The 89239-nt window shown below is 44.2% G+C and carries 84 protein-coding genes, 1 rRNA gene and 1 pseudogene; 8 read left to right on the top strand and 78 right to left on the bottom strand.

Annotation, left to right across the window (positions count from 1 at the left end; genetic code table 11):
• From T408_RS0103105 to T408_RS0103090, 4 genes are all read right to left on the bottom strand, one after another.
• Window positions 1-222, bottom strand: a 16S ribosomal RNA gene (locus T408_RS0103105); the annotation flags it as partial.
• A gap of 603 nt (window positions 223-825) precedes the next feature.
• On the bottom strand, window positions 826-2169 hold the full coding sequence (locus T408_RS0103100) for a glucose-6-phosphate isomerase (protein ID WP_028118649.1): 1344 nt from the start codon (window positions 2167-2169) through the stop codon (window positions 826-828).
• A gap of 11 nt (window positions 2170-2180) precedes the next feature.
• On the bottom strand, window positions 2181-2585 hold the full coding sequence (locus T408_RS0103095) for a CvfD/Ygs/GSP13 family RNA-binding post-transcriptional regulator (RefSeq protein WP_028118648.1): 405 nt from the start codon (window positions 2583-2585) through the stop codon (window positions 2181-2183).
• A gap of 11 nt (window positions 2586-2596) precedes the next feature.
• Complete coding sequence (locus T408_RS0103090; protein ID WP_028118647.1) at window positions 2597-3184, bottom strand: peptidylprolyl isomerase; 588 nt, start codon at window positions 3182-3184, stop codon at window positions 2597-2599.
• A 149-nt stretch (window positions 3185-3333) separates the two neighbouring features.
• Between T408_RS0103090 and T408_RS0103085 the strand changes: the two genes are divergently transcribed.
• The 3 genes from T408_RS0103085 to T408_RS10705 are packed head-to-tail and all read left to right on the top strand — an operon-like array spanning window position 3334 to window position 5405.
• On the top strand, window positions 3334-3801 hold the full coding sequence (locus T408_RS0103085; RefSeq protein WP_028118646.1) for a divergent PAP2 family protein: 468 nt from the start codon (window positions 3334-3336) through the stop codon (window positions 3799-3801).
• Between the two features lie 20 nt (window positions 3802-3821).
• Window positions 3822-4811 (top strand): NAD(P)/FAD-dependent oxidoreductase, encoded by a 990-nt coding sequence (locus tag T408_RS0103080; RefSeq protein ID WP_035419944.1) that lies wholly within the window; start codon window positions 3822-3824, stop codon window positions 4809-4811.
• Window positions 4812-4823: 12 nt separating this feature from the next.
• Entirely contained in the window at window positions 4824-5405 is a 582-nt protein-coding gene (locus tag T408_RS10705; protein WP_051444763.1) for a phosphatidylglycerophosphatase A family protein, read from the top strand.
• Between the two features lie 195 nt (window positions 5406-5600).
• On the opposite strand, the gene T408_RS0103070 is transcribed toward T408_RS10705, so the two are convergent.
• From T408_RS0103070 to T408_RS0102930, 28 genes are all read right to left on the bottom strand, one after another.
• On the bottom strand, window positions 5601-6239 hold the full coding sequence (locus T408_RS0103070) for a TIGR01906 family membrane protein (protein ID WP_028118644.1): 639 nt from the start codon (window positions 6237-6239) through the stop codon (window positions 5601-5603).
• Complete coding sequence (locus T408_RS0103065) at window positions 6224-6997, bottom strand: TIGR01457 family HAD-type hydrolase (protein ID WP_028118643.1); 774 nt, start codon at window positions 6995-6997, stop codon at window positions 6224-6226. Before T408_RS0103065 ends, T408_RS0103070 begins: the two co-directional genes overlap by 16 nt.
• 4 nt (window positions 6998-7001) lie before the next feature.
• On the bottom strand, window positions 7002-7670 hold the full coding sequence (locus T408_RS11675; RefSeq protein WP_051444762.1) for a YutD family protein: 669 nt from the start codon (window positions 7668-7670) through the stop codon (window positions 7002-7004).
• A 12-nt stretch (window positions 7671-7682) separates the two neighbouring features.
• Complete coding sequence (locus T408_RS0103055; protein ID WP_035419939.1) at window positions 7683-9062, bottom strand: bifunctional metallophosphatase/5'-nucleotidase; 1380 nt, start codon at window positions 9060-9062, stop codon at window positions 7683-7685.
• 134 nt (window positions 9063-9196) lie between these two features.
• Window positions 9197-10045 (bottom strand): DegV family protein, encoded by an 849-nt coding sequence (locus tag T408_RS0103050; protein WP_028118641.1) that lies wholly within the window; start codon window positions 10043-10045, stop codon window positions 9197-9199.
• 118 nt (window positions 10046-10163) lie between these two features.
• Window positions 10164-11123 (bottom strand): class 1b ribonucleoside-diphosphate reductase subunit beta, encoded by a 960-nt coding sequence (nrdF, locus tag T408_RS0103045; RefSeq protein ID WP_028118640.1) that lies wholly within the window; start codon window positions 11121-11123, stop codon window positions 10164-10166.
• A gap of 12 nt (window positions 11124-11135) precedes the next feature.
• Entirely contained in the window at window positions 11136-13361 is a 2226-nt protein-coding gene (gene nrdE / locus T408_RS10695) for a class 1b ribonucleoside-diphosphate reductase subunit alpha (protein WP_035419937.1), read from the bottom strand.
• Complete coding sequence (gene nrdI, locus T408_RS0103030; protein ID WP_028118639.1) at window positions 13354-13719, bottom strand: class Ib ribonucleoside-diphosphate reductase assembly flavoprotein NrdI; 366 nt, start codon at window positions 13717-13719, stop codon at window positions 13354-13356. Before nrdI ends, nrdE begins: the two co-directional genes overlap by 8 nt.
• A complete protein-coding gene (locus T408_RS0103025) occupies window positions 13716-13952 on the bottom strand; it encodes a glutaredoxin domain-containing protein (RefSeq protein WP_028118638.1) in 237 nt (78 codons plus the stop codon). Before T408_RS0103025 ends, nrdI begins: the two co-directional genes overlap by 4 nt.
• 118 nt (window positions 13953-14070) lie before the next feature.
• The gene (locus T408_RS0103020) at window positions 14071-15210 is read right to left on the bottom strand and encodes an alpha/beta fold hydrolase (RefSeq protein ID WP_028118637.1); all 1140 of its coding nucleotides are present in this window, start codon (window positions 15208-15210) and stop codon (window positions 14071-14073) included.
• 191 nt (window positions 15211-15401) lie between these two features.
• On the bottom strand, window positions 15402-16559 hold the full coding sequence (locus T408_RS0103015) for an ABC transporter substrate-binding protein (protein ID WP_035419933.1): 1158 nt from the start codon (window positions 16557-16559) through the stop codon (window positions 15402-15404).
• Between the two features lie 286 nt (window positions 16560-16845).
• A complete protein-coding gene (locus tag T408_RS10690; RefSeq protein ID WP_084543885.1) occupies window positions 16846-17811 on the bottom strand; it encodes a polysaccharide deacetylase family protein in 966 nt (321 codons plus the stop codon).
• 53 nt (window positions 17812-17864) lie between these two features.
• Window positions 17865-18299 carry a MarR family winged helix-turn-helix transcriptional regulator gene (locus T408_RS0103005; RefSeq protein WP_028118635.1) on the bottom strand — a complete coding sequence of 145 codons (435 nt, stop codon included), beginning with the start codon at window positions 18297-18299 and terminating at the stop codon, window positions 17865-17867.
• Window positions 18300-18373: 74 nt separating this feature from the next.
• Window positions 18374-18841: a PTS sugar transporter subunit IIA gene (locus T408_RS10685; protein ID WP_035419931.1), complete on the bottom strand. Its 468-nt coding sequence runs from the start codon at window positions 18839-18841 to the stop codon at window positions 18374-18376.
• Window positions 18842-18953: 112 nt separating this feature from the next.
• Complete coding sequence (locus T408_RS0102995; RefSeq protein ID WP_028118634.1) at window positions 18954-21281, bottom strand: DNA internalization-related competence protein ComEC/Rec2; 2328 nt, start codon at window positions 21279-21281, stop codon at window positions 18954-18956.
• Between the two features lie 10 nt (window positions 21282-21291).
• Window positions 21292-21963: a ComEA family DNA-binding protein gene (locus T408_RS0102990; protein ID WP_028118633.1), complete on the bottom strand. Its 672-nt coding sequence runs from the start codon at window positions 21961-21963 to the stop codon at window positions 21292-21294.
• A gap of 244 nt (window positions 21964-22207) precedes the next feature.
• Window positions 22208-22696, bottom strand: a complete 489-nt coding sequence (coaD, locus tag T408_RS0102985; RefSeq protein ID WP_028118632.1) for a pantetheine-phosphate adenylyltransferase — start codon at window positions 22694-22696, stop codon at window positions 22208-22210.
• A gap of 1 nt (window position 22697) precedes the next feature.
• On the bottom strand, window positions 22698-23258 hold the full coding sequence (gene rsmD, locus T408_RS0102980) for a 16S rRNA (guanine(966)-N(2))-methyltransferase RsmD (RefSeq protein ID WP_028118631.1): 561 nt from the start codon (window positions 23256-23258) through the stop codon (window positions 22698-22700).
• The gene (locus T408_RS11670) at window positions 23239-23619 is read right to left on the bottom strand and encodes a YlbG family protein (protein WP_051444760.1); all 381 of its coding nucleotides are present in this window, start codon (window positions 23617-23619) and stop codon (window positions 23239-23241) included. Before T408_RS11670 ends, rsmD begins: the two co-directional genes overlap by 20 nt.
• A complete protein-coding gene (locus T408_RS0102970) occupies window positions 23620-24897 on the bottom strand; it encodes an FtsW/RodA/SpoVE family cell cycle protein (protein WP_028118630.1) in 1278 nt (425 codons plus the stop codon). It abuts the gene before it with no gap.
• 129 nt (window positions 24898-25026) lie between these two features.
• Window positions 25027-25629 (bottom strand): superoxide dismutase, encoded by a 603-nt coding sequence (locus T408_RS0102965; protein ID WP_028118629.1) that lies wholly within the window; start codon window positions 25627-25629, stop codon window positions 25027-25029.
• Window positions 25630-25772: 143 nt separating this feature from the next.
• Window positions 25773-26543 (bottom strand): pyruvate formate-lyase-activating protein, encoded by a 771-nt coding sequence (pflA, locus tag T408_RS0102960; protein WP_028118628.1) that lies wholly within the window; start codon window positions 26541-26543, stop codon window positions 25773-25775.
• A 19-nt stretch (window positions 26544-26562) separates the two neighbouring features.
• Entirely contained in the window at window positions 26563-28815 is a 2253-nt protein-coding gene (pflB, locus tag T408_RS0102955; RefSeq protein ID WP_028118627.1) for a formate C-acetyltransferase, read from the bottom strand.
• Between the two features lie 341 nt (window positions 28816-29156).
• The gene (gene typA, locus T408_RS0102950) at window positions 29157-30992 is read right to left on the bottom strand and encodes a translational GTPase TypA (protein ID WP_028118626.1); all 1836 of its coding nucleotides are present in this window, start codon (window positions 30990-30992) and stop codon (window positions 29157-29159) included.
• Window positions 30993-31230: 238 nt separating this feature from the next.
• A complete protein-coding gene (locus T408_RS0102945) occupies window positions 31231-31986 on the bottom strand; it encodes an LPXTG cell wall anchor domain-containing protein (protein WP_028118625.1) in 756 nt (251 codons plus the stop codon).
• 229 nt (window positions 31987-32215) lie between these two features.
• On the bottom strand, window positions 32216-34024 hold the full coding sequence (locus T408_RS0102940; protein ID WP_028118624.1) for a hypothetical protein: 1809 nt from the start codon (window positions 34022-34024) through the stop codon (window positions 32216-32218).
• A gap of 334 nt (window positions 34025-34358) precedes the next feature.
• Window positions 34359-35135, bottom strand: coding sequence for an inositol monophosphatase family protein (locus tag T408_RS0102935; protein WP_028118623.1), 777 nt, complete (start codon window positions 35133-35135; stop codon window positions 34359-34361).
• Window positions 35136-35145: 10 nt separating this feature from the next.
• On the bottom strand, window positions 35146-35409 hold the full coding sequence (locus T408_RS0102930) for a UPF0223 family protein (RefSeq protein WP_028118622.1): 264 nt from the start codon (window positions 35407-35409) through the stop codon (window positions 35146-35148).
• A 111-nt stretch (window positions 35410-35520) separates the two neighbouring features.
• Between T408_RS0102930 and T408_RS0102925 the strand changes: the two genes are divergently transcribed.
• From T408_RS0102925 to T408_RS0102915, 3 genes are all read left to right on the top strand, one after another.
• The gene (locus T408_RS0102925; RefSeq protein WP_028118621.1) at window positions 35521-35892 is read left to right on the top strand and encodes a CidA/LrgA family protein; all 372 of its coding nucleotides are present in this window, start codon (window positions 35521-35523) and stop codon (window positions 35890-35892) included.
• Window positions 35889-36596 (top strand): LrgB family protein, encoded by a 708-nt coding sequence (locus T408_RS0102920; protein ID WP_028118620.1) that lies wholly within the window; start codon window positions 35889-35891, stop codon window positions 36594-36596. The genes T408_RS0102925 and T408_RS0102920 overlap by 4 nt, the downstream gene beginning before the upstream one ends.
• Window positions 36597-36736: 140 nt before the next feature.
• Window positions 36737-37564 carry an NAD(P)H-hydrate dehydratase gene (locus tag T408_RS0102915; protein ID WP_028118619.1) on the top strand — a complete coding sequence of 276 codons (828 nt, stop codon included), beginning with the start codon at window positions 36737-36739 and terminating at the stop codon, window positions 37562-37564.
• An 820-nt stretch (window positions 37565-38384) separates the two neighbouring features.
• Here T408_RS0102915 and trpA read toward each other — a convergent pair.
• The 17 genes from trpA to atpB all read right to left on the bottom strand — a co-directional run bounded on the left by trpA (window position 38385) and on the right by atpB (window position 53984).
• Complete coding sequence (trpA, locus tag T408_RS0102910; protein WP_028118618.1) at window positions 38385-39158, bottom strand: tryptophan synthase subunit alpha; 774 nt, start codon at window positions 39156-39158, stop codon at window positions 38385-38387.
• Window positions 39151-40335: a tryptophan synthase subunit beta gene (trpB, locus tag T408_RS0102905; protein ID WP_028118617.1), complete on the bottom strand. Its 1185-nt coding sequence runs from the start codon at window positions 40333-40335 to the stop codon at window positions 39151-39153. Before trpB ends, trpA begins: the two co-directional genes overlap by 8 nt.
• Complete coding sequence (locus T408_RS0102900) at window positions 40328-40930, bottom strand: phosphoribosylanthranilate isomerase (protein WP_051444759.1); 603 nt, start codon at window positions 40928-40930, stop codon at window positions 40328-40330. The genes trpB and T408_RS0102900 overlap by 8 nt, the downstream gene beginning before the upstream one ends.
• Window positions 40920-41717, bottom strand: a complete 798-nt coding sequence (trpC, locus tag T408_RS0102895) for an indole-3-glycerol phosphate synthase TrpC (RefSeq protein WP_028118615.1) — start codon at window positions 41715-41717, stop codon at window positions 40920-40922. Before trpC ends, T408_RS0102900 begins: the two co-directional genes overlap by 11 nt.
• Window positions 41714-42733, bottom strand: coding sequence for an anthranilate phosphoribosyltransferase (trpD, locus tag T408_RS0102890; protein ID WP_028118614.1), 1020 nt, complete (start codon window positions 42731-42733; stop codon window positions 41714-41716). The genes trpC and trpD overlap by 4 nt, the downstream gene beginning before the upstream one ends.
• A gap of 663 nt (window positions 42734-43396) precedes the next feature.
• A complete protein-coding gene (locus tag T408_RS0102885; RefSeq protein WP_028118613.1) occupies window positions 43397-44569 on the bottom strand; it encodes an oxidoreductase in 1173 nt (390 codons plus the stop codon).
• 1026 nt (window positions 44570-45595) lie between these two features.
• Entirely contained in the window at window positions 45596-46486 is an 891-nt protein-coding gene (locus tag T408_RS10675) for an NAD(P)-dependent alcohol dehydrogenase (protein ID WP_084543882.1), read from the bottom strand.
• A 219-nt stretch (window positions 46487-46705) separates the two neighbouring features.
• On the bottom strand, window positions 46706-46963 hold the full coding sequence (locus T408_RS0102875) for a Txe/YoeB family addiction module toxin (protein ID WP_028118612.1): 258 nt from the start codon (window positions 46961-46963) through the stop codon (window positions 46706-46708).
• Window positions 46963-47247 carry a type II toxin-antitoxin system Phd/YefM family antitoxin gene (locus T408_RS0102870; protein ID WP_235731616.1) on the bottom strand — a complete coding sequence of 95 codons (285 nt, stop codon included), beginning with the start codon at window positions 47245-47247 and terminating at the stop codon, window positions 46963-46965. Before T408_RS0102870 ends, T408_RS0102875 begins: the two co-directional genes overlap by 1 nt.
• A 612-nt stretch (window positions 47248-47859) precedes the next feature.
• Entirely contained in the window at window positions 47860-48288 is a 429-nt protein-coding gene (atpC, locus tag T408_RS0102865) for an ATP synthase F1 subunit epsilon (protein WP_028118610.1), read from the bottom strand.
• Window positions 48289-48296: 8 nt separating this feature from the next.
• Window positions 48297-49760 carry a F0F1 ATP synthase subunit beta gene (gene atpD / locus T408_RS0102860; protein ID WP_028118609.1) on the bottom strand — a complete coding sequence of 488 codons (1464 nt, stop codon included), beginning with the start codon at window positions 49758-49760 and terminating at the stop codon, window positions 48297-48299.
• Between the two features lie 29 nt (window positions 49761-49789).
• Entirely contained in the window at window positions 49790-50704 is a 915-nt protein-coding gene (gene atpG / locus T408_RS0102855) for an ATP synthase F1 subunit gamma (RefSeq protein ID WP_051444757.1), read from the bottom strand.
• Window positions 50705-50717: 13 nt separating this feature from the next.
• Window positions 50718-52226, bottom strand: coding sequence for a F0F1 ATP synthase subunit alpha (gene atpA, locus T408_RS0102850; RefSeq protein ID WP_028118607.1), 1509 nt, complete (start codon window positions 52224-52226; stop codon window positions 50718-50720).
• 11 nt (window positions 52227-52237) lie between these two features.
• Entirely contained in the window at window positions 52238-52519 is a 282-nt protein-coding gene (locus T408_RS10670) for a F0F1 ATP synthase subunit delta (protein ID WP_051444756.1), read from the bottom strand.
• Window positions 52512-53021: a F0F1 ATP synthase subunit B gene (atpF, locus tag T408_RS0102840; RefSeq protein ID WP_028118606.1), complete on the bottom strand. Its 510-nt coding sequence runs from the start codon at window positions 53019-53021 to the stop codon at window positions 52512-52514. Before atpF ends, T408_RS10670 begins: the two co-directional genes overlap by 8 nt.
• 13 nt (window positions 53022-53034) lie before the next feature.
• Window positions 53035-53247 (bottom strand): F0F1 ATP synthase subunit C, encoded by a 213-nt coding sequence (gene atpE, locus T408_RS0102835; protein WP_028118605.1) that lies wholly within the window; start codon window positions 53245-53247, stop codon window positions 53035-53037.
• A 17-nt stretch (window positions 53248-53264) separates the two neighbouring features.
• Window positions 53265-53984, bottom strand: a complete 720-nt coding sequence (gene atpB / locus T408_RS0102830) for a F0F1 ATP synthase subunit A (protein WP_028118604.1) — start codon at window positions 53982-53984, stop codon at window positions 53265-53267.
• A gap of 353 nt (window positions 53985-54337) precedes the next feature.
• Here atpB and T408_RS11665 point away from each other — a divergent pair, with 353 nt between their 5' ends.
• Window positions 54338-56344: a GW dipeptide domain-containing protein gene (locus T408_RS11665; protein ID WP_051444755.1), complete on the top strand. Its 2007-nt coding sequence runs from the start codon at window positions 54338-54340 to the stop codon at window positions 56342-56344.
• Between the two features lie 169 nt (window positions 56345-56513).
• On the opposite strand, the gene T408_RS0102820 is transcribed toward T408_RS11665, so the two are convergent.
• From T408_RS0102820 to T408_RS10655, 29 genes and pseudogenes are all read right to left on the bottom strand, one after another.
• Entirely contained in the window at window positions 56514-57260 is a 747-nt protein-coding gene (locus T408_RS0102820) for an SDR family NAD(P)-dependent oxidoreductase (protein ID WP_028118603.1), read from the bottom strand.
• Between the two features lie 311 nt (window positions 57261-57571).
• Entirely contained in the window at window positions 57572-58981 is a 1410-nt protein-coding gene (lpdA, locus tag T408_RS0102815; protein ID WP_028118602.1) for a dihydrolipoyl dehydrogenase, read from the bottom strand.
• A 12-nt stretch (window positions 58982-58993) separates the two neighbouring features.
• Window positions 58994-60628, bottom strand: a complete 1635-nt coding sequence (locus T408_RS0102810; protein ID WP_028118601.1) for a dihydrolipoyllysine-residue acetyltransferase — start codon at window positions 60626-60628, stop codon at window positions 58994-58996.
• 73 nt (window positions 60629-60701) lie between these two features.
• A complete protein-coding gene (locus tag T408_RS0102805) occupies window positions 60702-61679 on the bottom strand; it encodes an alpha-ketoacid dehydrogenase subunit beta (protein ID WP_028118600.1) in 978 nt (325 codons plus the stop codon).
• Window positions 61680-61681: 2 nt separating this feature from the next.
• Window positions 61682-62788, bottom strand: coding sequence for a pyruvate dehydrogenase (acetyl-transferring) E1 component subunit alpha (pdhA, locus tag T408_RS0102800; protein WP_028118599.1), 1107 nt, complete (start codon window positions 62786-62788; stop codon window positions 61682-61684).
• A gap of 326 nt (window positions 62789-63114) precedes the next feature.
• Window positions 63115-64095 carry an asparaginase gene (locus T408_RS0102795; protein ID WP_028118598.1) on the bottom strand — a complete coding sequence of 327 codons (981 nt, stop codon included), beginning with the start codon at window positions 64093-64095 and terminating at the stop codon, window positions 63115-63117.
• A 13-nt stretch (window positions 64096-64108) separates the two neighbouring features.
• A complete protein-coding gene (locus T408_RS0102790) occupies window positions 64109-65515 on the bottom strand; it encodes a YfcC family protein (RefSeq protein WP_084543881.1) in 1407 nt (468 codons plus the stop codon).
• Between the two features lie 72 nt (window positions 65516-65587).
• Window positions 65588-66853 carry an amidohydrolase gene (locus T408_RS0102785; protein ID WP_028118596.1) on the bottom strand — a complete coding sequence of 422 codons (1266 nt, stop codon included), beginning with the start codon at window positions 66851-66853 and terminating at the stop codon, window positions 65588-65590.
• Window positions 66854-67273: 420 nt separating this feature from the next.
• The gene (gene accA, locus T408_RS0102780) at window positions 67274-68056 is read right to left on the bottom strand and encodes a carboxyltransferase subunit alpha (RefSeq protein WP_028118595.1); all 783 of its coding nucleotides are present in this window, start codon (window positions 68054-68056) and stop codon (window positions 67274-67276) included.
• On the bottom strand, window positions 68025-68918 hold the full coding sequence (locus T408_RS0102775) for an acetyl-CoA carboxylase carboxyltransferase subunit beta (protein WP_028118594.1): 894 nt from the start codon (window positions 68916-68918) through the stop codon (window positions 68025-68027). The genes accA and T408_RS0102775 overlap by 32 nt, the downstream gene beginning before the upstream one ends.
• Complete coding sequence (gene accC, locus T408_RS0102770) at window positions 68905-70287, bottom strand: acetyl-CoA carboxylase biotin carboxylase subunit (protein ID WP_028118593.1); 1383 nt, start codon at window positions 70285-70287, stop codon at window positions 68905-68907. Before accC ends, T408_RS0102775 begins: the two co-directional genes overlap by 14 nt.
• Complete coding sequence (fabZ, locus tag T408_RS0102765) at window positions 70287-70724, bottom strand: 3-hydroxyacyl-ACP dehydratase FabZ (RefSeq protein WP_028118592.1); 438 nt, start codon at window positions 70722-70724, stop codon at window positions 70287-70289. Before fabZ ends, accC begins: the two co-directional genes overlap by 1 nt.
• An 11-nt stretch (window positions 70725-70735) precedes the next feature.
• Window positions 70736-71233: an acetyl-CoA carboxylase biotin carboxyl carrier protein gene (gene accB, locus T408_RS0102760; RefSeq protein ID WP_028118591.1), complete on the bottom strand. Its 498-nt coding sequence runs from the start codon at window positions 71231-71233 to the stop codon at window positions 70736-70738.
• Window positions 71233-72468: a beta-ketoacyl-ACP synthase II gene (gene fabF / locus T408_RS0102755; RefSeq protein WP_028118590.1), complete on the bottom strand. Its 1236-nt coding sequence runs from the start codon at window positions 72466-72468 to the stop codon at window positions 71233-71235. Before fabF ends, accB begins: the two co-directional genes overlap by 1 nt.
• Window positions 72469-72479: 11 nt before the next feature.
• On the bottom strand, window positions 72480-73202 hold the full coding sequence (gene fabG / locus T408_RS0102750; RefSeq protein WP_028118589.1) for a 3-oxoacyl-[acyl-carrier-protein] reductase: 723 nt from the start codon (window positions 73200-73202) through the stop codon (window positions 72480-72482).
• On the bottom strand, window positions 73199-74149 hold the full coding sequence (locus tag T408_RS0102745; protein ID WP_028118588.1) for an ACP S-malonyltransferase: 951 nt from the start codon (window positions 74147-74149) through the stop codon (window positions 73199-73201). Before T408_RS0102745 ends, fabG begins: the two co-directional genes overlap by 4 nt.
• A 13-nt stretch (window positions 74150-74162) precedes the next feature.
• Window positions 74163-75122, bottom strand: coding sequence for an enoyl-[acyl-carrier-protein] reductase FabK (fabK, locus tag T408_RS0102740; RefSeq protein WP_028118587.1), 960 nt, complete (start codon window positions 75120-75122; stop codon window positions 74163-74165).
• Window positions 75123-75150: 28 nt separating this feature from the next.
• Window positions 75151-75375 carry an acyl carrier protein gene (locus tag T408_RS0102735; RefSeq protein ID WP_028118586.1) on the bottom strand — a complete coding sequence of 75 codons (225 nt, stop codon included), beginning with the start codon at window positions 75373-75375 and terminating at the stop codon, window positions 75151-75153.
• A gap of 30 nt (window positions 75376-75405) precedes the next feature.
• Window positions 75406-76344 carry a beta-ketoacyl-ACP synthase 3 gene (locus T408_RS0102730; RefSeq protein ID WP_051444753.1) on the bottom strand — a complete coding sequence of 313 codons (939 nt, stop codon included), beginning with the start codon at window positions 76342-76344 and terminating at the stop codon, window positions 75406-75408.
• Complete coding sequence (locus T408_RS0102725) at window positions 76337-76810, bottom strand: MarR family winged helix-turn-helix transcriptional regulator (RefSeq protein WP_028118584.1); 474 nt, start codon at window positions 76808-76810, stop codon at window positions 76337-76339. The genes T408_RS0102730 and T408_RS0102725 overlap by 8 nt, the downstream gene beginning before the upstream one ends.
• Window positions 76811-77087: 277 nt before the next feature.
• Window positions 77088-78425 carry an NADP-specific glutamate dehydrogenase gene (gene gdhA, locus T408_RS0102720; protein ID WP_028118583.1) on the bottom strand — a complete coding sequence of 446 codons (1338 nt, stop codon included), beginning with the start codon at window positions 78423-78425 and terminating at the stop codon, window positions 77088-77090.
• A 171-nt stretch (window positions 78426-78596) separates the two neighbouring features.
• On the bottom strand, window positions 78597-79811 hold the full coding sequence (locus T408_RS0102715) for an MFS transporter (RefSeq protein ID WP_028118582.1): 1215 nt from the start codon (window positions 79809-79811) through the stop codon (window positions 78597-78599).
• A gap of 281 nt (window positions 79812-80092) precedes the next feature.
• Entirely contained in the window at window positions 80093-80728 is a 636-nt protein-coding gene (locus T408_RS0102710) for a GNAT family N-acetyltransferase (RefSeq protein ID WP_028118581.1), read from the bottom strand.
• Window positions 80729-81119: 391 nt separating this feature from the next.
• Complete coding sequence (locus tag T408_RS0102705) at window positions 81120-81497, bottom strand: type II toxin-antitoxin system HicB family antitoxin (protein ID WP_028118580.1); 378 nt, start codon at window positions 81495-81497, stop codon at window positions 81120-81122.
• A gap of 67 nt (window positions 81498-81564) precedes the next feature.
• Window positions 81565-81737: pseudogene (locus T408_RS12195) on the bottom strand (type II toxin-antitoxin system HicA family toxin).
• Window positions 81738-82640: 903 nt separating this feature from the next.
• Window positions 82641-84206 (bottom strand): ImmA/IrrE family metallo-endopeptidase, encoded by a 1566-nt coding sequence (locus tag T408_RS0102690; protein ID WP_028118578.1) that lies wholly within the window; start codon window positions 84204-84206, stop codon window positions 82641-82643.
• Window positions 84187-84927, bottom strand: a complete 741-nt coding sequence (locus T408_RS0102685; protein ID WP_028118577.1) for a M48 family metallopeptidase — start codon at window positions 84925-84927, stop codon at window positions 84187-84189. Before T408_RS0102685 ends, T408_RS0102690 begins: the two co-directional genes overlap by 20 nt.
• Window positions 84917-88033 (bottom strand): type I restriction endonuclease subunit R, encoded by a 3117-nt coding sequence (locus T408_RS0102680; RefSeq protein WP_028118576.1) that lies wholly within the window; start codon window positions 88031-88033, stop codon window positions 84917-84919. The genes T408_RS0102685 and T408_RS0102680 overlap by 11 nt, the downstream gene beginning before the upstream one ends.
• A 10-nt stretch (window positions 88034-88043) precedes the next feature.
• On the bottom strand, window positions 88044-88952 hold the full coding sequence (locus T408_RS10655) for a restriction endonuclease subunit S (RefSeq protein ID WP_169730297.1): 909 nt from the start codon (window positions 88950-88952) through the stop codon (window positions 88044-88046).
• Between the two features lie 70 nt (window positions 88953-89022).
• Here T408_RS10655 and T408_RS0102670 point away from each other — a divergent pair.
• Window positions 89023-89239 (top strand): helix-turn-helix domain-containing protein (locus T408_RS0102670; RefSeq protein ID WP_028118575.1); only part of this gene is annotated, 217 nt, incomplete at its 3' end.

Genomic DNA, 89239 nt, shown 5'->3' with positions numbered 1-89239 from the left:
AAAGCCGTCTTTCAACTCAAACTCATGCGAGCTTAAGGTTTATGCGGTATTAGCTACCGTTTCCGATAGTTATCCCCCGCTAGAGGGTAGGTTTCCCACGTGTTACTCACCCGTCCGCCACTCACGTCAAGAGAAACAAGTTTCTCTGTCGGTTCGTTCGACTTGCATGTATTAGGCATGCCGCCAGCGTTCGTCCTGAGCCAGGATCAAACTCTCATGAAAGGTTTTAGTTACCGGAGTAACTAAAGTTCTTCTGAGCTTTTATGACTCATTTTGTTTGCTGACTATTTTTTAATACTGGTTAGGCTTCCAGTGTCTCGAATTTATATTCGGGTTGTGTCACCGTTTCGGTGACTCCCTACACATTTTGGTGTGTCTTTGTTCAGTTTTCAATGAGCTTTCGTTGCCCTAAGTGACAACCTCTATATTCTATCAACTCTTCAAAGCTTTGTCAAGAAGTTTTTCAACTTTTTTGAAAAAGTTTTTTGAGTTGTAAGCGCTAACCTCTCGGCTGAAGCACTTATTAGATAATAGCATCTTCCGTTTTTCTTGTCAACAACTTTTTGAAATTATTTTTAAATTTCTTTGAAGTTATTTCGAAGTTTCTGTGAAGATCGGTCGTGTTTTGACGACCTAATTAATATATCATCTTCTGTGATATCCGTCAAGCATTTTTTGAAACTTTTTAAAAGTTTTTGTTTGACGTTTGTGTGTCGTCTTAACGACAAGAAATAATATATCATCTTCACCTCTCCTCTGTCAAACTTTTTTTAAAAAAAAGAGACTTTTTTTTAAAAAGCCTCTTAAAGTCATTATTTATATGGATTAAAGTCTTTGATTGAGTTCCTCTGCTAAGTCTTCAAAGCCAGGTTTACCTAATAAGGCAAACATATTCCGTTTATAGTCTTCAACGCCTGGTTGATCAAATGGGTTCACTCCATTGATATAACCAGAGATGGCCACAGCTTTCTCGAAGAAATAGATTAACTGACCGAGTGTTTCTTCGTTCATTTCTTCTATAGAGACAATGAGGTTAGGAACTTGGCCATCAGTATGGGCTAGTAGTGTTCCTTGAAAAGCCTTAGTATTGACATAGTCAACGGTCTCTCCTTCTAAGTACTGCAAGCCATCTAGGTCTTCATCCATCTTCGGAATAGCTAGATCATGGCGTGGATTTTCCAATTTGATGACTGTCTCGAAGATATTCTTCTGGCCATCTTGAATGATTTGTCCAATTGAGTGTAAGTCAGTTGAGAAGTTTGCGGACGCTGGGAAGATTCCTTTTTGGTCTTTCCCTTCTGACTCACCATATAATTGCTTCCACCACTCACCAAAGTATTGTAGTCCTGGTTCATAGTTAACTAGAATTTCAGTATCTTTACCTTTGCGGTGCAGAATGTTTCTCATGGCAGCATATTGGTAGGCTTCATTTTCTTCTAGCTTAGCTGAACGATAAGCTTCCATTCCCTTGCGAGCTCCTGCCATTAAGGCATCCACGTCTCCGCCGGCAACTGCAATTGGCAGTAGACCTACCGCCGTTAGAACCGTAAAGCGTCCACCAATGCCATCTGGGATAATAAAACTTTCATAACCTTCCGCATCCGCTTCAGATTTAAGAGCTCCGCGCGCTTTATCCGTAGTCGCATAGATCCGCTTAACGGCTTCTTCTTTACCGTATTTTTCAATAAGTTTTTCCTTGAAAATTCTAAAGGCAATGGCTGGTTCCGTCGTGGTTCCTGATTTAGAGATCATATTGATTGAGAAATCACGGTCGCCAACTAAGTCCAATAGGTCATGGAGGTAGGAAGAAGAAATACTATTACCTGCAAAGATAACTTGAGGCATACCTTTTTCTCCAGCCTTAATATTGTAGAAACTATCATTTAGGAATTCAATTGCTGCTCTAGCACCGAGGTAAGATCCGCCAATCCCAATGACAATTAAGATATCAGAATCCGCTTTGATTTTGTCAGCTGCTCGCTTGATTCGATCAAACTCTTCCTTGTCATAAGTCTCTGGCCAATCCACCCAATCCGTAAAGTCACTACCGGGTCCCTTCTTCTCGTGCAATTGTTGGTGGGCTAATTCAATATAAGGGGCAATTTGAGTTAGCTCATGGTCACGGTAGAAATCCTTGGCAGTTTCATAATTAAACTTGACTTTCGACATAGCGATCACTCCTATTTTTTATTTTTTTGATAAATATGAAATTGATCATTCCTGATAATATTGATTCCTTCATCAATCCAATCAGGCATCTTATTAGCAATAGTTTTAAAGCCTATTTTCGGTCGTCTTTTTCTTGGTTTCTTATTCTTAGGAGGAAAAGGTGGAATATCGAGATGAATTAAGGCGCGACAAGACAAGGAAATCTTATGCGTAAATTCATCAATATCAATGATCTTAACTTTTAATTGTTGGCCTACTTCGACCTCTTCACTTAAGTCATCAATATATCCATGTCGGAACTCTGATATATGAATCAATCCTTGAGTGTCCTTATCTAAACTGACAAAGATGCCATACTTTTGAATTCCAGTGACTTCTCCTGTAAGAACGTCCCCAATCTCGTAATTATGGGTCAAAAAACCACCACCTAATGAATCGTTACAGATTCAATGACCACGTCTTCTAAAGGCTTATCCATAGCATTCGTTTCAACTTGTTCAATGGCTTCAACAATGTCCATTCCCTTGACAACTTGACCAAAGACAGTGTGACGTTGGTCTAACCAAGGCGTTCCGCCTAATTCACCGTAGGCATCAATAATAGCTTCTGGGAAGTCTGCACCCTTTAATTGACCTAACATTTGAGCGGGTACATACTTGGCTGTGACAATAAAGAATTGGCTACCGTTGGTATTAGGACCTGCATTAGCCATAGATAAGGCCCCTCTTAAGTTAAAGAGTTCCTGAGAGAATTCATCTTGGAAGCGGTCGCCATAGATACTCTCGCCTCCCATTCCAGTACCAGTTGGGTCACCCCCTTGAATCATGAAATCAGGAATAATACGGTGGAAAATAACACCATCGTAATAACCTTGCTCACTGAGATCCAAGAAATTCTTTACTGTTAATGGGGCTTGGTCTTCAAATAGGGCTAAATCAATATCGCCATGGTTAGTATGAAGTGTAACCTTGGCTTCCAGTTCACTCGTGTTTAATTGTGGATATGTATTTGTCATTTAATCATCCTAACTATTTTTTCATCTTAGTCATATTGTACCTATTTTGTTAAGATTTCTCAATTGATTCAATGGAGAATTATAGTTATTAGGCTAGTTTTTTGATATGATATGAATGTTATCAAAAATCAAAGGTTGGTTAATCAATTATGAATGTACCCTTAATTAGTTCCATACTGGCAATCCTTGTCACACAAGTCATTAAATACCCACTAGCCTTTATCTTTAATCGACATCGAGCCAACTTATCCATCATTACTGCAACAGGAGGAATGCCTAGTTCTCACTCTGCTGCCGTCAGTAGTTTGGTGACTGCCTTAATCCTGGAGTATGGCTTCAATTCGCCACTGGTAGCCATTGCTACTGTCTTTGGTGTGATTGTGATGTTTGATTCCATGGGTGTCCGTCGTCAATCTGGTGAACAAGGCATTATCTTAGATAAGTTAGCCCGAAAAGACCTGGACGACCTACAAAGGAGTAATGCTAATGACCCCTTCTCCAAACGCTACGAAGAAATGATCATTCGTAAGTACTTAGGCCACAAGCCTTCTGAAGTGATTGTTGGGGTTATTACAGGAGCTCTTGTAGCTATCCTGAGTCGACTCATGCTTGTTTAACCTACTAGAAAGGAACCATAATGAATTTATACGATATAACAATTATTGGTGCTGGCCCAGTCGGGCTATTTACCGCTTTTTATGCCGGTCTAAGACAGGCCAAAGTTAAGATTATTGATAGTTTAGAAGAAATTGGCGGCCAACCCGCCCATCTTTACCCAGAAAAATTAATCTATGATATCCCTGCCTACCCGCAAATCTCTGGCTGGGACTTAGGTCAACAACTACTCACTCAATTGGATCGATTCGATCCAACCATTTGCTTGGGGCAGGAAGTAACTTCCCTAGAAAAGCTCTCTGGTGAAGAAGGAGATTATTTCCATCTCAAGGCCGGCCAAAAAGATCATTATAGCCGTGCGGTGATTATTGCCGCTGGTAATGGCGCCTTCAGCCCCCGCAAACTAAAGATCAAGCATGCCGACCAATTCGAATCTGGCAATTTGCACTACTATGTCAATAATATTGAACAGTTCAAAGATAAGACCGTTGCGATTTGTGGTGGGGGAGATTCGGCTGTGGACTGGGCTCTTACCCTAGAAGACCTAGCAAGTAAGGTCTACCTGATCCACCGCCGTGATAAGTTTCGGGCTGTTGAATCAAGCGTGCAACAATTGATGGATTCAAGTGTCGAAATCTTAACGCCTTACACGCCTGAGGACCTGATTGGCCAAGATGGAAAAATTGACCGACTACTTCTCAAGAAGGCTCGCGCGGAGGAGACCTTAGAGCTTGAAGTGGATGACTTTATCGTTAATTATGGCTTCACTTCCTCAATTGGGGAAATTCGCCATTGGGGCTTGGAATTAGACCGTGGCGCTATTAAAGTCAACCAAAAGTTAGAAACTTCTATGGCCGGTGTCTATGCTGTTGGAGATATTGCTAATTACGATGGCAAAGTTAAAATCATTGCATCCGGTTTCGGGGAAGCACCACAAGCCGTCAATAACGCCCTTGTCTATATTGATCCAGATAATGTCCAACCAACCATGCACTCAACTAGTCTATTTTAGAGAGGAAAAAGAATGACACCTAGAGAAAATCTACTCAAAAAAAGCATCCTCCACGATCACGCTTGTCAACTATTAGCCGATCGTGGGGTAGCCCTGGAAGAAATCGCTGAGATTGTCTATCAATTACAAACGGATTATATCCCGGACTTGACCTTGGAAGACTGTCTGAAAAATGTCCATGCCGTCCTTGAAAAGCGTGAGGTACAAAATGCTGTCATTACGGGCATTGAAATTGACATGGCAGCTGAACGTGGAGAGTTCTCGAATATTCTCTGTGACCTCCTGATGCGCGATGAAGGCCTTTATGGCATTGACGAAATTCTTGTCTTATCTATTGTTAATGTCTATGGTTCCATTGGTTTAACTAACTTTGGTTACGTCGACAAGGTCAAGCCCGGAATCATCGGCCGCTTGAATGACTCCAAAGACGAGCATTGTAATACCTTTATTGATGATATTGTAGGAGCCTTAGCGGCAGCGGCCGCCAGTCGCCTCGCTCATGCCCAACCGGCTAGAGATGAAGTGAGTGATCACCCTTCTCCACACGAATCCATCGAAAATAAAACCTGTGACCACGAGTCCTCCGCACAGTAAGCCTAAGTTCTAACTGGATAGACTCATGTTGAAACTAAAAAAGTCGAATATTCTTGATAGTGCTAGCCAAGCAAGTGAGTTCATACTCCTAGCCAGCCTTACATCAAGAATATTCGACTTTTTTTAGATGACTGCCATACCTACAGATAAGATCAACTGACAGTGACTCAATAGCATAAATTGATTTTCCCTGTCTTATTTACGGTAAAATAACCAACGAATAAATAATAAGACCAGCTCATAAAATAAAATGACTACTATAAAGAGCACTAGAAAGAAAGACTGAGGAAGCACCGTAATAATGGGATCCAAGAGCGGATCAAATAGCCAGAGATCATTTCTAAAGAAAAGCTGGTGAAAGGCAATAAAAATTTGATCAAAAGCGAGGACCATGACAAAAATTAACAGCAAGGGTAAAACGACCGCAAACTGGAAAAAAGGTAGATAAGTTTTGCGGTAACGCCCCTTCTTGATCCGCTGGTTGAGCCAGACCGTCAACCAGATCAAGGCCAATGATAAGAGGCCATTTAATTGAAAGAGATGCTTGACTTCAACAAAATGCTGTTTACCCGCCGGCGAACTCGCAAAATCAGGAAGCTCAAAGACCTGCTGAAAAGGATCCAGTAAATAATGCACCATATAACGATAATTAGCCATTAGTTGACCCGCTGGTAAGCCTGCCACTTGATCTAGGGATAGTCCTTTAATAAATAAGTGATAAAGCCAAGGTGATACCAGGGTAGTAAGGATTACCGCCACTGATAAACTAGTCAAAATAAAAACAACCAAATGCCCGGCTTGTTTGACTTGCTTAGTGATCATGTAAGTGACCAATGACTGAGGTCTTCAACAACATAAGTGGCAGGAATAGGCAGGCTATCCAACTCTTCCTTCTGGGTGACGCCGGTTAGAACTAGCAAGGTATCGATGCCTGCTTGAATGCCCGCTTGAATATCAGTATGGTAATTATCCCCTACCATCAAGACCTCATCCTTGGCTAAACCAAGCTGCTCCAAGGCCCCTTCCATAATTGGAGCATGAGGTTTACCCATGACAATCGGCTCTTTCTTGCTTGCATACTGAATAAAAGCTGTTAAAGCACCTGAACTGGGTTGTAATCCCTGACTGGTTGGAATCAGATTATCCGTATTGGTCACTAGGAATTCGGCTCCATTTAAGATAGCTTGAGTCGCCTGAGACAAGTCCGCATAAGTTACTTGGCGGTTCAAAGCTTGGACGACAATATCTACCGCCGAATCATCGACCAGTTGAAAATCTGCTTCTTCTAATTGGCGCTTCAAGGACGCTTCTCCCACTACATATAACTTGGCTTTGGGATTCAAGTGATGAATATAATCAATCATAGCTTGTATAGAAGTATAGATCATATCTGGATCCACCGGTAATTGATAATCTTGACGCAACATTTGTGCGATTTCTTTATTGCTGCGGGTAGCATTATTGGTAACAAACTTAAACGGGATCTCCTGCTCAATCAATTGCTTGATAAAGGTCTCAGCGGTCGGAATCCGGTGACCACCAAAATAAGTTGTCCCATCTAAATCAATTAAATATCCCTTGTACTTACGCATAAACCTAACCTTTCTTCTTGATAATAAAGGAACCTTTGTGCTTTGTTTTAGTTCTGACCGTTTCCACTGACCGAGCGGTTTTCTTTTTGTTATCGGTGTTTATTTGGAAATGATCATGCTTGTTGGAGCGGCTACTCTCATTATTCTTACCTTTAACAGATGGCCGCTTGGAGTTGCGTTTGGCAGAGCGTTTGTTATTTTTCTTGCGCTTGGAACTCGGCTTATGGCTAGGCCCCTGTTCTAATTGCTTCAAGTAATGGTCGAGAGCTTCTGGATATTCAGCTACCGCCTGGTCTTTGCCTAGGATAAAGTAAGCACAGCCAAAGTTGCAATACTCTCTCAAATAATCAACGACATAATTGATCTGCCGGTCCTTGGACGCCTTGCGGTAGTTAATCTGATAAAAACCCCGCAGTCTTAATTGGTCATGGCCCCAGTCCCCAACAATATAATCATACTTGGAAAAATAATCATCATAACGGCCTTTAAAAGCTTCCAAGTCAAAACCCTCGCGGTAGTTAGCGACAAGTTGATAGTCTTGATCTTCAATACTCACATGGCTATCGTCCAAACGACTAATATGATAGTCCAAGTCAGACTGATTCTGGGTCAGCTCTTCAAGGGCTTTGGACAGCTCTTGGTCAATTTGATTTGTCTGTGTTTGCTTGGTCATAGTCTCCTCCAATCAATTAATCTGCCTCAAATAATGAGCGACAACGTGTCTTAAGAAATCTGGAAATAATAAATTCGCTTCTCCTCGTCGCGTCAAGACGGGAAAGAAGGACAAGAAGGTCAAATGGTCAACGGTCCCCAGCCGGTAAGTCTGATCTTTCTGGATCAGCTGTCCGCCAATGGACCATTGGTCAATCACCGGATGATAGTCCAAGCCCTTGAAGACGATCTCACCAAAGACCTTGCCTCGAAAGCCGAGTCCGCTAATCAAGGTATCCTTCAAGTCATCGGCTTGTTGGTCAACAGACTCAAGAAACTCTATTAATTCACTCCCCTTTAAGCGGACTGTTGCTAGGTGCATGGGATGGGGTAAGGCTTCATGTAGGTCATTTTCACTAATCCAACCTTGGGGTAAATCACTGAGAAATAAACCAGAATTCAAAAAAACGAGGTCGCAATCCAAGGTCTGATCGACTGCCTCTAGGGCCAGTTGGATAAAGGAATGATCTCCTTCTAAGTCTAGGGCATAATAGGCTTGACTTGAGTAGGCAATTCTCCGGTCTGCGAGGGCTTGTCTTCCTTGATTCAAATAGACCTGTCCCGCTGAATCGGGGATAGCAAATTCTTCCCTTAACTGAACCGTATCATAGGCTCTCGCTTTCAAGTCCCAACGACCGGTCACCCAATCATAATTCATGGTGACATGGCCAACAAAGTCGCCATACCGCCCACAAGCTGCTAGAAGAGACTCATTCACCCACTCGCCTTCAACCAGTAAATGATGGGTATGACCGCCAAGAATCACTTGAATTTGCGGGAATTCCTGGGCTATCTGGCGGTCCATTTGAATACCTAGATGACTCAACAAAACAATGCCGATCACATCTTCTCGAAGCTCGATTTGGTCCAGTGCCTGCCTTAAGGCGTAGAGGGGCTCTTGGATGACGTAGTGGTTTAGATGGTAGGAGGGATAAGGAGCGGTTAAGCCGATAAAGGCGACCACTTTCCCAGAAGCGACAGGTTGGTAATAAACTAACTGGCCCCACTTAGGGACCTGGTCTGTCTCGGCTAATAAGAGATTACTAATCACGAGTTGAAAGTCAGCCTCTTGATAGCGTGCCGCTAACTGATCAGGTGTGAAATTCAATCCCTCATTGTTTCCAATAGTTGCTAGATCATAATCCGCTTGATTAAATAAATCCACCATCACCTGGCCGACACTGGCTTCAACCAAAGGGTGCTGAGCATCCATGGCATCTCCGATATCGATGGTGATGACTTGTTCTCCAGCTTGGGTGAATTGATTCTGCTGCTCTTGGATAAAGGCTTGAATCACTGGCCAATTTTCAAGATGACCGTGTAAATCATTTGTATGCAGAAGATGAAGCTTCATAGCGGGCCCTCCGATTACTTGATATCTACTATTATCACAAAAAAACTAGCAACAAGCTAGTCTTAATCACCGATAAGTATAAAGGATCTAAAAGCAAAAACTGAGCAGGTCTAGCCCTACTCAGTTCCTCAAATTTAAGCTTTCTCATAGCCGACCAGAACGCCACCTGTTTCGGCATAATAGGTCACTAAATAACTAGACAAGTGGTAACTAATCTCGGCTTCAGGGAAGCGTTCCAAGATGGCTTTAGCAATCTTATCAGCAGTCTCCTTATTCTCAACATGAGTGATACTCACCTTACCACCCTTATAACCTGATTCAACCATAGAATCAACTAGAGCGCGAATGCCCCGTTTGAGTCCTCTGGATTTATGAGCCAACTCGATTGTTCCTTCGGGTGTACGAGCCCCAATAAGCAAGATATTTAACATGCCGATCATTTGACCCATAATCTTAGAAACTCGCCCGTTTTTGACCAAGTTCTGAACGCTTTGTAATAAGAAGCGTAAGTCGGTTTGTTGGCTATAGGCTTCAATCTCTTGAACCATTTGATCAAAGTCCACGCCTTCATTAGCCAGTTGACAGGCACGTTCAATGATTAAGTTGATTTCACCACTAGCACTATGAGAGTCAAGGATGTAGATATTGGCGTCTGGATTTTCTTCCAGGACCATATCGCGTCCCATCCGGGCACTGTTATAACTACCAGATAGGCTACCTGTAATCGTTACACAAAACACATTCTCAGCGCCACGAAATTCTTCTGCGTATGCATCTGGTGAAGGACAAGCACTCGATGTAGCGCCAGTCGCTTGTTGGAGAATGGTCTCAAATTCCTTGGTTGATAAGTCACCATTGTCGATATAAATTTCATTATCAACTGTTAACATCAAGGGCACAAAGCTATAAGCAACCTCTTCATTTAAGTCTGAGACTTGACGGATATCCGACCCAGAGTCGGCAATGATTTTCCATTTTTTCATGTATTCCCTCCAAATTGGATGATTTTTATTTTAGATTCATTTTATTATCTTCAGTATAGCTAATATAGACAAGCAATTCAATCATCCTAGAAGAAATACGCGCACCCTGGTTGCTAGCTTAGAAATCGTAATCGTCGTCATCCATCGCCTCAACTTCGCCCATCAAGTAGCCAGAACCTACTTGAGAGAAGAAGTCATGGTTAGAAGTCTCTGTGGATAAACCGTTCATCACCACTGGGTGTACATCCTCTGCTACTCCGTCAGGGAAGAAAGCAGGAAAGCCTAAGTTTTGCAAGGCTTTGTTGGCGTTGTATTTAACAAAGATTTTAACGTCTTCACTCCAACCCACTTGGTCATAGACGTCATGGGTATAGGCCAACTCATTCTCCATCAAGTCGAACAAGAGGCTGTACATCCAATCCCGAATCTCTGCTTGTTCCGCTTCGTCTAATTCATTGTAGGCGAGTTGGAACTTATAACCGAGGTAGGTTCCATGAACAGACTCGTCTCGAATAATTAGTTTGATAATCTCTGCCACGTTCGGCAATAAGTTATTTCCTAAGTACCATAAAGGCGTATAAAAGCCACTATAGAACAAGAAAGATTCCAAGAATACACTGGCTATTTTCTTTTGAAGGGCTGTACCATTCTGGTAGATGTCATTAATGACCTTAGCCTTGTATTGAAGGCGTTCATTATTATTGGTCCACTCGAAGATCTCATCAATCTCCTTGCTATCATTCAAGGAGATAAAGATCGTTGAATAACTCTTGGCGTGAACAGATTCCATAAATAAAATATTATTCAAAATGGCTTCTTCATGTTGAGTTCGCACGTCTTCACGCATAACATTAGCGCCTTCTTCCGATTGAAGAGTATCCAATAAGGTCAAGCCACCAAAGGCTTTATTAACTACATCTCGTTCTTCAGCCGATAAGCCACGCCAATCATCCAAGTCATTAGAAACCGGAATCCGGGTATCTAACCAGAATTGGGAGGTTAACTTTTCCCAAGTAAATTTATCAATCGCATCTTCGATTCGATTCCAATCGATCGCTTTATAATGTAAAAAAGTCATGATTCTTCCTTTCTATACCACACAAGATTCACAATCATTGGCTCCAATAATATCGCCGTCTTCGGTAAAGGTACGAACATAGTACAAGGACTTAATACCTTTACTATAGGCATAGTTACGAAGACGATTCAAGTCACGGGTTGTCATCTTAGTCGTCTTCCCTTGCTTCCATTCATAGATACCTTCAGGGATATCCGACCGCATAAACAGAGTCAAACTCATGCCTTGATCGATATGCGGTTGGGCAGCTGCATAGACATCAATGATCTTGCGTTGGTCCATATCATAAGCAGAGACATAGTAATCAATCGTCTCATTCGATAAGTAAGGTGCTGGGTAGAAGATTGCTCCTACGGTCTTTTCTTGGCGGTGCTCTACTCGTTGAGTAATTGGATGAAGTGAAGCACTCGTTTCGTTGATATAAGAGATGGAACCATTAGGGGCAATCGCTAAGCGGTTGCGGTGATACATACCAAAAGCTTGAACGTTACGAGCTAATTCTTGCCAATCTTGGCTGGTTGGCACGTGAATATTCTGGAACAAGTCTTTAATTTTGTCGTATTGGAAGTTAAATTCCTCATCAATATAAGGCTGGAAGTAACTACCATCCGCATACTTCGACTGATCAAAGTCATGGAAGACTTGCTCGCGTTCTCTAGCAATCTTATTGCTAGCTAGAATTGAATAGTAGTTAACCGTTCTAAAGTAAGCATCCACAAACTCCAAGGACTCAGGTGAACCGTATTCGATTTGATGCAAGGCTAATTGCGTATGCAGTCCCATGGCTCCTAGTCCGATGGTGTGATAAAGTTCGTTCCCCTTTTGGATGGTTGGAACTTCTTCAAGGTCTGTCTGGTCGGTGACCGTAGTAAGAGCTCTTACCGCTACTTCAATGGAATGACCAAAGTCAGGCGATTCCATCAGGTTAACGATATTAGAAGAACCTAGGTTACATGAAATATCCGTTCCCACTTCCTCATAAGATAAGTCCGCATTCAGCTTGGAAGGCTCTTGCGGTTGGAAGATCTCACTACATAAGTTGGACATAATAATTCGACCAGCCACCGGGTTAGCCCGGTTAACGGTATCGATATTAATAATGTAAGGGTAGCCAGACTCTTGTTGCAGACGAGAAATTTCTTGCTCCAATTCGCGGGCATTGATCTTTTTCTTATGGATTGCCTTATTGGCTACCATCTCGTCGTAATGTTCAGTGATGTCAATATAGGAGAAAGGTTGACCGTATTCACGCTCGACATCATAAGGACTAAAGAGGTACATCGGCTGGTTGGTCTTGATTAATTCGTAATACTTATCCGGTACAACTAAACCTAGCGATAAGGTCTTGACACGAATCTTCTCATCTGCGTTCTCCTTCTTGGTTGACAAGAAGGCATAGATATCTGGGTGGAAAACATTCAAGTAAGCCACACCAGCACCATTACGTTGGCCTAACTGATTACTATAAGAGAAGCTATCCTCCAACAACTTCATTACTGGGATTACACCAGACGAAGCATTTTCGATCTTCTTGATCGGATCGCCTGCGGCTCGTAAGTTAGACAAGTTACAGCCAACTCCCCCGCCTAGACGAGATAATTGAAGGGCTGAGTTGATTCCTCGCCCGATCGATAACATGGAATCATCAAAATCAATCAAGAAACAAGATACCAATTCGCCGCGGCGCTTCTTACCGGCATTGAGGAAGGTTGGTGTAGCGGGTTGGTAACGCTGGGTAATCATCTCTTCAGCTAAATCCATGGCCAAATCCTTGTCACCGGCTGCTAAATACAAGGCATTAAAGGCAATTCGGTCTTCATAGCGCTCCAAGTATTTCTTGTTATCATTGGTCTTAAGCGCATACTGGGTGTAAAATTTATAGGCGCCCATAAAGCTTTCAAAACGGAATTTATGCTTGTAAATCTTTTGGAATAGCCCTTTAACAAAGGCAAAATCATAGTTCTTTCCTTCGTTTTCCTTGGCTAATTCCTCACGGGGATTAATCTTGTATTGCAGCAAAACAGCCTCATCAATATAGTCTTCCCGAACCAGATAATCCAGCTTTTCTTCTAGGGTATAGAAGAAAACGGTATTCATATTAATGTTCTCCAAGAAATAAGCCCGAACGGCTTCCTTGTCTTTGTAGAGGGGAATCTGTCCGTCTACAGGTATATTGATTTGGTTATTTAGTTTAAAGTAAGAAACATCTTCTTTTTCGGTTAAGGTACGGTTAAGCAAGTTTTTTCAGCTCCTCTTCAACTTTAGCTACATCGTTCTCGCTTCCTTGAAACTCAAACATATGTAGAAGCGGGATGTGATAATCTTCAGCAATATCTTTGGCTGTAAAACAAAACAACTGGGCGAAATTACGATTACCAGACCCACAAACTCCCTTGCAATAGGAGGCGTTATCCCCATGATCTAAGAAGTCAAAGACTACTTCAACAACTTCTTCAACATAGGTAGGGACAATTAGTAAATAAGGCTGGGTCATCTTGGGTATCTCTTCGCCACTCTTTAATTCAATCGTCTGGTCACAGGCTAGCTTCTTAACAAAACGTCTAGTCTGACCGGTTAGCGAAAAGAATACAATCATAAGGAATTCACGATCTCTTGTAAGCGATCAGGTTGATAACCACTAAAAGGTTCTTCCCCTTCTACCACAACCACTGGCAAGCTAGTAAATCCTAATTGTTTAACATCGTCTATTTTATCGGTTTCGTGTGTTAGGTTGTGTTCGACAAAATCCACTTGATGGCTTTCAAGGAATTTCTTGGTGAACATACACTCGCCACAACCAACTTTACTGTAAATGGTAATTTTCTTCATTTTCTTCCTCCAATAAAATGAGCACAAGATATTGTGCTCAAACTGTTTCTATTATACTATATATTGTCTTCTTTTGGAATTCAACTAGATAATGAATATCTGTATTTAGTAATTTTCCTTAAAGCTTAGCCCGACGAACTTTATCATTAAAATTATTTTTTAATAAGAATAAGATCATCTCATTGAAGTAGGCGTGGACTACTCTGTCCGCTTCTAGGTCAATTTCATGGTCAGCTCCAGGAACCACCAGGCTCCTAGCCTTGGGAATCCCTTGACTGGCCGTATAGATCCCCTCCGCATTGACAATCTGGTCATTGCCTGAACGAATAATTAGGACCGGCTCCGTGATGGATCTTAGGGCATGCTTGTCTAATAGCTGGTGAATGGCTTCAAGGGAGGTGTTCAGCCACTGAATACTGACCCCGCGGGTGGGATATTCATAGATAGCTGACTTCAATTGGGTATAATATTCCGCCCGCTCCCCTGACTTCCCAATCTCCGGGCTAGGCAGAATATGATGTTGGTAGCCAGGAACATAGGTGTCAATCGCTGGCACTGGTTGCTGACCCAGACCAAGATTGGCTAGTTGACTATAAAGATAGGTCATTGATTCAGGAATATGCCAAGTATTGATACTAAACATCGGCGAGGATAGGATAGCTGCTTGAACCTTGCCCGGATGTTCCTGCAAATACTTAGCAACCACGGCACCACCCATGGAATGGCCAAATAAATAGGTCGCTAAGTCTTCTTTAGCCGCCATCAAATCTACCAACAAGTCAAGATCACTAACATAGGCTTCAAAGCTGGCCACATCAATTTGTCGCTCTTCTAAGTCGGTCCGTGATTCACCGTGCCCCCGTTGGTCATAGACAACTACCTGAAAGCCGGCTTGGAAGAAATAATAGACCGATTCCTGATAACGTTCCTTGAATTCATTAAAGCCATGAACCAAGATCACCCGCCCCTTGACTTGACGCGGGGTATAGACTTGGTAAACCAGAGGCCCGGGTTCTAGATCAAGTCGGTGACTGGTCTTATGGACTGCTAGTTGCTTAAGGACTTGATCCATTTGCTCTTGATAATCCTGCTCAGACAACCAATCTAGAGGAAGTAGGACCTGGTCTAGGTCCAATTCTTCTTCTTGATTATTACTGGTTAAGAGGGAATTCTTGTAACGATAATAAAGGTCATACAACAAGTAAGCACCAACTAGGATCAGGCTGGTTTGAAGCCTTCTTTTGTTTTTTGCCTGCACCTTCATCCTCCTTATGGAATCATCTATCCCTAACAATATCCCTAGTGTAAATTATTTAGCCCCTGCTTGCAACGAATTCGTTTACTCCCAACTCTCCTATTTCCAAACAAAAACCACCTAGAAATCCGTCATCACGAACTTTCCTAGGTGGTCAGTAGACTTAGTTAGTCTTGTTTAATTTTTTACAACGCCTATTCAGCGGAAGCATTAGCCAGATCAGCCACTTCCCCATTTTGTAGGTGGATCATCAAGGTAGGTTTGGTAGGGTTATGCTGGTCATCCATTGAGAAGGTTCCTGTAATTCCATCGAAATCTTTGGTGTCAGCGATGGCTTGACGAATGGCTTCACGGTCTGTTGACCCTGCACGCTCAATCGCATCAATCAAGAGCATAGCCGCATCATAACCTAGAGCAGAGAAGGTGTCAGGACGGTTACCGAATTTGGCTTCAAAATTCTTGATAAAGTCTTGAACTTGAGGATCTTCATCTTGAAGTGAGAAGTGAGTGGTATAGTAGATATCGTTAGCGTTCTCAGCTCCAGCCAATTCAATTAGGGTCTCAGAAGCGTAACCATCGCCACCCATGATTGGAGTATCCACTCCTAATTCACGTGCTTGCTTGATAATCAAGCCTGTCTCTGTATAGTAACCCGGAATATAGATCAAATCAATATCTTGACCCACTAAGTTGCTAAGCAAGGCTTGGAAATCAGTGTCTCCTGATTGGTAGGAAGCAGAACCGACAATCTCTCCGCCATTAGCTGTGAAGGTCTCAGTAAAAGAGTCCGCTAATGATAGAGAATAGTCTAAGGCTTGGTCAGTGATAATGTAAGCTTTTTTCTTACCGAGTTCGCTAGCAGCATATTTACCAGCTGCTAAACCTTGATAAGAATCCTCAAAACAGACTCTAAAGATCCAGTCCATGACATTGCCTGAATCATCCAAGGTTAGCCCATCACCGGTTGAAGCAGCAAACATATTGGGAACGCCCGCTTCATTAGTCACAGGGATTGCTGCCTTAGACACACCGGTCGCTGTCGGCCCTAAGATAGCCACAGCGTCACTGTCTGATAATCGAGTCGCAACTGAAGCTGATTCAGTTAGGTCTGAACGGTTATCGATAATTTCGGCCTTAAGTTCCTTGCCTCCTAGGATACCCCCATCCTTATTAACTTGTTCAATGGCTAGTTCCAAGGCTTGACCGGCTGGAGCTCCATAAGCTGCAGCTGCCCCAGTTAACTCCAAGTTACCACCAATCGTTACTGTCTCCTGCGCCTGAACGTTGGCTAAGGGAGTCATTAACAAACTAGCAGAAGCTAAAAACCCCATCATTCGTTTACTCAATCTCATTTCTATCGTCTCCTCTTTCTTGATTTAATAACAAAACTCCCTAGATTAAACAATCTAAGGAGTAGCTATCAAAAATGATAGGACGTATGACTCGCTTAGATTGGTTAGCATCTAAGCGAGAAGGAAATAGACCTCGTCATAGATACTTTACGTATACTAAGACGACGTTGACGTTATTATTCATGTTGTTAAAGAATAAGTTTGTCATGTCTATTTTCTCCTGTCCTTTTATTATTAAATATATATTAAAACACTCTCATTTTTTTGTCAATACTTAATCGTATTTTTATTCCACAAATTCTTCGACTTCTTCCTGGCCTTCGGCCATTTCCTCTTCCCAGGTCTCACCCTCACCAAGTGGCGTGGTAGCATTAGGACGAAGTTCGATCAAGTAAGGATCAACGATATGGAAGCCCATCTCGCGGTAGCCATCGATCATCCGCTCTAGGGCCTCACTGGTCCACGGGCGATCATGCATTAAGATATTGGCTCCCGGTCTTAAATACTCATTATCTAGAGATATCGCAGCTAGTTGGTCGCCATCTAAGTACTCATCCATCCAGTCATAGCCAAAGTTCCAAGTCATCAACTGCAGACCTAATTCGTTACAAATATTAATGGTATCCATATTAAATAAGCCAAAGGGTGGCCGGAACCAACGAACTGGAGCACCTGTGATCTCTTCAATTAACCGATTAGTTTCTTGAATTTCAGCGTACTGTTCTTCATAACTCAATTCTCTTAAATTAGCATGCGTCTGGGTATGGTTGCCAATCTCAAAGCCAAGATCATGAACCTTCTTGGTGACTTCTTGGCCTCTTGGGGATTGTAAGTACATACCATTGACCAGGAAGATCGCATTGACATCCTTGGCCTTCATCTTCTCAGCCATTTCGATAGCATAAGAATCTGGCTCGGCTGGTGCATCATCAAAAGTAAATAGAAGTACTCGGTCCGAAGAATCATTTAAAGGAAAGACCTCTGAAGAAATATCTGGATCCTCATACATGTAATAGGCGTAACCTGCCTCATCCACTTGCGCATAATCTTGATAGTTAGTCCAAGCCGGGCGCACCCCATCTTGGCGTCCAGTAAAGTCACTGGCCTCTGCTTGGTCAGGCCCTCCATCTCCTGAAGCTAACTGTTCTTCTACTGACGCTGCTTGTGATTCAAGAGACTCCTCCTCTGGTTGGGGCCCCTCCTGGCAAGCTACTAATAGCAATAATGACGACAATAAAGCAAACCGCCTCATACACTTCTTCCTTTCCTTATTAGATAATTTTTCTTGACTCAAGTAGCTCCCAATTACTTAAATTGACTGGAAGCGCTCACTATTTTCAAGATTCGTCTAAAATCCGCCAACTCTTCATCCGATAACTGGTCAAAAGCTTTGCGAATGGTTTCTGCATGACAAGGAAAGATTTCCTCAATCAAGGCACGTCCTGGGTCGGTTAAACTAGCGTATATTATTCGACGGTCTTCATCGTCTCGGTACCTTTCAACCAAGCCTTTTTCGCAAAGTTTATCAATAATGTAAGTGGTGGAACTAGAGGCGATCAAAATTTTATTTTTGATATGTTGAATACTCGTATCTCCCTTGTGATATAAGAGTTCCAAGACACCAAATTCATTGATGTTTAAGTTATAACGTTTGACATCTTCTTTCACTAATTGAGCGAGTTTATCGGCCGTTCGTCTAACACCTACGAAGGCCTTTAGTGATTCTTGTGTCCGATCCATACTCTACCCCCTTCCCTAATATGATTTATTAGAGATATTTTGAGTATAGCTTAATCCAGATCAGCTGTAAAGGACTATTCCCCTACCGCTCGGCCCCAGGCGACTAGGTCTCCTGCTTCCATATAGCCGGTCTGAATGACCTCAAATTCTTCCACTAAATCCATGGAAGTAATCGCGACCGCTATAGTTAAATCCTTCCCTGCTTGATCGATTAAAGCCAGGTCCATAAAGGCGATTTGCTCGCCTGCTTGCAGTTGGTCCCCTTCAGTAAACAAAAGCTCAAAGGGGGTGCTGGTCTCCATGGCAATGGTATTGATACCCATATGAACCAAGACTTCGAAATGATTGGCCCACTCAACAGCAAAGGCATGCCGGGTCGGCATAATAACCGATACTTTACCAGAAATCGGTGCATAGATACGTCCATTACGAGGATAAACACCATAGCCGGCGCCAAGTAAACCCTTAGAAAACACGGAATCCCTCAGCGATTCGAGCTTAACCACCCGACCTTCAGCAACGTTGAATAATTTAAATTCCATGCTCAACAGCTCCTCACTGGCCTTCCCAATTGCTTATTCTTCCTTCTTTTCTATTGTAACGGAAGCCTTTCGAGGAGTACAGATAAAACACTTCATATGAAGATAAAGTAATTTATCTAGCTGGTAAAACTGTCTCAATACGCAGGGGACCCCAAAGTGGGCGGATCACTTGAATGGCCCCAACCTGGTCGGTCGATAAATAAGGCAGGCCAATAGCATCTAAACGGTCTAGTACTTCCGGATGGGGATGCCCATAACGGTTATTCACTCCTGCAGATATGATAGCCAATTGCGCAGGATGAAATTCCAACCAGTCAGAAGAGGTCGCTGTTTGACTACCATGGTGTCCTAACTTAATTAGATTTCCCTTCCAATCGGGTCGCTGACGGATGGCGGCCTTTTCTCCTTCTTGAGATAGGTCGCCAGTGGTCACCAGGTCAAGTGGGTCCAGCTGAATACGGGTAAGGAGAGAACGGTCGTTGGAAGCTTCAGCCTCACTAATAGACCAGTCTTCCTTGAGATGGGCAATGGCTAAATTCTTAATAGTTAAAGCCTGGCCCGGCTCCAGTAAGCGGACCTGTCTGACTTGCTCTAGCTGATCCTTCACTAAATCAAAGTTAGGATGTTGCCAACTATAGCTACTAGTAATCAGATAGTCGATCGGGATCTTCTGATTTAACCGGATCAAATTCCCCATATGGTCGATATCTGGATGGCTTATAATCACACCAGTCAATCGGTCTACCCCTAAAGCTCTCAGAGCTGGCAGTAAGTGGTAATCCGCATGGGAGTGATTAATTGGGTCTTGGGCTTGGGGGTCCCAATTCATTTGGCCACCGGTATCAATGAGCCACGCTTCCTTTAAACCGGCAGGTTGGTAGAGTAAGGCGTCTCCTTGTCCGACATCTAAGAAGGTCAGGCGGCTCACTGGTTGGACATAGATCAAGACTAATAAGACAATCCCATAAGCTAGCAAGACCCCTCCCTGCTTCTTCAACTGTCTTTGAGTGGTTGCTAAGAGCCAAAGGACCGCCAATCCTAATAAAAGTATCACCATACCGTTTGCTAAATGGCCTAAACCCTGGTTGGCCCAAGCGATTAGAGATGCCTGTTCTTGGCCTAGATTGATCCCCTTATCAACAAGTTTAGACAGAAAGCTAATCGGATAAACAGCCCAGGAGCCCAAACTATAGACAGCAAGTGTAGTCATTAACATCATCGGCATGAAGATTCTCTCAAAGAAGAGGCTGACAATTAGGATAACCATGATTTGAAGAGGGTTAATGGCATGGTTGATATTAATCATCAGGGGCCAAACAAAAAGTTGGCAAGTCAGAGTCAGCCAAAAACTAGGATAAGGATAAGCCTTGAGAGTGGGAACTAGGAAGCGAATAACAAAGGTCATCAAATATGAAAGCTGAAAAGCCAAGGAAAAAGCCCATAAAGGATTGATAGCTAGTAAGACGATACCGGATAAGGACAAGAGATCCATAGCCGATAGGGGGCGGTCTAATTGCTGATTAAAAGCAGTCAACCAATAGGTCAAAAGAGACCGCATGGCGCCCGCCGGACCGCCAATGAGCCAGACATAAGCCGTTAGAACCAGCAAACTCACCTTATTCGCCCACTCGCGAACCAGCCCCAGCCGCCACATGATCACTAACAGCAACCGCCTCAAGTAATTCAAGTGAAAGCCCGATACAGCAAATAAATGAACAATCCCTAGATAGACAAAGCCTTCGTTAAACTGACGATATAATGGCGAGGATAGATTGAACAGCAACTTGTTATGTAGAGCCATCCAAGAATAATCTTGCCACTTCTTCAAAGTCTGCAAGCAATAGCGCCGAATTTGAGCTTGATAATAATCAAGATCCTCTACCCGTCTCAAGGATTGAAAGCTCTCAATCTCAATCTGCCAATAAATCCCTTGGCGAGCCAGGTAGTCTTGATAATTGAAGACATGGAAATTCCGATTCCTAGCGGGTCTTTCTACCTGACCCTTAACTTGCCAAAGATTATTGACCAGTAACGCTTCTAATTCACTACTAGTCACCGCCTCACGGTAGGAAAGCCGGACCTTAAAACTTGAATCTTGACCGGGCAAGACCAAATCAGCAGTGGCTGTTAAGCGTTCGCCTTGATAGTCAAGAGAATCTAAATCGACCACCAGTGAATAGGGAGCGACTTGGCTGGGAAAGTCATAACCCTTGGCTTGATTTAACCGCTGGTTCATCCAATAGGACCGTCCGACAAACAAGATCAGACAGCCGGTAAATAAGATCAGACTCTTCTTAGGTAATCTTACTAGACGAATCAAGAAGAGAAATGCGAATAAACAAACTCCCTTACTTGGATAAAAAACCAAAAAGCTAGCTAGGAAAAGTAACACGAAGAGCCAAAACCAATCATATTTGTAAGTTTTGAGAAAGGCCAGCAAGCAATCCCTCCTAATTAACACAAATATAATCCTTCAGCTTTTCAAAAGTTTTAACCCCGATACCGGATACCTCCTGAATCGCCTCAATCGTCTGGAAGCTTCCTTGTTCCTGGCGGTAGGAAATGATGGTTTGAGCCTTGGCAGGGCCGATACCAGGAATCGTCTCCAGCAAAGCCTGGTCAGCTGTATTGATATTAACCAAGTTCTCCTCGGTGGAGACTCCCAAGTCACCCATAGGCAATGGACCTGCTTGTAAGGGAACAGTGTCACTTGGCTGTTCTAGACCATTCACCTGGTCTTGCCATTCCGCTTGATCCATCACATAAACCAGCATCTGATCTTCCAAACGTTGAGCCAGATTTATGGACAAGCTCGCTGCTTCTGGTAATAGGCCACCGGCTTGGTCAACCAGATCGAAAAGACGACTTTCCGCCGGCATCTCATAAACCCCCGGTTGACGGACGGCTCCCTTAATATCGACATAGATCGACCGCGATTCCTCCAGACTGGACGCTTCCCCCTCAGGGCTTGACGCTTCTTCTTCAACAGCTATCTCTGATTCAAACTGCCAATCTTGACTAGGACTTGAATCTAAATTAAGGATAAATAGAACAGGAATCAATAAGATCAACCACCAATAGGCGGGACGCTGATTCCATAAGTCTTGCCATTTTACTTGCATAGCCTTCCTCCTTTTGATCTCTCATTATATAAATACACATTATTTAGTGATTTACATTTTTATTTTCCAAAATTCTTCATTTTGGTGAGAGACACGCTAGAAAATTCAATCAACTCTTTGTAAGGAGTAGGAATTAGGTCCCGAAGAAAAAAGAACCCTCTGCCAGAGGGCAAGAGGTTTCATAGTCTTGCCCGTCCGACAGAGGGTCTAATATATAAATGAATGGCCTTGACCAACAGGTCGCCTAGTCGCTGAACTTAGCTTGGATAGCCTGTTCGACAGCAGGCGGAACCATCTGAGAGATATCTCCATGAAAATGGGCAATTTCCTTGATCAGACTAGAACTCAAGAAACGATAATTATCGGCCGCATACAGGATAACGGTCTCCAAGTCTGCTGCTTGCTGGCGGTTACCAGAAGCAATGGTGAATTCATACTCATAATCAGTTGTATTCCTAACACCACGCACCAGGGCCGTTGCTCCTACTTTTTTGAAGTAATTAGCGACAAGACCATCCTTTAGAACGTCCACTCTGACATTATCTAGATGGGCAACCGCTTCTTGAACAAGGGCCACTCGCTCATCTTCAGCAAAGAGTGCCTTCTTATTAGTATTGACAGCCACTAAGACGATTAACTCATCAAACAAACGACTGGCTCGTGCAATGAGATCCAGGTGACCGTTGGTTAACGGGTCAAAGCTCCCCGGAAAGATCCCAATTTTAGGGGTCATCTTATTCCTCCTCTTGATAAATATTAATTTTTGTGATGCCGTACAGCTTGCTCTTATAAAGCTGGAACTTATCAATGGATGCCGGCAAGTCTATTGCCTTATCCAACTCGCAAATAATCCGACAACCACTGGCTAATAAGCCTTGTTCTTCAAGCCAGGCTATATCTTTTGCAATGGTTTCCTTGGCATAAGGAGGATCTAAGAAAACCGCATCAAAACACTGATCGGGATTAGCAACCTGCCATTTCAACAAGGACTTGTAGCTGTCTCCTTTTAATAAGGTGAAGCGTTCTAATTCACGCGTCATCTCCAGGTTAGCTTGGATAGTTGCTTGAGCTGGACGGTAGCGCTCGCACAAGACCGCATGGTCAAAGCCGCGAGATACTGCTTCAATCGCAATCGCCCCACTACCGGCATACATGTCCAAAAAGAGCTTTCCCTGCAAATTTTGACCCAATAAATTAAAGATAGCTTCCTTAATCTTATCGGTTGTTGGTCGGGTATTCTTGCCTGGGACGGCCTTCAGGGGACGGCTTCCATATTTACCACAAACGACTCTCATCCACTGACTCCTCCTGGCTACCGGTTTGCTTCAAGGACTCGGCAATCTCTTCAAAGAAATCACCCTGATCTTCATTGGAAAAATAGACCGAATCGCCCATTTGCTGAGTTAATTCAGGCAAGACCTGGGAGAAGTCCATCTCTACCTCTTCTTGGTAAGAAGGTTCCACTGCTCGGACATAGTGTAAGCCTTCAATTTCTTTGATCACTTGATCAACTTGTGGATGGTCGGTATACATAACCGCATACTTCATCTTCTGGCTCACGTAATGAACATAGCCAAAAGATCTTAAATTTTTTGTGTTCTTAGTGGAATAAAGCCAGACAATGAGCTTCTTACGATTCATTGAATCCACTACCATTTAATCACCCTCCTCACGTGAATAAACCAAACTAACCTGGTGCTTAGGTGTTGATGCTGGGCTGGCAAACTTCATCGCCAAGAATAAGGCCAAGAGGTTAACCAACATACTGGTTCCCCCATAGCTTACAAAGGGTAGGGTCACTCCAGTTAGAGGAACTAGACCCAAGACACCTCCAATATTAGCAAAGGTCTGAACAAAAAATAAACTTGCCACCCCAACAATTACGAAACGCCCAAAACGGTCATTGCTAGGACGTGCGGCTAACATTAATAAGCGAACGATCAAGGCCAAGAGTAAGCCCAGAACTACCACGCCACCGATAAAACCTAGTTCTTCGACAATATTAGCGAAAATATAGTCATTATGGATTGATGGAATAAAGCCCGCTGACCCCAGCTTAGCTTGACCTTGGCCAATACCTTGACCAAACCAGCCGCCACGACTAAAGGCTAAATAACCATTAACAATTTGAAAGCCTTCATCTTGAGCCACTTCAAAGGGATCGATAAAGGCAATAATCCGCTGGACTAGGTGCATACCTCTTAAACTTGATTGCTTCAAAAAGTCAAAAACCGGTTGGCCCAGACTATTACCAAACAAGAATAAGCCCATCAAAACAGCTAGGGTCGTTAAGGTCCAGCGCTTGGAGTTCATAAAGACTAGAAACATTAAAAGTAACATGCCCAAGATAATCGCCGTCATACCCAGATCGGGTTGAATAAAAATCAGGACGCCATTAATCACCATCAGAAATCCTAGGGCTAATATATAGTTGACCTGCCCTACTTCCTTGGAGAGAATCCGTTCTCTTAAAATATGGTCAAAGATCCAAGCCCAACTCAAGCAAAAGCCAATCTTAGCAAATTCACTAGGCTGAAAACTAAGACTAGCGATCGGTGGCAGCCAGGCCCTAGCCCCATTGACCTCTTGACCAAAGAAATGCACGACAACAAGTAGGACCATCAATACAGTCAAACCCACCATCAACAGATGAGGGTTTCGGTACCAAGAGTCCGGGATCAAGCTGGCTAAGATACCGATAATCACCCCAACTATAATCATTAAATAGTGGTTCATCATGGTTCCTAAAGGATCTGGCTGACTCCCTCCATCCGGTGCATAAAACATGGTGGCACTAAAAACCATTAGTAGGCCGATTAAGAGAAGCAGAGTCACAATCATTAAAAGCGGCCGATCCCAAGAAGAGATTAGTCGACTCAGTGAAGGACCTTGCCAGTTAGTACCTGAATCATGACCCTTGCGTTTCAACTTCATCCAAAGCCCCCTTTATCTATAATTAAGCTTTATTATAGCATACTAGATAGCCCTGCTTCCATCGATAGTCCTAAGACTTAATTATTTCCACTAAAAAAACCAAGTCCAAAGACTTGGTCAAAATTTTCATTAAGCACCTAATCGTTCTGCAACAACATCCCAGTTAATTACTTGCCAGAAAGCTTTCACATAGTCAGCACGAACGTTACGGTAGTTTAAGTAGTAAGCATGTTCCCAAACATCAATCCCTAGAATTGGGTTCTTACCAACCATTAACGGGTTGTCTTGGTTAGGAAGACCGATAACTTCTAATTCACCGTCAGATTCAACCAACCAGGCCCAACCAGAACCAAACTGGCCAGTCGCTGCTGCTTCGAATTTTTCTTTGAAGCTATCCACAGATCCAAAAGCTGCTTCTAACTTGCTAGCTACAGCTTCAGGAATTTCATTGTTTTCAACTGGTGATTTCATCTCTTCCCAGAATAAGGTGTGGTTAATGTGGCCACCCCCATTATTGCGAACGGCTGTGCGAATGTCTTCTGGAACTTGATCAATCTGGCTAACAACTTCTTCAATAGACTTATCAGCCCACTCAGTACCTTCCACTGCCTTATTCAAGTTAGTCACATAAGTGTTGTGGTGCTTGCCGTGGTGAAGCTCCATTGTTTCCTTATCAATCACTGGTTCCAACGCATCATGAGCATAAGGTAAGTTCGGTAATTCAAATGCCATAATATCTCTCCTTTATCCATTTCTTGCTTAGACTATACCATTTTAACAAGCCTTCTACCAAGCAATCTGCTTACAAAATCGGTCGATCACTTCTATTTAAGTCAAAATATAAAAAAACCTCCTCTAAAAAGAGGAGGCAATGATTAGTCTTCTAAATAACCCTTATATTGGTCGACTTTGAGTAGCCTTTGGGCATTTCTCACCCGGTCCTCTGTCGGCGGCTTAACCCCCTTGAGTCGGTAAGGAATCCCTAGAGCTTCATACTTATAAACACCTAATTCATGATAAGGCAGAATCTCCACCTTACGTACATTGTCCAAGGTCTCAATAAAGTCACTCAAACGAATCAGATACTCATCATAATCCGACCGCGTAGGCACTAAGACGTGACGAATCCAGACTGGAATCTGATGGTCAGACAAGTAACGAGCCATTTCCAAGACGGAACTATTACTAGCCCCTGTCAAGCTTAGATGCCGTTCCGGATCAATATGCTTAATATCAAATAGCAGCAAGTCCGTATACTGCATCAATTCTTCAAACTTTGAAAAGAAAGGCTCTTCATAAGTAAAAGGCGCGCCACAGGTATCAATCGTTGTATGAATCCCATGTTCCTTACATAATTTGAAGTATTCAAGCAAGAAGTCGATCTGGAGCAAGGGCTCGCCACCGCTGACGGTGACGCCCCCCTTATCGCCCCAGAAAGACCGGTAGGCAATCGCTTGATTGAAGAGTTCTTGGGCTGTATAAGGCGTTCCACCTCTCAAGTTCCAAGTGTCCGGGTTATGACAGAATTCACACCGCAAGCGGCAACCCTGCATAAAGCTGATAAAGCGAATACCTGGCCCGTCGACAGAACCAAAACTTTCTGTAGAGTGAACATTTCCAATTACAGGTGATTTTACTTCTGTCATGACTGTCTCCTATCTAATCTTACATTGAACCGTGCATTGTCCGGTTAATAACGTCTAATTGTTGCTCACGTGTTAACTTGATAAAGTTAACAGCATATCCTGAAACGCGGATTGTTAATTGAGGGTACTCTTCTGGATGTTCCATCGCATCTAGTAAGGTGTCACGGTTGAATACGTTAATATTCAAGTGGTGGCCTCCTTCACGAGCATAACCATCCAGCATATTCACTAAGTTATCTTGTTGCATACTTTCTTCTTTACCTAAGGCTTTAGGAATAATTGAGAAGGTATTAGAGATACCATCAAGAGCATACTCATAAGGCATCTTGGCAACAGATAGCAAGCTAGCTAGGGCTCCATTTGTATCACGTCCGTGCATTGGGTTAGCACCTGGCGCAAATGGTTCACCTGCCCGGCGTCCATCAGGTGTGTTACCTGTCTTCTTACCATAAACCACGTTAGAAGTGATTGTAAGGATTGAAGTCGTGTGGACAGAGTCACGGTAAGTTTCATGCTTTTTAACTTTAGTCATGAAGGCCTTCAATAAGTCTACCCCAATTTGGTCCGCACGGTCATCGTTGTTACCATATTTAGGGAATTCGCCTTCTGTTTCGTAGTCAACCACAAGTCCGTTTTCATCACGGATTGTTTTTACTTTAGCGTATTTAATTGCTGATAATGAGTCAATAGCTACTGAGAAGCCAGCAATACCTGTAGCCATAGTACGAAGTACATTCACATCATGAAGAGCCATTTCTAAACTTTCATAAGAATACTTGTCGTGGCTGTAGTGGATACAGTTCAGTGCATTAACATACAATTCAGCTAGCCATTCTAACATTTCGTCATATTTATCCATCACTTCATCATAGTCTAAATATTCAGAAGTGATTGGTTGATATCTTGGTCCTACTTGCTTCTTAGATTTCTCATCTACCCCACCGTTAATAGCATATAGTAATGCCTTAGCAAGGTTAGCACGAGCTCCGAAGAATTGCATTTGTTTACCAATACGCATAGCAGATACACAACAAGCAATTCCATAGTCATCACCGAAGTGTGGACGCATCACTTCATCGTTCTCGTATTGAATAGCTGAAGTTTCTATAGAAACTTTAGCACAGAAACGTTTGAAGTTAGCTGGTAGGTCTGGTGACCAGAGAACGGTTAAGTTTGGTTCTGGTGCTGGCCCTAAGTTAGATAGGGTATGCAAGAAGCGGAAAGAGTTCTTCGTAACCAATGGACGTCCGTCAAGCGCCATCCCACCAATAGATTCAGTTACCCAAGTTGGGTCTCCTGAGAAGAGTTCATTGTACTCTGGTGTACGAGCAAACTTAACCAGACGCAACTTCATAACGAAGTGGTCAACAATTTCTTGTGCTTCTTTTTCAGTTAAGACACCATTTCTTAAGTCACGTTCAATATAGATGTCTAAGAAAGTAGAAGTACGTCCAAGAGACATCGCTGCCCCGTTTTGTTGCTTGATAGCAGCTAGGTAACCTAAGTATAACCACTGGAAGGCTTCTTGAGCATTCTCAGCTGGGCGACGAAGGTCGAATCCGTAGATATCCCCTAGTTCGATTAATTCTTGTAAAGCACGGTATTGTTCAGATACTTCTTCACGTAGACGCATCACTTCTTCAGTCATGCGACCGTCACCAATATTTTCAAAGTCCTTCGCGCGTTCTTTCATCAAACGGTCAACCCCGTATAAAGCCACACGACGGTAGTCACCAATAATCCGGCCACGTCCGTATGCATCTGGTAGACCAGTAATTACACCAGAACTACGCGCTGCACGCATTTCAGGTGTGTAGATATCGAAGACTCCTTGGTTGTGAGTCTTACGTAAATGAGTAAAGGTATACTCAGTCTCTGGATCGAGTTCATAACCGTAGGCTTCCAGAGAAGATTTAGCCATACGAATTCCCCCGAATGGGTGCATTGAACGCTTGAATGGTTTGTCTGTTTGGAAACCAACGACTTTTTCTTTTTCTTTGTCTAAGTAGCCTGCGCCATGAGAAGTGATAGTTGAAGCAACCTTGGTGTCCATATCCAAAACGCCACCTGCTTCACGCTCTTGCTTAGTAAGGTCCATCACTTGATCCCACAATTGCATAGTCTCAACGGTTGCACCTTCTAAGAAAGAATCGTCACCCTCATAAAGCGTATAGTTTTCTAGAATAAAGTCACGAACGTCGATTTCATCACGCCAAACTTGACCATTGAAACCATCCCATGCATGAACTTGTTCTTGTTTGATTTTCTCCATATAGTATTTCCTCCATTAAGAATTTCTATTCAATCGGCCTAGACCCTTGTTACATTGATTGTGTCCTGTGTCATTTAGAAGACTTAGCGTAACCGAATGTCTATTGCGCTTGTGATTTACTACACTCATATTATAGCCGAAAGCCTATAAAATAGCAATAGAATACCCTTTCATTGTAACAGAGTTCACGATCTGTATTTAAATTCTGCAACAGAGAAAGCTTGACCGTATGCGTTTTCATCTTTTTTCTGGAGAAAATTATTTTTTAAAATTTTTCTAAATAAAACAGACAAGGCCAATAAACAAGGCTGTTTACTGACTTTGTCTGTAAGTGGATAGACTTATTTTTCTTTTTTAGCTGCTTTTTCACGAGCAGACTTGTCTAAGATTTTCTTACGGAGACGAATGCTTTGTGGCGTCACTTCACAATATTCATCATCATCCATGAATTGAATCGACTCTTCCAAGGTCATAATACGCGGTTGCTTGATCACACTCGTCTGGTCTTTGGTTGCAGACCGAACGTTGGTCAACTGCTTAGCTTTAGTGATGTTGACCGTTAAGTCATTGTCACGGTTATGTTCACCTACGATCATACCACCGTAAACTTCTGTTCCCGGTTCAACAAAGATCGTTCCCCGGTCTTCCAAGTTCATGATCGAATAAGTAGTCGCACTACCACTGTCGATGGATACTAAGGCTCCGTGGCGACGGCGACCAATCGATGCATCCACTACTGGACGGTATTCATCAAAGGAATGGTTCATGATTCCGTAACCGCGAGTCAAGGACATGAATTCGGTTGAAAAACCAATCAAGCCTCGGGCAGGAATCAAGAAGATAATTCTAACTTGACCAGTTCCGGTATTAATCATATCAGCCATCTCTGCCCGACGTTCACCCATGGCTTCGATAATGGCTCCCATGTATTCTTCTGGTGTATCAATTTGAACCCGTTCAAATGGTTCCATTTGTATACCGTCTACCTCTTTGATGATTACTTGCGGACGGGATACTTGGAATTCATAACCTTCCCGACGCATGTTCTCAATCAAGATGGATAGGTGCAATTCACCCCGTCCTGAAACGGTAAAGGCGTCCGGTGAATCTGTCGGATCAACCTTCAAGGAAACGTCTGTATGCAGTTCTTGTTCCAGACGGTCTTGTAAGTTACGAGAAGTGACATAGTCTCCTTCACGACCCGCAAAAGGCGAATTATTGGTTAAGAAAGTCATCTGTAGGGTCGGCTCATCAATATGAAGTGGCGCTAATGGTGTCAAGTCATCTGGCGAAGTGACGGTCTCAGAAACGAAGATATCATCCATCCCTGCTAAGGCGATCAAGTCCCCGGCTTCTGCTTCTTGAATTTCTACCCGGTTCAATCCTAGGAAACCAAACATTTTGGTGACGCGGAAGTTCTTGATGGACCCATCATTCTTGATCAAGGTCACGTTGTCCCCAACCTTAATGCGTCCTGAGAAGACGCGGCCAATACCGATACGTCCAACATACTCATTATAATCTAGCAGTGAAACTTGGAATTTCAATGGCTCGTCTACATTATCAAGAGGCGCCGGCACATACTCAATGACCGTATCCAAGATGGCATCCATGGAAGCTTCTTGATCGGCTGGATCATCTGATAGACTCGAAGTCCCATTGATGGCAGAAGCATAGACTACCGGGAATTCAATCTGGTCGTCATCGGCACCTAATTCGATAAAGAGCTCTAAGACTTCATCTACCACTTCTGCTGGACGAGCAGCTGGCTTGTCAATCTTATTAACCACTACCACAGGGGTTAATCCTTGCTCCAAGGCCTTCATCAAGACAAAACGAGTCTGAGGCATGGTTCCTTCAAAGGCATCCACCACAAGGACGACACCGTCAACCATCTTCAAGATTCGCTCTACTTCTCCCCCAAAGTCCGCGTGTCCTGGGGTATCCATAATATTGATATGGTGACCTTTATACTCAATAGCGGTATTCTTGGCTAGGATGGTAATTCCACGCTCCCGCTCAATATCCCCACGGTCCATCGCCCGGTCGTCTAATTGGGTATGGGCGTCTAGAGTTTCTGATTGTTTTAATAGTTCGTTAACCAAGGTCGTCTTTCCGTGGTCAACGTGGGCAATAATTGCTATATTTCTTATATCTTCGCGATAGTTTGCTGTCATCCAATTCGCTCCTTACAAAATTCAAGTAACGCTAACTTAATCAGTTTACACTTTTTTAGAGTTTGTGTATAGCTTTTAAGGTCAAAATAATTGATGAAAACGTAGCACATCCTATCTTCAACCAAGAAGTAAAAACTAACCCCAATCCCCACTGAGACAACAAGCCCCTCAAGCTAGATTGAGCTTCTAACTTAAGGGGGAATTCAGTGAATATTAATCGATTCTTTATATGATAAATTTAATGGCTCTTATGTTTGGATAAAGCAATGGCCAAGCCCGCCACTAGAAACGTTAGGGCACTGGCGAACATAATTCCATTTACATTTTCTCCTGCTTCCGGCAATTCATCAGCCTTAGACGGATCGATGGCTTTAATATCAGTAACCTTGATCGCTTGAACGGTTTGCGACACTGAGTGACCATTAGCGGTAATGGTCACAATTTGGCCAACCTTTAATGGAGCGACATTCACTGCGAAATAACCACTCGAATCAGCCTTTGTTGTGTAGGCTTCTGCTGCATAAACATGTCCAGCTGCTTGAGCGGTTGGATCTTGAACGGTGACAGTGACTGTGGCCCCCGCAGGTGCAGTACCTGATACTAGGGTATCGCCTTCATATAATTGCTTAGCAAAGGCTAAGCGAATAATTTGAGCAACGATAGTTGACGAGCCTGTAGCTCCAGCCTCTCGATTAGGCTGGCTAGTCCCATTCTCTATTTGCGAAGCTTCACTGATGCTAACGGTCGAACTCTCATCAACTGAGTTAGGCACAGTGGCAGGGGAAGAAGTGTCTACACTAGAGTCCGCTGGCGGATTGTTCTCGGGTTCAGTAGCCAGACTCGTGTCATGTTGGTTATTCTTCTCAGGTTCAGGATTAGTCATGTTGTCAGTCATATTATCTGACAATGAGTAAGCCGGTTCAGCGCTTAGGGCTACTTCATAGGAAGGGGTGGAATATGCGTTGGGACGACCATTATTTTCGGAATTCGGCACACTAGGAGCCTCTGCTGAAAATTGTGCTCACTGACTGGAACTTCAGTGGCTAATACTGGAACTGATGAGAAAATCAATGTGGCTGTTAAGGCTAGAGTTGATAGTTTTTGGATTGGATGTTTCAAGGTGCTGCTCCTTTAACTTCTTAATTTATTTATTACGGTATCTTTATCAATTATTATATCAAGGGATCCTACTAGCTGTCTAGTCGGGTCCTAGACTCGCTATCTTAACTGCTCTGGGAGGAAGTAGATGAGTCTGCTTCAAACTTTTGGAAAATAGTTCCTTCAGGGAAAATGACTTGGGGTTGATAAGTATCCGTCAACTGGGCGCCATAAGTCTCCTCAAAGTCAAAAGCTTGCGACTCCATCGGTTCTCCTTCTGGAGAAAAAGCTGTCCACTGACTGTCCTCCAGTCTATAAATATAATCATAGGATCGGCCACTGACCGGAGAGTAGAGCATGACCGCAATCTGGCTGGGTTGATCATCAACTAGACCAAATTCTACTTGATAGGCGCGCCCGTCTTGACCCGAATAGTCGCTGAGCCTTCTCAATACTTCTCCTAAATCTGGACTAGTCTCATTAATATCAAGGTAATTCTGATAAGTCTTAGCCAAAATCGCCTTGGAAATACCGGCCTGGTCAAGACCCAAGAGGAGCTTGGCTCTTAAATAATTAATCGCCTGACCCTCCAAGGATGACAGGGTCCCTCGTCTTAGCTGGTAGGTATAAGTATGGGAATACAAGTCAAAAAGCGCTTCCGGATTACCTTCTTGATCTAGGTCAGCTAGCATCTGCTTAACTACAGGGTATGGATCGAATGCCTCTCTATCTATAGCTTGGAAGCCTGCCTCCAAACTCGACTCATCTAGCTGCCCTTCTTGCAGATCGTGTAGTACTTGGTCCCACTCCTTATCCAAGGCATAAGGAATCACCGTCTCTTCAGCTAGCGATTCCTGGACCGATTGGCTCTGGGAGAAGGAGGCTTTCTGGTTACCCGAAGTCGTCATATAATCCCAAGTTGCCCAAGCACCTCCAGCCAGACCCATCAACAAGACCAGTGAGAAGACCAGTCGACCTAGACGATTGTGGCCACTTGATGATTGATCTTCATCAAGCAATTCACTAGCTGGATCTAGGCCACTAGCCTTCCTGTCACTCCCTGACTCCAGACTTTCTTCCAGGGCTTCCAAGGACTGGTACCAAGTCTGAGGAAGCAGGCGTTGCGTCGGATTGTCCAAGCCGACCCGGAAAGAAAAGTCCATCAAGCTCACTAATTGGCTTGGAAACTCCAGCAATTGCGGGTAATCTTCCACTCGAAAATCTAATTCATGGTAGCCAGGAGACGGTTGAGGATTAGCTTGGCTCACTTCCCGACGGAAATCCAGACCGGTTAAAGGATGGACCTGATCGACTAATAAGACAAAGATTAAAACCGCTAATTGGTAATAATCATTCTCCCGAGTCCAAGCGACATAAGGAAGCTGACTTAAATTAATCCCTCTCAATTCCGGGGCCAAAAGGTCATAGCGTCCGCTTGGAGTCGCCCAGGTATTCCCCTGGCGGTCCAAGAAGCTGATCCGCTCTAATCTTGCATAAGTTAGGTGTGTTTGCTGGCCTAACTGATCCACCAGAAAGCCATCCGGATTCATGTCTCCCAGTAGATAATTATTCCGGTGAAACTCACTGACCAACAAACAGAGGGCTTTGGCTACTTCAATTCTTTGATTCAGCGGTCTGCCTTCTTCTAAATAGTCACTCAGCCAAATTCCCTGCTGGTCCCGCATCAAGACCCCTTCCTGGCCTTGATCACCAGCTACCCATTCCAAGGGCCAAGTTGTTTGACGCTTGAGGGCGGGGGTGGGGTCTTCATGAATCAGCGCCTGCCATTTATTGCGGATCGCTTCACTGAGTCCATGTTCAAAGTATTTAACCAGGGCCTCACTATTGGCTACTTGTACTTGCCACCAAGTTCCCGACTCATCTTGACCTAGCCTTCTGGCACTTGGCTGCTTAGGGTTATCACTTACAGACATCGGTCCTCTCCTCTTCCTGCATGTTATCATTATCTCCATTATATCTTAATACTTATAAGAATTTAAGAGCAAAATAACTGGTCTCCCCTTTCCGATCCCAAACGGAAGATTCCTTGGTCACTAAGTCAAACTAGCGCTCACATTACAAGCAAAAAAGATGGCTTCCGACCCTTTCAGGACCTTCAAGCCATCTCCTCGTTTTATTATTGCGGTTAACAGGTTAAGTAGCCTCATAAGAGGGCAACTAACTCAGTAAAAAACAAATTCTAGCATTAATGCCCCATCACCCATCCTTGATCTTGTCAGTCAATAGAGCCTTTCATCTTATTAACGATTAATCCTGGTTGGCTAAGATTTCTAGCGCTTCTTGATGAATACGCGGACTAGCAAAGAGAACAGGGCTCTTTCGCAAGATGTCTAAGGGTTGGCCGGTATGGGTAGTAACTTTAAGGCCCATGGTTTCACAAATACAGTAGCCCGCGCCAAAGTCCCACGGATTGAGACCCGTTGATAAATAAAGAGCGGATTCTCCGCGAATCACGGAAATGATTTCCAAGGCTGCCGCCCCATAAGAACGAGCCCCCAAGGAGGTGGCTAGTAAGGCGTTAATATTTAACTTGTTGTCAGCAAAGTTACCGATATTACCAATGATTAGGCCTTGCGACAAGCTATCAATAGCTAGTGGCTCTAGTGGTTGATGGTTCAAGTAGGCTCCCTCACCGACAATCCCATAGTAGAGGTCACCCGGCATCACATTATAAATATAGCCCGCTACCGGATTGCCATCTTCAAACAAACCGATCATAATACCAAAGTTATTTTGTTGCTTAACAAAATTCAAAGTCCCATCAATTGGGTCGATCAACCAGATCATCCCTTGATGATCTTCCGGCTGGTCACTACATCCTTCTTCCCCTAAGATGCGGTGGTCCGGGTAATATTGGCGAATTTTTTCGACAAAGAATGCTTCCGTTTCGCGGTCCATATTCGTTACCAAGTCCGCCCGATCAGACTTCTCCTTGACTTGAATGGTCTGGTCCAAGGAAGCACGTAAGCGCCTGGCTGCTTCTTCCATCCATACAACAATCCGGTGATGTAATTGATAATCCATATTTGTCTCCTTATAGTTTAATGGTTTTTAGATGATCTTTATTTTCTCGCCAATACTTAACGGCTTGATAGATTGAATAATCAAATTGACGTTCCAAGCGCTTTTGCGCCGCGATGGAATCAATGACAGTCTGATAAGCTTGATAGTCTTTAGCGAACCGCTCCTGAGGGACGCCTTCGTGATAGACCCGCTCAACTGTAGCTAGAAAAGTTACAACCTTGGCTGTTTCTTCAGTGGTCCAATCGTCTTGAATGGGATATGAAAAATTAGCCATCCTATCTCCTCCTAAATTTCCCTTCGTTGAAAACGACTCCACTTCTTTCCCAACGAAAGGGATTAGTTTATAATAGTATACCATAAGCCCTATTAAGGAGGAGTGGTAGTTATGAAGATTTACAAGCAATTATTTTGGTTATTTTTCTTCTCGTTCCTAGGCGAGGTCTTATCGATTCTCATTCGTCCGATTCTGACATTACCGGGCAGTGTAATTGGTATGATCTTGCTATTTTTGTGTTTGCATTATCAAATCTTGCCGATGGAAGAAGTGGATGAATCGGGTTCTTGGTTAACTGGCAATATGGCGATCCTGTTCGTTCCAGGTGGTGTGGCCTTGATGAATCAATTCCATGTGCTTAAGGACATTTGGTGGCAATTAATTCTACTAGTCGTCTTGACTACCCTGATTACCATGGTAGTCACAGGTAAGACGGTCCAATTCTCAATTGCTAAAGAAATCAAGAAAGGAAGAAAATCATGATCCAAAGTATGATTGATACCCCTTTGTTTGGGATTGTCTTAACCTTGGGGATGTTCCTCTTAGGTGACAAGCTCTATAAACGTTGGCCTATTGCCCTGTTTAGCCCTCTCGTCTTCGCTATTATTAGTATTATTCTCATCCTAATGGTAACAGGTATTGAATATGACACCTACAACCAAGGTGCCCAAGTCTTCTCCTGGTTGGTGACACCGGCAACAGTTGCTCTAGCCATCAACTTGGAAAAAAACTTTGTCTATCTCAAGACTTACTTGCTGCCAATCTTGATTGGTTGTCTAACGGGTACTATTATTCACACGGTCTTAGTTGTGGCCTTGGCCTTGGTCTTCAACTTTAATTTTGAGATGGTAGCCACCATCTATCCTAAATCCATTACAACCGCCATCGCCATCAGTGCCACCGATTCACTTGGAGGAATTGTCTCCTTGACGATCGCCTTGGTCATTGCGACTGGAACCTTGGGAGCCGTAGTAGGGCCTAAGGTGATGGATAAATTCGGTATCAAGCATGAAGTCGCCCAAGGGGTAGCGATGGGAACTAGCGCTCACGCCATGGGGACTTCTCAAGCGATCAAGATGGGAGAAGTTCAAGGAGCCATGTCTTCCGTTGCCTTGATTGTCACCGGCCTGGCTGTTATCCTCCTCACCCCACTGGTAGGAGGCCTCTTGCAGGCCTTTTTCTTATAATCAGGACATTGGGTCCGATCAGACCCAGATGGCTATTTTTAAAGACCGCTAAGAGTCAATTTTTACTGACTGCTAGCGGTCTTTTTCTTTATATTTAGAGAATTTTGGATTATGCTAAGACTAGAATGGAGGAATGAAAGATGCAGAAAATAACGGCAGACTTAGTGCAAGAATGGTTACCTATCCGGCCCGCTGAGTCGCATAAAGGAGACTATGGACGCGTGCTCCTCATTGGCGGCCACCGAACCATGGGCGGAGCGATTATTCTAGCTGCCAAGGGAAGTCTCTATTCCGGGGCCGGTCTCTTGACGGTAGCTAGTGATCCCTCCAACAAAACAGCCCTCTATAGTCATCTTCCTGAGGCCATGTTCCTGGACCTCTATGACCAGGAAGCCTTAATCCAAGCCGTCCAAAAAAATGAAATCATTCTCCTGGGACCAGGCTTGTCCAGAGGACCTCAAGAAGCCGCAATTATGGAAACCGTTTTCCACCATATCCGGCCGGATCAAACACTGATCTTGGACGCCGATGGCCTTCATCACTTTAAGAAACTGGGGCTAGATTCACCTTGCCAAAACTTCATTATCACTCCCCACCTAGGCGAATGGCAATACTTGACGGACCTAGCTCCTGAAGAACAAAGTCTGACACTAAACCAAGCGCTTGCTAGTAATCTTGGAGTCAAGCTGGTTCTAAAGGGACACCGAACCCAGATCTATCTGAGAGATGAGATTTGGCTAAACACCTGCGGGACTCCCGCACAAGCGACCGGAGGAATGGGAGACACCCTTGCTGGTATGATTGCGGGATTCTTAGGCCAGCCCTACCAATCAGCAGATCAAGCCATCCTATCAGCCGTCTACCTCCACAGTTATATTGCTGAAACCTTGGCAGAAAAGCAGTATGTAGTCCTCCCTAGTCAGATTTCTGAGCAGATTCCCTACTATTTAAAGCAAGGTTCTCATTAATGGCGGTAGGGATTATGTCCCCATTCCCCTTGAAATAAATTTCGAGGGGAAATGAAGGCGACTATCACACTTCAAACTTGTTTCAAGGGCAATAGGATGACCCCATCACACTCCAATTTATTTTCAAAGGCGATAGAGCAACCCTATCACACTCCAATTTATTTTCAAGAGGAATAGAGCGGACCCATCACACTCCAAATTATTTTCAAGGGGAATAGAACGACCCCATCGCACTTCAATTTATTTTCAAGGGGAATAGGATGACCCCATCACACTTCAATTTATTTTCAAGGGGAATGGCGCAACCCTATCACACTCCAATTTATTTTCAAGGGGAATAGAGCGGACCCATCACACTCCAAATTATTTTCAAGGGGAATAGAACGACCCCATCGCACTTCAAATTATTTTCAAGGGTAATAGAACGACCCCATCGCACTTCAATTTATTTTCAAAGGTAATAGAATGACCCCATCACACTCCAATTTATTTTCAAGGGGAATAGAACGACCCCATCGCACTTCAAATTTGTTTCAAGGGCAATAGAATGACCCCATCACACTCCAAATTATTTTCAAGGGGAATAGAACGACCCCATCGCACTTCAAATTTGTTTCAAGGGCAATAGAATGACCCCATCACACTCCAATTTATTTTTCAAAGGCAATAGGACAACCCCATCACACTCCAAATATATTTCAAGGGCGATAGTGCGACCCCCATCGCATTTCAAATTTATTTCAAGGGAACACATTCACACTTGGCTAAAGCTACATTCGACACGATTCCACTTGTCAATCAAGTATCACCAGCATCTCAACTAACGAATCGCTTCAACAATGGCGCGTGCATAGTCCCGAATGGCTGGCTCAGCTTGGTCCTGGTATTGATCAATCAACTTCATGATTGCTGAGCCAATGATGACACCATCTGCTAGTTGAGCCATTTGCTGGGCTTGGTCTGGTCCCGAGATCCCAAAGCCGATCGCTGCCGGTAGGTCGGGATTGGCCTGACGAATGGCTTGGATCATGCTGGAAAGATCGGTTTGGATCGATTCTCGAGTTCCGGTTAAACCTAAGGAAGAGACGACGTAGAGGAAGCCGTCGGCCTCCCCGGCAATCTGGCGAATTCGCCCTTTGGATGTTGGAGCGATCAGGGAGATTAGGGGAATGCCGTATTTTTTTGTATAGGAGGCCAATTCCTCTTTTTCCTCGTAGGGAACATCGGGCAGGATCAGCCCTTGAATACCGACCGCTTGGCAGCGCTGGAAAAAGGCCTCAAGGCCGTAGCCGAAGACGATATTGGCGTAGGTCATGAAGACCAAAGGCGCCGACACCTGATCTTCTAAGCGGGCCACCATATCAAAGATATCATCCGTTCGAATCCCCTTATCAAGAGCTTGCTCAATAGCGTGTTGGATAACTGGCCCTTCTGCAGTGGGATCTGAGAAGGGAATGCCGATCTCGATAATACTAGCTCCTTCTTGAGCCAAGGCTTGAATATAAGCTTCCGTGCTCTCTAGGTCTGGGTAACCGGCTGTAATATAAGGAATAAAAGCCTTGCCCTCTGAAAAAACTGCTTCTAGTTTACTCATAAATTTCCTCCCCTCGGTAACGTGCAATAGCTGCGCAATCCTTGTCCCCCCGGCCGGACAAGGTCAAACAAATAATCTGATCTGGATTCATCTCTTGGGCTAATCGGATCGCGTAAGCGACGGCGTGGGCAGATTCGATAGCGGGGATAATCCCTTCGGTTCGGCTGAGATATTCAAAGGCTTGAACTGCTTCTTCATCGGTTACAGGGACATATTCTGCCCGGAGAATAGCGGCTAGATAGGCATGTTCTGGGCCCACGCCTGGATAGTCTAGCCCAGCCGAAATGGAATAGACCGGTTGAACTTGACCATCACTGTCTTGAGCGAGAATGGTCTTCATCCCGTGGTAGACACCTGTTCGTCCGACCTGCATGGTAGCCGCTGAATCAGGCGAATCTATCCCGTGGCCTGCCCCTTCACAACCTATCAAGCGGACGTCTAGGTCATCGATGAAGGCAGCAAAGCTACCAATTGCATTAGATCCCCCACCTACACAAGCCAGGACAGCATCCGGTAAGCGCCCCTCTGCCTTTAGAATCTGGCTTTTTAGTTCCTTGGAGATAACACTCTGGAAGTCCTTCACCATTGTCGGGAAGGGATGGGGCCCCATGGCAGAACCGATGCAATAATGGGTATCATCCATTCGGCGGGTCCATTCTTTCATCGTTTCATTGACGGCATCCTTCAAAGTCCCGGTACCAGACCTTACAGAGACCACCTCTGCCCCAAGGAGTTTCATCCGGTAGACATTCAAGGCCTGCCTAACTATATCGTGTTGACCCATATAGATCACGCAATCCAGATTCAACAAGGCGCAAGCGGTAGCGGTTGCTACTCCATGTTGGCCCGCCCCGGTCTCAGCGATAATCCGTTTTTTGCCCATCTTCTTAGCCATCAAGACCTGACCGAGCACGTTATTAATCTTATGAGCACCCGTATGATTCAAGTCTTCTCGCTTGAGATAGATCTTAGCCCCACCCAAGTCCCGGGTCATATTCTCCGCATAATAGAGCAAGCTAGGGCGACCCGCATACTGATTCAAGAGTTCAGTCAACTCCTCCTGAAAAAGCGGATCCTCCTTGTAAAACTTATAGGCCTTTTCTAGTTCAATAATTGTGGGCATCAAGGTTTCGGCGATGAATTGCCCCCCAAATTCCCCAAATCTTCCTTTAGACATCTTTAACCACCCTCACTATTTCTTTTATTTTATCTAAGTCTTTGTAACCATTCGTCTCAACACCCGAGGATAAATCAATCGCTTCAGGTTGTAGCTGTGAAAGAGCCTGCCTGATCTTACTAGCATTCAAGCCTCCCGCTAAGATATAGGGCCGGTCGATTCCTTGAATTAAGCGCCAATCAAAGCTTTGCCCGCTTCCGGCTTGCTTGTAGTCCAACAAGACCCGGTCTGCTGGGCTGGCTTGAGCCTCCACAACATCAGCGGGTCCTTGAATACCAAAAGCCTTCCAGATCGGACAGTTGGTCACTTCCTGCAAAAAGCGAATCTCGTCTGGACTTTCCTGGCCGTGCAGTTGGGCAATATCAATCAAGCCTTGCTCCAATAAGCCGGTAACGGTCGCTAAGTCCGGGTCAACAAAGACTCCCACTTTTTGAATACCCGGCCCAACGGCCGAACTGAGTGGAGCTAGTTGACCTGGCCTTAAATAACGCGGGCTCTTGGGGTAATCCAGGATAAAACCTACATAGTCAACGCCAGCTTGGTTGCAGTAGGCGACATCTTCTAATCGCTTCAAGCCACAAATCTTAACTTGCATCAGCCGCCCCCCGCTTGAAAGCCCTCACCAAATCACCCGGTTGCTTCTGGCGCATCAAGGCCTCCCCAACTAGGACGGCATCCGCTCCCAATCGGGTCACTGCTTGAACATCGCTAACAGTCTGGACCCCGCTTTCAGCGACGAAGAGGATTCCTTCAGGAACTGCATCACGCAAGCGCTCGGCGTTGTTGAAGTCTACTGAGAAGTCCTTCAAATTCCGATTATTTACACCAATGATCCGGGCTCCAGCCTGGCAGGCTAGCTCAATCTCCCCTAAGTCATGGGCTTCAACTAACGCAGACAAGCCCAATTGATCACAGAGACTTAAGTAGTCTTGAAGCCGGCCTAAGTCTTGATCCAATAGAGCTACAATCACTAGTACACAATCAGCCCCTAACAACTTAGCCTCATAGATCTGATAGGGATCCACCGTGAAATCCTTGCGTAACATCGGAAGGTCCACCCTTTGCCGAATGGCTTGGAAGATCTGATCAGATCCTAGGAACCACTTGGGTTCCGTTAAGACGGAAATCGCATCAACGCCACTGGTCTGATACTGGTCAGCAATCTCCAAATATGGAAAATCCTCCGAAATGATCCCCTTGGAAGGAGACGCCTTCTTAACTTCACCAATTAGGCTAAGACCCGGATTGGCCATTGCCTTTTCGAAGGGAAAGTCGCCTCTGGGTAAGGCCAGAGCTTCGGCCTGGATCGCTGATAGACTCTTAGAAGCTTGGGCTAAGCGGACCCGATCTCGGCTGTATTGAGCGAGTTGATCGAGAATCATGCCTTGACTCCTTTCTGACTGGCTCTAATATAAGCTTGCAGGAGGCGGTAGGCCTGGCCAGAATCAATCATCCGCCGAGCTAGAGTGATACCTTGTGGGATATCCACCGCTCGTCCCGCTACATACAAGCCACAAGCAGCATTCAGCAAGACTATATCCCGCTTCGCCCCGTGAATCACTCCTTGCAAGATGCCACGAGTAATGGCTGCGTTCTCCTGAGGATCGCCACCAACGATTTCTTGCTTTTTATAGCTTGGGAATCCATAGGACTCGGGCTCAATGGTAAAGGTGGTCTCCTGGTCACCATCAAAGAATAAGGCAGAAGTTGGAGCCGAGATAGATACTTCATCCATCCCGTCTTGACCATAGACCACCATGCCTCTCTTGACGCCTAGACTTTGGATTACTTTAGCCATGGGTTGGACTAATTCTTCTTTATAGACACCTAATAATTGATAAGTCGGACAAGCTGGATTAGTGATCGGGCCCAAAATATTAAAGACCGTCTTGAAGGCCAAGTCCTTACGAATAGGAGCTACATACTTCATGGATTGATGGTAATTCTGGGCAAACAAGAAGCAGATCCCCAATTCTTCAAGTAAAGCCTGGGCTAATTCTGGGTCTTGGTCCAGGTTAATCCCAAGAGCCTCCATACAATCGGCTGCTCCCGACTTAGAAGAAGCGGACCGGTTACCATGCTTGGCTACCGGGACCCCACTGGCTGCAATCACTAGGGCTGCTGTTGATGAGACATTGAATGAATAGGACTGGTCGCCTCCTGTCCCGACAATTTCTAAGCTGGGATTTGGGGTCGTGATCTTAACCGCCTGGTCCCGTATGGCTGCTGCTGATCCAGCAATCTCAAGGTCCGTCTCCCCCTTCATGGCCAAGGCTGTTAGATAAGCTGCCATCTGTGCGGGGTTGACCTGGCCAGTCATCATCTCTTCAACGGCATGATAAGCTTGGTCATAACTCAAGTCCTGTCCATTAATAATCGTTTCTATAGTTGCTTGCATTCCTACCACTCCTATTCTATATATAAAAAATGCCCCCATTTCTCCCAAAAAGAGAAATGAGGACAAGTCATCAACCTGCGGTACCACCTCTGTTGGCATCTAAATACCCACTTACTAGAGTCTATCAACTCCTGACTGATGATAACGCCAGTCTTGCGTAACGGTTCACCGCCCACTAAAGCAGTTTAGCCATCCTTAGTTACTCGGGCCCATCGTTAGCTATCCCCTAAACGTCTTCCATCATCACGTTCTTGCTGTCAGGTTCTTGGTCTAACTATTCCCAATCTTAAGTTTATCTATCTATTCAAAAAAGCACTCGTCTTTAACCATTCCAAAGAATGATTAAGGACAAGTGCTTCTAACCTGCGGTGCCACCTTGATTGATCTCAACAGAGATCCGCTCACTAAATAATATCGCTATTATTTATAACGATTTAACGATCGTCACACGTTAAGGCTACTACCCTTCACCTTACCCTCCGAGGCCCATCCATTAAGCTAACTAGACGCTCCCACCCTCCGTCTTCGCTAGTAGTTAGCTGATTTAATGTTACTTCCTCTTCAACAGTTTGTAAATTTTTAATAGTTTAAATCATTAAATGATAAAAATCAAGCTAAATATTTATCTTTTTTTAATTTTGTTAGAATTAGCTCATTTAGACTCTAGATTAATGGATACTGGTCATACAGGTCACTAATGGTCTCTTGGCCCTTCAAGTAAGGTGCCCCCTGAGGTTGGGTAAAGAGGTGAACCAGACCCGGTGTCCAGTGAGCCCGACTTAATTGTTCAGGTGAGATAGCTGTCACGATCTCATGGCCTAAACCTTGGTCAATCTTGTGTCCGAACTCAGGGTCAATAATCGTCGCCCGACCCGTTGCGACAAGGTCCGTATGGGCTAGAGCATCCTTAGCTGTCTCTTCGTCAAAAACCTGTCCGACTATCACTAATTTGACTTCTTCAGGCAAGAAGTCTTGAACCAATTCAGCATAAGATTGGTCGAGTCCACTAGGGCCTGCTTGATAATGAGGTAGCGACAAGTGGATATAATCCAAGTCAAATTGATCGGTAAGGGCTTGAATCAAGTGATTAGATTCCTGATAATCATAGCCTACTTGATCACCATGGATTTCTTCCGGACTAATCCGGTAACCAATGATAAAGTCATCTGGCGCTCCGTATTTGCGGGCCGCTTCAACGACTGACCGAGTCACTTCAATCGCAAAACGCGCTCGATTAGCCAAGCTACCACCCCACTGGTCTTCTCGGTGGTTGGAAGTTTGAGAGAAGAACTGTTGGATCAGATAATGATTGGCACCATGGATTTCCACCCCGTCAAAGCCCGCTGCAATGGCTCGCCGAGTAGCCTGACCAAAAGCTTCAATAATCGCTTCCACTTCCTGACCCGTTAAGGCCCGCACCGGGTAATCTAAGAAGTCGTAGTCAATCGCTGAAGGAGCTACCACATCTTCACCTAATTGAATGCGGTAAGCCGCTTCTCGACCCGTATGGGCTAATTGACACAAGGCCTTGTGCCCATCTTTTTGAAGCACTTGAGCTACTTGAGCCAAGCCTTCAGTATGCGCATCAGTATGGATCCCCAACTGTTGACGGTGCAAACTCTTGGTTAGGGCTGGACCGCCATTCTGACTGACATAGCAGTATTCTACCAAGATCATCCCTGCCGAACGCGACCGGGCGCTGTAATAATCCAAGGTATCCTGGCTAATAAAGCCGTCATTTTGACCACTATTAGTCAACATGGCTGGCTGAACCAGTCGATTCCCAACTTGAGCGCCATGGCGAAAAGTAATCGTATCTGTTAATTGTTTGGTCATCCTAATCATCCTTTCCAGAGATTGGAGTTGATTATAACAGACCAAAAGCTTGTATTAAAAGCATTTATCATCGAATTCGTTCATTTTCATCCGATTCGCCAGATAAGAAATTAACTAGATCGGAAGTGGTTCGTACTTTCCTCAGAGGAGATTGGAGAAGGTTAAAAATGGAAGTTTGATTGACTGAGAGGAAAGATAAAAAGGCGCGTCCAAAGAAATAACTAACAAGAATATTATGTTAAGACTAGATATAGAGGAACGGTGCTCGGCTATTGTTCTTCAAATTTATTTCAAGGGTGATTGAGTGCTTCTATCGCACTTCAAATTTATTTCAAGGGCAATGGAACGATCCAATCGCAATCCAAATTTATTTCGAGGGTGATTGGGTGCTTCTATCGCCCTTCAAATCTATTTCAAGGGCAATGGGCTGGTGCAATCACACCCCAAATTTATTTCGAGGGCAATAGGATGGTCCAATCGTACTTCAAATCTATTTCAAGGGCAATAGCGCGGGCTCATCGCACTCAAAATTAATTTTCAAGGGCAATGGCGCGGGACCATCACACTCTAAATTTATTTCGAGGGCAATGGCCTGGTACAATCGCATCCCAAATTAATTTTCAAGGGCGATTGAGCGGGCCTATCCCACTCCAAAGTTTTTTCAAGGGCAATGGGCTAGGGCTATCCCACTCCAAAGTTTTTTCAAGGGCAATGGCGCGGGCTCATCACACTTCAAATTTATTTCGAAGGCAATGGCGCGAGCTCATCACACTCCAAATTTATTTCAAGGGCAATGGCGCGGGACCATCACACTCCCAATTCATTTCATGGGCAATGGAACGAGACTATCACACTCCAACTTTTTTCGTGGCAAATTAAGTTCAGGGGGCACGGCCTCCTTTAAGTGCAAAAAAGCGATAAGAACGGATACTTCGCTTGTTAGAGTGTCACTTTCAGTTTAACTCTCACTATGACAAAGTACGTTTTATCGCTTTCTGGTTATCAATTATTAGTCTAGGTGACAGACTATTCCGATATTCTTACCACTGGTTTAATCGAGCGCTCTTCAAAAGCCCGTTGTAAGTCTTCAAAGTCAAACACCGTAATCATATCATCAAATGGGAATTGGCCTTGACGGTAGTATTCAATGAGTTCAGGAATAAATAGCTTCGGTATCGAATCACCTTCAATAACGCCCTTCAAAGTCTTTCCTTCGGCCATCAAGTCTTCTTGCATATTCATCTGAAAATCTAAGTTCATCCCTACCACAGCCAGTTCACCTCGAGGCTGAAGGCTGTGAAGGCCTTGGACAATAATGTCGGTATTTCCGGTTGTATCGATGGCGTACTTAGCCCCACCACCAGTAATTTCTTTAACTTGAGCAGCAATATCCGGGTTATGCTTATTATTAATCAAGTCAGTAGCACCAAAATGCTGCGCCATTTCCAGCTTGTCGTCATTGCGATTCACGGCAATGATATGCTTGTAACCAGCAATCTTTGCAGCCATAATCGCACTTAAACCGACCGCACCCACACCTAGAACAACAATACTATCCCCCAATTTAGCATCAAAGGCATTGAGAACTGTCCCTGCACCTGTCTGGATTCCACAGCCTAATGGCGCTAGCTTAACGAGATCTAAATCTTTGGGCACCTTGACCAGATTCTTCTCTTCAACATTGGCGTAAGTTGCAAAGGATGACTGACCAAAAAAGAGACTCACGGGCTGACCGTCAAGTTCATGAGTGTGGCCCCCATCTTCTGTATGCCCGCCGAAGTTCAGCTCATTGAAGTTCAAGCAGGTAGTCGGATAGCCGGACAAGCAATGTGAACAATGACCACAGTGGGCATAAGACATCACCACATGGTCTCCTACTTCAAACTCATGAACGCGGTCACCTATTGCTTCGACCAACCGATAGACTAGTCGATGTTTAATCTTATTCGCTCGACCAATTCATTGATTTAACGGATAAGTGTAAGCCCGAATTTCTACAAAAATGCTTCGATAAAGCATAAGATCATCTTACTAACAAAAAGACATCAAAAAAATGACCCACTAGGTTTTGAAATCAGGGAACGTAGTGGGTTCTGGCACTTAAATTCTAGCATATTGTAATCTGAATTCAAACAGCTAATCATAGTGATACATACATGACAACACTTCAATCCGACCTTCCACCACCCGATAGACCAATCGGTGTTCAATCGTGATTCGTCTCGACCAGAAGCCACTGAGCTCATACCTTAAGAGTTCCGGTTTGCCTAGACCTGAATAGGGCGTGTCCTTGATGTTTTCAAGTAATTGAATGATTTTTTGGTAAATTTTCTTATCTTTATTCCGCCAAATTTCTTTCTCTTTATAAGCCCTTTTACTCCATCTGACTTTCATTACAAGTCCTCATCAATAAAATCACCTTGATCAAGTTCCTCCATGGCAGCCCATAAATTCTCTCGATTGGCTTTACTCGATAATAAGTAGTGAGTTTCCATTAAAGAATCAAAGTCCTTTTTAGCTAAGACAACGACATCATTACCATTTTGACTAGTCACTGTATATTCCAAGGAATGCTCATTAATTTGATCCATATAAGTCTTTAAGTTTTGTCTAAAATCACTATAATTGGTTGTCTCCATCTTGATCACCTCACTAATATTGTACAATATCTTGTACATAATAGCAATGCCTAGTTCTCCTACACCAACCACCTAGGTGGAGCTGGTCTAGTGGACTAAACAATCCTATAAACACAAAAAGATTCAAGTAAGTCTTATTAGCTGCCAAAGGGTGCCTCAATTCTGGGGCCGATCTCCTGAAGGTGGCTAGTGACCCTTCTATTCACTTTGAAATTTATTTCAAAAGGGATGGCGTACTTCTATCACACTCAAAATTTTTCAAGGGAAATGGGGCAGGTCTATTGCACTCCAAATTCATTTCAAGGGGAATAGAGCGCTCCTATTACACTTCAAATTCTTTTCAAGGGGAATGGGACAACCCTATCGCACTTCAAATTTGTTTCAAGGGCGATAGAACGCCCCGATTACACCCCAAATTTATTTCAAGGGTAATAGAACACCCCTATCGCACTTCAAATTTATTTCAGGGGCAATTGAGAGGGCCCATCGCACTTCAAATTATTTTCAAGGGTGATAGAACGCCCTTAGCACAGTGATTAAAGATCAAAATGAAAAAAAGCCGAACTTTCTTCCTTTAGGAATAGAAAGTTCGGCTTTTTAGATTGAGGCAAGCTAGCTATCAATGTGTGCTAGCCTCATATTGATTGTTAATTAAAATCCCTTAGTCTGCCCAGCGTCCAACTGGTTCAAGGCCCGCTTGATATTGACTTGGGCTCGTTGGTAGGCAACCGTATCGTCACGGCTGAGGGCTTGGGCAGCTTCTACTTCGGCTTCTTGCTTGTCCAGGAGTAGCTTGCCTTCCTCAGGACTTTTGGCGTGAATAGCGTAGTTGCAGACAATGGATGTCTGGTTGTTGTTGACTTCCAGAATACCACCACTGAGGGCGATATAGTCGCTCTCGCTAGCTTCTAGGCTGTCCTTGACTTCCACGATTCCTCGGCTGACAACGGTCATATAAGGGACGTGGTGAGGCAAGATGGTTACCCCGGTGTCAATGGTCTGGGCATTCACACTATAGGCTTCTTGTTGGTAGATGATTCCTTCCGGTGATGAGATTCGGACTGTTTGTCTCTGTGTCATCTGATCACCTAATTTTCTGAGTCTTGACTTTTAGGCTGGTAGCCTAACTTCAAGGCCTTTTCTTCCATTTGTTGGATGTTACCGACATTACGGAAGGCTTCTTCTGGATAATCATCATATTGACCGGCAAGAATCGCTTCAAAGCCACTTAAAGTCTCTTCAATGGTGACAAAACTTCCTGGAATACCGGTAAAGGCTTCAGCGACGTGGAAGTTCTGTGATAGGAAGAGTTGCATCCGGCGAGCCCGCTTAACGATTAATTGTTCATCGTCACTTAACTCATCGACCCCTAGAATGGCAATAATATCTTGCAATTCATTGTAACGTTGTAGGGTCGCTTGGACTTGACGAGCTACGCGGTAATGGCGGTCCCCTACGATGTCTTCAGATAAGGCAATAGAGGAAGATTCCAGTGGGTTGACAGCTGGATAGATCCCCTGCTCGGTTAACTTCCGGTCCAAGTTGGTGGTCGCATCCAAGTGGGTAAAGGTTGTCGCTGGTGCCGGGTCAGTGTAGTCATCGGCTGGCACATAGACAGCTTGAATTGATGTAATCGATCCATCCACAGTGGAAGCAATCCGTTCTTGCATTTGGCCCATTTCTGAAGCCAAGGTCGGTTGGTAACCCACGGCAGAAGGCATCCGACCGAGTAAGGCCGATACTTCTGAACCTGCCTGGGTAAATCGGTAGATGTTATCGACAAACAAGAGTACATCTTGGTGCTGGGTGTCGCGGAAGTGTTCGGCCATGGTTAGACCGGTTAAGACAGTCCGCATCCGGGCACCAGGCGGCTCATTCATTTGACCAAAGACGAGGGCAGTATTCTGATCCACCCCTGACTCTCTCATCTCATGAACCAAGTCATTCCCTTCACGGCTTCGTTCTCCAACCCCAGTAAAGACAGAGATCCCGCCGATTTCTTCGGTAATGTTGTGGATGAGTTCTTGGATTAAGACGGTCTTACCTACACCGGCTCCACCAAAGAGACCAATCTTACCTCCCTTGAGGTAAGGCGCTAGTAGGTCAATGACCTTGATACCTGTCTCTAGGATCTCATAGTCGTTGGTCAAGCGGTCATAGGCAGGTGCCGGGCGGTAGATCGAAGCCTTCTCCGTTTCTTGGGGTAGTTCTTCCCCTTGGTCAATGGTCTCTCCTAAGACATTGAAGACCCGTCCCAAGGTAGCATTCCCTACAGGCACTTGAATCGGATGCTCGGTATCGATAACGAACATCCCTTTGGCGAGACCTTCGGTCGCTGACATGGCGATGGCACGAACGACTTCATCCCCAAGGTCCAAGGCCATCTCAACGGTCACTGTTTCTTGACCTTCAAGATTACCAGCCTTCAAATCCTCTAAAGTCAAATTCGGATAAATAACCAAGGCGCTGCGGTTGTCTGGTGTTCCCATTTCAATAGGGAAGCGAACATCGACAACGGGCCCAGTTACTTGGTGAATTTGTCCAATTCGCATGGATGGTTACCTTCTTTCTTTGTAATATTTTATTGAACACTCGATCCGTTAATAATATCCAACATTTCATTGGTGACACTAACTTGACGAGCTTTGTTGTATTGAAGTTTCAAACTAGAAATAATATCCTCTGCATTATCGGTTGCTTGCGACATGGCTTGCATCCGGCTGGCTTGTTCAGCTGTCTTGGCGTCTATAATTGCCCCATAAATCTGACTCTCAGCATATTGGCGTAAGAGTTCGTTGATGACAACTTGGTTGCCTGGTTCAGTGACATAGTCCACTGAGGATACCTTTGGTTGGTCTTTTTGTAAGAGGTGGTTGAGTGGCAAGAAGGGTTCGATCCGAATCTCACTTTGCAAGACATTAACCGAGTGTTGATAGCAAATATACAAGGCATCATAGACTCCTTCTGTGTATAGGGTTATAGCTCGCTCAATGATCCGCTGCACTTGGGTATAGGTCGGATAATCTGGTAAATAATGTTGTTGGTGAACCACTTCAATTTGCTGGCTGTGACAAAACTTAACCACCGGCTGACCAATCGCAAAGACCTTGATGTCTTCTTTGCTGGCATGGTGCTTGTCAAAGAAGGCCTCAACCGACTTCAAGAGATTGGAATTATAGTTACCAGCCAATCCCTTGTCAGAAGAGATGATCAAATAACCGATCTTCCGGTCTTTGGACCTTTCCAGGAGGTCGCGGTAGTCGAATTGTTCACTTTGCCCCTCCACAATCCATAAGTTCTCTGGTAACTCGTACATAGGTGCTTGAACCATTTGAGTCATCATTTGTCGCACTTGGCCTGCATATTGGTCATAATGCTTTGCTTCTTCAACCATCTTATTGTATTTGGAGGTGGAAACCAATTTCATGGCGTTGGTGATTTGCGCTGTCTTAGCGACAGAGTCAATCTTACGCTTGATTTGAATCAATGATTCCATAATTCCCTCCTAACTAATCAGCAGAAACATTCAAAAAGTCAGAGCTGAAGGCTTCTAATAATTGATCAACCACTTGATAATCTTCAATCTTACCTTTGGTTTCGATTTCTCTTAATAAGTCCGCATGGTAGCGGTCCAAGTACTCGTATAACTCATGTTCAAAGTCTCTGACCTTGCTGGCTTCCACTGGCTTCAAATATTGATTAACCAAGGCATAGAAAAGAATGATTTGCTTGGAAGCTGGGATCAATTCATGTGCACGTTGCTTCAAGATTTCGACCGTCTTTTCCCCGTGAGCTAGACTGGCACGTGTCATCTCGTCTAAGTCGGAACCAAATTGACTAAAGGCTTCCAATTCACGGTAGCTGGCTAGGTCAATCCGCAAGGTACCGGATACCTTCTTCATGGCTGGTAATTGTGCCGATCCACCTACCCGGGATACGGAAAGTCCAGCATTAATCGCTGGGCGCACACCAGCTAGGAAGAGGTCGCTTTCTAGGAAGATCTGACCATCGGTAATTGAGATAACGTTGGTTGGAATATAAGCAGAGATATCCCCACCTTGGGTTTCGATGATCGGTAAGGCCGTAATTGACCCACCTCCTAGGGCATCATTCAACTTAGCTGAACGTTCAAGTAAACGTGAGTGCAAGTAGAAGATATCCCCTGGATAAGCTTCCCGTCCAGGTGGTCGTTTAAGTAGCAAGCTCAGTTCACGGTAAGCGACCGCTTGTTTGGAGAGGTCGTCATAGACAATTAGAACATGCTTGCCATTGTACATAAACTCTTCGGCCATTGCTGTGGCTGCATAAGGAGCCAAATATTGGAGCGAGGTCGCTTGTGAAGCTGTCGCTGACATCACAATGGTATAGTCCATCGCGTCATGCTTTTGTAAGGTAGAGACGATATTCTTAACCGTCGAAGCCTTTTGACCGATTGAGACATAGATACAAAGGACATCTGAATCCTTCTGGTTGATAATCGCATCCACTGCGACAGTCGTCTTACCAGTCTTACGGTCTCCAATGATCAATTCCCGTTGACCGCGTCCAATAGGTACTAGAGCATCTAGGGCTTTAATGCCTGTCTGTAGCGGTTGGTCTACACTTTGACGGTCCATAATGCCGGGCGCTTCAGTCTCTACTGGTCGGTAGCCTGTAGCTTCAATAGTACCTAAGCCATCAATCGGCTCTCCGAGTGGGTTGACGACCCGTCCTAGGAAGTTGTCTCCGACAGGTACTTCCATCATCCGGTTTAGGCGGCGAACCATATGTCCTTCATGAATATCAGAATATTCACCAAAGATAATGATCCCGACGCTACCTTCATTCAGGTTTTGAACCATACCGATGGTACCGTTAGCAAATTGGACCATCTCGCCGTATTTTACCTTGTCTAGACCGCTAACTTGAGCGATCCCGTCTCCAATGGAAGTAATTGTCCCGACCGCTTCGATTGTCTCTTCAGGTTGGAAGGCGGCAATCTCTTGGAGCAAGGTTTGCTTGATCGATTCAATACTCATTTGATTACCTCCTATTTCTTAATCAGAGAGCGTGCTAAGTCTCTTAATAATTTCTGGGCGGACCATTCGTAGGAATAGGCCGTTGATTGCACGTGAACCCCAGCAATTAAGTCTGGATCCACAATATAGATCACTTCTTTGAAATCACGGTGAATCTTATCAGCAAAGATATCGATGATTTCTTGCTTTTCTTGATCGGTTAATTCCTGAGCACTCGTAATCGTTAATGTATCTTTTTTGGGAGCGCGACGTGACATCTTATCTTCAAGTAAGGTTAAATTCAAATTAGTCATGAGGATTCACTTCACTTTGCAGTTGGCTGATAAAATGAGCCACGTATTCTTCTTGGTCGGCTTGACTTAATTCTCGTCTTAGAATCTTCTCAGCCATAGCAATGGATAAGCTTAAGACGCTTTCTTCCATTTCACTTTGCATTTGAGCCCTTTCTTGTTCTAGGGCGACACGCGTGCTTGCTTCTAATTCTTCTGCTCGTTGGCGGGCCTCTTCTTCAATTAATTGGGCTTTATTGTTGGCCGTTTTGGTGGCGGCATCAATAATATCTTGCGCTTCCTTGCGGGCTTGAACTAAGCCTTCGTGGGCTTGATTCACGCTGGCAGCTACTTCGTCTTTACTCATTTGAGCTTCTTTTAAGTCACGTGTAATCGTTTCTTTACGTTCCTCAAGCATTTGAGTAATCGGTTGCCAACCGTACTTGTAGACAAGGAAGATCACTAATCCAAAAGCGATAAGGGTCATTAAGAATTGACCAAGAGCAGTTTGTCCTAGTATTTCCATTCCTTACCTCCTATTAACTAAAGACTAAGATAAAGGCAATAACGACAGCCATAATTGGAATCGCCTCAATAAGACCTACCCCGATAAACATGGTGGTTCTAATTTGATTGGACATTTCCGGTTGACGGGCCATAGATTCCAAAGCTTTCGAAATAACTAGACCGTTACCAATGGATGCACCCAGTGCGGCAATCCCAATTGCAATAGCAGCAGCTAAACCATTCATAATGTAAACTCTCCTTTTTATTCGTGTCCTTGTACTTTATGCGATAGATAAACGTTGGATAATGTAACAAAAATATAGGCTTGGATGGCTCCGATAAAGAGCGAGAAGACTTGCCAGACCATTTGGAGTGGAATACCTGGAATCCAAGTCGCTACACCGTAAAGGTTACCGAATTGAGCAATCAGCTTCAATAACACTTCCCCAGCGAAAATATTCCCAAATAGACGCAAGGCCAAAGTGAAGATATTAATGATTTCTTCAATCAGCTTGATCGGTAGCATAGCAAAGTTAGGCGAACCATAACTAGCTTTCATGTAAGGGCCGAAGCCTCCATAATCTTTGATACCAAAGTAGTGGGAAATTAAATTCATCACCACTGCCAAGGTTAAGGTAACCACTGGATCTGCTGTCGGACTCTTGAAGTAAGAGTAGTGTCCCACGTGGACAAAGAATGGCAGACCCATAAAATTGCTAATAATCAAAAATATGAAGACACCAAGTGACAAAATAACATAAGGCTGCTTGTAGCTAGCTCCTATATTATCACGTACGATTCCTTCAATAAATTCAATTAACCACTCGACAGCAACTTGAAGACGTGACGGGCTTGATACAGATAATCGGCGATTTAAGTACACCAGGCCGATTATGACAACCGCTAAGAGTACCGCATAAGCGATGAGCGTATTCAAGGGAAAAGAAATACCTAAGAACTCTATAATTTTTGTCTCATCCAAGTTTAAACCTTCTTTCTATTTTGTGATTTTATGCATACAAAACCATATAAAACTCCATTCAGTCCTGTAATACCAATGATTGTACCCCTAATAGATTGTGAAATCAAGGAGAATCATCAATTATAAGTTTTTGTTGGATATTGACTCAATAAAATAACAACATAAGCTTAAGCCAAGTGGATAATTTCAGTAACTTTAAAATAAAATGAGATTTAGGATTTTTGCCGGTATTCACAAACTAATCTAAATGGTAATCGCTTACTCACAAAATAACTAGTGAAGGCCAAATAATCTAGCCTTGCCCACTATAATTAGATATAATAATTAGGACTATAAATATAAAAGGAGATACCATGAAGACACAACTCAAATATCAAATCTTAGCGGCTAGCTTGTGTGCCAGCAGTATTGGCCTTGGCTTAAGCTTGACACAGGTACAAGCCCAAGAAAGCCTGCCACCAGTAGCATCGGATACCCTAGCCCAAGCTGACCCAAGTGCAGAAGCAATGGAACAGCCAGCTGCGGAAGCCACTCCAGAAGAAGTCATACCTAATGACCCTGTAATAAATACAGTTACAATAGAAAATGAAACAGAAGATCTAACCACCACTGAATTGGCCGAGGAAGAGCCGAGAGCTTACCGCATGTATGCCGCCCCTAGCGTCACCCTTCAGCCTGAATTAACCAAAGACACCGGTTACCGTCATCATTTTGCCGGTAAACTGGCATCAAGCACTGACTTTCAAGCCAGTAACCCGACTGCTAACACTCAAAAGCAAGACCTAGTTGGCAAGGAAGTCCGGGCGACTCGACAAGTCGACACCCCTGAAGGAACTTGGGCTTATGTCCATGTTCTAGGGAGTGGTCAAGAAGGATGGGTCCCCAAAGAGGCCATCCAAGTAGAAAGCCTGACCCAACCGGTACAAACCATTAACTATGCGGGCAAGTTGAACCATCCGGGTCACACCATTACCAGCAAGCCATTTGGGGTGGATGGCTTTGATATCCTACGCCAAGTAGGTAATCTAGCTGGTCGTGAAGTGCGAGTCACCCAAGAAGTCGCTACCCAGCGAGCCAAGTGGGCTTATATCCACGTGGTCGGTAGCTCACTTAAAGGCTGGATTGACCAAAGAGCCATTGATCCAGAACAAGTCACCCAAGCTGAGCAGGCGATTAATTATGCGGGTCGCTTCAAGGGTCGCTACCACACGATCAATACCAAACCATTTGGCTTACGAGGCTTTGAGATTATTCGTCAAGTGGGTGACTTGAACGGTCGTGAAGTGCGTATCTCTAAACAACAAAAAACCGACCGCGCCACTTGGGCCTATGTTCATGTGGTCGGCAGTAATCTTCAAGGCTGGGTCGACCAAAGAGCTATAGACATTGAACAGGTTACCAGCCAGTCCCCTGCCCGCTATCAAGCTCAACTCAAGGGTTCCTACCATACGATTTCGACCAAGCCTTTTGGCGTCTATGACTTCAAGATCATCAGACAGGTGGGGAACTTGAACGGTCAACGCGTTGAAGTGATTCAAGAAGCAGTGACTCCGAGAGCGACCTGGGCCAAGGTTCAAGTCTTAGGAACTGGCATCCAGGGCTGGATTGATAAGCGAGGCTTGAGTGTCGACCGGGTTCTGGAAGAACGTGAACTTCACTATAGTGGTCAGATCAAGCCTGGTGCCTGGGTCACTGACCGGCCAGAAGGGCTAGCCAATTACCAAGTCCTAGCTGACACCAACCGCTTAAGTGGCATTACTGTCCACATCCAAAGAGAACAACGGACCCCGAAAGGAAAATTTGCCTATATTTCCATTCCTAGCCGTCAGATTCAAGGTTGGATTCCTAAGTCTGCCCTAGATATTAACAAGATCAAGCCTCAGGAGTTTATCCAATGGTTAGCTCCGCATGCCCAAGGCATTGCTGGAGCCAACGACTTGTATGCATCTGTGATGATTGCTCAAGCGGCCTTGGAGACCGGTTGGGGCAATAGTGACCTTTCCTTGAAACCAAATTACAACTTGTTTGGCATTAAGTCCGGTAGCTTCCCGGGTCCAAGAGTCAATATGGCTACCTTGGAAGATGACGGTAAGGGGAACTATTACCGCATCCAAGCCGACTTCCGCCGCTATAATAATTACCGCGAGTCCATGGAAGATTACGCCCGGGTGCTAACGGGAGTAGGAAGCAACTGGCGCCGTCAACTATACTGGCCAGCCCGCTTCAGCCAGGCCAAGACCTACAAGGAGGCAACCAAGGCTCTAACCGGTACTTATGCCACCGATATCCACTACGGTGACAAGCTCAACCGCATCATCCAGTATTATAACTTAACTCGTTTTGATAAGAAGAAACGTTAAATGAACTAAGCAAGTCAGCTTATAAGTTCAACTAAAACAGCTTGATAAAAGCTTCCAAACAAATACTCCTCCAGCAGTAATAGACCAAGACTGCTGGAGGAGTATTTAATTGTTGATACTCTTAATAATTGATTTTAATCGATCTTACAGTTACGAAGCGAGCTGGTTGTTAGCTCATGGTCCAGCCGCCATCAACAGGAAGGGCGTGGCCGGTAATATAGCTAGCTTGGTCGCTGGCTAAGAATAAGGCTGCTTGAGCAATATCTTCCGGTTCACCAAAGCGCTTGATTGGAATAGGCGTTAGGAAGCCAGCCGCAATATCCTCAACTTCTAATAAGTCCTTGGTCATACCTGTCCGACCGGTTCCTGGACAGATGGCATTAGCTCTGACGCCGTCTTTAGCGTAGTCAACCGCAATCGCCCGCATCATAGAGATGACCGCACCTTTTGTGGTCCCGTAAGCAACCGCTTCAGGGAAGCCAATAATACCGCCAGCCGAAGCTGTTGAAATAATATTTCCTTGGGTCTTCTTAAGGTATGGCATAGCGTAGTGGCTGGCCAAGTAGACAGCCGTTACGTTAACATCCATACTACGTTGGAAACCATCTAGTTCGGTTTCTTCTACATTTCCTGGTACGTAAATCCCTGCATTATTGAAGAGAATATCAATTTGACCAAAGGCTTCTACGGTTTTGTCAATAAAGTTCTTGACTTGGTCAGCCTTTGAAACATCCGCTTGAATGGCAACGGCTTGACCGCCCGCTTCTTGAATCATCGAAACAGTCTCTTCCGCTCCTTCTACCGCATAATCAACAACGGCAACCTTAGCCCCTTCTTGGGCAAATAACAAGGAGGTGGCCCGGCCAAATCCAGACCCCGCTCCCGTAATAATCGCTACTTTACCTTCTAATAACATTCATATCTCCTACCTATCTATTCAATATTTGCAAACGTTTCCCTTTTGCGCTCTAAATATACCACAGCTTGCCAGAAAGGCAGAATGATTTGCTCAGGGAATTGAATTTATCTTGGTCCTTTATCCATCATCAGAAAAGCGGAAGCTAAAGGCCGTTTGGCTATCCACTTGGACAGTGGGGCCAGCCCGGAAGATGATGAATGATCGTATTCACCTTTCCTGTGGAAGATTCTGTCAGATCGTCTTTTGTCTCTAATTCTAGCATCAAAAAAAGCCGAGCTAAAGCTCGACTTTTGAACGGTTTAATTAGCTTACATGTGAATTGGCATTCCTAGAGCTGCTTCAGCTGTATCCATGACTGATTCTGCTAGTGATGGGTGAGAGTGGATGGTCAAGGCAATGTCTTCAGCATTCATACCTGACTCAACCGCTAAGGTTAATTCAGCAATCACATCAGAAGCATTTGGTCCAGCCACTTGAGCTCCCACGATCACGTTGCCTTCCTTGGTTGTAATGAGACGGACAAATCCATCCGTATGGTTCAAGGATAAGGCACGACCGTTACCAGCAAATGGGAACTTGGTTGCTTTAACGTCTAAGCCAGCTTCCTTGGCTGATTCTTGAGTGTGACCTACAGAAGCTAGTTCAGGATCCGTGAAGCAGACCGCTGGAATAGCTACATAATCAACCACGGTTGACTCATCACCAGAAATAGCAGCAGCTGCTACCTTGGCTTCATAGCTGGCCTTATGGGCAAGAGCTGGTCCTTCGACTGCGTCTCCAATGGCGTAGATATTCTTCACGCTAGTCCGACACTGGTCATCCACAGCAATGAGACCACGGTCGCCAACACGGACACCAGCTAACTCTAAGCCCATTTCGTCAGTGTTTGGACGACGGCCGACTGTTACTAGACAGTAATCAGCTTCAACTGTATGGGTCTTGCCACCCACTTCATAAGTAACTGTTACGCGGTCGCCATCAACTGATGCTTCTTTTGCCATCGCGTTGGTAATGATTTCAACGTCTTTTTCCTTGAATTCATTTTCAACTAGGCGCACCATATCCTTCTCAAAGTTTGGAATAATTTGCGGTGACCCTTCCAAGATTGTAATCTTGGTACCAAAGTTAGCAAAAGCACCCGCTAATTCAGATCCGATATAACCGCCACCGATAACCACTAAGTCTTTAGGGATATCTGTTAAGGCTAGGATACCGGTTGAATCTAGGACGCGGTCATTGAAGGCAAAGCCTGGAATTTCGATAGGACGGCTACCGGTTGCGATAATCGCGTTCTTGAATGAATAAGTTTGAGCCGAGTCTTCCTTGATGACGCGTAAGGTATTGTCATTAACAAAAAAGGCTTCTCCTTCGATAATTTCTACCTTGTTCTTCTTCAAGAGCATCTCAACACCGCCAGTTAATTTACCAACGACTTCTTCATCTTTCCATTGTTGGGTACGGGCAAAATCAACTGTAATATCCTTGGTGTTCACACCAAAGAAGTCCCCGTGCTTCGCATTATGGTAGACATGACCAGCGTTGATTAATGCCTTAGAAGGAATACAACCAACGTTTAGACAAGTTCCTCCGATATAATCCCGTTCGATGATGGCTACTTTTTGGCCTAGTTGGGCAGCTCGAATAGCTGCCACGTATCCACCAGGTCCAGAACCAACAACGACTGTATCTAGTTCAATTGCGAAATCTCCTACTACCATCTAATCTTCACCTTAACCTTCCATTAATAGTAATTCAGGGTCTGCTAAGTATTTCTTGACTTCGTTCAAGGCTTTTTGGGCAGTGGCGCCGTCGATAACCCGGTGGTCATAAGTCAGGGATAACTTGACCACACGACCGATGGCTAATTCACCTTCATCGTTAACGATCGGTTGTTGAACGATGGAACCAAATCCTAGGATAGCTACCTCAGGGTAGTTCAAGATTGGAGTAAACCACTTACCGCCAGCAGAACCAATGTTAGAAATAGAGATGGTTCCATCACGCATTTCACCTGCGCTTAACTTACCGGCATGAGCCTTGTCAGCTAGGTCTGTAATTGAGTCCGCAATATCGAACATACTTAGGGTATTGGCATCCTTGATAACGGGTACATATAATCCAGCATCCGTATCAGTTGCGATACCGATATTGTAGTAGTTGTTGTAGACAATCTCATCTGTTGATTCGTCTAATTTGGCATTGATAATTGGGTATTTCTTAGCCGCTGCCACTAAGGCCTTAACCACATATGGTAGGAAGGTTAGCTTAGTATCGCGTTCGCTAGCAATATCCTTGAATTTCTTACGGTGAGCCCATAGTTTAGAGACTTCAATCTCATCAAAGTGAGTAACTTGAGGAGCGGTGTACTTAGAAGTAACCATTGCCTTAGAGATCGCCTTACGCATTGGTGTCATCTTCACGCGCTCTTGACGTTCGCCACTTGGAATAGAAGCTGGCTCACTCTTAGCGACTGCTGGAGCTGCTGTTTCTTGACTGGCTTGTGAAGCGGGTTCAGAGGCTTGAGCAGCTGAAGCACCACTGGCATTTGGATCAAAGTTATTGATATCGTCAGCTGTAACGCGGCCACCCTTACCAGTTGGTGTCACTTGGTTGATGTCGATGCCTTTTTCGCGGGCTAACTTGCGAACAGATGGCATAGCTAGCACGTGTCCGGCAGGGCTTTGACCTGCTTGGCCGCTAGCTTGACCGGTTGATGCGTTAGAAGCAGCACCTTGAGCTGGATCTTCGCCAACTTCTGCAGCTGGAGAAGCAGGCGTACCAGCTGCCTCGTCGCCGTCACCTTCATAGTCAGGGGCGTCGATTTCGATTAAGGCATCGCCAACATGGGCAACGGTTCCTTCTTCAACATAGATCTTAACAACCGTTCCGTTGTACGGAGAAGGTAGTTCTTCAACTGACTTGTCGTTTTGGATTTCCACTAGTGTGTCATCTTCACTTACAGAATCGCCTTCTTTAACCAACCAGGAGACGACTTCTCCTTCGTGGATTCCTTCGCCTAGTTCTGGTAGACGGAAGATGAAGTTGCTGTTAGATGAGGCTGGAGCTGCTTGAACCTCTGCTGCTTCTTCTTGAGGCGTTTCGTCTTCTTCGTCATTTCCTTCATAACCAGGGGCATCGATTTCGATTAGTAGGTCTCCTACAACCGCAACCGTTCCTTCAGGAACGTGGATTTTCTTAACGGTACCCGTAACTGGAGATGGAATTTCTTCAACTGACTTGTCGTTTTGGATCTCTACAAGTGTGTCATCTTCTTTAATTTCTTGCCCTTCTTGAACTGGCCAAGAAACAATTTCACCTTCGTGAATCCCTTCGCCAAGCTCAGGCAATCTAAATTTAAAAGCCATTTAGCTACATCCTTTCTTCTTATCTAAAAAGGGCTACTAGGCTAGCGGTCTAGCCTAGGCCTTAAGCGTTCTATTAGAAATCAGTGGTTTCTTTTACTTTTGCTACAATATCGTCTGCATTCGGTAACCAATCATTTTCAGCCATACCAAATGGGTAAACAGTATCTGGAGCAGAAACGTAACCGATTGGTGCTTTAAGAGATAGGATGGCGCGTTGAGAGATCTCAGAAATAATCTTCTCACCGACACCCGCTTGACGTTGTGCTTCTTGAACAACAACGACACGACCGGTTTTCTCAGTGGTCTTAACTAGTGCGTCCACATCAAATGGATAAACTGTACGTAAGTCAATAATTTCAGCGTCAATGCCTTCTTTTTCAAGTGTTTCAGCAGCCTTGATCGCTTCACGAACCATCGCACCGTAAGCAATGATGGAGACATCCTTACCTTCACGAACCACATTAGCTTCGCCAAGTGGAATCGTATATTCACCTTCTGGCACTTCTTCACGGAATGAACGATATAACTTCATATGTTCCAAGAAGACAACTGGATCGTTGTCACGAATAGAAGAAATCAATAAACCTTTAGCATCGTATGGATTAGATGGAATAACCACCTTGATACCAGGCGATTGAGCAATTAATCCTTCAAGTGAGTCGGCGTGCATTTCCGGTGTAGCTACCCCACCACCAAATGGTGAACGAATAGTCACTGGCATGTTGCGTGTACCGCCTAGACGGTAACGGGTCCGAGCGATTTGACCAACGATAGAGTCCATGACTTCGAAGACGAAGCCGAAGAATTGGATCTCCATAATTGGGCGGAAGCCTTCAAGAGCAAGACCCATCGCCAAGCCACCGATTCCAGATTCAGCTAGTGGCGTGTTGAACACGCGGTCTTCACCGTGCTTGTCTTGTAATCCTTCAGTAGCACGGAAAACCCCACCGTTCTTACCAACGTCTTCTCCGAAGATTAGGGTGTTTTTGTCTTTATTTAATTCGATATCCAGCGCATCTGTAATGGCTTGGATCATAGTCATTTGAGCCATTCTTATTCATTCTCCTTTGCTTCATAGTAGTCGATTTGTTCTTGAACCAATTGAGGGGCTTCTTCAAACATGTTCTTCAAGAAGTCAGACACTTTTTGCTTAGGTAGAGATTCAGCCTTCTTGATGGCTTCTTTAGCCAATTCTTTGGTTGCATTAACCACTTCTTCTTCTTTTTCTTCTGACCATAGACCCTTGTCTGTTAAGAATTTACGGTAGCGGATCAATGGGTCTTTAGCCCGCCATTCTTCTTGAGCACCTTCTGGTTGGTAACGTTTTGGATCGTCCCCTGATAGCGAGTGAGCACCGAAACGATAAGTCAAGGTCTCAATTAAGACTGGACCATTACCTGCTAGGGCATATTCACGCGCAGCCTTAGTGATGGCATAGACAGCTAGAATATCCATACCGTCTACTTGAATTCCTGGAATACCTGCTGCTACTGCCTTTTGGGCAAGAGTTTTAGCGGCTGTTTGGTATTCACGTGGGGTAGAGATAGCCCAACCGTTGTTTTGGATAACGAAGATAGCAGGTGCCTTGAAGGCTCCGGCATAGTTGATTCCTTCGTAGAAGTCCCCTTGAGATGATCCGCCGTCACCGGTATAAGTAATCGCTACGGCTTCTTTGACGTGCTTTTTAAGACCTAGGGCTACACCGGCAGTTTGCACGTATTGAGCACCGATAATAATTTGTGGTGGATAAGCGTGGAAATCTTCTGGGTAGTCATTTCCAGCTACGTGACCCTTAGACCATAAGAAGGCCTTGTCGTGAGGGAGACCATGTTTGATTAATTGGGGAACATCCCGGTAACCCGGTAGAAGGTAGTCTTCTTTTTCGATTGCGTTGATAGATCCCATTTGAGATGCTTCTTGTCCCCAAGTTGGTGCGTAGAAACCTAGACGGCCTTGACGGTTTAAAGCAGTCGTTCTTTGGTGCCATTCACGGGCGCGAACCATGTCTTCCATCAATCCTACTAATTCTTCATCGCTCAAATCAGGCATCAAGTCTTCGTTTACGACCTTACCTTCTTCATTAATAATTTGAACTGTGCTGAAATCAAAGTTATCAGGACTCAATAACTCTTCAATCGCTTGGTTTTTTTCATTTGCCATGCTGATACACATTCCTCTCTTAATTTGTTAAATAATACAGTCCCTTAGTTTCTGTATCACTTAGTTAACCTTAATTTATCACGATTAACTTTTATTTGCAACCATTTACATCACAAGTTAATTAATACAGGAAAGCCTCATAAAGCCTATTTTATCGTGATTGAATTCACTTACAACAAGTGGCTGAATTCACAATCTCATCTTATCAACATTTCCTGATTCTCTTTTTGTTTTTTTATTTTGTAACAGCATCAAACCTGTTACAATTTATCCCACAAAAAAAGATCCTGAATCGAGGGCGATTCAAGATCCTAAGCTTTATTCAATTAATACTGGTTCCAAAGTTCACTGATGGACCCTTTTTCACGACTCGCTAGAAAAGCGATCAACTTCAAGCGGGCTTCTGGACCTGTTAAGTAGTTCTGGTCCAAGATCACCCCGACTTGTTCAAGTTTGATAGCCGCTCCCTTGGATTCATAGACCCGGTGGACCCCACCTTGACTGGCACGGGTTGTCAAGACCACCGGAAGCCCCTGCTCTATTGCCACTTGAATCTGATCTTGAACGGCTGGTGGCACAGAGCCCACGCCCAGCCCTTCAATAACGATCCCCTGGCAACCGGTCGCCACTAAGGCTTCAATCAGCTTGGGGTTAAAGTCAAGAGTCATCTTGATCAAGTAGACTTGGTTGTCGAAGGCTAGTGAGTCAAAGCTTAACTTTTTGCGTGGGCACGCTTGTCTCAAGTAATGCAGACGACCCCCGTAAGTTAAGCCCAAGGGCCCTCGCTGCGGATCAGAGAAGCCTTGAATGGCGACACTGTTAGACTTGACCACTCCTTGAGCAGTGAAGACTTCCTGGTTGAAGACCAAGAGGACACCCTGCCCCCGGCTAGCCGGATCACAAGCGGTTAGAATCGCGTCGCGAATATTGGCATGACCGTCAAAGCCCAAGTCCAAGATACTCCGCTGGCTACCCGTGAAGACAACAGGTACCGGGGTATCTAGCAAGAGGTCCATAAAATAAGACGTCTCCTCCATGGTATCAGTCCCGTGAGTGAGAACAAGGCCATCGACCCCTCGGTCCAATTGCTGGTTAATGGCCTGGTAGATATCCACCATATCTGCCAAAGTCATCTCATTGGAAGGAATTGACTTGACATCAACCACTTCCAAGTCCAGATCGTCTCTTTGAAGATCAATATCTGCCAAGAGTTCAGCTCCAGTCATGGAACCAGACTGTAAGCCACCCGTTTGGGTGCGGACACTGGTAATCGTGCCACCGAGATTCAGTAAAACAATTTTTTTCATTTTTTATCGTCTCCTAGAAGGGGCCGTAACCGATAAATTGCGCCAAGCAGATCAAGACCACGGATACAGCAACCAGAATGGTTAGAAGCGGGGTATAGAACTTGACCCAATCGGAATACTCCACCTTGGCATTGGCAATCGTAGCCATAAAGAAGCCGGAAGTTGGATACAAGATATTGGTCAAGCCGTCCCCTAGCATATAGGCTAGAACCGCAACCTGCTGGTTGAGTCCGACCAGACGTGCTAGCGGGGAAATAATCGGCATGGTTACAATCGCCTTCCCACTACCTGATGGCACTGGAAAGTTAAATAAAGTAATAAAAGCAAAAATCGCAATCGCACTCAAATAGACAGGTAGACCTTGTAAGCCATTACCAAAGTAATAAACAATCGTATCCAAAATTTGTGCCTGGTCCATGAGAACCGAGACCCCATTAGCCACCGCAATCAAGATACAGCCACTCAAGACACTGACAGCTCCTTGAATAAAGGCATCAATAATCTGACTGCTATTCATGCCACCTAGAGCACCCGATAATACCCCAATCATAATGAAGATTCCCGCCATCTCGGTCATTCCCCAGCCACTGACTAGGACTTGGTAGACCATGAAGACAAAGGCTAGAACCACATAGAGAGCAATTAGCTTTTGCCGGCTGGTAAAGGCCACGGCTTGTCCGGGAACAAAATTTCCTTCATGTTCTTCAATGATCCCTCGTGAACGAGCTTCCGCCAGTACTTCCTGCGGATCTCGCTGGTGCTTTTTGGCATAGCGCATCAAGTAGACCACCGAGATGACATAGAAGACCGCAAAGACAAGCACCCGGTAGCCCATCCCAGAGAACATGGGTAGTCCCGTGATCTGATGGGAAATCCCAACCGTAAAGGGATTCGTGAAACCTGAAGAAAAACCAATACAGGTCGTCGATACTAAGACAATCCCCACCGCCGTCATAGCGTTAAAGCCTAGCGATAAGACCAGGGGCATGATAATTGGCAGATAAACCAAGCTCAGTTCTGGCGTTCCGATAAAGGCCGCAATTAGGGCAAAAAAGAACATCAAAATCGGAATCACCCAGATTCCATTACCCGCCAGACGGTTAGACAGACGAGCCACCATCCCATCGATTAGTCCCGTCTTCTTGATCACTTCCACCGTTCCGGCAATGATTAAGGTGAAGGCGATTACTGCCGAGCCCTTGACGAAGCCCTTAGGAATGGCATTCCAAAAGTCAAAAAAGCCGGTGGGCTGACGCTCAACAAACTTGAAGTTCTGCGGGTCCGCTACCTCTTGGCCTGAATCCAAGACCATACGTGCGAACTGACCCGCCGGTATAATATAAGTTAAAATGGCAACAACAATAAGTAGGATAAACAAGACCACAAGGGAATTGGGCATCCTCCTTTTTTTCTTTTCCATAATTTCCTCCTTAGAATTTGATGAGAAATATTAATATTCCTTGATAATAGCAGATTTTTGCTGACTTGACAATTAGATTCTACCTGTTTGGATGGCTTGGACCAATAATTGATAGACTTGCAGACTGGTCAGCATGGTCTCTTCTTGTATATCGAAGTTGGACTGGTGGTGGCCGGCAGTCAAGTCGCTTCCAAAGGTAAAGTGGCAGGCTAGCCCCCCACATTCGCTGACCCGGTTCATATAGAAGGAAACATCTTCAGAAGCACCAAAGTCAGGCTCTAAGAGGGTCTGGAAGTGAGCTTCTTGGAGGAGGTCGTTGACTTGGCGGTAGAAGTCACCCTGATATTTAGCCAGAGCCGGAGCTTCACCAACCTTATGAATCTGATAGTCACAAGCAAATTGCAAGGCTGCCCCTTGAACCACTGCTTGGACCCGCTCTTCCAAGTAGGCATTGATCTCATTACTGGATCCTCGGGTCTCTAGCTGCAGTTGCGAATGGTCAGCGACGACATTGCGCCCACTGCCTCCTTGGATGCGGCCGACATTAATTCGGCTACTACCAGCAGAGTGTTGCGGCAGGGTATGTAGACCTAGAACTGCTGAAGCCAGGGCCAAGTTGGCATTGTGGCCCTCTTCTGGAGCCAGACCCGCATGGGCCCCTTGACCAAAGAAGTCGATATCCAACTTACTGGTCGCTAGGAAGCCCTGACTAGCTACCCCAACAACACCTCCGGGTAGCCCCATCCCAATATGACCACTAAAGAAATAATCACAATCATCCACCAGCCCCGTCGCAGAGATAGACTTACCGCCCTTGACCCCTTCTTCAGCCGGTTGGAAGATCAAGATAAAGTCACCCACTAATTGATCGGCTTGCTCTTGTAACCAGGCAGCCAAGGCTAGCCCTACCGCAATATGACTATCATGGCCACAGGCATGCATAAAGCCAGGACGCTGGGAGGCAAAACCTTCCCGATTAGGTCGATGCTGGGGATCCTTGCTCTCCTGAACGGGCAAGCCATCAATATCAAAGCGGAAGCCAATTCGAGGCCCCGGACGTCCAGTCGCCAGTTTGGCGACCGCTCCCGTGTAACCAGCAAAAATCTCTTGGGTATCTACTGGTGTCTCTAAATCCAGCAAGCGGTCAGGCTTACTCGGATGAGGAACGCCCATCCGCATCTTTTCCTGGTGAATTGCCTGGCCGTATTCAACCTGGTAACCCAAATCCAGCAAGTGTTCAATAATCTCAATGGTCGTTTGGTACTCTTGCCAGGCCACTTCTGGAAACCGGTGGAAATGCCGGCGGCAAGCTTGTAAACGCGCAAATTGTTCCTTCATTATAACCTCTTCCCTTCATATACCTTCCCTCAAGAATAGACCAAGCTCAAGCAGAAATCAATTGCAGAATTCATTTGGATTTTTTCCTTGTTTTCAATTTTTAGGAAAACGCCTAGGCCAAGGTCGAAAAATAATAAGCCGAGCGTAACCTTAGGTCCGAGTCCTTATCTTGCAAAAACTTCACACTTTTTTTACTTCGATACCCTTCAATCCAGCAAGTGTATTAAAATAGAGATTTTCAATACAGTTCACTTCAAGAAACCGTATTGAAAACCACCCTTAGGGTACACTTGGATTCACTCAAGTGTATCAAAATCAGACTCGTCATACTGTCCATTACTTTTGGCTCAATCAAAAAAGCGACCTCCCCAGGCTGCCAGCTCGTCCGGAAGCTTGAGGATCATCGCTTGATGACTAGTATTAAAATTTACGAAAACGCTGGTATTTCAACTCTTGCCGGCTAGCTACATCCATGCCGGAGAGCTCCTTGATCTTGGCCTTGATTTTAGGAACCATGAGCTTAGCCAAGGTTTCATTGGCATAGGTTGCGCCGGTCTCCGTTTCTTCCGAGATGATCTGGTCAATGACCCCTAGGTCTAATAAGTCACCAGCCGTCAGCTTCATCATCTCAGCCGCTTGTGGAGCCAACTTGGAGTCCTTCCACAAGATCGAAGCAAAGCCTTCAGGTGACAAGATCGAATAGACTGCATTAGACAACATCCACACTTCATCGGCCAAAGCTAAGGCAATGGCTCCACCACTACCTCCCTCTCCAAGAATAATCGCTAGACTAGGAACCGTAAGTTCACTCATCACCGTCAAGGTAGAAGCAATAGCTTCTCCTATTCCATGCTCCTCAGACTCAGGCGTCGCATTGGCTCCGGCTGTGTTGATCAAGGTTAATACGGGCCGATTAAACTTATCGGCCTGCTTCATAAGACGTTGGGCCTTGCGGTAACCTGCTGGACCACTGGATCCGAAGTTACGCTTCAGGTTCTCCTCAGTGTCGCGGCCCTTTTGGATGCCGATAAGGGTCCAGGCCTGGCCATCCACGAGCCCTATGCCTCCGATTAAGGCTTGGTCGTCGGCTTGGACGCGGTCGCCGTGGAATTCAACGAATCGGTCGCATAGGGCTTGGATCAAGTCCATGGCCGATAACCGGTGGACATCTCTAGCCTTTTGAACGGTTTGATAGGCTTTCATTGGCGACCTCCTTGGTTGAATGTGCTTGAATCAAGAAACTAAGCAAGGAGTGTTGGTCCTTGCGAGCAACAATCTTATCGATAAAGCCGACCTCCAACACCCGCTCAGCGGTTTGGAAATTGTCAGGTAGGCGTGAGTTTAGAGTCTGTTGGATGACCCGTTTACCGGCAAAGCCGACGGTCGCTTGAGGTTCTGCTAAGATAATATCAGCCTGGTTGGCAAAACTAGCTGTCACCCCACCGGTTGTCGGATGCGTTAAAAATGAAATATACAAGAGTCCAGCTTGACTGTGACGGCTGACCGCTTGGGTCACTTTGGCCATCTGCATCAAGGACAAGATCCCCTCCTGCATCCGAGCACCCCCCGAGCAAGCGTAGATCAGAACCGGTAGCTTCAATTCCCTGGCCCGTTCAAAAAGACGGGTTAACTTCTCACCCACGACCGTTCCCATACTCGCCATAATAAAGCGACTATCCATAATGGCAATCGCTAAATCTTGACCATCCAATTGACCCTGGCCAGTAATAACCGCTTCCCGGAGCCCCGTCAAGGCACGCGCTCCTTGGAGCTTGCGGTCATAATCGGGGAAATCCAGGGGATTACAAGCCATTAGGTCCCCATCCCACTGGGTAAAAGCCCCCTCATCCAAGAGCCAGAACAAACGCTCAGGCGCTGGAAAATTCAGATGATAAGAACACTTAGGGCAAGTATAATCAGCCGGCACCAACTTGCGAAAGAGCACCTGCCGGCAATTGGGACAACGCTTGAAGGCATCGTCAGGAATTTGCGACCGCTTGTCGGAGAAATCCTTGGGTAAGTCTGGATTTAAACGAATTGTTTTCTTGCGGTTAAATAGCCCCATCAGCTTCCTCCTCTACTTGCCATTTAGGCATAAATTCTTCCTCCAACCAACGAATATGGAAATGATCCGCTTGGACATCCCGATCATGAACCAAGGCTTCCAACAATTCCACATTGGTTGTCAGCCCTTCGACATTAACTTCCACCAAGGCCCGCTGCATCAAGTTAAAGGCTGCTTGACGGGTCGGCTGGTGGGTAATAATCTTAGCAATCATCGAATCATAGAAGGGTGGCAGGCTGTAATGCGGATAGATGGCTGATTCCGTCCGAAGGCCCATCCCCCCTGCAGGTAAGATTAAGCGGTCAATATAACCACTGGATGGCATGAAGTCTGCTCGGGGATCCTCAGCGTTTAAGCGGCATTCGATGGCGACCCCGTCGAATTGAACCTCGTCTTGCTTGAAGCTTAGAGGCAAGCCTTGAGCAATACGGATTTGCTCCTTGACAATATCAATACCGGTAATCATCTCAGTGATTGGGTGCTCCACTTGCAGACGGGTATTCATCTCCATAAAGTAATAGCTACCTTCCTGATCAACAAGAAACTCAATCGTCCCAGCATTGGTATAGCCAATACTTTGGGCCGCTTGAACAGCCGTCTGGCACAGTGCTTGACGCACATCGTCAGCTAGACCCGTTGCGGGAGCAATCTCTATGACCTTCTGGTTTTTCCGTTGCAAGGAACAATCCCGTTCCCCTAAGTGAACCACTTGACCCTGCTGGTCTCCTAGGAGTTGCACTTCAATGTGCTTGGCTGGGTAAATGATGCGTTCAATATACAAGTCTTGGTTGCCATAGATGGACTGGGTTTCCTGCTGAGCCTGGGCAAAAAGATTGGCCAACTGGTCCGGCGAATCAACCCGGCGCATCCCCTTACCCCCGCCCCCATCAGCGGCCTTAATCATCAAGGGATAGCCAATTTCTTGGGCAATGGCTTCTGCTTGAATGAGGTCTTCCACCAAACCTGGGCTTCCTGGAGTAATCGGTACTCCCGCTTGACGCATGGTCTCGCGAGCATTCTGCTTGTTACCCATGTCGCGGATAATGGATGCCTTGGGCCCGATAAAGGTAACCCCTACTTCTTCACACATAGTAACAAAGTCACTGCGCTCTGATAGGAACCCATAGCCCGGGTGGATGGCATCTGCTCCAGTTACTAGGGCTGCACTCAAGATAGCCACTGGATTCGCATAAGAATCCAAGGTCTTAGCCGGTCCGATACAAATTGCTTCGTCCGCTAGTTCTGTATGGTAGGCCTGGCGGTCCGCTTCACTATAGACCGCCACAGAGGCAATGCCCATTTCTCTTAAGGCACGAATGATCCGAACCGCAATTTCACCCCGATTAGCAACAAGTACCTTCTTAAACATTATTTAGCCCCTATGATGAAGGTCAATTCTGCCTGGGCGACCCGCTTATCGCCGACAAAAGCTTGGCCAAAGCCGATTCCTGCATTGCTTCTTAATTTAACAATATCAACTTCTAATCTTAAGACATCACCCGGTTGAACTTTTTGGCGGAACTTCACTTTATTTAGGCCACCTAGGTAGGCAGTCTTTCCTTCAAAGTCGTCTTGAGTTAGAAGAGGAATCGATCCTGCTTGAGCGAGGGCTTCAATAATTAAGACCCCTGGCCATACGGGTTCGCCTGGGAAGTGTCCTTGAAATACTGGCTCATTATAAGTAATATTCTTGAAGGCAACGACGCGTTTGCCCTTTTCTAATTCGGTTACTCCGTCAATGTACATGATTGGGTAACGGTTAGGAATAATTTCCATGACTTCTTGTGCGGTATATAATACGGTCATCTTAATCTCCTTTACTCTTGGATGCGAACCAGTGGCTGGTTGAATTCGACCACCGATTCATTGGTTACATAGATTTCAGTAATAGTTCCAGACACGGGTGCTTGAATCTCATTCATCAGCTTCATCGCTTCAATGATCACCAAGACATCCCCTTGTTGGACTTGGTCGCCCACCTTGACAAAGGTGGGTGAATCAGGATCGGGCTGCAGGTAAACCACTCCTACCATTGGGGAGAGAACGTCTTCCCCTTCAGCTTCTTGAACAGCTTGGCTTGCTTCTGCCGCAGCTTCTAAGTCTTGACTTAAAGCTGGCTTAAGGGAACTAGATTCAGGCGCTTGAGCCAGATTGGAATAAGTACTTGGGCTCGTTTCAAAACTGGCTGGATAGCTGTTAGCTTGAATCGGGTCCTTGGATAATTCCAGGCTCCCCTCTCCCGTCTGATATTGGATATAGCGGATGGACGAATCCTCCAACTTATCCATTAAGTCGAGCACTTCTTGATAATTCATTAAGCACCCTCCCAACGCTTGAAGCAGAGAATCGCATTATGCCCTCCAAAACCAAGCGAATTACTTAAAGCATAACGAATAGCTTGCTGACGACCTTCTTGTGGTACATAATCCAAATCGCAGTCCTCTTGAGGATGTTCAAGACCTAGAGTCGCTGGCACAAAGCCGTCTTGTAAGGCCTTAACCACAGCAACCGCTTCGACCCCCCCAGCAGCTCCCAGTAAGTGACCAAAGTGGCCCTTAGAAGAAGAGATGGCTACCTTGTAGGCATGTTCGCCTAAGGCATACTTGATGGAAGCCGTCTCCGCGCTATCATTAGTTGGCGTGGAAGTACCGTGGGCATTAATATAATCAATAGTCTCTGGTTCAATTCCAGCCATGTCAAGGGCTTCTTGAATGGCCCGACCAGCACCTGATCCATCAGGACTTGGGGCGGTCATATGGTAGGCATCAGAATTAGCACCATAACCCACTAATTCGGCATAGATTTCAGCACCCCGCGCTTGGGCTGAAGAGAGGGATTCCAAGAAGAGAACACCGGATCCTTCACCCATGACAAAGCCATCACGGTCCTTGTCAAAGGGACGGGAGGCCGTTTCTGGGTCGGGGTTGTTTGATAGAGCCGTTAAGGCACCAAAACCAGCAATGCCGATCTCGTTGATGGTTCCTTCCGCTCCACCCGCTAGACAAGCATCCAGCATGCCTAACTTGATCTTCAAGAAAGCTTCGCCAATAGAGTTGGTGGCACTGGCACAGGCAGTGACAATATCCAAGGCTGGCCCCTTAGTTCCTAGCTTAATAGATACATTTCCCGCGGCCATATTCCCAATGGTTAAAGGAACAAATAAGGGCGCTACCCGCTTCATGCCCTTGTCATCCATGCGTTGGATCCCTTTTTGGATTTCGATTAGGCCACCGATACCGGAGCTGATATAAGCCCCCACCCGGTTGGCATTGCTTTGGATATCATAGCCTGACATCTGGGTTGCTTCGACGGCAGCTGCGACCGCATATTGGCTAAAGAGATCCATTCGCTTGAATTCCTTGCGGTCCATGGTCAAGCTTGGATCAAAGTCCTTGACTTCACCCCCGACATAGACCTCAATTTCAGAGGCGTCCACCTTTGTCAGCTTGGCAATGCCAGACTCATTATTCTTCATGGCTTGCCAGAAGTCTTCAACATTATTGCCAATTGGGGAAATGGTCCCCATCCCTGTAATTACTACACGTTCCATTTAGACCCTCCTTACATATGCAGACCGCCGTTAACTTCAATCACTTGGCCGGTTACGTACCGGTTAGCGATCAAGAAGTCAACAGCTTGGGCAATCTCTTCTACTTGGCCAAAACGTTTGGCCGGAATCTCACTTAACATAGCGTCCTTGATCTTATCGCTTAATTGGTCGGTCATATCGGTTTCGATAAAGCCAGGCGCCACCGCATTAACGGTAATCCCCCGACCGGCCAGCTCCCGAGCCACCGACTTAGTTAAGCCAATCACACCGGCCTTAGAAGCCGCATAATTAGCTTGACCGGCATTTCCCATCAAGCCAACCACACTGGACATGTTGATGATGGTCCCTGTGCGCTCCTTGATCATGGGCTTAGCTAGGTGACGAATCATATTGAAGGTTCCCTTCAAGTTGGTATTGATCACAGAATCAAAGTCTGCCTCGCTCATCCGCATCAAGAGGCCATCCTTGGTAATACCCGCATTGTTGACCAGAACATCCACCCGTCCATACTGGTTCAAGACTTCTTGAACCATCCGCTCACTGTCACTAAAATCACTAATATCGCCGATCATCTGACCCGGTTGCAAGGCGTAATCTTGGAACTCTTCCAAGATCTCGGCTTCAATCGACTTGCGACTGTTGAGGATCACTTGGTGGCCGGCTGCTGCTAAGTGCTTAGCAATCGATAAGCCGATCCCCCGTGAACTTCCTGTAATCAGGCAAGTTAATGTCATTTCTCCACTCCTTTGTTTATAACTGTTTCAATTTCTTCAATATCACTGATTTTATCGACAAGTAAGAGGTCAAAGTCATAGCCCTCTCGCTTGGCCAACTTAACCAAGGTGTCTCCTGGCCCAATCTGGACCACATGAGTGACTCCTTGTGCCTGGAAATAATCCATGGTCTGCTTCCAATGAACCGGTTCAACCAAGTGTCGGACTAAGGTCTCCTTAATGGTTGCTGGTTGGTGAACTTCTAAGGTCGTATTAGAGATCACCGGTACTTGACCAGGTTGGAAGTCCGTGTTTTCTAAGACTTGACTAAATGGCTGACAGGCTCCTTCCATCAAGGGACTGTGAAAAGGGCCCTCGACTTTGAGGGGCATTAATTTCTTATAGCCTTGACTCTTAGCCAATTGATTATAAGCATCTAAGGCCTCACTTCTTCCAGCTAGGATGGTCTGAGTCGATGCGTTCATATTAGCTAGATAAATTTCATGGCCTTGGTCTTGGACTTCCTTGACCAAGCTTTGAACCGCTTCAAGTGGCAAGCGAACAGCTGCCCCCATAGCCACATCACTGGTCTCACTTAAGTCTTGGCAGACCTGACCCATAATCAGACCCCGCTGATTAATCAGATCAGCCGCCGATTCAAGCGTCAAATAGCCGGCAGCCGTTAGGGCCGTGTACTCACCTAAACTTAATCCAGCCATATAAGAAATGGCTGGAAGCTGAGCTTTGATGGAATTATAGATGGCCAAGCTAGTCGCTAGAATGGCTGGCTGAGCGTAACGGGTTAAGGACAAGCGGTCTTGGGACTGGGCCCAATCTGCCACAGGTTCACCAAGCACCGACTCAAAAGTTTGATAAACCGCTTGTGCCTGAGGGTAAGCCTCCTTAAAGTCTGCCCCCATACCTGGATACTGGCCACCTTGGCCATTAAAGATAACTGCTAACTTCATCTGCTCTCCTCTTCTAATCTAGAAAATAAGCTTGTTTGCGTTGGTAGGTCGCCTTAGCGGTATCCACGTAGTCTTGGATAATCTCACTCACGGTCTCTTCCTTGTTGATCAAGCCAGCAATCTGACCCGCCATCATGGATCCGCTTTGGATATCTCCTTCTACAACTGCCCGGCGTAAGGCCCCTTTACCCATGGCTTCCATCTTAGTGAAATCCGGTTGGTCTTTAGAGGTCTGAAGACGCTCTTCTTCCAAGTATTCCTTGGTTAGCTTGTTTCTCAAGACCCGGACCGGGTGGCCGGTAATTTGGCCGGTTACCACCGTATCCAAGTCACTGGCCTTCAAGATCTTCTGCTTGAAGTTGTCATGGGCATTGGATTCTCTGGCTGTCACAAATCGGGTCCCTACTTGAATAGCTTCTGCTCCCAGCATAATCGCTGCTGCTAGGGATTCCCCATTACCAAAGCCACCCGCTGCAATCACCGGAATGTCAACGGCGGCGACAACTTGCGGCAACAAGGCCATGGTTGTAGTCTTACCAATATGACCACCGGCTTCCATTCCTTCAACGATTAAGGCCGACACACCGGTCCGCTCCAAACGCTTAGCAATCGCAACAGAGGCTACGACCGGAATCACTTCAATTCCCGCTTCCTTGAAGCGAGCCATGTAGGGACCGGGGTTACCCGCACCGGTGGTAATAATCTTGACACCGGATTCAATAATATAATCCACCACTTCTTCAACATGGGGGTTCAAGAGCATGACGTTCACCGCGAAAGGCTTGTCCGTCTTTTCTTGCATCGCTTCGACCTTCTGTTGAACGACTTCCCGTGGGTCATGACCCGTTCCAATGACACCGAGTCCCCCCGCGTTTGAAACAGCGCTTGCCAAGTCGGCATCTGCTACCCAAGCCATCGCACCTTGCACGATGGGATATTCAATATTTAGTAATTCTGTAATTGCTGTTTTCATAGTACCGTCCTTCATCCAGTCTGAGAGATTATGCTTGTTGTTGTTCGATATAGTTCACTAAGTCCGCTACGGTCTTTAAGTTTTGGTCAGTGTCGATAGTGATATCTAATTCATCTTCAATTTCAGAAATAATTTGGAAGACATCTAAAGAATCCGCATCCAGATCATTTTCAAAATCTGTTTGTAAAGTTACAGCTTCCTTTTCAACACCTAGTTCATCTACGATAATTGCTTGAATTTTTTCGAAAATCATTTTATATTCCTCCATTTATTGGTTTTATATTTATAGTGTAAAAGCGATCTCGCCCCAAGTCAGACCACCACCATAGCCAGCCAGGATCACTTTCTGGCCACTGCCTAATCGCAAAGTCCTCGCTTCCAGTAGCTGGTCCATGAGGACTGGCAGGCTGGCCGCTGATAGGTTAGCGACCTGACTGATGTTACTGGGTACTTGCTCGGGGTCTAACTTGAGCTTACGGGTGATAATATCCAAGAGACGCTGGTTGGCCTGGTGGCACAACAAGTAGTCAAAGTCTTCCAAATGGTGGCCTTCAATAAATGCCTTCAGGCTCCCTACCACGGTCCGATTGACAAAGTTAAACACTGGACGTCCCGCCATCTCTAGATAGGTCCGACCGTCAAATTGAATCGAGTCCTGCCCTGAAGCCATCGATTGTAGCCGACTCGCATAGTCCGTTAGAACTTGCCCGTCATTAGCTAGCAAGACGGCTCCAGCCCCATCACCGAATAAGACACAAGTTGACCGATCTTGGGGGTCTAATATTTGACTCATCTTCTCGGCCCCGATCACCAAGGTATAACCCGACGCCTGGAAGCTGGCCAACTTAACAGCCGTATCCAAGGCAGTCACGAAGCCACTACAAGCCGTATTCAAGTCAAAGGCCTGGGCTTGGTCTAAGCCAAGCGCTGCTTGAACCAGATTGGCTAGTCCGGGGGTAGGAGCATAAGAAGACATCGATGCAACAATTATGAGTTGGACTTGACCTCTAAGGTCTGAGTCCAGCTTATCAAATAAGTTTAAAGCCGCTTGAACCGCTAAGTCACCCACACTCTGATCTTCCAGAGCAAAGTGTCTTTGTTGGATTCCCGAACGGGTCTGAATCCAGTCATCGCTGGAATCCAATTGCCAAGCTTGAATCAGGTCCTCATTACTAAGAACTTGAGGCGGTAAATAATGACCAGTCGCTAGAATCTTACTCACGGTCCAACTCCTGATTGACATCCGCCTTGACTTCATCCAGGAAGGCCATCAAATTAGTTAAGCCCTTGACCAGGGTAGCCACTTCGGCTTCATCGAAGTCTTGGGTGACCCGGTCGACCATATTCATATGAAACTTCCGGTGGAGACGGTAGATTAACTTCCCCTTCTTTGTCAAGGCTAGCCGAACCACCCGCCGGTCATCCTCCAAGCGTCTGCGTTCGACATAGCCCTTCTTAACCAAGTTCTGAATAGCCACCGTCAAGGTCCCTGGCGTAATGGCCAACTTCTGGGCCACCTCCTTGGAACTCAAACGGCCAAACAAACCAATGGCTTCAATCGTATGCATCTCCCGCATCGACAAATCAGAGAAATCACTCGCCTGCAAGGCCGCTTCTTCAATCACTAACATCTCGTTGAAGATCGCAACCAACTGGCGGTTAATATATTCCTTGTTGTCCTTTTCCATAATTCACCTCAATTACTTTGAACTTCAAACTATTTGATAATCAAATCTTATGCCAATTCACTGGCCAAGTCAATTAGCTATCGACAGGTAGGCACTTTCAAGTTGCGCCACCCTCATACCAGAATCGAGCAAAGAGCAATTATATTATAGAAGAAATCTATTTCATTAATACACAAAAACCGACTGCATCCACTTTCGGAACTAGCCAGGCTGACGACCAGCCTAAGCGTCCAAGTGAAATCAGTCGGTTGTATTTGGCAGAGGATTCAATCTTGACTTAGATCACGCCTTGTAATTTCATTAATTCAGCAATATTCTCAAAGGAAGCAATATCTGCACCGGCCACATAGTCTTGGTCCAGATCATATTTCTTACACGCCTCCAGACATTGGTCAAAGATAGATTGCATAATCGCCTGCAGTTTCTCTTCTACTCGGTCGGCATTCCAAGCTAGACGCATGGAATTCTGCGCCATCTCAAGGGCTGAGACTGCGACCCCACCGGCATTGGAAGCCTTAGCCGGAGCCCGTTGAACGCCGGCCTCCTTGAAGACAGCTTGGGCCTCCTTGTTACAAGGCAGGTTAGCGCCTTCCACCACATAGCGGACACCATTATCTACTAGTCGCTGAGCTTGGTCGCCATTAATCTCCCCTTGGGTTGCACATGGCAAGGCGATATCGGCTTGAATGTCTTGGTCCCAGAGTGACCCTTCAAAGTTCTTGGCCTCGGGATCTTCTTCAAGATAGCGACTGATCCGTTCTCGACCTTCAATCTTCAACTCTTTAACAATATTCAAGTCTAAGCCATCAGGCTGGTAAACGGCAGAAGTTGAATCACTGAGGCTAACAACAATACCTCCTAGCTCTTCCACCAGCTCAGCAGCATAATAGGCCACATTACCCGCACCAGAGATCATGACCCGCTTACCAGCCAAGGAGTCTCCAGCAGCTTCCAGGACATGGTTCAAGAAGTAGACCACCCCGTGACCGGTCGCTTGAGTCCGGCCCAGACTACCTCCTGCTAGGACTGGCTTACCTGTGAAGACGCCACCTGCTGCATCATTCAAGCGCCGGTATTGACCCATCATATAACCAATCTCACGGCCACCCACACCAATATCTCCAGCAGGAACGTCTTGGTCTTGGCCGATGTATTTCTGTAACTCAGTGACAAAGCTCTGGGTAAACTTCATCACTTCTTGGTCCGACTTGCCCTTGGGATCAAAGTCAGCACCCCCCTTGCCACCTCCAATCGGTAAGGTGGTCAAGGAGTTCTTGAAGGTCTGCTCAAAAGCCAAGGCCTTCATAATACTTAAGTTGACTGTTGGGTGGAAGCGGATTCCGCCCTTATAAGGCCCATTCAAGGACGAATATTGGACCCGGTAGCCGGTATTGACTTGCACCTTGCCCTCATCATCCAACCAAGGCACGCGGAAGATAAAGATCCGCTCGGGTTCCACCATCCGTTCCAAGATGGCCAAGTCTTCATATTCAGGATGAGCCTCTAAGACCGGTTGGATGGCTTGGAAGAATTCCTCCACCGCTCCTAGGAAATCTTCTTGTTCAGGGTACTTGTCCTTTAAGGTCTGATAGACACGTTGGCTGTAAGTCGTCATCTGTCTCCTCCTATTATGTGATTATTATTAAAATAATTGTATCATAATGAGAACACTATGTGAAACAAAAATAATTCAACTACAACAGATATAAAAAAAGTCCAAGCTCTCTGATTAGGTTCAGAGAAGCTGGACTTACAATAGATTATAATTTATCTAGACTGATCTGCTCTAGGCCTTAGCGTGGTTAAGGACGGCTTGGTAGCGGCTACCCTTGAGACCTGGAACGGTTAGCATGAGGAGGAAGCTGATCAAGTAGAGGCTGGCTAGGAAGATCATGACGACCGATACCCCGCCTTGTTCCATCAAGAAGCCAATAACCATAGAAGAAAATCCTCCTACAGCCCGACCGACATTCAAGATCAAGTTGTTGGCCAAGGATTGAACTTCCTTAGGATACAAGCGACTCACCACTGCCCCATAACCTGGGAACATACCATTAACGAAGAAGCCCATCATAGCACCACCTAGCACCATACCTGCTGGATGAGTAATCATGGCGAACAAGTAGACACTCACGGCTGAAGCGACTAGGTAGAGGCCAAACATCAATCTAGGGCCAAAGTAGTCCAAACCCCGACCAAAAACGACCATGCCTAGAGACATTCCAAGAATAGTAGCAACCATCCAAATAGATGAATTCTGAACGGAAGCTCCCGTTAATTCCTGCATCATGGTCGGTAACCAATTCATCATACCGAAGTAGCCAGCAATCTGAACGGTGGCCATAGCCATCAAGACTAGGGTTTGGTAACTGGTTGCCTTGTCCTTGAATAAGACCGATAAGCCGGGCTTACTATCGCTTGCTTGACTCTTAGCACTCGGATAGAAGACAGCTTCATCTTCTAAGCCCCACTTCATATAAGCCACAATCAACAAGGGAGCAAAGCCGAACAAGAAGAGCCCGCGCCAACCCAAGTTAGCTAGAAATAAGCCAGCTAGTATGGCAGAAGCAATGGAACCGACTTGGCCAGCTACCCCATTCAAGGAAGCAATACGCCCCATCTTATCAGCTGGAACCAGGTGAGCCATAATACTCAAAGCAATTCCGTACTCACCGCCTACACCAATTCCGGCGATGAATCGCAAGAGGTAGATCCAATAAATACTCGGCGCAAAGGCAATCAAGCCATTAGCCATACTAAACAAAACCAAGGTCCAAGCTAAGACCTTAAGCTTGTGGTGACGGTCACCCAAGTAGCCGAAGATCAAGCCCCCGATTAACATCCCCAAGTTGGTGATAGTGGCAATGGCCCCAGCTTGAACGCCGGATAGACCAAAGGCTGCAATAATCGAAGCCATACTAAAGGACAAGAACATCACATTCAAATCATCGGTCCCAGAAGCAATAATACTAGCAATCACAGTTTTCTTACGGTTATTCATCTTTCCATCTCCTTAAATTAATTCTCACGGGAATTATTTATTTAACGGTCACTGATATAGGGCGTCCTCTTCTCGTCCTCCTCACACAAAAAAAGCCCGGACTCTGTCCAGGCTAAAGGTGGTCAATGCTAGGAAGAAGCTCACATCACCACTTCCAACTTGCCTACTTCTCTTGCCTCACAGGACAGAATTAAAGTAACATACATTGGAAGAAATTATAAAACTCTCAGTTGAGATTGTCAAGAGTAGACAAAAGAAAACCAAAAATTCTCATCTGATTATTAACTAAATAGCTGACCAGGTAGTGTCTGCTTCTCCCGCTCAGGAAAAGTCGCATCATATGCTGCAAAAGCTGCTTCCTGGCCTTCCAGAGCATTATAAACCGGCGATACTTGGTAAAGACCCGCTGCATGAGCCAAGTAAGCTGGTTGAAGTTCCAGTGCCAGAAAGAATGGCGCCGCCTCACCTTCAGGCACACCATAGTGGCGCAGACCATACTGGCTAGCCGGCACAAAGCTACTCTGACCATAAAAGTCAGGATTACCCTCCAAGCACACACAACCATAGCCTAAGCTTCTAGTCAAGTCTATGCTCGAATCCAGAAGCTTCTTACCCAAACCCAGCCCTTGATAATCCGGACGAATAGCCATCGGCCCCAAAGTCAAGACCGGCAAGCGACCACCCTGATCCAGGTCCACCGACCCCTTGACGAAAGTGATCTGACCGATTAACTGACCCTCTAATTCCATCACCTGAGATAAGTCAGCCAGGTAGTCGGGGCTTTGACGCAGGTGTTTAAGGATGAAATGTTCATAACAACCTGGTTGGTAGACGTTCCAGAAACTCTCACGCACCAGTTCTTCAGTCTGGCGGAAGTCGGCTGGGAATTCGGGGCGGATGGTGATGTAGGGATTCATGGGCGGGCCTCCTTGGGGTTGATTTTTTGTAAATATAATTTCATGATAATGAATACAATTTTAAAGATCAAGAAATAGCTGATGGAGGAGTTAATCTTGCATGCTCTCTATCTTAAGGTGCTAATAGCTTAAGAGCATGTGCGAAAAAACAATATTATTATAATAAGATGATGTTATAACCCACATATAAATTCTCCCTTTCAGATTTAGTTTAAATCAAGGCTCAGTTTATTTAACTAAGTGGATTGTGTCGGTACAAAAAATTGTTATGAGCTTGCTAGCGATCAGATTTACGGTACTAAATAAAACTATTTAGAGTTAATATAATCCCCATAGCTGCAACAGCATTTACCATAATTAATAAAAATCTAGTCATTTAATTCTTCCCAAACTAGACGCCAAGTTTTGCTTCAAGTGCTTCTGTTAAGGTTTGAGAAAAGTTAATATTATTAGATGTTGCTAAATCATTTAACCATTCTGGAATTGTCACGTTTTTACGAACAGTTTTTGATTGGTATTTCTTTTTGAAAGCGATGTGATCAAAACCAACTAAAGTAACAATACTATTGGGATATTCTTTGATTAATACATCGTAGGCTGTTGCTTCTGGATAATTAGTGTAATCCTCAAGAATAGTTCCTAAGGCTTCACCAGCCATCTCATACGCTTCTTCAAGCGTTTCTCCTTGAGTGAGTGCGCCATCTACATCTGGAAAAAATACAGAGAAGTAGTTCCCATCTTGATCAATTATTGCCGGATAAACTATCATTGAAATCATTCCTTTCATTTGCTACGGAGAGATAGAATAGTAAGTAAGAAGTTTATTTCAGACCAACTCACTTTAAAGTCTTAGCTTCAAGCCCCTTTCTTAAATCTTTGTTATGCAAAGGAGATTTAGTAGTTATGTTGGTTTCGGGGTTATAAATTTTAGCGGACTACCATTTTGACCAACCTTATTAAAACCGTTTTTCTTCAACAGTTTAACCATTTGCTTTGGGGTCATAGGTATATTAGCTCTCTCCTTTCAATACTTATATTATACGCATATAATGACATGAATCAATCAAATAAGAAAACACTAAAAATTTTAACCCGGCCTATTTCATTAAGAAGTGGAAAGGTAATTATCAATACCAGAAAGCCTAGCGACATAGCAAGAGTGAAGCGGTTGATAAGGGATTAATTTCAAGTGTGCAATAAGTAAGTAACAAAAGAAAATTGGAGGGATCACCCTCGCGTGTGTGGATGGCGACTTCTTCGACTGTTACATCGTAAACTTCTTGATCTGTATAACTGCTTCGGCTATTTGGTTCTGATTTAATAATAATTCTCACTGTTATAACTCCTTTGATGCCTGTGATACCAAGGCGTGAGAACAGCAAAAAGGTCTGGACCCTTCCGAAGATAGAAGTATCCAGACCTACAGTTCACCCATTTAAGTGCATCATAAGGAAAGGCTACCTTCTACTCAATGCACACCAGTCTTACGACTGATGGTATCGAATATGTATCCTCACGCCTTATGATCACTAGGGCTATATTGAATTTTAATTTGAAGATGATTACGGCTCACCTTCTAAAGCCATTAAATTATTTGCGTTTACGTTTAGTCTGGGCTAATGCGGAACCTGCGATTGACTTGGAAATCTTGCTGTAGCGCTTGTCTCGTAAAATTTTTGACGCTTTGCGTGCAATCTTTCGAGATGTCTGCTTACTATTACATCTGGTCAACTTTTTTCACCTCGCTTTTCATTTTTCTAAATACATTATGCGATATATAAAAAAAGCATGTACAACTCAGTAAGATGTTAAAAGTTCCTTATTTAGCAAGTCTTAATAAAAAATAAATACAAAAAAGAGCCCCTATCTGGGACTCTCAACATCTCAATGAAATGTTACAGTTATATTACATTTATTCATTAATTCTTTTTGTACCGAGCGGTTCCACTTCCAACTCTTCTAAAAGACTATTAAAATCGCTAAGCGGTAATCCAGGAAACCTTTCCATTATATTGAAATAGGTATTAAACGGGGATTGGTACCTTATATTTTTAACAACTACACCACTTTTTTCAAGAAGCTTTTCAGTAATATGAAGTGTTAGCTTTAATCCAACACAAATAGCAATTAAATTTTTTTCTGATATATTATTCATATTGTTTTTTCTTATTTTATAAAAGTAATTAGTATCAAGCTCCGTTTCATCATTAAAAATATCTTTATTGTCCCACGATCTTTTTTCAAAAAGATACAACAAACAATCACATATCGTTATTTCTGGGTCGTCTATCATTCTTACCAATTCTATTTCATCTTTTTGATTGTATAAGGAATTGAGCATGTCAGCTGCTGATCCATAAGCTTTATCTTCATCTTTAAGGTCTACTTGAAATTCAGGGTGATAAATCAAAATTTGATTTGAGACACCATGACAACGATATAGGAAAGAAATACCATAAAAATCATTAGATAAGTTTTTGTACTCAGTTGTATTAATTTCTGAAATATTTAAGGCACATTGCTTTATATTTTTCAGAGCTTTTTTCGTTATTGTAAATCTACCATTTTTAAATTGAACATATTGAGTATTTGCTATCACAAAATAGCCATCTACAAACATATATCTTCCAGTATTAATCCAATCTGATAGAGATTCATTGGATTCTAGAAGAGAGTATGCCTCACTCAAAGAAATTTTTACATAATCTGTCCTATTATTAATTGGTGCAAATACATCTTCATAATCATCAAAATGACCCATTTTAGATTCTAGTCCAACTTCCAAAAGCCGATACTTTGTTGAACTACGTGATACAACAAAAAAATCACTCAACTTCTGAATCAAATCATCGCACGATTTTTCTTTTTTTAGTATTTCTTCTGCCTTACTTTTAAAGGTATTCTTTGGCATTAAAATTCGTGGGGCAATTCGATGTGCTTGCCATTCTAACCACATAATTTGATTATCATCAGTTTGTTTATTTTGCGCAGGTTCAAAATGAAATTTGGATTGTCTTTGCATTAATGGATACAGATCTTCCATTAACTCTGGATGACGTAATCTCAGAATTTCAAAATACTTCTTGTCCTTTTCCCAATGAATCAATTCATGAATTAATGTGTTTCTATATCTTCCGATATTTTCAGGTTTAGATAAAGATGATTCAATAATTATAGTTCCTTGATCAAAATACTTTTCTTCGTATCTTTTTGTTTTACTTTGATAAATAGGAACATTGCCTTCCAATAAAGTGCAGCACCCTAGAACATCATGATTCTCGGATAAATTATGATGCTCTAAATTAAGTCCCATGCGTTCAATAATTTTATTGACGGGTAATGCCATAGGGGCGCTTAAAGCTGCTGGACAGTATTTATTAAGGATCTTTGTTGCATAATCATCTAATCTATTTTTCCCGATTATCAAGGCTCCTGTCTTCCTGTTGATGTCATAAACATCACTTCGCGTCTTCTTCATTAAGTTCATCCTTTTCCATATGGTCTAGAGGCATCTCTTCTAAAAGTTTCTTTGCCTCTTTCCATGTAGGATAATATTTCTCTACTAGAGCATGAAACCTATGGGTATGGTTTTTCTCCAGCAAATGAACTAGCTCATGCGTCAAAACATATTCCAAACATTCCATAGGTTTTTTTACAAGCTGCAAATTGAGCCAAATTCTTTTTTTATCAATGTTACATGTCCCCCATTTTGTCTTCATGTTCTTGACTCGATATTCATTAGCTTTAAGACCCGTGTTTTTTTCGCATTTTTTTGTAACACTTACTAGAACCCTTTTCAACTCTTGTCGATACCATTCTGTTAAAATGTATTCTCTTTTAGCTAAGTCAGCATCGTGCGGAACTCTCAGAATAATTTTATTAGGAGTCTTTTGAATCTCCGACTTTTTACCATCATAGATTACTTCTAGCCGATACGGCTTACCCCACAAATAATGGGATTCACCAGAGACGTATTCTCTTTTACTCTGTCTTGGCTGATTTTTAAATTTTGCAATGGCTTTATTAAGATCAGGAATTCGCTTCAGTACGATGTTTCTTATTTCCTCACCTGGACAGTTTGTTGGAGCGCTAACTATAATCTGTCCATCTGGTGGCAAGACTCTAATATAAAGGTTTTTCAAATTAGTCTTTTTAATAATTTCTATATCTATACCACCGATTGTTTGATTATATTTCACGATATTCTCCCTGCCTTTTTACAAGTTCGAAAATTTCCTCCGTTAAATCATCTGATTTATCTTTGTCGTATCCATATTTACATAAATCTTCATATATGACAGATTGAATTCTTCTTTGTTTCTGCCGATTGTTTAACCAATCTGGTTGCATTGCACTTCGAATGGAGGTATCAAGCGAATACGTTAGTGACGAATCTTCATCTCCAAAAAAATCATAAAGTGCTCGCTTGGCTTCACTGTCTTTAATATCATCGGGATAATTCCCACTATCTTCAGGTCGAACAACCGATTTAGCAAGTTCAACTACTTCTTTTAAATATTCCTCATAGCTCATGACACCAATTTTTCGTAAGGTAATGACATTTTCAAGCATTTCTGATAGTTTTCCGTAATAAACCTCGTTAGATGATCGTCGCTTTACAATTTCATGAGTCACATTGTTATCAATTATTTCTGCTTTAGCGGCATCATCCCCAGAGAGACCATCTATGATTTGTTCAATTGGAGTTGTAGTTTGACTATTTAATAATAATTCTACAAGTGACATGTTTTCCAACGCACTAATAACAGTAGAATCCTCTGCCCTAATATAGGTATCTAAGATATATCTCATATCAGACTCATAAGGCTTCAAATCAATGTAATCACAACTTGCTAATTTCACCATTTCTTTTGTCTTATTATAATTTGAAATTTCTCGTCGTATTTGATTAACTTCATTTTCACTATAACCATAATCACTGACTAATTTTTCACAACAACTTGCGAATGACCGAGTAAATGAAGCGCATAAAGAATAAAAGCTTTCTCTACGTCCAACATAGGTCTCATCATCTTCGGTGTCCCCACAAAAATAGTCAACAACTTGAGAATCAACCGATTTATCATCTATGTTACCAAACAAGTCATCTAAAGACGCTCGTGCTCCTACCATTTCTGCTTTAGCTTCCTCATACCGACCTTTTATCAAACCTTCCACATCTTCATCATCGTACCCTTCAAATGCCCCACCTGTATAATTAGTTATCGCTAATTGGACATTTTTAAACAGATCTTTATAGTCAACAATATATCCATAATCTTTATCATCTCCATCAGGACGATTAACTCGACAGATTGCTTGGAATAAATCGTGATCTTGCATTGATTTGTCTATATAAAGATAAGTGGCGCTTGGGGCATCAAAGCCTGTTAAAAGTTTATCAACCACAATGAGTAGCTTCATGTTTGCAGGTTCTTCTTTGAATTTTTTCTTTACTTCGCTTTCATATTCCGCGGTACTCTTACCATCAAGCATTCGCTCGTAAATTGATTTTTTATACTCGTTTTCGCTTTCTTCATTCAAATCTGAAGTTGCTGTTCTTACACTAGCCGCATTGGGTTCAAATGAAGTTACCACGGCACATCTTTTGAAACCAGAACTTTGAAAAATCTCCCAGTACTTGCAAGCTTGAAGAATATCACCAGCTACTAGCATAGCCGTTCCACGGTCACACGAAAGTCTTGGCTTTGTTTCCATATCAAAGATAATATCTGCAACAATCTTTTCTAATCTTTGTCTAGATGAGTAAAGCTTATTTAATGAAGCCCAAGAAGATTTTAATTTGTTCTTGGCGTAATCTGTTAAGCCCTTAGTCTTTGATTCAAACCATAAATCTACTTTGTCTTGATTAGTTAAAGCTTGATCTACATCACGCGCTTCATATCTTAAATCGAGAACGACACCATCCTCTACCCCTTCATCAAATTTATAAGTATGGATGTATTCCCCAAAAACTTCTCGACTTGTTTGTTTGTCCTTCTTCAATAATGGAGTCCCTGTGAAACCAATAATAGTGGCTTCGGGCATAATAGTTCGCACTGCTTTATGGAGCTTTCCAGAATTTGTTCGGTGACATTCATCAATAAAGGCTACAATGTTACCCTTAGCCTCAAAATCACTACCTAAGCTTTTCTCAAGTTCTTTGACATATAGATCGACATCAGCTTGTTTCCCAGCGTTATGCCCATACTTATGAATTAGAGAACAAATGATAGATTCCTCGTAAGTATTCAATAGATTTCTTAAGTGTTGGCCTGACTTTGCTCTGGCAATCTTAATGTCCACATCAGAAAAAAGTCCCTCAATTTGATCGTCTAACTCATCTCTGTCTGTAATGATTACTACACGGCTGTTCTCTACGTTCTCAATAATCCATTTAGTTAGCCAAACCATAATAAGAGATTTACCAGATCCTTGGGTATTCCAAATAATACCACCTTCATCTCGGCGAATAAAACTTCTAGCTGCAATCGTCGCAAAATATTGATTGTGGCGAGTTAGCTTTTTGACGCCCGCATCAAAAATAACAAAGTCATGGATTAGAGATAAAAATCTTTCTTTTTGACAAATTGAGATGATACCATTCTTCAACCGATTTGTTCTCTCACCTTGTAATTGCTTCACTTCATTAGATAGTTTATCGCTAGCATTCTCATCTTCTCTCCATTGAAGGTAATACTTTTCCGAGGTGCAGATTGTGCCATATTTAAGACCTTCTGATTCATTTCCAGCAAAAGTAAATTGAACAGTATTAAAGAATCGTTCAATATTCTCTTCCTTTTGATTGGTTAGGGTTTGACGTATCCCCTCACCAATACTTACAGAGGATCGTTTTAGTTCAAAAACAGCTAAAGCAATTCCATTCACATAGATGACTACATCAGGGCGCTTTCTTCGCTTATTGTCATAACAAAGTAAGCTAACCTCCTGAGCGACAGCGAAATCATTATTTTCAATGTTTTCCCAATCAATTAAATGAACAGTGATACGTTCTTTATTTTCATCTTTCAAACCTTGAACACCATATCTAAGTAGGGAATAAAAGGCCTGATTATTTCTATAAAGACCTGACACTTGATTATAAGCGATATTTCTAACTTCATTTAGTGCCTGCTTAATGAGGTCATCAGAATAACCTCTATTCTTGAGGGTGGCTATTAAGTCATTTTCTCTTATCGACTTATTTTCTAAATCCTCAAGATTACCGATATATCTGTAATCTAAATCATCTCTCAAGATCTTTAGAACTCTATCTTGTAATTGTTTTTCTCGATCAACGCTCATAATCCACCTCCTAAACTAGTCTTACTCTGCCCGTCAACAAATCATCCATTGCTCCCTGCTTAATTTTTTCAAGCTTTTCTTTTTCATTTTGTAGATTGTCTATTTCATCGTCCATTGATGATAAAACAGAAGCGATGGCTCGTTGCTCTTTAATATCACTAGGGATATACAGCTTAGTTTTATCAATAGATTTTCTCGAAATTGAAGATACCTTTATGCCAGTAATATATGGCAATAATTGATCATGAAAAACATCAGAATTGATATAGTATCCTAAAAATCTTGGAGCAGTTGGATAATTAGGTCTGCACGGTATTGTATGTAGCCCTGAAACAATTTGTTTATGAATATCTCCAATTTGAACTGCTTTCCCTACAGTATTATCCTCGGCAGTGTCAGCTATTATTACATCATTAATTTTTAGTACAGATAATGAATCTATTTTAATATTTCCCTTTACTTTAGGTACATCCTCTACGCTATCTAAGACAGGCCCATATTTTATTAGTACATCTCCGTAGTGAATATTCGAGACTTTACCAGAACTTGATAATTTATCACGGGATAAAGTATTATTTCTTAATTTAGTAAAATAATCTTTAAAGCTTAACTCTATCCAATCCCCATCAAAACCGTCCAATCTTGTCTTACCACTCATCAAGTCTTCTACTGCCCCATCACGAATCATCTTTTTCTTTTCGATTAGTTTTTCAAGATTTTCGATGTGTTCGTCAAATGTTGATAGTGTGTCGGCAATAGCTTTTTGTTCCTTTAACAAAGGGACAGTTAATTCTAATTTTTCTAAATTTTTTCTACTAATTCTTTGATGTGTAGTTCCCGATACATTGCTTGATACTAAATCTAAAATTTGATCACAATTCATTTTATACATGATAGATTGTAAAATTAATTGCGACAAATAATAAAAACCCATAACAGGTTCGTGTAAAATGTAAGTTACCACACCAACATGAACACGGAGGCCTGTTATGAGCTACAAACATCTTACCATAGAAGAACGATTAAAAATAGAAGTCCTGCATAAAGAAGGCTATAAAGTTAGCCGAATAGCTGATATTATTGGCTGCCATCGCTCAACGATTTATCGAGAGCTGAATCGTTGTCACTCAGAAGCCTATCAAGCTAGATCAGCGCAAAAACATGCGAATAAAAAGAAGGCTTCAAAAGGTCGTCGTCCTAAGCACC

Source organism: Hutsoniella sourekii ATCC 700629 (genome assembly GCF_000518205.1).
Classification (GTDB): domain Bacteria; phylum Bacillota; class Bacilli; order Lactobacillales; family Aerococcaceae; genus Hutsoniella; species Hutsoniella sourekii.
The sequence above is the reverse complement of the archived record's forward strand: the minus strand, read 5'-3'. Positions and strand labels throughout refer to the sequence as shown.

What these genes read in the sequence shown, in the direction of transcription:
- T408_RS0103100 (WP_028118649.1), bottom strand. Translation starts at nt 2,169, where the DNA reads ATGTCGAAAGTCAAGTTTAATTATGAAACTGCCAAGGATTTCTACCGT.
- T408_RS0103090 (WP_028118647.1), bottom strand. Translation starts at nt 3,184, where the DNA reads ATGACAAATACATATCCACAATTAAACACGAGTGAACTGGAAGCCAAG.
- T408_RS0103085 (WP_028118646.1), top strand. Translation starts at nt 3,334, where the DNA reads ATGAATGTACCCTTAATTAGTTCCATACTGGCAATCCTTGTCACACAA.
- T408_RS0103080 (WP_035419944.1), top strand. Translation starts at nt 3,822, where the DNA reads ATGAATTTATACGATATAACAATTATTGGTGCTGGCCCAGTCGGGCTA.
- T408_RS10705 (WP_051444763.1), top strand. Translation starts at nt 4,824, where the DNA reads ATGACACCTAGAGAAAATCTACTCAAAAAAAGCATCCTCCACGATCAC.
- T408_RS0103065 (WP_028118643.1), bottom strand. Translation starts at nt 6,997, where the DNA reads ATGCGTAAGTACAAGGGATATTTAATTGATTTAGATGGGACAACTTAT.
- T408_RS11675 (WP_051444762.1), bottom strand. Translation starts at nt 7,670, where the DNA reads ATGACCAAGCAAACACAGACAAATCAAATTGACCAAGAGCTGTCCAAA.
- T408_RS0103055 (WP_035419939.1), bottom strand. Translation starts at nt 9,062, where the DNA reads ATGAAGCTTCATCTTCTGCATACAAATGATTTACACGGTCATCTTGAA.
- T408_RS0103050 (WP_028118641.1), bottom strand. Translation starts at nt 10,045, where the DNA reads ATGAAAAAATGGAAAATCATTGCCGACTCTGGGTCGGATATCCGTCAA.
- nrdF (WP_028118640.1), bottom strand. Translation starts at nt 11,123, where the DNA reads ATGACTTTTTTACATTATAAAGCGATCGATTGGAATCGAATCGAAGAT.
- nrdI (WP_028118639.1), bottom strand. Translation starts at nt 13,719, where the DNA reads ATGATTGTATTCTTTTCGCTAACCGGTCAGACTAGACGTTTTGTTAAG.
- T408_RS0103025 (WP_028118638.1), bottom strand. Translation starts at nt 13,952, where the DNA reads ATGAAGAAAATTACCATTTACAGTAAAGTTGGTTGTGGCGAGTGTATG.
- T408_RS0103015 (WP_035419933.1), bottom strand. Translation starts at nt 16,559, where the DNA reads ATGAGATTGAGTAAACGAATGATGGGGTTTTTAGCTTCTGCTAGTTTG.
- T408_RS10690 (WP_084543885.1), bottom strand. Translation starts at nt 17,811, where the DNA reads ATGAGGCGGTTTGCTTTATTGTCGTCATTATTGCTATTAGTAGCTTGC.
- T408_RS0103005 (WP_028118635.1), bottom strand. Translation starts at nt 18,299, where the DNA reads ATGGATCGGACACAAGAATCACTAAAGGCCTTCGTAGGTGTTAGACGA.
- T408_RS10685 (WP_035419931.1), bottom strand. Translation starts at nt 18,841, where the DNA reads ATGGAATTTAAATTATTCAACGTTGCTGAAGGTCGGGTGGTTAAGCTC.
- T408_RS0102990 (WP_028118633.1), bottom strand. Translation starts at nt 21,963, where the DNA reads ATGCAAGTAAAATGGCAAGACTTATGGAATCAGCGTCCCGCCTATTGG.
- coaD (WP_028118632.1), bottom strand. Translation starts at nt 22,696, where the DNA reads ATGACCCCTAAAATTGGGATCTTTCCGGGGAGCTTTGACCCGTTAACC.
- rsmD (WP_028118631.1), bottom strand. Translation starts at nt 23,258, where the DNA reads ATGAGAGTCGTTTGTGGTAAATATGGAAGCCGTCCCCTGAAGGCCGTC.
- T408_RS11670 (WP_051444760.1), bottom strand. Translation starts at nt 23,619, where the DNA reads ATGGTAGTGGATTCAATGAATCGTAAGAAGCTCATTGTCTGGCTTTAT.
- T408_RS0102970 (WP_028118630.1), bottom strand. Translation starts at nt 24,897, where the DNA reads ATGAAGTTGAAACGCAAGGGTCATGATTCAGGTACTAACTGGCAAGGT.
- T408_RS0102965 (WP_028118629.1), bottom strand. Translation starts at nt 25,629, where the DNA reads ATGGCATTTGAATTACCGAACTTACCTTATGCTCATGATGCGTTGGAA.
- pflA (WP_028118628.1), bottom strand. Translation starts at nt 26,543, where the DNA reads ATGACAGAAGTAAAATCACCTGTAATTGGAAATGTTCACTCTACAGAA.
- pflB (WP_028118627.1), bottom strand. Translation starts at nt 28,815, where the DNA reads ATGGAGAAAATCAAACAAGAACAAGTTCATGCATGGGATGGTTTCAAT.
- typA (WP_028118626.1), bottom strand. Translation starts at nt 30,992, where the DNA reads ATGACAGCAAACTATCGCGAAGATATAAGAAATATAGCAATTATTGCC.
- T408_RS0102940 (WP_028118624.1), bottom strand. Translation starts at nt 34,024, where the DNA reads ATGTCTGTAAGTGATAACCCTAAGCAGCCAAGTGCCAGAAGGCTAGGT.
- T408_RS0102935 (WP_028118623.1), bottom strand. Translation starts at nt 35,135, where the DNA reads ATGGATTATCAATTACATCACCGGATTGTTGTATGGATGGAAGAAGCA.
- T408_RS0102930 (WP_028118622.1), bottom strand. Translation starts at nt 35,409, where the DNA reads ATGGCTAATTTTTCATATCCCATTCAAGACGATTGGACCACTGAAGAA.
- T408_RS0102925 (WP_028118621.1), top strand. Translation starts at nt 35,521, where the DNA reads ATGAAGATTTACAAGCAATTATTTTGGTTATTTTTCTTCTCGTTCCTA.
- T408_RS0102920 (WP_028118620.1), top strand. Translation starts at nt 35,889, where the DNA reads ATGATCCAAAGTATGATTGATACCCCTTTGTTTGGGATTGTCTTAACC.
- T408_RS0102915 (WP_028118619.1), top strand. Translation starts at nt 36,737, where the DNA reads ATGCAGAAAATAACGGCAGACTTAGTGCAAGAATGGTTACCTATCCGG.
- trpA (WP_028118618.1), bottom strand. Translation starts at nt 39,158, where the DNA reads ATGAGTAAACTAGAAGCAGTTTTTTCAGAGGGCAAGGCTTTTATTCCT.
- trpB (WP_028118617.1), bottom strand. Translation starts at nt 40,335, where the DNA reads ATGTCTAAAGGAAGATTTGGGGAATTTGGGGGGCAATTCATCGCCGAA.
- T408_RS0102900 (WP_051444759.1), bottom strand. Translation starts at nt 40,930, where the DNA reads ATGCAAGTTAAGATTTGTGGCTTGAAGCGATTAGAAGATGTCGCCTAC.
- trpC (WP_028118615.1), bottom strand. Translation starts at nt 41,717, where the DNA reads ATGATTCTCGATCAACTCGCTCAATACAGCCGAGATCGGGTCCGCTTA.
- trpD (WP_028118614.1), bottom strand. Translation starts at nt 42,733, where the DNA reads ATGCAAGCAACTATAGAAACGATTATTAATGGACAGGACTTGAGTTAT.
- T408_RS0102885 (WP_028118613.1), bottom strand. Translation starts at nt 44,569, where the DNA reads ATGACCAAACAATTAACAGATACGATTACTTTTCGCCATGGCGCTCAA.
- T408_RS0102875 (WP_028118612.1), bottom strand. Translation starts at nt 46,963, where the DNA reads ATGAAAGTCAGATGGAGTAAAAGGGCTTATAAAGAGAAAGAAATTTGG.
- T408_RS0102870 (WP_235731616.1), bottom strand. Translation starts at nt 47,247, where the DNA reads ATGTACAAGATATTGTACAATATTAGTGAGGTGATCAAGATGGAGACA.
- atpC (WP_028118610.1), bottom strand. Translation starts at nt 48,288, where the DNA reads ATGACACAGAGACAAACAGTCCGAATCTCATCACCGGAAGGAATCATC.
- atpD (WP_028118609.1), bottom strand. Translation starts at nt 49,760, where the DNA reads ATGCGAATTGGACAAATTCACCAAGTAACTGGGCCCGTTGTCGATGTT.
- atpG (WP_051444757.1), bottom strand. Translation starts at nt 50,704, where the DNA reads ATGGAATCATTGATTCAAATCAAGCGTAAGATTGACTCTGTCGCTAAG.
- atpA (WP_028118607.1), bottom strand. Translation starts at nt 52,226, where the DNA reads ATGAGTATTGAATCGATCAAGCAAACCTTGCTCCAAGAGATTGCCGCC.
- T408_RS10670 (WP_051444756.1), bottom strand. Translation starts at nt 52,519, where the DNA reads ATGACTAATTTGAATTTAACCTTACTTGAAGATAAGATGTCACGTCGC.
- atpF (WP_028118606.1), bottom strand. Translation starts at nt 53,021, where the DNA reads ATGGAAATACTAGGACAAACTGCTCTTGGTCAATTCTTAATGACCCTT.
- atpE (WP_028118605.1), bottom strand. Translation starts at nt 53,247, where the DNA reads ATGAATGGTTTAGCTGCTGCTATTGCAATTGGGATTGCCGCACTGGGT.
- T408_RS11665 (WP_051444755.1), top strand. Translation starts at nt 54,338, where the DNA reads ATGAAGACACAACTCAAATATCAAATCTTAGCGGCTAGCTTGTGTGCC.
- T408_RS0102820 (WP_028118603.1), bottom strand. Translation starts at nt 57,260, where the DNA reads ATGTTATTAGAAGGTAAAGTAGCGATTATTACGGGAGCGGGGTCTGGA.
- lpdA (WP_028118602.1), bottom strand. Translation starts at nt 58,981, where the DNA reads ATGGTAGTAGGAGATTTCGCAATTGAACTAGATACAGTCGTTGTTGGT.
- T408_RS0102810 (WP_028118601.1), bottom strand. Translation starts at nt 60,628, where the DNA reads ATGGCTTTTAAATTTAGATTGCCTGAGCTTGGCGAAGGGATTCACGAA.
- T408_RS0102805 (WP_028118600.1), bottom strand. Translation starts at nt 61,679, where the DNA reads ATGGCTCAAATGACTATGATCCAAGCCATTACAGATGCGCTGGATATC.
- pdhA (WP_028118599.1), bottom strand. Translation starts at nt 62,788, where the DNA reads ATGGCAAATGAAAAAAACCAAGCGATTGAAGAGTTATTGAGTCCTGAT.
- T408_RS0102795 (WP_028118598.1), bottom strand. Translation starts at nt 64,095, where the DNA reads ATGAAAAAAATTGTTTTACTGAATCTCGGTGGCACGATTACCAGTGTC.
- T408_RS0102790 (WP_084543881.1), bottom strand. Translation starts at nt 65,515, where the DNA reads ATGGAAAAGAAAAAAAGGAGGATGCCCAATTCCCTTGTGGTCTTGTTT.
- T408_RS0102785 (WP_028118596.1), bottom strand. Translation starts at nt 66,853, where the DNA reads ATGAAGGAACAATTTGCGCGTTTACAAGCTTGCCGCCGGCATTTCCAC.
- accA (WP_028118595.1), bottom strand. Translation starts at nt 68,056, where the DNA reads ATGAAAGCCTATCAAACCGTTCAAAAGGCTAGAGATGTCCACCGGTTA.
- T408_RS0102775 (WP_028118594.1), bottom strand. Translation starts at nt 68,918, where the DNA reads ATGGGGCTATTTAACCGCAAGAAAACAATTCGTTTAAATCCAGACTTA.
- accC (WP_028118593.1), bottom strand. Translation starts at nt 70,287, where the DNA reads ATGTTTAAGAAGGTACTTGTTGCTAATCGGGGTGAAATTGCGGTTCGG.
- fabZ (WP_028118592.1), bottom strand. Translation starts at nt 70,724, where the DNA reads ATGACCGTATTATATACCGCACAAGAAGTCATGGAAATTATTCCTAAC.
- accB (WP_028118591.1), bottom strand. Translation starts at nt 71,233, where the DNA reads ATGAATTATCAAGAAGTGCTCGACTTAATGGATAAGTTGGAGGATTCG.
- fabF (WP_028118590.1), bottom strand. Translation starts at nt 72,468, where the DNA reads ATGGAACGTGTAGTAATTACAGGGATGGGGACCATTTCCCCAATTGGC.
- fabG (WP_028118589.1), bottom strand. Translation starts at nt 73,202, where the DNA reads ATGACATTAACTTGCCTGATTACAGGAAGTTCACGGGGGATCGGCTTA.
- T408_RS0102745 (WP_028118588.1), bottom strand. Translation starts at nt 74,149, where the DNA reads ATGAAGTTAGCAGTTATCTTTAATGGCCAAGGTGGCCAGTATCCAGGT.
- fabK (WP_028118587.1), bottom strand. Translation starts at nt 75,122, where the DNA reads ATGAAAACAGCAATTACAGAATTACTAAATATTGAATATCCCATCGTG.
- T408_RS0102735 (WP_028118586.1), bottom strand. Translation starts at nt 75,375, where the DNA reads ATGATTTTCGAAAAAATTCAAGCAATTATCGTAGATGAACTAGGTGTT.
- T408_RS0102725 (WP_028118584.1), bottom strand. Translation starts at nt 76,810, where the DNA reads ATGGAAAAGGACAACAAGGAATATATTAACCGCCAGTTGGTTGCGATC.
- gdhA (WP_028118583.1), bottom strand. Translation starts at nt 78,425, where the DNA reads ATGACGACTTACAGCCAACGTGTCTATCAGACCTTAAAGGACAAGTAC.
- T408_RS0102715 (WP_028118582.1), bottom strand. Translation starts at nt 79,811, where the DNA reads ATGAATAACCGTAAGAAAACTGTGATTGCTAGTATTATTGCTTCTGGG.
- T408_RS0102710 (WP_028118581.1), bottom strand. Translation starts at nt 80,728, where the DNA reads ATGAATCCCTACATCACCATCCGCCCCGAATTCCCAGCCGACTTCCGC.
- T408_RS0102705 (WP_028118580.1), bottom strand. Translation starts at nt 81,497, where the DNA reads ATGATAGTTTATCCGGCAATAATTGATCAAGATGGGAACTACTTCTCT.
- T408_RS0102690 (WP_028118578.1), bottom strand. Translation starts at nt 84,206, where the DNA reads ATGAAGAAGACGCGAAGTGATGTTTATGACATCAACAGGAAGACAGGA.
- T408_RS0102680 (WP_028118576.1), bottom strand. Translation starts at nt 88,033, where the DNA reads ATGAGCGTTGATCGAGAAAAACAATTACAAGATAGAGTTCTAAAGATC.